The organism is Variovorax atrisoli (genome assembly GCF_014195185.1).
Classification (GTDB): domain Bacteria; phylum Pseudomonadota; class Gammaproteobacteria; order Burkholderiales; family Burkholderiaceae_C; genus Variovorax; species Variovorax atrisoli.
Genome location: NZ_JACIBG010000001.1, coordinates 779831 through 894592 on the forward strand (window position 1 = coordinate 779831; position 114762 = coordinate 894592).

98 protein-coding genes (2 of these 98 only partly in view) are annotated in these 114762 nt (G+C 68.4%); 39 read left to right on the forward strand and 59 right to left on the reverse strand.

From position 1 onward, the window contains the following. Nucleotides 1-1144: the 3' portion of an MFS transporter gene (locus FHY06_RS03760; protein ID WP_184603443.1), read on the forward strand. It extends 80 nt beyond the left edge of the window; 1144 of the gene's 1224 nt are visible here — the last part of the coding sequence; its start codon lies off the left edge, out of view; the stop codon is at nt 1142-1144. A gap of 20 nt (nt 1145-1164) precedes the next feature. Here the strand turns inward: FHY06_RS03760 and FHY06_RS03765 are convergent, their stop codons facing one another. From FHY06_RS03765 to FHY06_RS03780, 4 genes are all read right to left on the reverse strand, one after another. Next, entirely contained in the window at nt 1165-1701 is a 537-nt protein-coding gene (locus FHY06_RS03765; RefSeq protein ID WP_184603445.1) for a methylated-DNA--[protein]-cysteine S-methyltransferase, read from the reverse strand. Further along, nucleotides 1698-2933 (reverse strand): YbfB/YjiJ family MFS transporter, encoded by a 1236-nt coding sequence (locus FHY06_RS03770; protein WP_019652583.1) that lies wholly within the window; start codon nt 2931-2933, stop codon nt 1698-1700. The genes FHY06_RS03765 and FHY06_RS03770 overlap by 4 nt, the downstream gene beginning before the upstream one ends. 68 nt (nt 2934-3001) lie before the next feature. Continuing rightward, on the reverse strand, nt 3002-6079 hold the full coding sequence (locus FHY06_RS03775; RefSeq protein ID WP_184603448.1) for an FAD-binding and (Fe-S)-binding domain-containing protein: 3078 nt from the start codon (nt 6077-6079) through the stop codon (nt 3002-3004). Nucleotides 6080-6084: 5 nt separating this feature from the next. Then, nucleotides 6085-6804, reverse strand: a complete 720-nt coding sequence (locus FHY06_RS03780; RefSeq protein WP_019652581.1) for a GntR family transcriptional regulator — start codon at nt 6802-6804, stop codon at nt 6085-6087. A 121-nt stretch (nt 6805-6925) separates the two neighbouring features. On the opposite strand from FHY06_RS03780, the gene FHY06_RS03785 reads away from it, so the two are divergent. The 3 genes from FHY06_RS03785 to FHY06_RS03795 all read left to right on the forward strand — a co-directional run bounded on the left by FHY06_RS03785 (nt 6926) and on the right by FHY06_RS03795 (nt 10186). Continuing rightward, nucleotides 6926-8167: a pyridoxal-phosphate-dependent aminotransferase family protein gene (locus FHY06_RS03785; RefSeq protein WP_184603450.1), complete on the forward strand. Its 1242-nt coding sequence runs from the start codon at nt 6926-6928 to the stop codon at nt 8165-8167. A 118-nt stretch (nt 8168-8285) separates the two neighbouring features. Continuing rightward, the gene (locus FHY06_RS03790) at nt 8286-9263 is read left to right on the forward strand and encodes a Bug family tripartite tricarboxylate transporter substrate binding protein (RefSeq protein WP_184603452.1); all 978 of its coding nucleotides are present in this window, start codon (nt 8286-8288) and stop codon (nt 9261-9263) included. 152 nt (nt 9264-9415) lie between these two features. Further along, nucleotides 9416-10186, forward strand: a complete 771-nt coding sequence (locus tag FHY06_RS03795) for a fumarylacetoacetate hydrolase family protein (protein ID WP_019652578.1) — start codon at nt 9416-9418, stop codon at nt 10184-10186. On the opposite strand, the gene FHY06_RS03800 is transcribed toward FHY06_RS03795, so the two are convergent. After that, complete coding sequence (locus FHY06_RS03800) at nt 10135-11097, reverse strand: LysR family transcriptional regulator (RefSeq protein WP_184603454.1); 963 nt, start codon at nt 11095-11097, stop codon at nt 10135-10137. The genes FHY06_RS03795 and FHY06_RS03800 overlap by 52 nt on opposite strands. 93 nt (nt 11098-11190) lie before the next feature. Here FHY06_RS03800 and FHY06_RS03805 point away from each other — a divergent pair, with 93 nt between their 5' ends. Continuing rightward, nucleotides 11191-12381 carry an MFS transporter gene (locus FHY06_RS03805; RefSeq protein ID WP_184603457.1) on the forward strand — a complete coding sequence of 397 codons (1191 nt, stop codon included), beginning with the start codon at nt 11191-11193 and terminating at the stop codon, nt 12379-12381. Between the two features lie 50 nt (nt 12382-12431). After that, nucleotides 12432-12953, forward strand: coding sequence for a GNAT family N-acetyltransferase (locus FHY06_RS03810; protein ID WP_260310003.1), 522 nt, complete (start codon nt 12432-12434; stop codon nt 12951-12953). Nucleotides 12954-12971: 18 nt separating this feature from the next. Here the strand turns inward: FHY06_RS03810 and FHY06_RS03815 are convergent, their stop codons facing one another. After that, nucleotides 12972-15737 (reverse strand): diguanylate cyclase domain-containing protein, encoded by a 2766-nt coding sequence (locus FHY06_RS03815; protein ID WP_260310004.1) that lies wholly within the window; start codon nt 15735-15737, stop codon nt 12972-12974. 253 nt (nt 15738-15990) lie between these two features. Continuing rightward, nucleotides 15991-16743 (reverse strand): FMN-dependent NADH-azoreductase, encoded by a 753-nt coding sequence (locus tag FHY06_RS03820; protein WP_184603459.1) that lies wholly within the window; start codon nt 16741-16743, stop codon nt 15991-15993. Nucleotides 16744-16842: 99 nt separating this feature from the next. Here FHY06_RS03820 and FHY06_RS03825 point away from each other — a divergent pair, with 99 nt between their 5' ends. Next, nucleotides 16843-17769, forward strand: a complete 927-nt coding sequence (locus FHY06_RS03825) for a LysR substrate-binding domain-containing protein (RefSeq protein WP_184603462.1) — start codon at nt 16843-16845, stop codon at nt 17767-17769. Between the two features lie 106 nt (nt 17770-17875). On the opposite strand, the gene FHY06_RS03830 is transcribed toward FHY06_RS03825, so the two are convergent. Together FHY06_RS03830 and FHY06_RS03835 are read right to left on the reverse strand one after the other, a co-directional pair. Further along, on the reverse strand, nt 17876-18076 hold the full coding sequence (locus tag FHY06_RS03830) for a hypothetical protein (RefSeq protein WP_126181881.1): 201 nt from the start codon (nt 18074-18076) through the stop codon (nt 17876-17878). A gap of 101 nt (nt 18077-18177) precedes the next feature. Further along, nucleotides 18178-18714 (reverse strand): GNAT family N-acetyltransferase, encoded by a 537-nt coding sequence (locus FHY06_RS03835; protein ID WP_184603464.1) that lies wholly within the window; start codon nt 18712-18714, stop codon nt 18178-18180. A gap of 97 nt (nt 18715-18811) precedes the next feature. Here FHY06_RS03835 and FHY06_RS03840 point away from each other — a divergent pair, with 97 nt between their 5' ends. Beyond that, on the forward strand, nt 18812-19543 hold the full coding sequence (locus tag FHY06_RS03840) for a hypothetical protein (RefSeq protein WP_184603466.1): 732 nt from the start codon (nt 18812-18814) through the stop codon (nt 19541-19543). 10 nt (nt 19544-19553) lie between these two features. On the opposite strand, the gene FHY06_RS03845 is transcribed toward FHY06_RS03840, so the two are convergent. From FHY06_RS03845 to FHY06_RS03855, 3 genes are all read right to left on the reverse strand, one after another. After that, nucleotides 19554-19826, reverse strand: coding sequence for a general secretion pathway protein GspL (locus FHY06_RS03845; RefSeq protein ID WP_260310005.1), 273 nt, complete (start codon nt 19824-19826; stop codon nt 19554-19556). Between the two features lie 21 nt (nt 19827-19847). Next, on the reverse strand, nt 19848-20096 hold the full coding sequence (locus FHY06_RS03850; RefSeq protein ID WP_184603472.1) for a hypothetical protein: 249 nt from the start codon (nt 20094-20096) through the stop codon (nt 19848-19850). Nucleotides 20097-20398: 302 nt separating this feature from the next. After that, the gene (locus FHY06_RS03855; protein ID WP_184603475.1) at nt 20399-21301 is read right to left on the reverse strand and encodes a LysR substrate-binding domain-containing protein; all 903 of its coding nucleotides are present in this window, start codon (nt 21299-21301) and stop codon (nt 20399-20401) included. Between the two features lie 147 nt (nt 21302-21448). Here FHY06_RS03855 and FHY06_RS03860 point away from each other — a divergent pair, with 147 nt between their 5' ends. Then, nucleotides 21449-22117 carry an FMN-dependent NADH-azoreductase gene (locus FHY06_RS03860; RefSeq protein WP_184603477.1) on the forward strand — a complete coding sequence of 223 codons (669 nt, stop codon included), beginning with the start codon at nt 21449-21451 and terminating at the stop codon, nt 22115-22117. A 40-nt stretch (nt 22118-22157) separates the two neighbouring features. Here the strand turns inward: FHY06_RS03860 and FHY06_RS03865 are convergent, their stop codons facing one another. From FHY06_RS03865 to FHY06_RS03965, 21 genes are all read right to left on the reverse strand, one after another. Further along, on the reverse strand, nt 22158-23063 hold the full coding sequence (locus FHY06_RS03865) for an SDR family oxidoreductase (RefSeq protein WP_132798625.1): 906 nt from the start codon (nt 23061-23063) through the stop codon (nt 22158-22160). A gap of 81 nt (nt 23064-23144) precedes the next feature. Next, nucleotides 23145-24083 carry a glutathione S-transferase family protein gene (locus FHY06_RS03870; protein WP_019652563.1) on the reverse strand — a complete coding sequence of 313 codons (939 nt, stop codon included), beginning with the start codon at nt 24081-24083 and terminating at the stop codon, nt 23145-23147. Nucleotides 24084-24120: 37 nt separating this feature from the next. After that, on the reverse strand, nt 24121-25764 hold the full coding sequence (locus tag FHY06_RS03875) for an isovaleryl-CoA dehydrogenase (protein ID WP_184603479.1): 1644 nt from the start codon (nt 25762-25764) through the stop codon (nt 24121-24123). 107 nt (nt 25765-25871) lie between these two features. Then, nucleotides 25872-26888 carry an NADP-dependent oxidoreductase gene (locus FHY06_RS03880; RefSeq protein WP_184603481.1) on the reverse strand — a complete coding sequence of 339 codons (1017 nt, stop codon included), beginning with the start codon at nt 26886-26888 and terminating at the stop codon, nt 25872-25874. Between the two features lie 56 nt (nt 26889-26944). Then, nucleotides 26945-27406, reverse strand: a complete 462-nt coding sequence (locus FHY06_RS03885) for a PaaI family thioesterase (RefSeq protein WP_019652560.1) — start codon at nt 27404-27406, stop codon at nt 26945-26947. A gap of 138 nt (nt 27407-27544) precedes the next feature. Beyond that, complete coding sequence (locus FHY06_RS03890; protein ID WP_019652559.1) at nt 27545-28342, reverse strand: SDR family oxidoreductase; 798 nt, start codon at nt 28340-28342, stop codon at nt 27545-27547. Nucleotides 28343-28370: 28 nt separating this feature from the next. Further along, the gene (locus FHY06_RS03895) at nt 28371-28673 is read right to left on the reverse strand and encodes a Dabb family protein (RefSeq protein WP_019652558.1); all 303 of its coding nucleotides are present in this window, start codon (nt 28671-28673) and stop codon (nt 28371-28373) included. Between the two features lie 11 nt (nt 28674-28684). Continuing rightward, a complete protein-coding gene (locus tag FHY06_RS03900; protein ID WP_184603483.1) occupies nt 28685-28945 on the reverse strand; it encodes a hypothetical protein in 261 nt (86 codons plus the stop codon). Further along, nucleotides 28945-30798 (reverse strand): acyl-CoA dehydrogenase, encoded by a 1854-nt coding sequence (locus FHY06_RS03905; RefSeq protein WP_184603485.1) that lies wholly within the window; start codon nt 30796-30798, stop codon nt 28945-28947. Before FHY06_RS03905 ends, FHY06_RS03900 begins: the two co-directional genes overlap by 1 nt. A gap of 141 nt (nt 30799-30939) precedes the next feature. Continuing rightward, entirely contained in the window at nt 30940-32115 is a 1176-nt protein-coding gene (locus FHY06_RS03910) for an acetyl-CoA C-acyltransferase (RefSeq protein WP_184603487.1), read from the reverse strand. A gap of 61 nt (nt 32116-32176) precedes the next feature. Beyond that, nucleotides 32177-33652 (reverse strand): M20 family peptidase, encoded by a 1476-nt coding sequence (locus FHY06_RS03915; protein WP_126181893.1) that lies wholly within the window; start codon nt 33650-33652, stop codon nt 32177-32179. A 38-nt stretch (nt 33653-33690) separates the two neighbouring features. Next, a complete protein-coding gene (locus FHY06_RS03920) occupies nt 33691-35796 on the reverse strand; it encodes a 3-hydroxyacyl-CoA dehydrogenase NAD-binding domain-containing protein (protein ID WP_126181894.1) in 2106 nt (701 codons plus the stop codon). 284 nt (nt 35797-36080) lie between these two features. Then, a complete protein-coding gene (locus FHY06_RS03925; RefSeq protein ID WP_019652552.1) occupies nt 36081-36776 on the reverse strand; it encodes an ABC transporter ATP-binding protein in 696 nt (231 codons plus the stop codon). Between the two features lies 1 nt (nt 36777). Continuing rightward, a complete protein-coding gene (locus tag FHY06_RS03930) occupies nt 36778-37551 on the reverse strand; it encodes an ABC transporter ATP-binding protein (protein ID WP_019652551.1) in 774 nt (257 codons plus the stop codon). Then, nucleotides 37548-38867, reverse strand: coding sequence for a branched-chain amino acid ABC transporter permease (locus tag FHY06_RS03935; RefSeq protein WP_184603489.1), 1320 nt, complete (start codon nt 38865-38867; stop codon nt 37548-37550). Before FHY06_RS03935 ends, FHY06_RS03930 begins: the two co-directional genes overlap by 4 nt. A gap of 4 nt (nt 38868-38871) precedes the next feature. After that, a complete protein-coding gene (locus tag FHY06_RS03940; protein WP_019652549.1) occupies nt 38872-39825 on the reverse strand; it encodes a branched-chain amino acid ABC transporter permease in 954 nt (317 codons plus the stop codon). Nucleotides 39826-39977: 152 nt separating this feature from the next. Continuing rightward, nucleotides 39978-41210 carry a branched-chain amino acid ABC transporter substrate-binding protein gene (locus tag FHY06_RS03945; RefSeq protein WP_019652548.1) on the reverse strand — a complete coding sequence of 411 codons (1233 nt, stop codon included), beginning with the start codon at nt 41208-41210 and terminating at the stop codon, nt 39978-39980. A 198-nt stretch (nt 41211-41408) separates the two neighbouring features. Further along, entirely contained in the window at nt 41409-42638 is a 1230-nt protein-coding gene (locus FHY06_RS03950) for a branched-chain amino acid ABC transporter substrate-binding protein (RefSeq protein ID WP_184603491.1), read from the reverse strand. Nucleotides 42639-42781: 143 nt separating this feature from the next. Next, a complete protein-coding gene (locus FHY06_RS03955; RefSeq protein WP_184603493.1) occupies nt 42782-44425 on the reverse strand; it encodes a 3-(methylthio)propionyl-CoA ligase in 1644 nt (547 codons plus the stop codon). Between the two features lie 114 nt (nt 44426-44539). Next, a complete protein-coding gene (locus tag FHY06_RS03960) occupies nt 44540-46426 on the reverse strand; it encodes a CocE/NonD family hydrolase (protein ID WP_184603496.1) in 1887 nt (628 codons plus the stop codon). 78 nt (nt 46427-46504) lie between these two features. Beyond that, the gene (locus FHY06_RS03965; RefSeq protein ID WP_184604104.1) at nt 46505-48265 is read right to left on the reverse strand and encodes a carboxylesterase/lipase family protein; all 1761 of its coding nucleotides are present in this window, start codon (nt 48263-48265) and stop codon (nt 46505-46507) included. A 279-nt stretch (nt 48266-48544) separates the two neighbouring features. Here FHY06_RS03965 and FHY06_RS03970 point away from each other — a divergent pair, with 279 nt between their 5' ends. The 6 genes from FHY06_RS03970 (at nt 48545) to FHY06_RS03995 (ending at nt 53287) form a co-directional block, all read left to right on the forward strand. After that, nucleotides 48545-49582, forward strand: a complete 1038-nt coding sequence (locus tag FHY06_RS03970) for an AraC family transcriptional regulator (protein ID WP_184604105.1) — start codon at nt 48545-48547, stop codon at nt 49580-49582. A 63-nt stretch (nt 49583-49645) separates the two neighbouring features. After that, nucleotides 49646-51127: a protein adenylyltransferase SelO gene (locus FHY06_RS03975; protein ID WP_184603498.1), complete on the forward strand. Its 1482-nt coding sequence runs from the start codon at nt 49646-49648 to the stop codon at nt 51125-51127. Further along, nucleotides 51124-51534, forward strand: a complete 411-nt coding sequence (gene msrB, locus FHY06_RS03980; RefSeq protein WP_126181902.1) for a peptide-methionine (R)-S-oxide reductase MsrB — start codon at nt 51124-51126, stop codon at nt 51532-51534. Before FHY06_RS03975 ends, msrB begins: the two co-directional genes overlap by 4 nt. A gap of 19 nt (nt 51535-51553) precedes the next feature. After that, the gene (locus FHY06_RS03985) at nt 51554-52099 is read left to right on the forward strand and encodes a septation protein A (RefSeq protein WP_019652541.1); all 546 of its coding nucleotides are present in this window, start codon (nt 51554-51556) and stop codon (nt 52097-52099) included. Continuing rightward, nucleotides 52096-52374: a BolA family protein gene (locus FHY06_RS03990; RefSeq protein ID WP_019652540.1), complete on the forward strand. Its 279-nt coding sequence runs from the start codon at nt 52096-52098 to the stop codon at nt 52372-52374. Before FHY06_RS03985 ends, FHY06_RS03990 begins: the two co-directional genes overlap by 4 nt. 127 nt (nt 52375-52501) lie before the next feature. Beyond that, nucleotides 52502-53287 (forward strand): peptidylprolyl isomerase, encoded by a 786-nt coding sequence (locus FHY06_RS03995; protein WP_019652539.1) that lies wholly within the window; start codon nt 52502-52504, stop codon nt 53285-53287. A 53-nt stretch (nt 53288-53340) separates the two neighbouring features. Here the strand turns inward: FHY06_RS03995 and FHY06_RS04000 are convergent, their stop codons facing one another. Further along, a complete protein-coding gene (locus FHY06_RS04000) occupies nt 53341-53652 on the reverse strand; it encodes a hypothetical protein (RefSeq protein WP_019652538.1) in 312 nt (103 codons plus the stop codon). A gap of 5 nt (nt 53653-53657) precedes the next feature. Then, nucleotides 53658-57638 carry a phosphoribosylformylglycinamidine synthase gene (purL, locus tag FHY06_RS04005; RefSeq protein WP_184603501.1) on the reverse strand — a complete coding sequence of 1327 codons (3981 nt, stop codon included), beginning with the start codon at nt 57636-57638 and terminating at the stop codon, nt 53658-53660. Nucleotides 57639-57793: 155 nt separating this feature from the next. On the opposite strand from purL, the gene map reads away from it, so the two are divergent. The 10 genes from map (at nt 57794) to FHY06_RS04055 (ending at nt 74610) form a co-directional block, all read left to right on the forward strand. Beyond that, nucleotides 57794-58618, forward strand: a complete 825-nt coding sequence (map, locus tag FHY06_RS04010) for a type I methionyl aminopeptidase (RefSeq protein ID WP_019652536.1) — start codon at nt 57794-57796, stop codon at nt 58616-58618. A 34-nt stretch (nt 58619-58652) separates the two neighbouring features. Then, nucleotides 58653-61259: a [protein-PII] uridylyltransferase gene (locus FHY06_RS04015; RefSeq protein WP_126181906.1), complete on the forward strand. Its 2607-nt coding sequence runs from the start codon at nt 58653-58655 to the stop codon at nt 61257-61259. Between the two features lie 28 nt (nt 61260-61287). Next, the gene (locus tag FHY06_RS04020; RefSeq protein WP_184603503.1) at nt 61288-62322 is read left to right on the forward strand and encodes a GGDEF domain-containing protein; all 1035 of its coding nucleotides are present in this window, start codon (nt 61288-61290) and stop codon (nt 62320-62322) included. 364 nt (nt 62323-62686) lie between these two features. Next, a complete protein-coding gene (gene bcsD, locus FHY06_RS04025; RefSeq protein ID WP_260310007.1) occupies nt 62687-63079 on the forward strand; it encodes a cellulose biosynthesis protein BcsD in 393 nt (130 codons plus the stop codon). Next, entirely contained in the window at nt 63076-63600 is a 525-nt protein-coding gene (locus tag FHY06_RS04030) for a hypothetical protein (protein ID WP_145758515.1), read from the forward strand. The genes bcsD and FHY06_RS04030 overlap by 4 nt, the downstream gene beginning before the upstream one ends. Nucleotides 63601-63602: 2 nt before the next feature. Further along, a complete protein-coding gene (gene bcsQ, locus FHY06_RS04035) occupies nt 63603-64403 on the forward strand; it encodes a cellulose biosynthesis protein BcsQ (RefSeq protein WP_221404144.1) in 801 nt (266 codons plus the stop codon). Between the two features lie 8 nt (nt 64404-64411). Further along, nucleotides 64412-66580 (forward strand): UDP-forming cellulose synthase catalytic subunit, encoded by a 2169-nt coding sequence (gene bcsA, locus FHY06_RS04040; RefSeq protein WP_019652531.1) that lies wholly within the window; start codon nt 64412-64414, stop codon nt 66578-66580. Further along, nucleotides 66577-68949, forward strand: a complete 2373-nt coding sequence (gene bcsB, locus FHY06_RS04045) for a cellulose biosynthesis cyclic di-GMP-binding regulatory protein BcsB (RefSeq protein ID WP_184603506.1) — start codon at nt 66577-66579, stop codon at nt 68947-68949. Before bcsA ends, bcsB begins: the two co-directional genes overlap by 4 nt. 7 nt (nt 68950-68956) lie before the next feature. Continuing rightward, entirely contained in the window at nt 68957-70234 is a 1278-nt protein-coding gene (gene bcsZ / locus FHY06_RS04050) for a cellulose synthase complex periplasmic endoglucanase BcsZ (protein ID WP_221404093.1), read from the forward strand. Then, complete coding sequence (locus tag FHY06_RS04055) at nt 70207-74610, forward strand: cellulose synthase subunit BcsC-related outer membrane protein (RefSeq protein ID WP_260310008.1); 4404 nt, start codon at nt 70207-70209, stop codon at nt 74608-74610. Before bcsZ ends, FHY06_RS04055 begins: the two co-directional genes overlap by 28 nt. On the opposite strand, the gene FHY06_RS04060 is transcribed toward FHY06_RS04055, so the two are convergent. Both FHY06_RS04060 and FHY06_RS04065 read right to left on the reverse strand, forming a co-directional pair. Continuing rightward, nucleotides 74592-75962: a putative bifunctional diguanylate cyclase/phosphodiesterase gene (locus FHY06_RS04060; protein ID WP_019652527.1), complete on the reverse strand. Its 1371-nt coding sequence runs from the start codon at nt 75960-75962 to the stop codon at nt 74592-74594. The genes FHY06_RS04055 and FHY06_RS04060 overlap by 19 nt on opposite strands. A gap of 139 nt (nt 75963-76101) precedes the next feature. Continuing rightward, on the reverse strand, nt 76102-76452 hold the full coding sequence (locus FHY06_RS04065) for a hypothetical protein (protein WP_132751084.1): 351 nt from the start codon (nt 76450-76452) through the stop codon (nt 76102-76104). 194 nt (nt 76453-76646) lie between these two features. Here FHY06_RS04065 and FHY06_RS04070 point away from each other — a divergent pair, with 194 nt between their 5' ends. Genes FHY06_RS04070 through FHY06_RS04080 form a run of 3 tightly spaced genes read left to right on the forward strand, consistent with a single transcriptional unit; the run spans nt 76647 to nt 79381 of the window. Continuing rightward, nucleotides 76647-77324 carry an HAD family hydrolase gene (locus tag FHY06_RS04070; RefSeq protein WP_184603508.1) on the forward strand — a complete coding sequence of 226 codons (678 nt, stop codon included), beginning with the start codon at nt 76647-76649 and terminating at the stop codon, nt 77322-77324. Beyond that, nucleotides 77321-78976 carry a phosphoglucomutase (alpha-D-glucose-1,6-bisphosphate-dependent) gene (gene pgm / locus FHY06_RS04075; protein WP_184603510.1) on the forward strand — a complete coding sequence of 552 codons (1656 nt, stop codon included), beginning with the start codon at nt 77321-77323 and terminating at the stop codon, nt 78974-78976. Before FHY06_RS04070 ends, pgm begins: the two co-directional genes overlap by 4 nt. A 6-nt stretch (nt 78977-78982) precedes the next feature. Further along, nucleotides 78983-79381 (forward strand): PPC domain-containing DNA-binding protein, encoded by a 399-nt coding sequence (locus FHY06_RS04080; protein WP_184603512.1) that lies wholly within the window; start codon nt 78983-78985, stop codon nt 79379-79381. Between the two features lie 3 nt (nt 79382-79384). On the opposite strand, the gene FHY06_RS04085 is transcribed toward FHY06_RS04080, so the two are convergent. From FHY06_RS04085 to FHY06_RS04100, 4 genes are all read right to left on the reverse strand, one after another. Next, on the reverse strand, nt 79385-80746 hold the full coding sequence (locus FHY06_RS04085) for a homoserine dehydrogenase (protein ID WP_184603514.1): 1362 nt from the start codon (nt 80744-80746) through the stop codon (nt 79385-79387). A 272-nt stretch (nt 80747-81018) separates the two neighbouring features. Continuing rightward, the gene (locus tag FHY06_RS04090) at nt 81019-82074 is read right to left on the reverse strand and encodes an amino acid ABC transporter permease (RefSeq protein WP_184603515.1); all 1056 of its coding nucleotides are present in this window, start codon (nt 82072-82074) and stop codon (nt 81019-81021) included. Then, nucleotides 82071-83075 carry an amino acid ABC transporter permease gene (locus FHY06_RS04095; protein ID WP_184603517.1) on the reverse strand — a complete coding sequence of 335 codons (1005 nt, stop codon included), beginning with the start codon at nt 83073-83075 and terminating at the stop codon, nt 82071-82073. Before FHY06_RS04095 ends, FHY06_RS04090 begins: the two co-directional genes overlap by 4 nt. Nucleotides 83076-83198: 123 nt before the next feature. After that, nucleotides 83199-84233: an amino acid ABC transporter substrate-binding protein gene (locus FHY06_RS04100; RefSeq protein ID WP_026346170.1), complete on the reverse strand. Its 1035-nt coding sequence runs from the start codon at nt 84231-84233 to the stop codon at nt 83199-83201. Between the two features lie 170 nt (nt 84234-84403). Here FHY06_RS04100 and FHY06_RS04105 point away from each other — a divergent pair, with 170 nt between their 5' ends. Then, nucleotides 84404-84799: a DoxX family protein gene (locus FHY06_RS04105; protein ID WP_019652517.1), complete on the forward strand. Its 396-nt coding sequence runs from the start codon at nt 84404-84406 to the stop codon at nt 84797-84799. Nucleotides 84800-84809: 10 nt separating this feature from the next. Here the strand turns inward: FHY06_RS04105 and def are convergent, their stop codons facing one another. The 5 genes from def to smc form a co-directional block, all read right to left on the reverse strand. Beyond that, the gene (gene def, locus FHY06_RS04110) at nt 84810-85349 is read right to left on the reverse strand and encodes a peptide deformylase (RefSeq protein ID WP_184603519.1); all 540 of its coding nucleotides are present in this window, start codon (nt 85347-85349) and stop codon (nt 84810-84812) included. A gap of 45 nt (nt 85350-85394) precedes the next feature. Beyond that, complete coding sequence (locus FHY06_RS04115) at nt 85395-85799, reverse strand: hypothetical protein (protein ID WP_019652515.1); 405 nt, start codon at nt 85797-85799, stop codon at nt 85395-85397. A gap of 126 nt (nt 85800-85925) precedes the next feature. Next, nucleotides 85926-88013 carry an NAD-dependent DNA ligase LigA gene (ligA, locus tag FHY06_RS04120; RefSeq protein ID WP_184603521.1) on the reverse strand — a complete coding sequence of 696 codons (2088 nt, stop codon included), beginning with the start codon at nt 88011-88013 and terminating at the stop codon, nt 85926-85928. Nucleotides 88014-88038: 25 nt separating this feature from the next. Further along, nucleotides 88039-89142, reverse strand: a complete 1104-nt coding sequence (locus FHY06_RS04125) for a cell division protein ZipA C-terminal FtsZ-binding domain-containing protein (RefSeq protein ID WP_019652513.1) — start codon at nt 89140-89142, stop codon at nt 88039-88041. An 18-nt stretch (nt 89143-89160) separates the two neighbouring features. Next, nucleotides 89161-92676: a chromosome segregation protein SMC gene (gene smc, locus FHY06_RS04130; RefSeq protein ID WP_019652512.1), complete on the reverse strand. Its 3516-nt coding sequence runs from the start codon at nt 92674-92676 to the stop codon at nt 89161-89163. Between the two features lie 114 nt (nt 92677-92790). Between smc and FHY06_RS04135 the strand changes: the two genes are divergently transcribed. Both FHY06_RS04135 and FHY06_RS04140 read left to right on the forward strand, forming a co-directional pair. Further along, entirely contained in the window at nt 92791-93573 is a 783-nt protein-coding gene (locus FHY06_RS04135) for a hypothetical protein (protein ID WP_184603523.1), read from the forward strand. 127 nt (nt 93574-93700) lie between these two features. Beyond that, entirely contained in the window at nt 93701-94393 is a 693-nt protein-coding gene (locus FHY06_RS04140; RefSeq protein WP_019652510.1) for a P-loop NTPase family protein, read from the forward strand. A gap of 16 nt (nt 94394-94409) precedes the next feature. Here FHY06_RS04140 and fabG read toward each other — a convergent pair whose 3' ends face one another. The 10 genes from fabG to FHY06_RS04190 are packed head-to-tail and all read right to left on the reverse strand — an operon-like array spanning nt 94410 to nt 103977. Further along, nucleotides 94410-95141 (reverse strand): 3-oxoacyl-ACP reductase FabG, encoded by a 732-nt coding sequence (gene fabG, locus FHY06_RS04145; protein WP_126181919.1) that lies wholly within the window; start codon nt 95139-95141, stop codon nt 94410-94412. A gap of 21 nt (nt 95142-95162) precedes the next feature. Then, complete coding sequence (locus tag FHY06_RS04150; RefSeq protein ID WP_019652508.1) at nt 95163-95624, reverse strand: hotdog family protein; 462 nt, start codon at nt 95622-95624, stop codon at nt 95163-95165. Continuing rightward, the gene (locus FHY06_RS04155; protein WP_184603525.1) at nt 95621-96391 is read right to left on the reverse strand and encodes a class I SAM-dependent methyltransferase; all 771 of its coding nucleotides are present in this window, start codon (nt 96389-96391) and stop codon (nt 95621-95623) included. The genes FHY06_RS04150 and FHY06_RS04155 overlap by 4 nt, the downstream gene beginning before the upstream one ends. After that, nucleotides 96388-97212, reverse strand: a complete 825-nt coding sequence (locus FHY06_RS04160) for a polysaccharide deacetylase family protein (RefSeq protein ID WP_184603528.1) — start codon at nt 97210-97212, stop codon at nt 96388-96390. The genes FHY06_RS04155 and FHY06_RS04160 overlap by 4 nt, the downstream gene beginning before the upstream one ends. Before the next feature lie 20 nt (nt 97213-97232). Then, the gene (locus FHY06_RS04165) at nt 97233-99647 is read right to left on the reverse strand and encodes an MMPL family transporter (protein WP_184603530.1); all 2415 of its coding nucleotides are present in this window, start codon (nt 99645-99647) and stop codon (nt 97233-97235) included. Then, complete coding sequence (locus FHY06_RS04170; protein WP_260310009.1) at nt 99644-100285, reverse strand: LolA-related protein; 642 nt, start codon at nt 100283-100285, stop codon at nt 99644-99646. Before FHY06_RS04170 ends, FHY06_RS04165 begins: the two co-directional genes overlap by 4 nt. Further along, nucleotides 100257-101288 carry a lysophospholipid acyltransferase family protein gene (locus FHY06_RS04175; RefSeq protein ID WP_132751094.1) on the reverse strand — a complete coding sequence of 344 codons (1032 nt, stop codon included), beginning with the start codon at nt 101286-101288 and terminating at the stop codon, nt 100257-100259. The genes FHY06_RS04170 and FHY06_RS04175 overlap by 29 nt, the downstream gene beginning before the upstream one ends. Further along, complete coding sequence (locus FHY06_RS04180; RefSeq protein ID WP_184603533.1) at nt 101285-103000, reverse strand: ApeI family dehydratase; 1716 nt, start codon at nt 102998-103000, stop codon at nt 101285-101287. Before FHY06_RS04180 ends, FHY06_RS04175 begins: the two co-directional genes overlap by 4 nt. A 16-nt stretch (nt 103001-103016) precedes the next feature. Beyond that, the gene (locus FHY06_RS04185) at nt 103017-103661 is read right to left on the reverse strand and encodes a COG4648 family protein (protein ID WP_026346167.1); all 645 of its coding nucleotides are present in this window, start codon (nt 103659-103661) and stop codon (nt 103017-103019) included. A gap of 4 nt (nt 103662-103665) precedes the next feature. After that, on the reverse strand, nt 103666-103977 hold the full coding sequence (locus FHY06_RS04190; RefSeq protein ID WP_126181925.1) for a phosphopantetheine-binding protein: 312 nt from the start codon (nt 103975-103977) through the stop codon (nt 103666-103668). A 240-nt stretch (nt 103978-104217) separates the two neighbouring features. Between FHY06_RS04190 and FHY06_RS04195 the strand changes: the two genes are divergently transcribed. After that, nucleotides 104218-105738: a helicase HerA-like domain-containing protein gene (locus FHY06_RS04195; protein ID WP_184603535.1), complete on the forward strand. Its 1521-nt coding sequence runs from the start codon at nt 104218-104220 to the stop codon at nt 105736-105738. 25 nt (nt 105739-105763) lie between these two features. Here FHY06_RS04195 and FHY06_RS04200 read toward each other — a convergent pair whose 3' ends face one another. From FHY06_RS04200 to FHY06_RS04210, 3 genes are all read right to left on the reverse strand, one after another. Then, nucleotides 105764-106411, reverse strand: a complete 648-nt coding sequence (locus tag FHY06_RS04200) for an NrsF family protein (protein ID WP_184603538.1) — start codon at nt 106409-106411, stop codon at nt 105764-105766. Continuing rightward, entirely contained in the window at nt 106408-106998 is a 591-nt protein-coding gene (locus FHY06_RS04205; protein WP_019652497.1) for a sigma-70 family RNA polymerase sigma factor, read from the reverse strand. The genes FHY06_RS04200 and FHY06_RS04205 overlap by 4 nt, the downstream gene beginning before the upstream one ends. A gap of 73 nt (nt 106999-107071) precedes the next feature. Then, on the reverse strand, nt 107072-107380 hold the full coding sequence (locus FHY06_RS04210; protein ID WP_184603540.1) for a hypothetical protein: 309 nt from the start codon (nt 107378-107380) through the stop codon (nt 107072-107074). A 154-nt stretch (nt 107381-107534) separates the two neighbouring features. Between FHY06_RS04210 and FHY06_RS04215 the strand changes: the two genes are divergently transcribed. The 7 genes from FHY06_RS04215 to FHY06_RS04245 form a co-directional block, all read left to right on the forward strand. Beyond that, nucleotides 107535-108854 (forward strand): GTP cyclohydrolase II, encoded by a 1320-nt coding sequence (locus FHY06_RS04215; protein WP_184603542.1) that lies wholly within the window; start codon nt 107535-107537, stop codon nt 108852-108854. Further along, nucleotides 108851-110278, forward strand: a complete 1428-nt coding sequence (locus FHY06_RS04220; RefSeq protein WP_184603544.1) for a URC4/urg3 family protein — start codon at nt 108851-108853, stop codon at nt 110276-110278. The genes FHY06_RS04215 and FHY06_RS04220 overlap by 4 nt, the downstream gene beginning before the upstream one ends. A gap of 45 nt (nt 110279-110323) precedes the next feature. Then, complete coding sequence (upp, locus tag FHY06_RS04225) at nt 110324-110956, forward strand: uracil phosphoribosyltransferase (protein WP_019652493.1); 633 nt, start codon at nt 110324-110326, stop codon at nt 110954-110956. A gap of 198 nt (nt 110957-111154) precedes the next feature. Further along, on the forward strand, nt 111155-112159 hold the full coding sequence (locus FHY06_RS04230) for a BMP family protein (RefSeq protein ID WP_132751100.1): 1005 nt from the start codon (nt 111155-111157) through the stop codon (nt 112157-112159). Between the two features lie 101 nt (nt 112160-112260). After that, nucleotides 112261-113199: a 5'-methylthioadenosine/S-adenosylhomocysteine nucleosidase gene (locus FHY06_RS04235; protein ID WP_126181931.1), complete on the forward strand. Its 939-nt coding sequence runs from the start codon at nt 112261-112263 to the stop codon at nt 113197-113199. Further along, nucleotides 113196-113939, forward strand: a complete 744-nt coding sequence (locus FHY06_RS04240) for an alpha/beta fold hydrolase (protein WP_184603546.1) — start codon at nt 113196-113198, stop codon at nt 113937-113939. Before FHY06_RS04235 ends, FHY06_RS04240 begins: the two co-directional genes overlap by 4 nt. Next, nucleotides 113936-114762, forward strand: partial view of an ABC transporter ATP-binding protein gene (locus FHY06_RS04245; RefSeq protein WP_184603548.1) — the 5' portion only. 781 nt of this gene lie beyond the right edge of the window; 827 of the gene's 1608 nt are visible here — the first part of the coding sequence; its start codon is at nt 113936-113938; the stop codon falls past the right edge of the window. The genes FHY06_RS04240 and FHY06_RS04245 overlap by 4 nt, the downstream gene beginning before the upstream one ends.

Genomic DNA, 114762 nt, shown 5'->3' on the forward strand with positions numbered 1-114762 from the left:
CCTTGCGGCCGTGCCGCTGGTCGCGGTGCTGGCGCTCGGCGCCGGCCCCGGCGAGATCGGCTTTCTTGCGGCCGTGCAGACGCTGCCGTTCCTGCTGGTCTCCATGCCCATGGGTCTGCTCGCGGACCGCATGTCGCGCCGGCGACTGATGGTCTGGGCCGAGGGCCTGCGGGCGGTGTCGCTGATCGTGCTGCTGGCGATGGTGTTCGCGTCGAAGCTCAGCATCGGCTGGCTCGCCGTGCTGGGGTTCCTGGGAGCCGTCGGCACTGTGGGTTTCAGCGTCGCGGCACCTGCGCTGGTGCCGGCACTCGTGCCGCGCGATGCGTTGGCGGCGGCCAACGGCCGGCTGGAACTCGCGCGCAGCGCGGCCTTCACCGCCGGGCCTGCACTGGCGGGCGCGCTGGTCGCATGGGCCGGCGCATCCGCTGCGTTCGTCCTGGCCGCAGTTCTGTCGGCGGCAGCGGTGGCCTTGCTGCTGCGACTGAGCGAGGCGACACGCGAACCCTCCGCCGGCCGTCATCCGCTGCTGGAAGTGCGCGACGGTGCGCGCTTCGTCTGGCAGCACGAGATGTTGCGTCCCATGCTGATGACCGGTGCGGTCTTCAACATATCCTGGTTCGTGCTGCAGGCCGGCTACGTGCCCTATGCGGTGCGCGTCCTCGGCCTCGGTGCTCAGGCGGTCGGCTTCACGCTGGCGATGTACGGCGCAGGAATGGTCGTCGGTGCGCTGCTCACCCCTCGCGTGGTGGCTCGCCTGCCATTCGGCCGCGCGATACAGGTCGGCCCTTCGGTCGCCGTTCTGGCCGCTGCGGCGATGGCCGCCACGCTCGTCGTGCCGACCGCGACGCTGGCAGCGCTCTCGTTCTTCCTGTTCGGCGCGGGGCCGATGGTCTGGGTCATCACGTCGACCACGCTGCGCCAGAGCGTGACTGCGGCCACGATGCTGGGCCGGGTGTCGGCCGTGTTCCTCACGATCAACGCGGGTGCGCGCCCCATCGGCGCCGCGCTGGGCGGCATGGTCGGCGCGGCATGGGGCGAACCGGCCTGCCTGCTGCTGGCGCTCGCGGGCTTCGGGCTGCAGGCGGCGATCATCTTCGCGTCGCGCATTGCGACGCTGCACCGGCTGCCGGTGCCTGCCATCTAGAAATCTGATGATCTAGCGGTCTAGAAGAGCGACGCCATCCCATTCGGCCGCGCATCCTCGATGTCCAGCATGCGCAGCTTGGTCAGCGCGCCGCCGCCCGCAGAAAAGCCGCCCGGCTTGTTGCCCGCGGCGAGCACGCGATGGCACGGCACCACCGGCGCGAACGGGTTGTGGCCCATCGCCTGCCCGACGGCGCGCGACAGGCCCTTGTCGCCCAGTTCCTCGGCGATCTCGCCATAGGTGCGGGTCTGGCCCGGCGGAATGCGCCGCGCGATCGCATAGATGCGCTGGTGGAATTCGGACACGCCGCTCATGTCGAGCTCGATGTGGCCCAGGTCGTCGCGCACGCCGCGCAGCAGGCCCTGGATGGCCTCGACGGCGCGCTGCGCCATCTCGTTCGGCGGGCCTTCCTGCAGGTCAGGAAAACGCTGGCGCATGCGCGCTCGCGTGGCGGCCTCGCCGTTGTCGGCAGGCAACTGCACGCCGACCAGCCCTCGCGGGCCCCATGCCAGCGCGCACATGCCGATGGAGGTTTCGAACAAGGCAAAGCCGCTCATTGCGATGCCTCCCGTTGCAGCGAATGCTGGCGCGATGCGAGCACCGCGCCGAGCCACAGGGCCATCGCCGAGGCCACGAGCCCGCGCGCAAGTCCGCCCGGGCCATCGGAGATCCAGCCCGTGACGGTCGGCCCGACGATCTGCCCCAGCGCGAAGATGATGGTGAAGGCGCTGATGCCTTGGGCCCAGCGCGATGGCGGCAGGTTGTGGCGCACCAGCGCGGTGGTCGATGCCACCACCGACAGGAACACCGCGCCGAAGAGCACGCCGGAGATCAGCGCCACCGGCGCCGCCGAACTCAGCACCGGCAGCAACGTCGCCACGCCGAGCAGCCCGTTGAGCAATGCCTGCGGCTGCCCGCCGCGATACCGGTCGAGCAGCCCCGCCCACAGCCGCGAAGACGCCACGCAGGCGATGCCGAGCAATGCATAGAACAGCGTGACGAAGCCGGCACTGGCACCCTGCTCGCGCAGCAGCGCGATCACGAAGGTCATGTAGCCGATGTAGCCCATGCCGAACAGGGCATAGCCTGCGAGCGCCCAGCCGAAGCGGTGCAGCGCGACCGGCGGTGCCGAACCCGGTGCTGCGACAGGTGCCGCCGGCGCGGCCGTCTGCTGCGGCATCGCACGCCCCGCCCATGCCAGCAGGCAGGTGGCCGCCGCGCTTGCCACCGCCAGCGCCCACCACGCCCAGGCCCATCCGTGGGGCACGCCCGCGGCCGCTCGCAGCACCTGCGGCACGAGCAATGCCGACAGCAGGATGCCGAAGCCGGTGCCGCCGTAATAGATGCCCAGCAGCAGGCCGCCTCGCGCCGATCCGGCTTCGCTGAGCCGGGCCGCCAGCAGCCCGCCCGCTACGAACACCCACGCGCTGGCCACGCCCGCCAGCAGGCGCTGCAGCAGCAAGGCCGATGCATCGGTGACGAAGCCGCTGCCCGCCATGAACACGCTGGCGAGCACCGCGCCGAACACCAGCAGCCGCGTCGCGCCGAAGCGCCGCATCAGCGCCGGCGTGCCCAGCGCACCGACGAGATACCCGACCGCGTTGGCCGTGTTCATGCCGCCTGCCAGCGCGTAGCTCCAGCCCAGGTCGGCGCGCATCGGCGGCAGCAGCAGCGCGTAGGCGAAGCGCGTGATGCCCAGCGACACAGCGGCGCCCATCGAGAGCGCGAAGGCCAGCCGCAGCGTGGGCTGGGCGGAGATGGAGGTTGGAGAGGCGAGCGTCGTCGGCATTGCGGTGGCGGGCGGCAGGCGAGGCCTATTCTGCGGCAGCAGCCGCCGGCCTGCAGGAGCCCGCCCGCTCAACCCGCTTCGGCCACCGGGTCGGCGTGCAGCAGATGCCGCTCCAGCAGCACGGCCACATGCACCGCCTCGCGCTGCGCACCGTCGCCGATCTGGTGGCGGCAGCTGGTGCCATCCGCCACCACGATGGCGCCGGGCTTCGCGCGGATGGCGGGCAGCAGGCTGGCCTCGGCCATCTTCATCGACACGTCGAAATGGCTGGCCTCGTAGCCGAAGCTGCCGGCCATGCCGCAGCACGAGCTTTCGATGAGCTCGGGCTGTGCGCCCGGGATCAGCTTCAGCACTTCCATCACCGGGCTCACCGCGCCGAAGGCCTTCTGGTGGCAGTGGCCGTGCAGCAGGATGGGCGCTTCGGCGGGCTTCAGGGGCAACTCGAAGCGCCCTTGCTTCAGCTCGCGCGTGATGAACTCCTCGAACAGCAGCGCGTGCCTGGCCACCAGTTCGGCCTTCTCGCCGAAGCCCATGACCAGCGCCTCGTCGCGCAGCGTGAGCAGGCACGAAGGCTCCAGCCCGACGATGGGCACGCCGGCGCGCGCCAGCGGCAAGAGCGCGTCGATCAGCGCCTCGGCCTTCTTCTTCGCCTCGTCGACCATGCCGCTGGCCAGGAATGTGCGGCCGCAGCAGTGGTGGCCGCCGCTCTTCTCCACCGTGTGCAGCACATAGCCCGCCGCCTGCAGCACGCGCGCGGCAGCGAATGCGTTCTCGCTCTCGAAGGTGCCATTGAAGGTGTCGACGAAGAGCACCGCCGTCTTGCCGCCGCGCCGCGCGATCGACAGCACCACGTCGCGCTCGACGAACAGGCCAGGCTCGCCGGCCTTGCCGCGCCAGAAGGTGTCGCCGCGCCATTCGGGCAGCGAGCGCTTCGCCGAGAAGCCCAGCAGTTTCTCGCCCAGCCATGCGGCGCCGGGCACGCTGTTGCGCAGGTTCAGCAGCCAGGGAAAGCGGCTGGCCCTGTGGGCGTAGTCGGGCAGGTTCGCCACCAGCCTGTCTTTCAGCGTGTGGCCGTGGCGCTTCTTGTAGTGGTCGAGAAACTCGACCTTCATCTTCGCCATGTCAACGCCGGTCGGGCAGTCGCGCCTGCAGCCCTTGCAGCCCACGCACAGGTCCATGGTCTCGTGCATGGCCTCGCTGGTGAAGGCATCGGGGCCCAACTGGCCCGACAGTGCCAGCCGCAGCGTGTTGGCGCGCCCGCGCGTCAGGTGCTGCTCGTCGCGCGTCACGCGATAGCTCGGGCACATGGTGCCGGCGTCGAACTTGCGGCAATGGCCGTTGTTGTTGCACATCTCCACCGCCTTGGCCAGGCCGCCCGTGCTGTCGCCACCGCTGCCGGGCGCGGTGGTCACTTCGGTCACGGGGTCGGCGTTGACGTTCCAGGCCGACCAGTCGAGCACCGGCTTGAGCTCGATGCGCCGGTACGGCTTGGGCGCCGTGGGCGGCGCGAAGCGGAACAGCGCGCCGTCGTCCATGCGCGGCGGGTCGATGATCTTGCCGGGGTTGAAAAGATCGATGGGGTCGAGCTTGCGCTTGATCGCGCGGAAGGCCTCGTTGAGGGCGGGGCCGAACTGCCATTCGATCCACTCGCCGCGGCACAGGCCGTCGCCGTGCTCGCCGCTGAATGCGCCCTTGTACCTGCGCACCAGCTCGCTCGCCTCCTCGGCGATGGCGCGCATCTTCGCGGCGCCGTCGGTGCGCATGTCGAGGATCGGCCGCACGTGCAGGGTGCCCACCGATGCATGTGCGTACCAGGTGCCGCGGCTGCCGTACTTGGCGAACACTTCGGTCAGCGCGTCGGTGTACTCGGCCAGATGCTCCAGCGGCACGGCGCAGTCCTCGATGAAGCTCACGGGTTTTCCGTCGCCCTTGAGGCTCATCATGATGTTGAGGCCGGCCTTGCGCACTTCCCAGAGGTTCTTCTGCCGCGCCTCGTCGGGCATCTCGACCACGCTGCCGGGCAGGCCGAGGTCGCCCATCAGTTCGACGAGCTGCTTCAGCTGCGCAAGCAGCAAGGCCTTGTCTGCGCCCGAGAACTCCACCAGCAGGATGGCCGCCGGCTTGCCGATCAGCGCCGTCTCGACCGTCGGCTTGAAGGCAGGGTTGGCCAGGCTCAGCTCGATCATGGTGCGGTCGACCAGTTCCACCGCCGTGGGCCCGAGCCTGACGATGTGCTGGGCCGAGTCCATGGCCGCATGGAAGGTCGGGAAGTTGACGATGCCCAGCACCTTGGCGCGCGGCAGCGGCGCGAGCTTGAGCTTCAGACTGCGGGTGTAGGCCAGCGTGCCCTCGGAGCCGATCAGCAGGTGCGCGAGGTTCACGCTGCCGTCGGCCGTGTAGGGCCGCTCGCTCTGGTTGTCGAAGATGTCGAGGTTGTAGCCCGCCACGCGGCGCATGACCTTGGGCCAGTGCTCGGCAATCGCCTCCCGGTGCTGCCGCGCGAGGCTGCGCACGAACTGCGCGATGCCTGCAGCGCGCACGCCCAGCGAGCCGACGGTGCCGAACTCGACCAGCTCGCCGTTCGACAGCCACGCGCTGGCGCCCAGCACGTTGTGCACCATGTTCCCGTAGGCGATGGAGCGCGAGCCGCAGGAGTTGTTGCCCGCCATGCCGCCCAGCGTGGCCTGCGCGCTGGTCGACACGTCCACCGGATACCAGAGCCCGTGCGGCTTGAGCTGCGCGTTCAGGTGGTCGAGCACCAGGCCGGGCTCGACGGTGGCCGTGCCCTCCTCCACGTTCACGTCGAGCACGCGGCGAAAGTGCTTGCTGTTGTCGATGACCAGCGCGGCACCGGTGGTCTGCCCACACTGGCTCGTGCCGCCGCCGCGCGCGAGCACGGGCACCTTCAGGTCGCGGGCAATGTCGATGGCGGTCGCGATGTCGCGCTCGTTCGTGGGCACGAAGGCGCCGACGGGTGTGATCTGGTAGATCGACGCGTCGGTGGCGTAGCGGCCCCGCGAGGCGTCGTCGAACAGCACCTCGCCCTGAGTCTGCGAGCGCAGGCGGCGCGCGAGCAGCTCGCAGGTGTCGTTGGGCGGACGAACGGTTCCGGCTGGCTGCATGTGGCTGGCGGGGTCGATGCGCATGGTGATCAGGTCGCTTTGGCAGGCTTGGCCGATCTGGCCGGCTTGGTGGGTGGATAGATCTCGCCTGCGCGCAGCAGCTCCAGCACGGTGTCGCGCTTGCGCAGCACGTGCGACACCAGCACCTTGCGCATGGCCTCGGCGTCGCGCTTCGAGAGCGCGTCGATCATCTGCTCGTGCTCCTCCACCGCGTGCTTCCACTTCGCCTCGTTCTGGTTGGTGCGAAAGCGCAGCGACTGAACGCGGGCGTTGATGGAGCGGTAGGTGTTCGACAGCACCGGGTTCGCCGCAGCCTCGTTGATCGCGGTGTGGATGCGCGCATTGAGCCGGTAGTAGCCCGAGAGATCGCGCCGCGAGAAGCAGGCCAGCATCTCGTAGTGCAGCGCGCGCACCTCGGCGAGTTCCTCGTCGGTGATGCGCCTGGCGGCCAGCTCGCCCGACATGCCCTCGAGCATGGCGAGCACCTCGAAGGTGTCGAGCACGTCGGCCTCGGTGAGCTTCACGGCCACCGCGCCGCGATTGGGCAGCAGGTCGACCAGCCCTTCGGCCGCAAGCAGCTTGATGGCTTCGCGCAGCGGCGTGCGCGACACGTTCAGCTTCAGGCACAGCTCCCGTTCGTTGAGCTTGGCGCCGGGCGCGATGAGCCCTTCGACCAGCATGGTCCGCAGGCGCGCGGCCACCTGGTCGTGCAGCGCGAGCCTGGAGATTTCGATGATTTCAGCTGTCATGGTTTTGTCCCTTGAACGCATTTTGAATGCAAAAAATCAGGCATACAACCCTGGATATTCAGGGTAAACCATCAAACAAGAATGCATTTTGAATGCAAAACTGAATGCGAAAGGAGAGTCCATGCTGCAACTCGACATCCATCCCACCGGCCGCCACTTCCTCCAGATTCCCGGTCCCAGCCCGGTGCCCGACCGCATCCTGCGGGCCATGAGCCTGCCCACCATCGACCACCGCGGGCCCGAGTTCGGCACGCTGGGCCTGAAGGTGCTGGGCGGCATCCGGCAGATCTTCAAGACGAAGCACCCTGTCGCCATCTATCCCGCTTCGGGCACCGGCGCCTGGGAGGCCGCGCTCGCCAACACGATGAGCCCCGGCGATCACGTGCTCATGTACGAGACCGGCCATTTCGCCTTGCTGTGGCAGAAGATGGCCACGCGCCTGGGCCTCTCGACCGAATTCCTCGCCTGGCAGGGCGCCGACGCACAACTGCCCCACGCCCCGAGCTGGCGCCGCGGCGTGCAGGCCGACCTCATCGAGGCCCGCCTGCGCAAGGACACCGAAAGGAAGATCAAGGCCGTGTGCGTGGTGCACAACGAGACCTCCACCGGCGTCACCTCCGACATCGCCTCGGTGCGCAAGGCCATCGACGCGGCGGGCCACCCCGCCCTGCTGATGGTCGACAGCATCTCGGGCCTGGCCAGCGCCGACTACCGCCATGACGAATGGGGCGTGGACGTGTGCGTCAGCGGCTCGCAGAAGGGCCTGATGCTGCCGCCGGGCATCAGCTTCAACGCACTTTCGCCGCGCGCGCTCGAGGTCTCGAAGACCGCGAAGCTGCCCAAGGCCTTCTGGGCCTGGGACGAGATCGTCGAGATGAACAAGGACGGCTACTGGCCCTACACGCCCAACACCAACCTGCTCTACGGCCTCTCGGAATCGCTGGACATGATCCTTGGCGAAGGGCTGGACAACGTGTTCGCGCGCCACCAGCGCTGGGCCGCCGGCGTGCGCGCCACCGTCAACGCCTGGGGCCTGCCGATCCAGTGCGCCGACCCGGCCGTGTACTCGCCCGTGCTCACCGGCGTGATCACGCCCGAGGGCGTGGATGCCGACGCGCTGCGCCGGCTGATCCATCAGCGCTTCGATCTTTCGCTCGGCACCGGCCTGGGCAAGCTCAAGGGCCGCATGTTCCGCATGGGCCATCTGGGCGACAGCAACGACCTGACGCTGGTGGCCATGGTCGCCGGCGTCGAGATGGGCATGAAGCTCGCGGGCATCAAGCTGGCCGGCAGCGGCGTTCAGGCCGCGATGGACCACTTCTCGAGCCACACGGCACCGGCCGCGCTGCAGAAAGCCGCATAGACAACAGGCTCGCAGCGCCATCGGCGCTGCACAGGCACGCGGCGCCACCGGCACTGCACAGGTGTCAAGGCGCGGATGGCGCGCATCGGATTCCCAACCCACGACGGAGACAAGGAAGATGCAGAGACGTTCGTTGATCCAGGCCGCGGGCGCCGCAGCCGCCACGCTGGGCGTGCCCCGGCTCTTCGCGCAGGAATGGCCGACCGGGCCGGTGCGCATCGTGGTCGGTTTCCCGCCCGGCGGCGGCACCGACGCGCTGGCCCGCGTGGTCGCGCAGAAGCTCACCACCATGTGGGGCCAGCAGGTGATCGTCGAGAACAAGGGCGGCGTGGCCGGCGTGCTCGCGGCCGACTACGTGGCGCAGCAGCCCAGCGACGGCAGTACGCTGCTGATGGCCCACATCAACAGCCACGCGCTCGCGCCCAGCCTGCAGCCCAAGCTGCGCTACAACGTGGAGCGCGACTTCGTGCCCATCGTGCTGGTGGGCGTCACGCCCAACCTGCTGATCGCCAACCCCACGCAGAAGGCGCTGTCGGTGAAGGACATCGTCGCCGCCTGCAAGGCCGCGCCCGGCACGCTGAGCTTCGGCTCGGCCGGCGCGGGCTCGGCGCAGCACCTCGCGCTGGAGATGTTCAAGCTGCAGGGCGGCGTCGATGCACTGCACGTGCCCTACAAGGGCAGCGGCCCGCTGCTGGCCGACCTGATGGGCGGACAGATCCAGTACAGCTTCGAGACCATGACCGCCGCCACGCCGCACGTGAAGAACGGCCGCGTGCTCGCCGTGGCGCAGACGCGCACCAAGCGCGCCAAGGGCCATCCCAACGTGCCGACCATGCAGGAGCAAGGCTTCCAGGGCTTCGAGGCCACCACCTGGTACGGCCTCGCCGGGCCGGGCAAGCTGCCGGCCTCCATCGCGCAGAAGGTGAACCGCGACGTGAACACCGTGCTGGCGATGCCCGACGTGCAGGAGCGACTCGATACCTACGGCGCGGAGGATGGTGGCGGCTCGCAGGACAAGTTCAGGCAGTTCATCGGCACCGAGATCGCGAAGTGGGCGAAGGTGGTGAAGGACGGGAACGTGCACGTGGAAACCTGAAGAACCTGGCTCACCCCCAGGCTTCGCGCACTGCGTGTCGCTACGCCACCCCCCTTCCGGGGGCAACACCTGAAGCCCGGCAAAGCCGGTTCCTCCGTGTTCCCGGAAGGATCGCCATTACCGGCCAGGTTTTTGCTGAGAAGATCGGGAAGATGACTCCATCCCAGACCGCCCTCACCGACGCACTCGTGGCCGCGCGCCGCGGCAACCGCACCCTCGACGCCACACCGTGGCTCGACACCCTCGAAGAAGCGGCGCAAGCCTATGAAGTGCAGGACGCCGTCGCGGCGGCGCTCGGCTGGTTCGACAGCCAGCCCGTGCCTCGCGCATGGAAGTCCGGCGGCGGCTCGCGCAGCGCGACGCTCACGCATGCGCCGCTGCCGCCTGCAGGCGTGCGGCAGGGCCCGGCCGATTTCAGCGACCTCGTGTTCCACACCCCCGGCATCGAGGCCGAGATCGCCTTGCGGCTCGGCCAGGACGTGACGCCTGCGCAGGCCGCGAAGCTCGATCACGACAGCGCCGCATCGCTCATCGACGCCATGGCGGTTTCCGTGGAGATCGTCGATGCGCGCTGGCAGGACCTGCCCTCCACGCCCGCCCTGCTGCGTCTGGCCGACTCGCAGGTGCACGGTGCGCTCGCGATCGGCGAATGGACGCCCTGCGCCGCCATCGACTGGGCCTCGCAGCGCTGCGAGACGAAGATCGGCAATGCCGAAGTGTTGGTGCGCGAAGGCACGCATCCGCTGGCCGATCCGGCGTGGCTGCTGCCGATCTGGCTGCGCCACATCACGCGCAGCGGGCAGACGGCGCCGGCCGGCACCGTCGTCACCACCGGCTCGTGGGTCGGCGTGCTGCCCTGCCGGCGCGGCGATCAGGTGACGGCCGAGTTCCCCGGCATCGGCGCCGTGCGCTTGATCGTGTAGCGCCCGCCTCCCACGCCCGAGCAGGCGACCAGGAAGTCGAGCACTGCCCGCACCCGCGCGGGCAGCGTGCCGGCCTTGCCGATGTAGACCGCGTGGATCGGCTCCACCTCGGCCGGATTGAATTCCTCCATCAGCGGCACCAGCCGGCCCGCGTCGATGTCGTGCTGTATGTGGTACAGCGACAGCCGCGCCACGCCCGCCCCCGCGATCGCCAGCTGGCGCAGTGTTTCACCGTCGCCCGCGCGTACCGCTCCGGCCACCGGCAGCCACTGCATGCGGCCGTCCACGCGCAGCGGCCAGTCGGGCGTGTTGCGGCGATAGCTCCAGCCGAGGCGGTTGTGCGCCTCCAGCTCCTGCGGCGTGCGCGGCGTGCCGTATTTCTCCAGGTAGGCGGGTGCGGCGACGATGGCCTGGCTGGTCTCGCCCAGGCGCCGCGCCACGAGGTCGGACGCCGGCAGTTGGCCCCAGCGGATCGCGATATCGGCGCGCTCGTCCATCAGGTCGACGATGCGGTCGGTCAGCGCGATGTCGAGCGTGATCTGCGGATGCATCTCCAGCAGGCGCGGCACCAGCGGCACCAGCTTGTGGTGGCCGAAGGAAACGCTGGCGTTGATGCTCACCCGGCCGCGCGGCGCGGCGCCGGCCGCGGCGCAGCGCTCGGCCTCGTCCATGTCGGCCAGCACGCGCAGGCTGCGCTCGTAGAACTCGGTGCCCTCCGGCGTGAGCTGCAGCTTGCGCGTGGAGCGGTGCACCAGTTGGATGCCCAGGCGCAGCTCGAGCCGCGCCACGAGCTTGCTCACGGCGGAGGGCGTCATGCCCAGCAGGCGCGAAGCGGACGAGAAGCCGCCCGACTCGACCACCTGCACGAAGGCCTCCATCTCCCCGGAGCGGTTGACGTCGATGCGCGGCATGGTGCCCCTTCAATCTGTGATTTCAACTCACAAGTCTGTGTACCAGCGGCATTCTAGTCATCGATGGCATTCGTCCCCACAGTACGGGGCATCATGCCAATCGCTCTACTTGCCCTCACCGCCGGTGCCTTCGGAATAGGCACCACCGAGTTCGTCATCATGGGCCTGCTGATGCAGGTCTCGACGGACCTTCACGTCTCCATCACGGCCGCCGGCCTGCTGATCTCGGGCTATGCGCTCGGGGTGGCGGTGGGCGCGCCGGTGCTCACCATCGCCACCCGCAAGCTGCCGCGCAAGACGGTGCTGCTCGCGCTGATGGCGATCTTCACGCTCGGCAACCTCACCTGTGCCCTGGCACCCAACTACGAGATGCTGATGGCCGCGCGCGTCATCACCTCGCTGGCGCACGGCACCTTCTTCGGCGTCGGCTCGGTGGTCGCCACCGGCCTGGTGCCCCCGGAGCGACGCGCCTCGGCCATCGCGATCATGTTCACCGGCCTGACCGCAGCCACGCTGCTCGGCGTGCCGGCCGGCGCCTGGCTGGGCCTGCATTTCGGCTGGCGCTCGACCTTCTGGGCCGTGACGCTGATCGGCGTGCTGGCCTTCGCGGTGCTCTCGGTCTTCGTCCCCCGCGTCAAGGACTCGGCCAAGCCCGCGCCGCTGCGCGAGGAACTGGGCGTGCTGGCGCGTCCGCAGGTGCTGCTCGGCCTGGCGATGACGGTGCTCGGCTTCGCCGGCGTGTTCGTGGTCTACACCTACATCCAGCCGCTGCTCACGCAGGTCACGGGTCTCTCTGAAACGGCGGTGTCGCCGATCCTGCTGGTGTTCGGCGGCGGCCTCGCCGTCGGCAACCTGCTCGGCGGCAAGCTGGCCGACCGCGCGCCGATGGCTGCCGTGTTCGGCACGCTGGTGGCGCTGGCGGTGGTGCTCGGCGCGATGCAGTTCACCATCGGCACGCCGTTCACGGCCGTGGTGTTCGTCGGACTGCTCGGGATCGCCTCCTTCGCCACCGTCGCACCGATGCAGCTGCGGGTGCTCGAAAAGGCTTCCGGCTCCGGCCAGAACCTCGCGTCGAGCCTCAACATCGCGGCCTTCAACCTGGGCAACGCCCTCGGCGCCTGGGTCGGCGGCGTGGTGATCGACCACGGTCCAGGGCTGCGCGCCCTGGGCTGGGTGGCCGCGGCGATCACCCTGCTGGGCCTGGCCATCGCACTTTGGAGCCGCGCGCTCGACCGGCGCGAGCCAGGCAATGCGCTGGCCGACTGCGCTTCGGCTCGAGCCTGAGCCTTGCCCTGGCTTCTGATGCGCGGGGCGGGAGCACAATCGCGCGGCCCATGTCCCGCGCTCCTCTCCACATCCGCCCTGCCATCGCCGCCGACGCTCCCGCGCTGGCGGCGTTGTCCATCCAGGTCTGGCTCGACACCTACGCGACCGAAGGCGTCAGCGATCTGATTGCGCGCTACGTGCTGGACGAGTTCACGCCCGCCGCGTTCGTATCGCGGATCAGCGATCCGAGCACCGCAGTATTCGTCGTCGAGGCCGGCGGCCTCTTGGCGGGCTATGCCCGGCTGCGCTTCGGCGCATCGCAGAAGCTCTTCCCTGCCGCCGACACCGAGCTATGCACCCTCTACGTGCAGGAGCCCTTCACCCAAGCCGGCGTGGGTTCCGCCCTCTTGCACGAGGCCCGTGCCGCGGTACGCAGCCGCACGGGCAGCGACGCGCTCTGGCTCACGGTCAACGTCCTGAACCTGCGCGCCTGCGCCTTCTACGGGAAGCACGGTTTCGTGCGCACGGGCACCGCCTGGTTCACGCTGGGCGACGCCCGTCACGAAAACCACGTGCTGGGCATCTGCTGAACGTTCGGGCCTGCCCGCTCAATACTCCAGCCGCGTCGGCAGATCGCTGCGCGAGCCACCGGACTGCATGAAGAACGCGAACCTGTCGCGTCCTGCGGCCTTGGCGTTGTAGAGGGCCACGTCGGCGCGTGCCAGCAGCTCCTCGGCGGTGGCCGACGAGCCGGTCGCGCGGTGGAAGGCGATGCCGATGCTGGTGGTGACGTCGACGCGCTGGCCATCCACCACGAAGGGCGGCGTGTGGACGCGGTCCACGATCTTCTCGGCGACCACGCCAGCCGCGTCCGGCGTGCTCAGCCCTTCCAGCACCAGCACGAACTCGTCGCCGGCCAGCCGCGCGACCATGTCGGTGCCGCGCACGCAGCCCTGCAGCCGCCGTGCGTATTCGGTCAGCACCGCGTCGCCCACTGCATGGCCCATGGTGTCGTTGATGGCCTTGAAGTGGTCGATGTCGAGGAACATCAGCGCCATCGCATGGCCGGTGAGCTGGCTGCGCAGCACCGCGGCGGGCAGGTATTCGTTGAAGGCCAGCCGGTTGGGCAGGCCGGTGAGCGTGTCCAGGCGCGCCAGCTCGATGAGCTTGTGCTCCACCACCTTCAGCGCGGTGATGTCCAGTGCCAGGGAGAAGATGCCGTGCGTCACGCCGTCGGTGCGCACGTCGGGCACGTAGATGACCTGGGTGACGCGCTCGCTCCCGCCGCGCTGCATGCGCGCCTCGAACTCCACGCGCTCGCCGGACAGCGCCCGAGCGAGCATCGGCCGGCGCGACTCGTACACCTCGCGGCCCGACACCTCCTGCACGTGGCGACCGAGCACCTGCGCCGGATCGAGCCCGAGCCACTCGCGGCTGGTGGCGTTGGCGAAGGTGATCTTCTCGTCGCGGTCGATGTAGGTGATGAGCGCCGGCATGTTGTCGGTGATGGCGCGCAGGCGCAGTTCGCTCTCGGCCTGGCGCAGCTCGGCTTCCTTCAGCGCCGTGATGTTGAAGGACATCAGGTAGAAGCCCACCACCTCGCCGCGCAGGTTCTTGTCGGGAATCAGGTTCACCTGGAAGTAGCCCTGGCGGCCGTGCAGCGGCGCGCGCACCGGAAAGCGGACCTTCTTGCCCGAGAACATGACCGGAAGGTACGGTTTGAGCTGGGTGTAGATCGTGCCGCCCAGCGCCGAGTGCAGCGTCGTTCCCTGCAGCGGCGCCTTCTCGCCCAGGCCAGCCATCTGGCGCGCGCGGATGTTCGCGAACAGGCAGTTCTGCTGGCGGTCGAAGTAGCCCACCAGCGCCGGAATGCTGTCGGTCACGTCGCGCAGGCGCGTTTCCTGTTCGCTCAGCGCACGGCGGATGTTGACTTCCTCGGTGATGTCGAAGGTCATCGAGAACACGCCGCTCACCTTGCCCTCGGCATCGAAGTCGGGGATGTAGTGGGCCTTGAAGATGCGGTCGCCGATGCCCAGCGCCGGGTCGCCGGACTTCTCGAGGATCACCGTCTCTCCGGCCAGTGCCCGCATGATGTGCGGCTCCACCAGAGCGAAGTCGGCCGGCCCGCGCACCTCCGGCATCAGGCGGCCGACCAGCGGACCGTTGCCGCTGTGCAGCGCCCGCACGTGCGCGTTGACGAAGGTGTAGCGCAGCGATGCGTCGACGTGCGACACCATCGCCGGAATGCTGTCGGCGATCACGCGGACCTGGGCCTCGCTGTGCGCGAGGCTGCGTTCGATGGCACGCCGCTGCTCCATCAGCTCGTCGAAGGTGCGCGCCAGGTCGCCGATCTCGTCGGCCGCATAGGTGCGCTCCGCCACCGGCGTGTCGTCGTCGACCCGGGAAGGCGCCTGCTGGGTCGACTGCATGTGGCGGTGCAGTACCGCCAGCGGCGTCAGCTGCCGGCGCACCACCACAAGCGTCAACGCACCGGCGCACAAGGCTAGCGCGAACGCGCCGAACCACGCGCCGCGCTCGATGGCATTGATGCTCGCGAAGGCCTCGCTGCGCGGATACATGGCGCCGACGATCCAGTTCGCCTGCACCATCCGGTCGAAGGCGTAGAGGCTGGGGACGCCGGCTTCGTTGATGCCCTCGCTGGAGCCCTGGAAGCCGGCCATCGCCCGCAGGATCTGCGCGTCGCCGCCGCTGCCGTTGGCCTGGACCTGGTTCAGGATGCGCGAGACGTTCGGATGGTCGACCATGATGCCGTCCACCGTGGTCACGAACAGGTAGCCGGTCTTGCCGAACTTCACGTCGGCGAGCGTGCCCAGCACGCTGCGATCCTTCAGGTTGATGGCGCCTGAGATCACGAAGCGCACCTGCCCGGTACCGTCGAATACCGGCTCGGTGATGGCCACCTGCGCCAGTCCGTTGAGCCGGTTGCGGTACGGCTCGGACACCAGGCCGGCCCTGGAGGCGACCGTCTGCTGGAAGTACGGCCGGTCCTTGACGTTCACCTTGCCGATCGCCTGCGCACCGTTGAGGTTGGCCACCAGGTTGCCGTCCATGTCGAGGAAGGCGACGTTGTCGAAGGCCTGGCGCAGCGCGGCATGCTTCTCGACGAAGGCCTGCAGCGCCGCGGTGCCCTGGAAGTCCTGCGCCTCCACGCTGCCGCTGAAGGTCTGCAGAAGGATGCGGCGGCTGCCGAATTTCTGGTCGATCGCATCGGCGATGGCGTCCACCCGGGCGAACTCCTCGGCCGCGATCGAGGCGCGCATGCTGCTCTTGACCAGATGGAGCGCGAAGGTGGCGATCGCGAAGGTGGCCAACAGGACCACCGCCGCCACGCCCAGACTCAGGCGTGTGTGCAATCCGAACCGGAATTTCGAGGGACCTGTTTGATTCATTGAACTTGCTCGGGGCCGGTACGTTGCCGGCGGCGGGTTTCCCGCCCTCCGAGTATCGGTGGGTTCGGGTTGCCGCGGAAGATGCAGGATTTACGCCGTGCAGACGCGGGCGGATTCAGCGCCCCGCGGGACGCGCCTCGCTCCCGGCAGCGAGACTGCGTCGTACCACCCGACCCGCCGGAGGAGCCCGAGCCCTCCAATCCGGCGCCGTCGATTTCTACATCGCCTCTCCCGATGCGCTCAGGGCGACGGTCGCCTTCGAAGCTGCCATCGGCATCGAAGCTTCGGCGGGCTCGAGCAGCGCGTCGACCAGTGCGTCCACACGCTGCTCCGCGCGCCGGATCGACTGCGCGAGCTGCTCGCCGCCGAACTCGTCGGACTCCACCGCCGCCTCGTGCACCTCCGTGATGCCGATGTAGCCGAGCGCGCTGCGCACGCTGCTCTCGGTGTGGTTGAGGTGAGCGATGCGCCCGCCCGGGTCGTAGCCGTGATCGCCGCGCGCACCCAGCAGCACCGCGCGCTTGCCCGCGTCCGCCAGCATCGGCCAGTACGGCACCGCGCCGCGCGAGCGGTCGAAACCGAAGGTCCGGCCCACGCGCACGATGTTGTCGATCCAGGCCTTGAACTGTGCCGGCGCGCTGAAGTTGTACATGGGCAGGCCGACCACGATCAGGTCGGCCGCGAGCAGTTGGTCGACCAGCCTGTCGCTCTCGGCGAGCACCTCGGCCATCCACGGTTCGCGCGCGGCGGGGGGCGTGAAGGCGGCGTGGATCCAGCGCCCGTCGACGGGTGCCGGCGGCTGCTGGCCGACGTCGAGGTAGTCGACGCGGTCGGCGGGCCGCGCCTTCCGCCAGCGCTCGACGAAACGCGCGGAGAGCCGGCGGGTGTGGGAGCCGTGCAGGTCGGTGTCGGAGCGGCCCGGCCGGGCGCTGGCGTCGATGTGGAGGATATTGATGGTCGCGTTCTTCATGGATGAGTTTCCTTCTTTCGTATCGCGCTGCCAGAATGGGGCACTGGCTTCGAATCTAGGATTCAAAGGCCGGCTCCACAAACGATCATTTCTCCACGCATGAAAGAGATTGGCTCATCTGTACGCACGTCGCGCAGGCTACCCCCGCTGCTCGCGCTGCGAGCCTTCGAGGCGGCGGCGGCCCACCTGAGCTTCCAGCGGGCGGCGCAGGAGCTTTCGGTGACGCCGTCGGCCATCAGCCACCAGGTGCGCGCGCTCGAGGAGTCGCTCGGCCAGCCGCTTTTTCGCAGGCTCACTCGACAGCTCGCGCTGACGCCAGCGGGGCAGCGGCTCTTCGACGACCTGCGCACCGGCTTCGACCTGCTGGAAGCCGGCGTCGACAAGCTGCGCCGCCCGCCCGCCTCGCAAGCCGTGACCCTGAGCACCAACACCGCCTTCGCCGCGCGCTGGGTGCTGCCGCGCATCGAGGCATTCCGCAAGGCCTGCCCCGGCGTCGAACTGCGGCTGCATGCGAGCGACACCCTGGTCGACCTGGCGCGCGGCGAGGCCGACATCGCCGTGCGCTCGGGCAACGGCAACTGGCCCGGCCTGGTGTCACGCGAGCTGATGTGCGAGCGCTACGCGCCGCTGTGCAGCCCGATGCTGGGCCTGAACGACGCGGCAGACCTGCCGAAGCACCGGCTGATCCACTGCGACTGGCAGCCGCAGGCGCTCGCGCCCGCCGTATGGCCGCGATGGTTCCGCGAAGCCGGCATCGCGCCGCCGAGGGGGCGAGCGATGAAGGCATCGGGCCTGTCGTTCTCCGACGAGACGCACGCCATGCTGGCCGCGCTCGCCGGCCATGGCGTGGCCCTGTTGAGCCTCACGCTGTCGGCCGAGGAACTCCGCAGCGGCGCGCTCGTGCAGCCCTTCGGGCCCGCGCTGGACACCGGCAGCTACTTCCTCGCCGTCGCCAATGGCAGGGAGGACGAGCCGGGGGTACGCGCCGTGTGGGAGTGGATCGCGTCGCAGGCTTCGGCAGGCTGAGCGTGCCCGCGCAAGGCGCTGACGCTGCTGATGCGGACGGTGTCGCAGAAGTAAAGAAAGGCCTCCCGAAGGAGGCCTGCCTTGCGAAGCGCCGCCCGGCGCCGGCTCAGCGTGTCTTGCTCAGCAGGGTCTGCACCAGATAGCCGTCGCGGTAGACGGCCTCGATCGTCCCATTGACGTGGTCGGAGGGATGCGCCGTCACGAACTTCTCCTCGGTCACGCGGTAGACCACCATGGTGCAGGACGAGTGCCTGCTCAGCGTGCGGGCCACGCCCGTGGCCTGCCTGAGGGTGGGATACGTCTCCATGGGGTCGCGAACTGTTTTGCCGGATGTGGTTCCAAATGTTAACCCGTAGGTACTCAACATCTCTAAGGGTATCTTCCGAGCGCCAACAGTGCGGACTGTCCTCAGGCCAGTGATTTCGAAGATTGAAGCGTCTCGTCGTGCTCGGCGCAACCGGCAAGCTGGCTCAATCCAGGCTCGGAAAGCCTGTAGCCCAGCCTTTCGATGACTCGCTTCGCACCCAGGCTCTCGTAGAAAGCGATGCCCCTCAGGTTGGACGCCTTTACCGGCCAGTCGATGCGGGCGCACCCGTGCCTTGTGGCGTACCGGGCGACCCAAGCCATCAACGCCCTGCCGGCCCCGTGGCTCCGGTGCGACGAGCGAACGTAGAGCTCCTTCAACTGGCAGTGCCTGCTCTGATCGGGAGAGAAATCGACCAGCGAATACACCAGCGAGATGGCTGCGAGGCCGATCACCGTCCCGCTTTCGTCCTGCGCCACGACAAGGCGCTGGAACGACCCGGGGGCCAGCAGGTTCGCGGTCAGATGCTCTCTCACCAGCTCCCGGGCGATCTCGGCGCCGTCGTTGTAATAAGCATGCAGCTCGCACAGCAGGTCGACCAGCGACTCGTGCTGTGCTTCGGAGACAAGGTCAACGCGCATTGGAAGTCCCAGGCAGGCCCACGGCCGAAGGCGGCGATGCTATCAAGGCACGGTTGGAGGGGCGGCCCGCACCGCACCCTCACTACACTGCCCTGCGATGAACCACCCCGCCCCATCGCATCCCTCGCCAACCGCCTTCTTCCGAAGCGGCGAAATGCTGCGCAGCCGCGGCGTGAGCGACGTGGTGCTCACCGGCACGGTGGACGTTCCCATGCCTCCCACTCGCCTGCTCGCCGACTGGGAACGCGAGATCTCCTCGCAGCTCGCACTGGAACCCGGAGACGTGGAGCCCCTGCCCCTCGCACGGGCCCGCGCGCGCTGGCCGGACTACCGGCTGTGCGTCCAGGCTGCGTCCGACTGGGCGCAGGCGCAGGGCCTGCCCGGGGTGCTCGCTTCCAGCGACGTCGCCCTGATGGCCTGCCGCGGTGCGAAGTACCACCACGACGGCATGCAGTACGGCTTCGCGGCGTTCTGCAATCTCTTCATGAGCGAGGACAAGGGGCTGGACCTGCACTTTCCCGCCGCAGGCCGGCGCATTCCGCTCAGGCGTGGGACCACGGCGATCTTCGACACCGGCCAGCCTCACGCGGTGATCCGGCGTGGCAGCAGCGGCTTCGATGCAGCCGACTTCGCGCATGGCAGCGACTGCAACCTGGTCTTCCTGACCTGGGAGTTCCCCATCGAGGACGCCTCCGTGGCGAAGGCACTGCGGATCGAGTTCGACGTCGCCGAAGCGAACGCGGCACGTCCTGACGAGGAGTCGCTCATGCTGGGCGGCAAGCCTGCCGTCGTGAACCCGGCTTCCGGCCAGTGGATGCGTGACGGCTGACCGATTTCGCTCAGCGCTCCTGTGAACGAGCCGCAACGCCGGCGGCAAGCTCCGCCAGGCATTCCCTGACCGCCTGAAGCGGCGTCTTCTCATGGCAGCGTGCAGCGGCCTCGCGCGCGACGGCTTCGCTCAGGCGCCGCTCCTGCGCCGCCTCCACCTGCAGTTCGACGATCCATTTCATGAGCACCGCCAGCACGATCAGCAGCCCCATCGCCGCGCCGATCAAGGTCAGGCGCCAGTTGCCGATGCGAAGGACGGGGGCCGCGGCAGGCTTGCCGGCCATGCCTTCTTCATGCGCGGACATCTAGCGCGGCAGGCCCGGGAAGACCCACATGCTCAGGCCGAGGATCAGCCCGATCCCGAGGGACACGATGGCGGCCGTGGTCAACACCGATGCCGCCACGATGTTCTGGACGAACAGAGCCATCATCACGAACCCCACCGCGGCGACGAAGCACATCGCGACCGGCAGCAGCGCCCTGAGCGCCGCGCCGCGCCCGGGCACCAAGGGTGGTTCGTCCGGGCTGCCTTCTCGCAGGAACGGGGTTCGCATGAATGTCCTCCTCTTCGCGATATCTCGCGTGTATGCATGGGTCCGCTGAAGAAGGCCGGCTGCTTCGGGGCAACCTTTTCTGACCTTCCTCAAAGAAAGTGACTGAAGGTTAAGGAAAGGATCCGGCCGGGCTAAGGGATTACTGCGCGAACCTTGCGGATGAGAAGAGGCGCGGCGAACAAAGCTCGACGGCCTGCGCAATAGTTAACAACCGGTGAACAGCAAGGCGCCGCCTGATCCTCGCGCGGACTCTAGGAGCGCGAGCCGGCAGCCACCAGTGCCGAAAGTCACTGCAGGCGGAGTCAGGCGCTGTCGCCGGGCGGCTGCAGCGCCCTCACCCAGTCGAAAACCGCCGCCACGGCCGGCTCGTCGCGTCGCTCCTTCGGGCAGACGAGATGGAACGGCAAGCCCGGCAGTTGCGGACCGAAGGGCTGGACGAGATTGCCCGCGCGCAGTTCGTCGGCGATCAACGCAAGGCTCATCAGGGCGACGCCCTGTCCCTGCAGGGCTGCCGACACGGTGTGCGTCTCGTCGGAGAACACCGGGCCGGCCGACACGTCGAGACCCGGCACCTGCGCCTCCTGCTGCCACGCGGTCCACGTGCCCGGCTGGGTCTTGCTGCCCGGCACCTCGAAGTGCAGCAGCGTATGCCGCACCAGTTCGCCGGGGCGGCGCAGCTTGAGCGCGGGGCTGCACGCCGGCGCGAAGACGTTGTCGAACAGCTTCTGCGACACCATGCCGGGCCACGCCCCGCGCCCATAGCGGATCGCGATGTCGGCAGTGATGCCGTCGAGCGGCACCGCGTCGTGCGACGCATGGATGCACAGGTCGAGCCGCGGATGCAGCGCGCGCAGCGTGCTCACGCGCGGCAGCAGCCATCGCGCCGCGACAGCCGGCGTGGTCGACAGCGTGATGGCGGTCCGCTCGGGCGGCGCACGCAGCCGCGCGACCGCATTCGCCATGGCATTGAACGATTCGCCGAGCACCGCCTGCAACTCCCGGCCCTGCGGCGTGAGCACCAGTTGCCTCGGCTGCCGGATGAAGAGCGCCACGCCGAGTGAATCCTCGAGCTGACGCACCTGGTGGCTGATGGCCGTGGGCGTCACCGACAGCTCATTGGCCGCGAGCTTGGCGCTGCAGTGCCGCGCGGCGGCCTCGAAGGCGCGCAGCGCCGCCAGCGGAGGGAGTTGGCGAAGGTTGGCCATGGATGGGCGAATGGATGAATTTATTTTTCAGCAGCGCAAAGAAATCGTCGTTTGTCGCCGCATGAGTGCATCGGTAGATTTCACTTCATGCCAGGCAGACAGCTGAATTCTCTTCATCCAAATCTTCATGTCAAAGAGGACCGCTCCATGACCACACTGCTCCACATCGACGCCAGCGCCCGCCCCGGCCGCTCGGGCACGCACGTCCACGGCTCGCATTCGCGCCGCCTCAGCCATCACTTCGTCACGACCTGGCGCGCAGCGCGGCCCGATGACGAAGTGATCTACCGCGACGTCGGCGCCACGCCGCCCGGCCACGTCACCGGCGAATGGATCGCTTCCGGCTACACGCCGGCCGGGCAGCGCGAGCCTTGGATGCACGCGGTGCTCGCCGAAAGCGACGCGCTGATCGCCGAGGTCCACCGCGCCGACGTGCTGGTGATCGGCGTGCCCATGTACAACTTCGGAATGCCCGCACCGCTGAAGTCATGGATAGACAACATCGTGCGCATCGGCTCCACCTTCGACTTCGACCCCTCCCGCGACAACCCGTACGTGCCGCTGCTGGCCGAGCGCCATCGCCGCACGGTGCTGCTCACCTCGTGCGGCAGCAGCGGCTACGGGCCGGGCGGCTTCCAGGCGCAGATGGACCTGCTCACACCGGGCGTCACGAACCCGCTGGCGCTGCTGGGATTGAACGAAGTCCACAGCGTCGCGATCGAGCACGCGGAGGACCACGGCGATCTGCTGGAGCGCTCCATCTCGAATGCGCTCGCGCGCGTGGAGGCACTGGTCGCCGAACTGCAGGCCGTGTGATCGCCGGCCTGCCCTTCATCAACCTTTCGGGGCCCTTCGTTCAGGCCGAACGCAGTTGCTCGCGCAGCTTCTGGCCGATCTCAGGCCGCTCCAGGAAAGGGTCGGCCGGATTGGTGATGGAGACGATGTTCTCCATGCGGCTGCGCACGTTGCCCAGCGCCTTCGGATGGCTGAACACGTAGAACTGGTTGTCGCTGATGGCCTCGAACACCTTGGCGGCCACTTCGGCGGCGGTGATCTTGCCGCTGCTCACCGCCTTGTTGCTCATCGCCTGGCCGATCAGCTGGCTCTTGGTGAGCTCGCTTTCCTTCGGTGCATTCGGGCGGTTGCGCTCGCTGCTGGTGATGCCCGTGGGCACGAAGTACGGGCACAGCAGGCTCGCGCCGATCTGGTCGGTGACGAGGTTCAGGTCCTGGTACATCGTCTCGGTGAGACTCACCACCGCGGCCTTCGCGGCGTTGTAGATGCCCATGTTGGGCGGCGTGAGCAGGCCGGCCATGCTGGCGGTGTTGGTCACGTGGCCGCGGTAGGACGGGTCTTTCGCGGCAGCTTCCAGCATCATCGGCACGAACAGGCGCACGCCGTGGATCACGCCCCAAAGGTCCACGCCCAGCACCCACTCCCAGTCGGCGACCGTGTTCTCCCACACCAGCCCGCCGGCACCCACGCCCGCGTTGTTGAACACGAAGTGCGGCGCGCCGAAGCGCTCCTTCACGGCAGCGGCCAACGCCTCCATCTGCGCAGCGTCCGACACGTCGACCTTGCGCGCCAGCACCTGAACGCCGGCCGCTTCCATCTCCGCCGCAGCCTTGTCGAGCGCGTCCTGCTGCACGTCGACCAGCACGAGGTTCATGCCGCGCGCGGCGCCGATGCGCGCGCATTCCAGGCCGAAGCCCGAACCCGCGCCGGTGAGAACTGCGGTCTTGCCCTTGAAGTCCTGAATCATTGGGTGCTTTCCTTTGGTTGTCTCTGCGCCGTCTATTGGACCGCTTCGCGCAGAGATCGACTGTCGTTCGCGTGACCCGAATCAGCCTTCCGCCTTTTTCAGCACATACCCGATGCGGGGAAAGTGCACATGCACGGTGCCCACTTGCTCGCTGCTGCGCTCCAGCGTGTAGTGCGTGCGCGTGGCGGCGACCAGCGTGCCGGGCGTCTCTTCGAGGCCGAAGCTCTCGGCGCGAATGGTGACGGCGCTGCCCAGCGGGATGCCATGGTCGTCCTGGAAGGTGCTGTCGGTCAGCAGCGAGTGCGGCGTGGAGGCCTTGGCGACCGCGATGGCTTCTGCGCTCGTGAACTTCTCGGGCACGTCGTGGCCGATGGCGGCCATGCGGTCCATCCAGTCGACCACCGCGGGCGTGAGGTCGAGGATTGTGCGGACCGACTCGATGCGCCGCGTGTACCACAGCGGGTGGTAGGCCGAGAAGTCGGCGATGCTGGGCACCTCGCCGAGCAGGTAAGGCTTCTCGTCGAGCATGTCGGAGAGCCGGCGCAGGTACGACTTGTAGGCGCTGGTGGCATCGGCCGGGCGCAGGCGGGTCATGTTGCCGGCGCTCATCTTGCCGCGGTCCTCGCCGAAGGCCTTGGCCGCTTCCGGCGGGGCCTTGGCGAACACCTCGGCCGCGCCCCTTGGCTGGAGGTTCCATGCCATGGCGGCCCAGAAGAGCGTGGTGTCGGCCCATTGCGCGAGGATGCGCGACATGCCCTTCTCGGGCTCGGGGTAGAGCGTGGGCGTGGGCTGCAGGTGCTCCAGCACGTCGGCGATGAGCGCGCTGTCGCAGTAGATGTCGGCGCCGATCTGCAGGAACGGCGTCTTGCGGTAGCCGCCGGTGAGCACCTCCACGTCGGGCTTGGGCATGATCGGCGGGATGAAGACCGACTTCCACGGCAGCTTCTTGGCGCCGAGGATCAGGCGCACCTTCTCCGAGAACGGCGAGGTGAGGTAGTGATGAAGGATCAGGTCGGCCATGTTCGTGGGCTTTCTAGCGTTGTGATGTTGGCGCGCTTCAGCGGGGCTGGGCGCGCTGGATGATCGAATCGAAATCGGTGCCTGCGGCCAGGGTGCCGAAGGCATGGCCCCAGTCGCCGGCAAGACGCGATGCGCAGAAGGTGTGCGCCACTGCAGGCGGGGCAGTCTGCACGAGCAGCGCGGCCTGCACGGCCAGTGCGACATCCTGCGCGAGGCGGCGGGCCTCGGCCTCGGAAGCCATCGCCTCGATGCGCGCCGGCAGTGCGTCGGCGAGGCGGTCGAGCGCGGCATGCTGCCCCCTCGCGGGCGCCAGCTCCTTCTCGAGCGCGGCCACCGCATCGCCCTTGCGCAGCCCCCGCAGCAGGTCGAGCGCCATGATGTTTCCCGCGCCCTCCCAGATGGAGTTGAGCGGCATCTCGCGGTAGATGCGGGCCATGATGCCCTCGCCGCCCTCCTCCACATAGCCGTTGCCGCCGAGGCACTCCATGGCTTCCTGAGCGAAGGCGCTGCCGCGCTTGCAGATCCAGAACTTGGCGACCGGTGTGAGCAGCCGGGCCATCAGGCGTTCGTGCTCCTCGGACTGGTGGTCGAAGGCTCGCGCGAGGCGGATGGCAAGCGCGGTTGCAGCCTCGCTCTCCAGCGCAAGGTCGGCCAGGACGTTCTTCATCAGCGGCTGGTCGATCAGCGGTTTGCCGAAGGCCATGCGCTGGCTGGCGTGGTTGAGCGCGATCGCCAGTGCCTGGCGCATCAGGCCGCTGGTGCCCAGCGCGCAGTCGAGCCGCGTCATCGTGCCCATCTCGAGGATCTGCGGAATGCCGCGGCCCTCCTCGCCCACGAGCCACGCGGTTGCCCCCTGGAACTCGACCTCGGAGCTCGCGTTGGCCTTGTTGCCCAGCTTGTCCTTCAGCCGCTGGATGCGGATCGCGTTGCGGGAGCCATCCGGCAGCACGCGCGGCAGGAAGAAGCACGAAAGCCCGGCGGGCGCCTGCGCGAGCACCAGGAAGGCATCGCACATCGGTGCCGAGAAGAACCACTTGTGGCCGGTGATGGCGTAGCGCTCGCCCCAGGCATCGCAGCCGCCTGCGCGAACCGCCTGGGAGGTGTTGGCCCGCACGTCGGAGCCGCCCTGCTTCTCGGTCATGCCCATGCCCATGGTCACGCCGGGCTTGTCGCCGAAGGGCTTGAGCGCCGGGTCGTACCAGAGGCTGCCGAGCTTCGGCGTCCAGTCGGCATGCACCGCCGCGTTGCCGCGCAGCGCAGGCGTGACGGCGTAGGTCATGGAGATGGGGCAAAGGATCGACGGCTCCAGCTCGGTGAAGAGCATGAAGCCGGCCGCGCGCAGCACGTGCGGCGAGGCGGAGGTGCCGGTCCACGGCGTGCCGTGCAGGCCTGCGCCCACGGCGGCGCTCATCAATGCGTGGTAGCTGGGGTGGAACTCCACCTCATCGATGCGCCGCCCGAAGCGATCGTGCGTGTGAAGCTCGGGCGTGTGGACATTGGCGAGCCGCGCATGCGCCTGCATGCCGGCCGAGCCGAGGGTGGCGCCCAGTTCGTGCAGCTGCGTGGTCTGCAGCGTGGGCGCGTTGAACTTCAGTGCATCGCGCAGCGGCCGGTTGGTGTCGAAGAGGTTGTAGTCGACCAGCGGCTCGGGCTGGTTGAAGACCTCGTGCGTCGAGTCCATTCGAATACCTCCGTGCTCTGCACCGCGGTGCTCGCTTGCTTGGGGCGGCCCGGCGCGGCGCGCATGACCGGCCTCCTTGCCTTGCGTTCAGCTCATCGGCGCATCAATCAGACGAGCTTGACCAGTTGCTTGCCGAAGTTGCGGCCCTTCAGCAGGCCCAGGAAGGCCTCGGGAGCCGACTCGATGCCCTGCGCGATCGACTCGCGCGGCTTGAGCTTGCCGGTGGTCACCAGCGTGCCCAGCTCGGTCAGCGCCTCCGGCCACACTTCCATGTGCTCGCTGACGATGAAGCCTTCGATCTTCATGCGGTTGATGAGGATCAGCGCCGGGTTGGCCAGGGGCAGCGGCTGGCCATCATAGCCCGCGATCATTCCGCACAGCGCCACGCGGGCGAAGGCGTTGGCGCGCAGCAGCACCGCGTCGAAGATGTAGCCGCCGACGTTCTCGAAGTAGCCGTCGATGCCGTTCGGGCAGGCTTCCTTGAGCGCGGCGCTCATCGACTTGACGTCGGGGTGCTGGCGGTAGTCGATGCAGGCGTCGAAGCCCAGTTCGTCGGTCACGTACTTGCACTTCTCGGCGCCGCCGGCAATGCCCACCACGCGGCAGCCGCGCGCCTTGGCCAGCGCGCCGAAGGCGCTGCCCACCGCGCCGCTGGCGGCGGTGATGACCACGGTTTCACCGGCCTTGGGCGCGATGATCTTCACCAGCCCGTACCAGGCGGTCACGCCCGGCATGCCGACCGCACCGAGGTAATGCGACAGCGGCACGTGCGTGGTGTCGACCTTCTTCAGCGCGCCGGGCTGCGAGGCATCGACCACGCTGTATTCCTGCCAGCCGCCGAAGCCGACCACCTTGTCGCCCACAGCGTACTTGGGGTGCTTGCTCTCGACCACTTCGCCGACGGTGCCGCCCTGCATGGTCTGGCCCAGCGGCTGCGGCTGCGCATAGCTCTTCGAGTCGTTCATGCGGCCGCGCATGTAGGGGTCCAGGCTCAGGTAGTGGTGGCGCACCAGGACCTGGTTGTCCTTGAGCGCGGGGGTTTCGGCGGTGACGAGCTTGAAGTTGCTCGCGACGGCTTCGCCCTCGGGGCGGTTGTCGAGATGGATCTGCTTGTTGGTGGGCATGGAAGACTCCAGGGAAATTCGGTCGATCTGCTGTTCGTTCAGGTCGTAAAGTCAGCTCAGTCGGTGGACGGCGGACGCATCTCGTTGGCGCTGGCCGGCCCGGTCGGCAGCCGGCGCTTCACGTACTTGAAGGTGCCGGTGGCATGGGCGCACACGCGCTCCTGCTCGTCGTAGATTCTGGCCTCGGTGAAAGCCAGCGTCGCCGTCCTGTGAATGAGCGTGCCGCGCGCATGCAGCGGGCCCACGGAGGGCTGCATGAAGCTGGTCTTCATCTCGATGGTGACCACGCCCGTCTCGGGCGCGATGCTGCGCGCGGCAGCGGCCATGGTGATGTCGAGCAAGGTCATGCAGGCACCGCCATGCGTCACGTCGAAGGTGTTCAGGTGCTCGGGCTTGGCGGTGTAGAGGATCTCGGATTCGCCGTTCTCGAACTTCGTGAGTTCGAAGCCCAGGTGGCGCGCGAACGGGATGCGGCTCGTGTACGAGCGGAAATTGATGTCTTCGTCTTGAGTGGTCATTTCAGTCTGCCAATGGCCGACACGATGGCACGGCCCCTTCGCGGGCTCCCGCGGAAGCGGCTTCGCCGGGCCGCAGGGTGCGCCCCCTCGAGGGGGTGTCCGAGCCACACGAAGTGGGCGAGGCTGGGGGTGGTCATTTCAAGCTGCGCCGAGCACGACGCTGACACCGCCATCCACCGCCAGCCACTGGCCGGTGACGTGCTTGCCGGCATCGCTCGCGAACAGCAGCGTCAGGCCCTTCAGGTCTTCCTCGTCGCCCAGGCGGCCCAGCGGCGCCTGCGCGGCCATCTTCTCCTCGCCCAGCGACTTGATGAGGCCGGCGGCCATCTTCGTCATGAAGAAGCCGGGGCAGATCGCGTTCACGTTGATGTTGTACTTGCCCCATTCGGCTGCCAGCGTGCGGGTGAAGCCGATGACTGCGGTCTTGGAGGTGTTGTAGGCCAGCGTCTGCATCTCGGGCGGGTTGCCGTTGAGGCCGGCGATGGAGGCAATGTTGATGATGCGGCCCGACTTCTTCGGGATCATGTAGCCGTTGGCGATCTGCTGCGACAGGATGAAGTAGCCCCGCACGTTGAGGTTCATCACCTTGTCCCAGGCCTCGACCGGGTGGTTCTCGGCCGGCGCGCCCCAGCTGGCGCCCGCGTTGTTCACGAGGATGTCGACCGCGCCCATGCGCTGCAGCGTCTCGTCGGCTAGGCGGCGGGTGTCTTCCTCCTTCGAGCAGTCGGCGGCGATCCAGCGCGCGTCGATGCCGGCGGCCTGCAGTTCGGCGGCGGCCTGCTCCAGGTCGTCGGCCTTGCGCGAACTCAGCATGATCTTCGCGCCCGCCTCGCCCAGTGCATGGGCCATCTGCAGCCCCAGGCCGCGCGAGCCGCCGGTGACGAGGGCGGTCTTGCCGGTGAGGTCGAAGAGTTTCTGGACGGTGCGTGCGGTCATGGGTTGTCTCCGGGGTTCGGGTAGTGGTTCAGATCGTGTAGTCCATGCACTGGCGGGCTTCGCGCACGGCGCCGATGAACGGCTTCAGCGCCACGTGCTGCGGGTGGTCGGCGTAGGCAGCCAGCGCGGCGGCATCGGTGAATTCCGAGTACAGGACCAGGTCGTAGGTGGCTTCCAGCCCGGGCTGGGCGATGGCCACCTCGAAGCGCAGCGTGCCGGGCGAGAGCTTCGCGCAGGCATCGAGCAGCGCCTTGGCCTTGAGCAGGTTGGTCGCCTTGTCGGCGCCCTCGGCGTGCTCCTTGAACTTCCACATCACGATGTGCTTGAGCATGGCGGGCCTCCTTACTTGCTCGAAGGCGTGTTGGACAGGCGGGAGCGCACGTAGATCAGCACGAAGCCGACCAGCGCCACGACGCCGCCGGGCACGGCGATGGACCAGCCCAGCGCTACATCGGTGCGGCCGGTGGCGATGCCGAGGATCACGCCGAAGAGGCCGCCGTAGATCAGGATCCAGATCCATTTCTCGAGCCGGGCGTGCGGCTTCGGCGGCTTGGCGGCGACAGGGGTATTGGGGTTGGTGTTCGGCGAATCGGTCGTGGCCATCAAAAGGCGTCCTCGGGCAAAGCTGTACAGGTCGGGTCGCGGGTTTCGACCACGTTGAGCCATGCGCCGATTTTCGGCAGCTCGTAGTGGAAGAAATAGTCCGTGGCGCCGATCTTGCCAGCTGTTACCGCCCTCGCCTTTTCTCCATCGTTTTCCAGGGCCCTTTGGGCCACGTCCAGCCAGATCCAGGCCAGCACGGTGTGGCCGAAGGCCTGCATGTACGGCACCGCGTTGGCCAGCGCCTGGGCCGGATCGCCCGTGGACCAGGCGGCCTCGGTGGCGCTGCCGATGCGCTGCAGTGCGGCTCCCAGCGCCTTGGCATGGGCCTCCAGGGCCGGCACCTTGGCGGCGCGGCCGATGGTGGCGGTCATGCGCCCGGCCAGCAGCTGCAGGCCGCGGCCCTTTTCCATCAGCACCTTGCGACCCAGCAGATCGGCCGCCTGGATGCCGTGGGTGCCCTCGTGGATCATGTTCAGGCGGTTGTCGCGCCAGTACTGCTCCACCGGGAAATCGCGCGTGTAGCCGTAGCCGCCGTGCACCTGGATGGCCAGCGAATTCGCCTCCAGGCACCACTCGCTGGGCCAGCTCTTGGCGATGGGCGTGAGCACCTCCAGCAGCAGCCGCGCGTCGTCGGCGGCCTGGGCGTCGCCGGTCTTCTGCTCGTCGACCAGCCGGGCGCAGTACAGCTCCAGCGCCAGGGCGCCCTCGCAGTACGCCTTCTGGGCCAGCAGCATGCGGCGCACGTCGGCGTGCTCGATGATGCGCACCTGAGGCGCCGCCGAATCCTTGGCCACGGCCGCACCGGCGGCATCGGGCTTCTTCACCAGCCGGCCCTGGGGGCGGCTCTTCGCATACTCGAGCGAGGCGTGGTAGCCCGCCATGCCGAGCATGGTGGCGGCCGTTCCGACGCCGATGCGCGCCTCGTTCATCATGTGGAACATGCAGTGCAGGCCCTTGCCGGGCGCACCGACCAGGTAGCCCACCGCGCCGGCCTTGCCGTCGACCGGGTACCTGCCCTCGCCGAAGTTCAGCAGCGTGTTGGTGGTGCCGCGCCAGCCCAGCTTGTGGTTGAGGCCCGCGAGCGCCACGTCGTTGCGCTGGCCGGTGAGCCGGCCCTCGGTGTCGACCATGCGCTTGGGCACGATGAACAGCGAAATGCCGCGCGTGCCCGGCACCAGCTTGCCGTTCTCGTCGGGAATCTTGGCCAGCACGATGTGCACGATGTTCTCGGTCAGCTCGTGGTCGCCTGCCGAGATCCACATCTTGTTGCCCGTGAGCCGATAGCGCGGACCCAGCGGATCGCTCTGGAAGTCGTCGCCGTCGGGCACCGCGCGCGTGGCCACGTCGCTCAGCGAGGAGCCGGCCTGCGGCTCCGACAGGCACATGGTGCCGGCCCAGCGGCCGGAGAACTCGTTCTTGGCGAAGACCTCCTTCTGCATCTCGGTGCCGTGCACCATCAGCAGGTTGGCGTTGCCGCTGGTGAGCATGTTCGAGCCGATGCTCACCGAGGCCATCGCGAAGAAGCTGTTGGCCGCCGCCTGCAGCGTGTAGGGCAGCTGCATGCCGCCGATGTCGTAGTCCTGCGCTGCGCTCATCATTCCCGACTCGACGAAGGCCTTGTGCGCATCGTGCGTGGCCTGCGGCAGCACGACCTTCTCGCCGTCGAAGTGCGGCTCCTGCGTGTCGACGATGCGGTTGAACGGCGCGTACTTCTCGCGCGCGATGCGCTCGCAGGTGTCGAGCACGGCATCGAAGGTCTCGCGCGAATGATCGGCGAAGCGCTCGCGCTGGTTGAGGGCTTCGGCGTCGAGCCAGTCGTAGAGCAGGAAGTCGAGGGTGGAACGAAGGCTCATGGTCGAATTTCCGTGGGAGTCATGAGACCGCGGCGTTCCTTCTCAGGAACACCGCGGAACCGGCTTCGCCGGGCCGCCGGTGTTGCCCCCGGAAGGGGGTTGGCGAAGGCGACGCGCAGTGCGCCGCGGACTGGGGGAGAGTCAGAGAATTTCGAACACGCCCGCGGCGCCCATGCCGCCGCCGATGCACATCGTGACCACGACCTTCTTCGCGCCGCTGCGCTTGCCTTCGATGAGCGCGTGGCCCGTCAGGCGCTGGCCGCTCACGCCGTAGGGGTGGCCCACGGCGATGGCGCCGCCGTTCACGTTCAGGCGGTCGCCCGGGATGCCCAGCTTGTCGCGGCAGTAGATCACCTGTACGGCGAAGGCCTCGTTCAGCTCCCACAGGTCGATGTCGTTGACCGTCAGGCCCAGGCGCTTGAGCACCTTGGGCACCGCGAAGACGGGGCCGATGCCCATCTCGTCGGGCTCGCAGCCTGCCACGGCGAAGCCGAGGAAGCGGCCCATGGGCTTCAGGCCCTTCTGCTCGGCGTACTTCTCGTCGACCACCACGCAGGCGCCGGCGCCGTCGGAGAACTGGCTGGCGTTGCCGGCCGAGATCAGGCCGCCGGGCAGCGCCGGGCGGATGCCGCTGATGCCTTCCTTGGTGGTGCCGGGGCGGATGCCTTCGTCGTTCTCGACGGTGACTTCCTTGGTGCGCAGGCCCAGCACGGGGTCGGCCACGCCGGCCAGCACGGTGATGGGGGCGATCTCGTCCTTGAACTTGCCGGCTTCCAGCGCGGCGGTGGCGCGCTGCTGGCTGGCGGCGCCGTATTCGTCCATGGCGTCGCGGCCGATGTTGTAGCGCTTGGCGACCTGCTCGGCCGTCTGCAGCATGTTCCAGTAGATCTCGGGCTTGTTCTTCACCAGCCAGGGGTCGGCCAGCATGTGCTTGTTGGCTTCGTTCTGCACGCAAGAGATGCTCTCGACGCCGCCGGCCACGTAGACCTCGCCCTCGCCCGCGACGATGCGCTGGGCGGCGGTGGCGATGGTCTGCAGGCCCGAGGAGCAGAAGCGGTTGATCGTCATGCCCGAGGTGGTGATGGGCAGGCCGGCGCGCAGCGCGATCTGGCGCGCGATGTTGGAGCCGGTGGCGCCTTCGGGCGTTGCGCAGCCCATGATGACGTCGTCGACCGATGCGGGGTCGATGCCGGCGCGCTGCACCGCGTGCTGCACCGCGTGGCCGCCCAGCGTGGCGCCGTGCGTCATGTTGAAGGCACCCTTCCAGCTCTTCGCGAGCGGCGTGCGGGCAGTGGAAACGATGACGGCGCTGGTCATGGTGAGGTCCTTTGGCTTTGAAGCAGTTGGAAGGGAAAAGAGAGGGCTGCAGTGGTTGTCGTCATTGCGCCGGAGCAGCGTTGGCGTTGCTCAGGAGCTGGCGGTAGAAGCCGATCATCTCGCCGTAGTTCGAGATGGCCAGGCGTTCGTTGTTGCCGTGGAAGCGCGCCAGGTCTTCGTTCTTCATGCGGAACGGCGAGAAGCGGAAGACGGCGTCGCTCACGATGCTGAAATGGCGCGAGTCGGTGGCAGCGGTCATGAGGCCCGGGGCCACCACCGCATCGGGAAAGCTCTGGCGCACGGCCTGTTCGATCGCGCGGTAGCCGGTGCTGTCGGTCGACGACACGGGCGACGGCTCGGAGTTGCCCGGGTAGGCCTTGATCTTGATGTCGTCGTTGCCCAGCGCCTTGCGCAGGTGCGCCTCGGTGCTGGCGATGGTGTCGCCCGGCAGGATGCGGAAGTTGACGGCGGCCTCGGCGCGGCCGGGCAGCACGTTGTCCTTGTTGCCCGCACGAACGATGGTCAGCGCGGTGGTGGTGCGCAGCATGGCATTGCTGCTCGGGCTCTTCTCGAGGATGCCGCGCACCAGCGGCTCGGTGAGCCACAGGTTGGAGAGCATCACGCGGTTGACCCCGCTCATCTCGGGCGCGAGCGCGCCGAACATCTGGCCCGCCACGCCCTTGATGCCGCCGGGCATCGGGTTGGCCTCGAGCCGCGCCAGCGCCGCGCTCATGCTGCCGATGGCGCTGTGCTGCGGCGGCATCGACGAATGGCCGGGCGCGGTGTCGAGCGAGAGGAAGAAGGTGGCGTAGCCCTTCTCCGCCAGGCCGATGAGCGCAGCCGGCTGCTTCAGGCCGGGCATCACGCCGTCGAGCACCAGCAGGCCCTCGTCGAGCACCCAGTCCAGGCGCACGTTGCGCGACTTGAGCAGTTCGGCGATGGGCAGCGCGCCGCGCAGGCCGCTCACCTCCTCGTCGTCGCCCATCACGAGGTAGACCGTCTGCCTCGGCTTGAAGCCGCTGCCGATGAGCAACTCGATGGCTTCCATCTGCGCGAACAGGTTGCTCTTGTTGTCGAGCGTGCCGCGGCCCCAGATGAAGCCGTCCTTGATCTCGCCGGAGAAGGGATCGACCGTCCAGGCCTTCTCGGTGCCAGGCGCGATGGGCACCATGTCCTGGTGCGCCATCAGTGCGACGGGCTTGGCCTGCGGGTCGGTGCCGGTCCAGGTGTAGAGCAGCGCCTTGTTGCCCACCACTTCCTTCTTCAGGGTGGCGTGCACCTTCGGGAACTGCTGCTCCAGGTAGGCGTGCAGCTTGTCGAACTCGGCTGCGTTGGCAGCCGGGTCGTCCAGCCCCGACACCGTGCGGAACGTGATCGCCGTGGACAGCCGCCGTGCGGCCGCCTGCAGGTCGATGTCCAGCTTGGGCGCGGGCGCCACCGCCAGCTGGCGCGACGGCGTGGTCCAGGTCTTGACCGCCAGGGCGGCTGCCAGCAGCACTACTGCCAGCAGCAGCCCGAGGAAGATGCGTTTCAACATTGGCGGTCTTGGTCCCGGCCCAGGTTACGCGTCGGCCATCAGCCGAAGGACTTGCCTTCGGCCACCAGCTTCTGGATCAGCGGTGCGGGCTGCCAGAACTCGGCGTCGTCGCGCGGGTTCTTCGCGAAGCGCTTCATCGTCTCGGCCACGTTGTACAGGCCGACCTGCGACGCGTAGTGCATCGGGCCACCGCGATAGATCGGGAAGCCGTAGCCGGTCAGGTACACCATGTCGATGTCGCCCGACTTCGAGGCGATGCCGTCTTCCAGGATGTGCGCGCCCTCGTTGACCAGCGCGTACACCAGGCGCTGCACGATCTCCTCGTCGGAGATCTTGCGCGGCGTGATGCCCAGTTCCTTGCGATGGTCCTCGATCATCTTGTTGACCAGTTCCGACGGGATGGCGTCGCGCTTGCCGGCCTGGTAGTCGTACCACCCTGCCCCGGTCTTCTGGCCGAAGCGGCCCAGTTCGCAGAGCTTGTCTGCCGTGCGGCTGTACTTCATGTCGGCACGCTCCACGGCGCGGCGCTTGCGGATCGCCCAGCCGATGTCGTTGCCGGCCAGGTCGCCCATGCGGAACGGGCCCATGGCGAAGCCGAACTTCTCGATGGCCTTGTCGACCTGCTGCGGCGTCGCGCCTTCGTCCAGCAGGAAGCCGGCCTGGCGGCTGTACTGCTCGATCATGCGGTTGCCGATGAAGCCGTCGCACACGCCCGAGACCACGGCCGTCTTCTTGATCTTCTTCCCGATGGCCATGACGGTGGCCAGCACGTCCTTCGCGGTGGCCTTGCCGCGCACCACTTCCAGCAGCTTCATCACGTTGGCGGGGCTGAAGAAGTGCATGCCGACCACGTCCTGCGGACGCTCGGTGAACGAGGCGATCTTGTCGACGTCCAGCGTCGAGGTGTTCGATGCCAGGATCGCGCCCTTCTTGGCGACGCGGTCGAGTTCCTTGAACACCTTCTCCTTCACGCCGATTTCCTCGAACACGGCCTCGATGATGAGGTCGGCGTCCTTCAGGTCGTCGTAGCTCAGCGTGGTGCTCAGCAGGGCCATGCGCTGCTCGTACTTGTCCTGCTTGAGCTTGCCCTTCTTGACCTGGGCTTCGTAGTTCTTCTTGATGGTGGCAATGCCGCGGTCGAGCGCCTCCTGCTTCATCTCGAGGATGGTCACGGGGATGCCCGCGTTCAGGAAGTTCATCGAGATGCCGCCGCCCATGGTGCCGGCGCCGATCACGCCGACCGACTTGATCTCGCGCTTGGGCGTGTCTTCCGGCACGTCGGGGATCTTGCTCGCGGCGCGCTCGGCCATGAACAGGTGGCGCAGCGCCAGCGATTCGGGCGTGAACATCAGCGAGGTGAAGATGCGGCGCTCTTCGGCCATGCCCGCGTCGAACTTCAGCTTGGTGGCGGCCTGCACGGCATCGACGCACTGCAGCGGCGCGGGGTAGTTCTTCGACATGCCGCCGACCATGTTCTTCGCGAACTGGAAGTAGGCATCGCCCTGCGGGTGCTTGCACGGCAGGTTGCGCACCAGCGGCAGCTCCTCGCCCGTCTTGCCGGCCACGCTCTTGGCGAAGGCCACGGCCTCGTCGAGCACCGATTCGGCCGATGCGGCCAGCTTGTCGAACAGCTTCTGGCCGGGCACCGATGCGAGCAGCTCGCTCTTGACCGGCTCACCGCTGACGATCATGTTCAGGGCCGTCTCGACGCCCAGAACGCGCGGCAGGCGCTGCGTGCCGCCTGCGCCGGGAATCAGGCCCAGCTTGACTTCGGGCAGCGCGACGTTGGTGCCGGGAGCGGCCACGCGGTAATGGCAGCCCAGGGCCAGTTCGAGGCCGCCGCCCATGCACACCGAGTGGATGGCAGCGACGATGGGCTTGGGAGAGGCTTCCAGCGCGAGGATCACGCTCAGCAGGTTGGGCTCCTGCAGCGCCTTGGGCGTGCCGAACTCCTTGATGTCCGCGCCGCCCGAGAACGCCTTGCCGGCGCCGGTGATGACGATGGCCTTGACGGCGTCATCGGCGTTGGCCTTCGACAGGCCGTCGGTGATGCCGATGCGCGTCGAGAAACCGAGACCGTTGACCGGAGGGTTGGTCAGTGTGATCACGGCGATATCGCCGAGCACTTTGTATTCAGCCGTCATGCTGCGTTCCTTGGTGTGTGAAGAAAAAGAAGAAAAAGCACGAGTGTTCTTTTTCGGGGGATTCTAGGCGTTTCGCGCGGCCCAACAATGGCACGCAGTCGCTGTAGAGACAAGGGCCGCGGATGCGGGGAACGGACACCGGACGCAGAGACGCGGAGGTTTCGCGGAGGACGCAAAGGAAAGTCAGAAAAAATGACCTGCCTTCTCTTTCGCGTCCTTCGCGTGATCTTCGCGCCCTCTGCGCCCTCTGCGTCCTCTTCGCTCGCAAACCCGCAATCGGAGGCCTAGACCTCCAGCCACTCCTTGCGGATGGTGGCGTCGGCGCGCAGGCCGGCGGGGGTACCGTCGAAGACGATGCTGCCGTGGCCCATGACGAGCGCGCGGTCGGAGATTTCCATCGCGATGGTGAGCTTCTGCTCGATCAGCAGCACCGAGATGCCCTTGTCCTTGAGGGTGCGCAAGTACTGCCCCACCAGCTCGACGATCTTCGGCGCAAGGCCCTCCGTGGGCTCGTCGATGATGATCAGGTCGGGGTCGCCCATCAGCGTGCGGCACAGCGTGAGCATCTGCTGCTCGCCGCCCGAGAGCACGCCGGCCTCGGTGTGCTGGCGCTCCTTCAGGCGCGGGAACATGCCGTACATGTCGTCGAAGGACCAGCGGCTGCCCTTGCCCGAACCCTTCTGCCCCAGCAGCAGGTTCTGGTGCACCGTGAGCTTGGGGAAGATGTCGCGGTTCTCCGGCACGTAGCCGATGCCGAAGTGCGCGATCTCGTAGGCCTTGCGGCGCAGGATGTCCTGCCCCTTCCAGTGCAGGCCGCCTTCCGCGTGCACCAGGCCCATGATCGCCTTGGCGGTGGTCGAGCGGCCCGAGCCGTTGCGGCCCAGCAGCGCGACGATCTCGCCCGGGCTCACCTCGAAGGAAACGCCATGCAGTACATGGCTCTTGCCGTAGTAGGCGTGGATGTCTTGGAGCTTCAGCATTTCAGTGTCCCGCTCCCTGCGCGTCGGCAACGGAAGAGCCCAGATAGGCCTCCTGCACGCGCGCGTTGGCGCGAACGGCGGCGGGCGTGTCGAAGGCGATGACCTCGCCATAGACCACCACCGCGATCTTGTCGGCGAGGCCGAAGACCACGCCCATGTCGTGCTCCACCGTCAGGAGCGTCTTGCCGACGGTGACGTGCTTGATGAGCGAGATGAAGTGCGAGGTCTCGGTCTTGCTCATGCCGGCCGTCGGTTCGTCCAGCAGGATCACGCTGGCGCCGCCCGCAATCGTCACGCCGATCTCCAGCGCGCGCTGCTCGGCGTAGGTGAGGTTCATCGCGTGCACGTCGCGCTTCTTCTCCAGGCCGATCTGACGGATGAGCTCTTCCGTGCGCTCGTTGGCATCGTCCAGGTTCGAGAGGAAGCGAAGGAAGGTGTACTTGTAGCCCAGGCTCCACAGCACGCCGCAGCGCAGGTTCTCGAAGACGCTGAGCTTCGGGAAGATGTTGGTGATCTGGAAGCTGCGCGACAGCCCCATGCGGTTGATCTCGTACGGCTTCATGCCGTCGATGCGCGTGCCGTTGAGCAGCACCTCGCCGCTGGTCGGCGCGAGCCGGCCGCTGATGAGGTTGAAGAGCGTCGACTTGCCCGCGCCGTTCGGACCGATGATGGCCACGCGCTCGCCGGCCGTCACGGCCAGGTCCACGCCGCGGATGATGTCGGTCTTGCCGAAGCTCTTGCGCAGGTTCCTGAGTTCGAGTGAATAAGTGGTCATGCCGTCTCCCGCCGCTTGATCTCGGCTTCGATTTCCTCCTGCGCATGCCCCCAGGCCTTGGTGAAGCGTCTGCGCACCACCTCGAACACGCCCAGACCCACCGCGAACAGCGCAATTGCGACGATCCAGCTCGTGGCCGAGGAGGTGTCGAGCTGCAGCCCCGCGAACGGCACCATCGGGCCGAGCGCCGCGTTGAGCTGCATGTGATAGATCATCTCGACGATGGCCGCCGCGCCCGCGAGCATGATGGCCGCGCCGACCAGCAGCCCGACGTACAGCAGGTAGAAGCGCTTGATCTTGCCGAACAGCGCCACGCGCACGTTCATCATGATCAGGCTGGCCACGCCGCCGGGCGCGAACATCACCATCAGCAGGAACACCAGGCCCACATAAAGCAGCCAGGCCTTGCTGAGCTCGGACAGCAGCACCAGTGCGAACACCAGCAGCGCCGCGCCGATGATCGGCCCGAAGAAGAAGGTCGCGCCGCCGAGGAAGGTGAACAGCAGGTAGCTGCCCGAGCGCAGCCCGTTGAGGCTGTCGGCCGCGTTCACGATCTCGAAGTTGATGGCCGCCAGTCCGCCGCCGATGCCCGCGAAGAAGCCGGCGATGATGAAGGCGTAGTAGCGCACGCGCTGCGTGTTGTAGCCGATGAACTCCACGCGCTCCGGGTTGTCGCGCACCGCGTTCAGCATGCGACCGAGCGGCGTGCCGGTGAAGGCGAACATCAGCCCGGTGCAGATGAAGCAGTAGACGGCGATCAGGTAGTACACCTGCTTCTGCGGACCGAAGTTGAGCCCGAAGAAGGAGGCGCCGTACACCCGGTTGGTGGTGATGCCGCCCTCGCCGCCGAAGAAGCTGGGGAACATCAGCGCCATCGCCGCCACCAGTTCGCCCAGGCCCAGCGTGATCATCGCGAAGGTGGTGCCCGACTTCTTGGTCGACACATAGCCGAAGAGCGCGGCGAAGAACATGCCGCCCAGGCCGCCGACGATGGGAATGAGCACCAGCGGAACCGGCAGCTTGCCGGCGCTGGCCAGGTTCATCGCATGGATCGCGATGAACGAGCCCATGCCCACGTACACCGCATGCCCGAAGCTGAGCATGCCGCCCTGCCCCAGCAGCATGTTGTAGCTCAGGCAGATGATGATGAGATAGCCGATCTGCGACAGCATGGTCAGCGCCAGACTGCTGGTGAAGACCATCGGCGCCACGATCAGCAGCAGCGCGAAGAAGCTCCAGATCAGGATGCGGCCGATGTTCAGCGGCTTGAACCGGTAGTACTGGACGGGGTTGTTTGTCGTGGTTGCGGTGTTCATCGCGTCAGTCCTCCCGGGTTCCGAGAAGACCCTTGGGCCTGAAGATGAGGATCAGCACCAGGAAGAGGTACGGAAGGATCGGCGCGACCTGCGAGATCGTCAGCTTGAGCAGCTCGTAGCCGAAGGTCTGGTCGGTCACCGCCACGCCGAAGGCCTGCAGTCCGGTGGCCAGCGACTGGTCCATGGCCACGGCGAAGGTCTGCACCACGCCGATGATCAGCGAGGCCAGGAAGGCGCCCGCCAGCGAGCCCATGCCGCCGACCACCACCACCACGAAGATGATGGAGCCGACCGACGCAGCCATCGCCGGCTCGGTGACGTAGGTGTTGCCGCCGACCACGCCGGCCAGTCCCGCCAGCGCGGCGCCGCCGCCGAAGACCAGCATGAAGACGCGCGGCACGTTGTGGCCCAGCGCCTCGACCATCTCGGGGTGCTTGAGCGCCGCCTGGATCACCAGGCCGATGCGCGTGCGCGTGAGCAGCAGCCACACCGACACCAGCATCAGCACCGCCACCAGCATGATGAAGGAGCGCGACTTGGGGAACTGCGTGCCGTAGAGCGTGAAGAGCGGTCCCTGCAGCGCCGACGGCAGGCCGTAGGGCACCGTGGAGCGGCCCCACACCAGCTGCACGACTTCGAGGATCAGGTACGAAAGGCCGAAGGTCACCAGCAGCTCGGGCACGTGGCCGAACTTGTGGACGCGGCGCAGGCAGTAGCGCTCGAAGGCGGCGCCCAGTGCGAACACCAGCAGCGGCGCGATGAAGAGCGCCGGCCAGAAGCCGAGGATGCCCGACAGCGTGTAGGCGAAGTAGGCACCCAGCATGTAGAAGCTCGCGTGCGCGAAGTTGAGCACGCCCATCATGCTGAAGATCAGCGTGAGGCCGGAGCTCAGCATGAACAGCAGCAAGCCGTAGCTCACGCCGTTGAGCAGCGAGATGACGAAGAATTCGACGTTCATCGGTCTTTCGTGTCAGTTGAAAAAGAAAGAGGCCCGAGTGTTGAAGTCGGGCCTCGACCAACAAGCAGGCCGCCGGGCTCAGTCCCTCGCCGTGCGTTGCACGGCACAGGCTGCATGAGCGACACGCGGTGCGCGCAGCCTGGGAGCGAACGTCATCCCGGACGCTTCATCTGGCACGAGGTGGGCGTGCTCGCCACGTACGCGTCGTAGTACTTCACCGGCACCAGCGTGTAGCCGGTGTTCTCGGGGCTGTACGGATACTTGGCGCTGGCCTTCTCCCACTTGGCGATGTACAGGCCCTGCTGTGCCTGGTGGTCGGTCTTGCGCAGCTCGATCTCGCCGTTGAAGCTCTTGAACTTCATGCCTTCCATCGCGGCCGCCACCTTCACCGGGTCGGTCGACTTGGTCTTCACGAAGGCTTCGGTGAGGGCCTGGAACACCGTGTAGATGTCGGTGGTGTAGAGGTCGTCGTTGAACTTCTTCTTGAAGTCGTCGGCGTACTTCTGCATGTCGCCGCCCATGTTGTAGTGGGCGTAGCCGACCTGGTAGACCTTGCCGTCCGAAGCCGCGCCCATGGCCGTCGGCGTGCCGGTGGTCACCGCGTAGTAGGTGTAGAACTTGACGTTCAGGCCCGAGTCGTTGGCGGCCTTGATCAGCAGCGCCAGGTCGGAGCCCCAGTTGCCGGTGATGACGGTGTCGGCACCCGATGCCTTGATCTTCGCGATGTAGGGCGAGAAGTCGCGCACCTGCGCGAGCGGATGCAGGTCGTCGCCGACGATCTGCACGTCGGGGCGCTTGGTCTTGAGGTTGTCCTTCGCGAACTTCGAGACCTGCTGGCCGTGCGCGTAGTTCTGGTTCAGCAGGTAGACCTTCTTGATCTCCGGCTGGTCCTTCATGTAGGTGGTCAGCGCCTCCATCTTCATCGACGTGTCGGCGTCGAAGCGGTACTGCCAGTAGCTGCACTTGCTGTTGGTCAGGTCGGGGTCGACGGCCGCGTAGTTCAGGTACAGCGCTTCCTTGCCGGGGTTGCGCGCGTTGTTCTTCTCGAGCGCGTCGATGATGGCCAGGGCCGGGCCGGAGCCGTTGCCCTGCACGATGTAGCGCGCGCCCTGGTCGAGGGCCGAGCGCAGCGCGCTGGTGGTCTCCTGCGGGCTGAGCTTGTTGTCGATGCCGATGATCTCGAACTTCACGCCCGCCGCATTCTTCTTGTTGAACTCCTCGGCGAAGAACTGGAAGGTCTTGAGCTGGTTCGTCCCGACCGCGGCCATCAGGCCCGACAGCGGGTCGAGCCATGCGATCTTGACGGTTTCACCCTTCTGGGCAAAGGCACCGGTGGCGGTGGCAGCGATGACGGCTGCGGCGGCGATTTTCAGAGCGAAGTTCAATCTATATCTCCTGGTCAAACCGATTCAAAACGCCGCACGAGAGTACAAGCGTTTGCAGCCCCTCCCCTCAGGGAATGCCCGTAAGAGGGGCGCCGCAAAGGCCCGTTTCTATCGCGCATGCGACACCGCGTTTCTCCAATTTGCTACCCGCCGGTAGGCACCTGCTACCGCCGGGTAGGAAACGCGTTCACAAAGCGCCTAGGGACGCTTCATCTGGCACGACGTGGGCGTGCTCGCCACGTACGATTCGAAGTACTTCACGGGAACGTTGGTGTAGCCGGTGTTCTCCGCGTCGTAGGGGTACTTTGCGCTCGCCTTCTCCCACCGCGCGATGTAGAGGCCCTGCTGCAACTGGTGGTCGGACTTGCGCATCTCGACCTCGCCGTTGAAGCTCTTGATCTTCATGCCTTCCAGTGCGGCAGCCACCTTCACCGGGTCGGTCGACCTGGTCTTGACGAAGGCCGCATCGAGCAGCGCGAACACGTGGTAGATCGACGACTGCGTAAGGTCGTCGTTCATGCGCTTCTTGTAGCCTGCGAGCAGCTGCTGGATCTCGCCGCCCATGTTGTAGTGGGCGTAGGCGACGGTGTAGACCTTGCCCGCGGAGGTCGCGCCCATCGCGGTGGGCGTGCCGGCGCCCGGCGCATAGTAGGTGAGGAACTTGACGTCCAGGCCGGAGTCGTTCGCTGCCTTGATGAGCAGCGACAGGTCGGAGCCCCAGTTGCCGGTGATGACGGTGTCGGCGCCCGATGCCTTGATCTTCGCGATGTAGGGCGAGAAGTCGCGCACCTGCGCGAGCGGATGGAGGTCGTCGCCCACGATCTGGATGTCGGGGCGCTTCACCTTGAGGTCTTCCTTGGCGTACTTCGACACCTGCACGCCGTGCGCATAGTTCTGCCCGAGGATGTAGACCTTCTTGATGTCGGGCTGGTCCTTCATCCAGGTGGTCAGCGCCTCCATCTTCATCGAGGTGTCGGCGTCGAGCCGGAAGTGCCAGTAGCTGCACTTGCTGTTGGTCAGGTCGGGGTCGACGGCCGCGTAGTTCATGTACAGCAGCTCCTTGCCCGGGTTGCGCGCATTGTTCTTCTCGATCGCGTCGATGATCGCAAGCGCGGGGCCCGAGCCATTGCCCTGCATGATGTAGCGCGCACCCTGGTCCTGCGCGGAACGCAGCGCCGCGGTGGTCTCCTGCGGGCTGAGCTTGTTGTCGAGCGCGATGATCTCGAACTTCACGCCCGACTGGTTCTTCTTGTTGAACTCTTCGGCGAGGAACTGCGTGGTCTTCAGCTGGTTGGTGCCCACCGCAGCCATCAGGCCCGAAAGCGGGTCGAGCCAGGCGATCTTGACTGTCTCGCCCTTCTGCGCGAACGCGGCGACAGCACTCGCCAACATTGCACAGGCAGCTACGGACTTGATGGCAACTTGCATGAAGAGTCTCCAATGTGAAAGGCGGAACGCCAGCGTACAAGCGGCCCTTTTTCCGCCGCACAGGGATTGCCCGCAAGCAAGGCCGCCGGGGCCGCCTTGCTATCGCGTATGCGACAGCGCAGCGCCCGCGGCAGCCCCGGCGGTCAAGCCGTGGGCAGCTTGTAGTCCTTGAGCAGCTCCCGCAGCTTCGTCTTGAGGATCTTTCCGGTGGCGCCCAGCGGGATGGCGTCGACGAACACCACGTCGTCCGGGATCTGCCACTTGGCGGTCTTGCCCTCGTAGAACTTCAGCAGCTCCTCGCGCGTGACCTCCGCATTGGGCTTCTTCGCGACGGCGATGATCGGCCGCTCGTCCCACTTCGGATGGAACACGCCGATGCACGCGGCCATGGCCACGGCCGGATGCGCGACGGCGATGTTCTCGATGTCGATGGAGCTGATCCATTCGCCGCCGGACTTGATCACGTCCTTGCTGCGGTCGGTGATCTGCAGGTAGCCCTCGGCGTCGATGGTGGCCACGTCGCCGGTGGGGAACCAGCCGCGGTTGCGTTCGTCGGGAATGAGCGGATCGCCGCCCTCGCCCTTGAAGTACTCCTTGACGATCCACGGACCCTTGACCAGCAGATCGCCATAGGCCTTGCCGTCCCAGGGCAATTCCTTGCCGTCGCCGTCGACGATCTTCATGTCGACGCCGAAGATGGCGCGGCCCTGCTTCATGCGGATCTGCAGCTGCGCATCGGGCGGCAGCGACAGGTGCTTGTTCTTGAGCGTGCACAGCGTGCCCAGCGGGCTCATCTCGGTCATGCCCCAGGCGTGCAGCACTTCCACGCCGTAGAGCTCCTGGAACGCCTTGATCATGGCCGGCGGGCATGCCGAGCCGCCGATCACCGTGCGATTGAGCTTGCTGAACTTCAGGCCGCCGGCCTGCATGTGGCCCAGCAGCATCTGCCACACGGTGGGCACGCCGGCGGCGAAGGTCACGCCCTCCGACTCGATCAGCTCGTACACCGACTTGCCGTCGAGCGCCGCGCCCGGAAACACCAGCTTGCAGCCGACCAGCGCGGCCGAGTACGGGATGCCCCATGCGTTGACGTGGAACATGGGCACCACCGGCAGCACCGAGTCGCGCGCCGACAGGCGCATCACGTCGGGCAGCGCGGCGGCATACGCGTGCAGCATGGTCGAGCGATGGCTGTAGAGCGCGGCCTTGGGGTTGCCCGTGGTGCCGCTCGTGTAGCACATGCTGGAGGCGGAGTTCTCGTCGAAGGTGGGCCACTCGTACTCGGTGGACTGCGTGCCCATCCAGGTCTCGTAGCTCACGAGGTTGGGCACGCCGCTGTCGGCGGGGAGCCTGTCGGCATCACACAGTGCAACCCATTTCCGGATCGTGGGACAGCGCGCTTGCACCGCCTGCACCAGCGGCAGGAACGTGAGGTCGAAGCACAGGATCTGGTCTTCGGCATGGTTGGCGATCCACGCGATCTGGTCGGGGTGCAGGCGCGGGTTGATGGTGTGCAGCACGCGGCCGCTGCCGCTCACGCCGTAGTACAGCTCCAGGTGGCGATAGCCGTTCCAGGCCAGGGTGGCGATGCGGTCGCTGAACAGCAGCTGCTCGCCGTCCAGCGCGTTGGCCACCTGCCTGGCGCGCGATGCGATGTCGCGCCACGTGCAGCGGTGGATATCGCCTTCGACACGGCGCGAGACGATCTCGCCGTCGCCGTTGTGGCGCTCGGCGAACTCGATCAGCGACGAGATCAGAAGCGGTTGGTCTTGCATCAAACCCAGCATCTACGGACTCCTATGTGAAATGACTTCTTCAAAGCTCGGGAACAACGCATTCACGCAAGCTTCGGCCATTTGCACAATGACACAAACCCGCACTGCAAGATTGAACGAAGCGGCTCAAGTGGGCGCCCTCGGACCGGTGCCCACCGGCACTGTCACCACGTTGGTGCGGCACGGCTGGCGCAGCGTCTTGCCGCAGTCCGGCAGCGCGGCGACATGCGGGTACGGCACGTAGCCCAGCACGATGCTCGACGCATTGGCGGCCTGATGCCACAGCGTGTTGGTCGAAGGCGTCTTGTCGTTGCCGAACAGCCAGAAGCCGGTCTGCGAAGGCGAGTCCACCGTCACGCGGATGCTGGAGCCGGCGCGAAAGACATGGGCGAATTTCTGGATCTCGATGCGCACCAGGTTGGGCTGCCCCGACAGCAGCGCCGCTTCCTTCGGCTGCGTGAAGTCGCCGAAGGGACGCAGCTCGGTGGAGCGGCTGTCGTCGAGCGCGCGCTTGGAGGCGCGCAGCCAGCCGCGCTGCACGAACATTTCCTTGCCATCGGGCCGCACTTCCGACACCGTGACCTGCAGGTCGGTGTTGTCGGCGGTGGCGCTCAGATACAGGTCGGCCGAGCCTTCCCCGTAGAAGCTCAGGTCCTCGGGCAAGGCGGCGGTGGTGAAGGTGAGCTGGCCGTCCTTCTCCGCATCGGCCACGGCCTGCCAGCCTTCGGCGGCCGGGTTGTTCACCACCGGGCTCTTCGCCGGATACCTGTAGTCGGACGAGGCCGCGCCAGCAGTCGGCTTCGCATCGCCGAGCACACCGCCCGGCTGCATCCACAGGCGCAGCGGCTTGACCTTAACCGGCAGGCGGTCGAACTCGGCCACGGCCGTCTGCTTCAGCTTCGCGGCGCCGTTCACCGCCTTCTGGTCGGTCTGCTGCATCTCCTGCAGCAGGCGAACGTGCGGCTCCTTCTCGAAGCCATTGTCCTCGCCCTTCACGAAATGGGCGAGGAAGCGCTTCAGCGTGCCGTCGATGTAGTCGGAGGTGACGTTGGTGTGGTGGTCGCCGTTGGAGCTGATGAGCCACATCTTCCCGGGCTCCATGGTGTCCTCGTAGTAGCCCGAGCGCGGGCCGATCTGCTCGTCCTGCCACGACTGGGTGCCGAGCGCGGGAATGTTGATCTTGCCGGTCTCGTAGAACGCGCTGCGCTTCACGTAGAGGCCGTCGGCATACGGGTTCTCGAGCCACTTGGTCAGGTCGAGATCGGGCCGCTTGATCTTCTCGATGTTATCGGCCACGGTCTTCGCGCATTCGGTGTCGCCGTCGAGCTTGGCGGCGAGGGCCGCGGCGCGGTTCCAGGTGGCCGGGAAGCCGCCCCACCACTGCGAGGGGAAGCCGATGTTCTTGATGCCGCCCGGGTAGCCCACGTCTCGGTACGGGTCCGTCACGTTCTTGCTGGGTGTGATCGCCAGCAGGCCCTTGGGCCGGTGTGCCGCCACCCACAGCTGGTTGTAGCCGGAGTACGAGTAGCCGACCATGCCGATCCTTCCGTTCGACCACGGCTGCTTGCCGGCCCATTCAAGGGCGAAGGCGCCGGCCGCGCCAGTGGAGGCGTCGAACACCTGGTCTTCGCCCGTCGAGCAGCCGGTGCCCGGCACGTTGAGGCCCATCACAGCGTAGCCCTCGGTCACCCAGAGCTGGCCGATGTTCGGGGCCGAACCCGAGCTGTAGCCGTCGTACTCGACCAGCAGCGGAAAGCTGCCCTTGCCTCCGTTGGGCAGCAGCAGCGAGTAGCACATCCTGTTGCCGTCCGGCAGCGTGATGTAGCCCCACTTGCGGACCACCCCGGTCTCGGGCGTGGCCGGCGGTTGCGCTGGCGGTGTTTCGGCGGCGGGCGGGAAGAAGGCGAACCCGCTGCCCGACGAACCGCTGCCGCCGCAGGCCGCAAGGGCCGCCACGGTGGCAAGCAGCGACGCGGCAACGCGCCATCGGAGGGGGGGTGTGGAAATCCTCATGTTGTTGTCTCCGTTATCGTTTTGGTGGATGGCATGCGTTGCCCAGGCGCGTCTCGGGGCAAGACGGCGATCCCCTGATCAGGGCGCCGCGGTGATCTTCGTGGCCGTGGGTGTGGCGTCGAGCAGCAGCTGCGAGGGCCACGGCGCCCAGGTTGCACCAAGTTCGGGCGTGTTCGGATCGCCCTTTCGCATGAAGGCGCCCACGCTGGCCATGACCGCGTTCGACAGCGCCAGCCTCCCCTTCTCGTTGGCCTTGCCGCGTATCACGTTAGACAGCACCGAGGGGCCGAAATTGCCGAACACGAAAGGCAGGTCGAAGGCGTGCGCGGCGCCGTACACGTCGTTCCAGGGCGCGGCCTGCTGGGCCCAGTCGAGTCGGTAGTGCCAGATGTTCGACTGGCGCGTCTTCATCGTGTCGAGCAGGTTGTCGCGGTTGGCCTCGAACAGCCCTTTCGTGATGAGGGCTGTCGCCGCGTCGTAGCCGGTGCCGGGCTTGTCTACCGGAAGGTAGAACGGGTCGATGATGTCTTCCACCTTGAGCGTGGGCGCCGCATCGGGGTTGAAGTTGAACATCATCGAGAAGCGCTGGGCATCGGAGACGATCCAGCCCGACTTCGGGAAGCCGATGGTGCCCAGCAGCGATGCGAACAGCTTGCCCTCGTCGCGCGTGTTGCCCGAGAGCATCGGCACCTTCACGTACTGGTCGGCGGCGATGGCGCCGATGGGGTCGGTCGGGATCACCGTGCCGTCGGGAATGGGGCCGACCGCGCCGTGGCCGGCCGCGACCACGGTGGTGAGCATCTTGCCGCCGTCCTGCGCGCGCAGGTAGTCGGCGATCTGCGCCGGCGTGCGACCGGCGATGTAGGCCTTGGCGGCCGTCGCGTCGGCGACGGTGCCGTCGGCGACGAGCAGCTTCTCCAGGATGGCCTCGCCCTGCGCAAGCGAGACCGAGGCCGGCGACAGCGAAGGCAGCGTGCCCGCCGGCAGGTTGCTCGCCAGCGAGATGCCGCCGCTCATCTCGAAGGCCTTGTGGAAGAGGCCCTTGGCCATCGGCGAGGTCATCACCGACAGCAGGTTGGTGGCGCCGGCCGATTCGCCCGAGAGCGTGACGTTGCCCGGGTCGCCGCCGAACCTGGCCGCGTTGTCGCGGATGAAGCGCAGCGCCGCCATGTTGTCCAGCAGCGCGAAGTTGCCCGAGTCGTCGCCTTCCGTCCCGCCCGGACGCAGCTGCGGCACGTTCAGGAAGCCCAGGATGCCCAGGCGGTAGCTGGCGGTGATGACCACCGCATTGGCGGCCTTGGCCAGCGCGGCACCGTCGTACAGCGGGTCCGCCGTATAGCCCGAGATGTTGCTGCCGCCATGGATGAAGAGCAGCACCGGCAGGTTCTTCTCTTCCGTGGCCGGGCGCCAGATGTTGACGAACAGGCAGTCCTCGCTGCCCGAGGGCTTGCCCAGCATGGTGCCGATGGTCTCGTCGTAGGTGTTGTTGGCGCCGGGACTGAAGATGCGGCCGATCTGCAGGCAGGCATTGCCGAACTTGCTGGCCTGGCGGATGCCGGTCCAGGGCTCGGGCGCCGCGGGCGCGCGCCAGCGCAGCGCACCGACCGGCGGCTTGGCGAAGGGAATGCCCTTCCAGAACCAGGTGCCGGTCCTGGCGCTGTCGTCCACGCCCTCGACCTTGCCGGCGGTGGTCTGTCGGACCATGGGGCCGTCGGCCGCGGGCGGCGCCGGGGCGGGAGCCGGTGCGGGCGGCGGCGCGCTGGGCAGGAAGACGAAGCCCGACGAATCGGAACCGCCGCCTCCACAGGCCGAAAGCGCCGCAAGGGCGGCCGCTGCCATCGCCAGGGCAGCAGCCCTGGCCGTGGCCGTCTTTCCTGCTGCTGCCGGGCCCTTCGGCGCTCGGGCGTTTGCCTCTGTCTCCATGTTTCTTGTCTCCACACCGGGTTAATCGGAATTCCTGGCTTGACGCGCCGCGCCCATACTCCGGGGCCGCCGAACACGTAAAAAAATTCTAGGAACCGGCACGGTTTTCACCGCTATCGCAACAAAGCCAAACGAATGACTTCAGGAGCCTCCACGCCGCTGCGCCAGCGCAGCCCCCAACGCCGGGCGGGCTGCATGCCGCAGCCGGAGCTGCGCACCAGCTCGGCCGCATGGCTCGAGGGCGTCCTGTCGATGTTCGAGGCCGAGGGGCTGGACGTGCCCTCGCTGCTGCGCGAAGCCGGCTTCGACCCCGACTCGCTGCACCGGCAGAACGCCCGCATCCCGGTCGACGAGATCTCCGTGCTCTGGCAGCTCGCGGTGGCCCGCGCCGGCCGGCCCATGCTGGGCCTGCACCGCGACCTGGCCTCCACGCACAGCAAGCTGGGCACGGTCGGGCATGCGATGTCGTGCAGCTCCAGCCTCGAAGCGGCGCTCGTGCGGCTCACGCGCTACATGCCGGTGATCTCGGACGCGACCGCGTTCTCGCTGCAGCCCGATCCGCGCGGCTGCTGGATGGTGATGCGGCACACTGGCGGCAGCCTGCCCATTCCGCGCCAGCGCGTCGAATACGCCCTGCTGACCGTGCTCATGCAGTGCCAGTGGCTCACCCGGCGCGACCTGCAACCGCTGGCCATGGAGTTCGTCTACCCGCCCCCGGCCGACGACCGCCTGCACCGCGAGGCCTTCGGCTGCGAGGTGCGGTTCAACGCCGAGGCCAACCGCCTGCTGCTGTCGGCCGCCGACCTTGCCACGACCCTTCCCACCTTCCACGAAACACTCGGGGAGATGCAGGAGCACCTGCTCGAGGAGCAGCTCGACCTTTTGGGCCAGACCACCACCAGCACGCTGGTGTGCGCCGAGATCGCACGCCGGCTGCAGCACGGCGAGCCGCGCCGGCAGGACGTGGCCTCGGGACTCGGCCTGGCCGAGCGCACGCTGCAGCGGCGGCTGCAGGAGGAGTCGGTGTCGTTCCAGGCGCTGCTCGACCGCACCCGCCGCGAACTGGCGAAGCAATACCTGGCCGAAGACCGCCACACGCTGACCGACGTGGCCGACATGCTGGGCTTCGTCGACAGCAGCAACTTCTTCCGGGCCTGCAAGCGCTGGTTCGGCGTGCCGCCGGCGCAGTACCGGGCCCGCATCTGGGACACGCCGGCCGCCCTCGCGGCCTGACCCTCCACGCCCCTCGATGGCCCGCCCGGCCAGGGGTTACGCGCCGTGCCGGACAATCCGGGCATGAGCTTGCTTGCTGAAGACACCGAGGCCGCGGACCTGGGCTTGCGCTGGAAACCGGGGTTTGCCGCCCTGGGACCGGCCTTTTTCACCGAACTGCGCCCCACGCCCCTGCCCGATCCCTACTGGGTGGGCCGCAGCGAAGCCGTCGCCCGCGAACTCGGGCTACCGACCGACTGGCACGAATCGAAGGCCACGCTGGCGGCGCTGACCGGCAGCATGCCGGTGGCCGGCGCCCGCCCCATCGCCACCGTCTACAGCGGCCACCAGTTCGGCGTGTGGGCCGGACAGCTCGGCGACGGGCGCGCCATCATGCTCGGCGAGACCGACGGCGGCCTCGAGGTGCAGCTCAAAGGTGCGGGGCGCACGCCCTACTCGCGCGGCGGCGACGGTCGCGCGGTGCTGCGCTCCAGCATCCGCGAATTCCTCTGCAGCGAGGCCATGCACGGCCTGGGCATTCCGACCACCCGCGCGCTGTGCGTGACCGGCTCCAATGCCCCCGTATACCGTGAGGAGATCGAAAGCGCCGCCGTGGTCACCCGCGTGGCGCCCAGCTTCGTGCGCTTCGGCCACTTCGAGCATTTCGCGGCCAACCAGCGCGACGAGGAACTGCGCGCCCTGGCCGACTACGTCATCGACCGCTACTACCCGGCCTGCCGAACCACCGACCGCTTCGGCGGCAACGCCTACGCAGCCTTCCTCGAGGCCGTGAGCGAGCGCACCGCGGCCCTGCTCGCCCAGTGGCAGGTCGTGGGCTTCTGTCACGGGGTGATGAACACCGACAACATGAGCATCCTCGGGCTCACCATCGACTACGGGCCGTTCCAGTTCCTCGACGGCTTCGACCCGCGCCACATCTGCAACCACAGCGACACCCAGGGTCGCTACGCCTTCAACCAGCAGCCCAACGTGGCCTACTGGAACCTCTTCTGCCTGGCGCAGGCGCTGCTGCCGCTGATCGGCGACCAGGAAGTCGCGGTGGCTGCGCTGGAGTCGTACAAGACGGTGTTCCCAAACGAATTCGAGGGCCGCATGCGCGCCAAGCTGGGCCTGACGGAGGCTGCCGAAGGCGACCGGCCGCTGATCGAAGGCGTGCTCAAGCTGCTGGCCGCGGGCAAGGTCGACTACACGATCTTCTGGCGCCGGCTTTCCGGCTACATGGCCGACGGCAACGTGGAGCCGGTGCGCGACCTGTTCCTGGACCGTGCGGGCTTCGACGCCTGGCTGCTATCGTTTTCGCAGCGCCATGCCGGCACCGACAGGGCGCTGGCCGCCGAACTGATGCGTCGCTCCAACCCCAAGTTCGTGCTGCGGAACCACCTGGGACAGCAGGCCATCGAAGCGAGTCAGCAAAAGGACCACTCGGGTGTGGCAACCTTGCTGGCTCTGCTGCAGACCCCATTTGAAGAACATCCCGGCGCCGACGCGTATGCCGGGTTCCCGCCCGACTGGGCTTCCACGATCGAAATCAGCTGCTCATCATGACCACTCCCGTACAGAAAACCGACGCCGAATGGAAAGCCCTGCTCGCTGAGAAAGGCGCCGAACCCGCGGCCTTCGAGGTGACCCGCCACGCGGCCACCGAACGCCCCTTCACCGGCAAGTACGAGGCGCACTGGGAAGACGGCACCTACCACTGCATCTGCTGCGGCGCCAAGCTGTTCGAGTCGAGCACCAAGTTCGACGCCGGCTGCGGCTGGCCCAGCTTTTCGCAGGAGGCGGTGCCGGGCGCCATCCGCAACGTCATCGACCGCTCGCACGGCATGGTTCGCACCGAGAACGTCTGCGCCAACTGCGGCGCCCATCTGGGCCACGTCTTCCCGGACGGCCCGACCGAAACCGGCCTGCGCTACTGCATGAACTCGGCGTCGCTCGACTTCCAGAAGAAATAAGAGAAAAGCGGCCCGCTCGATGAAACTGATCCTCGACTTCTTCCCGATCCTGCTCTTCTTCATTGCCTACAAGATGGGCAACATCTACACCGCCACCGGCGTGCTCATGGCCGCCACGGTGGTGCAGATGGCGATCATCTACGCCACCGAGCGCAAGCTGCAGGCGATGCAGAAGGCCACGCTGGTGCTGATCCTGCTGTTCGGCACGCTCACGCTGGCGCTGCACGACGATCGCTTCATCAAGTGGAAGCCGACGGTGCTCTACGGTGCGATGGCGCTGGCGCTCGCGGTGGCGCTCTGGGCACTCAAGAAGAACTTCCTGAAGATGCTGCTGGGCTCGCAGTTGGAGCTGCCCGACCGCATCTGGGGCCGGCTCAACGTGGCGTGGATCGGCTATTGCGTCTTCATGGCCGTCATCAACGGCTACGTGGCGGCGTACTTCACCACCGAGGCCTGGGTCAACTTCAAGCTCTGGGGCTACGTGTTCCCCATCGTCTTCTTGGTGGCGCAGGGCCTGTACATCGCGCCGCACCTGAAGAACGAAGAAGACAAGCCCGCGGCATGACGAGCACGACCGCCCCCCTTCCCACCACAGCCGGACTCGAGGCGGCGCTGCGCAAGGCGCTCGCGCCCACGGCCCTCGAAGTGATCGACGAAAGCGCGGCCCACGCGGGCCATGCGGGTGCCAACGCCGAGGGCCGGGGCACCCATTTCCGGGTGCGCATCGCCTCCCCCCTGTTCGAGGGGAAGCCCCGCGTGGCGCGGCATCGGCTTGTGTATGATGCCCTCCAGGTTTTTATCGCACAGGGTCTGCACGCCATCGCCATCGAGGTGCTCTGAGTCAGTCGTCCAACGGACCGAACGCCGCGCTTGCACCGGCCGCTGCTCCTCTTCCCCTCCAATTCCTGCTTTCTTCCCCGCGCCTTTTCCTACACGCGCATTTCCCTCCCAGCTCGATATTCATTCCATGAAAAAACACATCATGCAGGCCGTCGCGGCCGCAGCGCTGCTCGGTGCCATCCCCATGGCGGCCCTGGCGCAGAACGCAGCCATCGTGAACGGCAAGCCGGTGCCCAAGGCCCGCATGGACGTCCTGGCCCAGCAGCTGGCAGCCGCCGGCCGCCCGGTGACGCCCGAGATGCAGGGCCAGCTGCGCGAGGAGATCGTGGCTCGCGAAGTATTCATGCAGGAAGCCCAGAAGCAGGGCCTCGACGCCACCGAGGACTACAAGAACCAGCTCGAACTCGCCCGCCAGGCCATCCTGATCCGCGCGCTGTTCGAGAACTACCGCAAGACCAACCCGGTCTCGGACGCCGACGTGAAGGCCGAGTACGACAAGTTCGTCGCGGCCAATGGCGGCAAGGAATACAAGGCGCGCCACATCCTCGTCGAGACCGAAGACCAGGCCAAGAAGATCATGGCCGACCTGAAGAAGGGCGCCAAGTTCGAGGACATCGCCAAGAAGCAGAGCAAGGACCCGGGTTCGGGCGCCAATGGCGGCGACCTCGACTGGGCCAACCCCGCGAGCTTCGTGCCCGAGTTCTCGGAAGCCATGATCAAGCTCAAGAAGGGCGAGACCACCCCCGCCCCGATCAAGACCCAGTTCGGCTGGCACATCATCCGCGTCGACGACATCCGCCAGGCTCAGCTGCCGAAGCTGGAAGAAGTCAAGCCGCAGATCACGCAGCAGTTGCAGCAGCAGCGCCTGCAGAAGTACCAGGAAGACCTGCGCGCGAAAGCCAAGGTCGAGTAATCGACCCCGAGCATGAAAAAAAGCGGCCTCAGGGCCGCTTTTTTCATGGGCGCTCAGATCGCCCAGGTGCCGAAGTTGTCGCCCGGGCCGTCGAGTGCCCCGAACACCTGCCAGGCCGCGCCGGCATCCGCGCCCTGCACCGCCCGGCCCAGCGCATCGAGCGTGCGATGGATCTTCTTCGATGCGCCGAAGTGCGCGGCATTGAGCGCCTCGAGCTGCGGCAGCAGCGTGCGCAGGATCTCGATGCGTGCCGACGAAGCCGCCGCCTCGTCCGCGCGCCACGCGAGCAACTGCTTGCGGATCAAGTCCTCGATCCGCGCCGCTTCCAGCACATGCCGGCTTCGCGGGTGATCGAGGTCGAGCATCAGTCTCAGCCCACCCAGCGGCGCGCATTGCGCCAGATCTGCATCCAGGGGCTCAGCTCGCTCTTGTCGCCCGAGGTCCAGCTCATCTGGATGTTGCGGAACACGCGCTCGGGGTGCGGCATCACGGCGGTGAAGCGGCCGTCGGGCGTGGTCACCGAGGTCAGGCCGCCAGCGCTGCCGTTGGGGTTGAACGGGTACTGCTCGGTCGCCTTGCCGTGGTTGTCGACGAAGCGCATCGCCGCGATGGCCTTGTCGGCGTCGCCGCGGTACTTGAAGTTGGCGTAGCCCTCGCCGTGCGCCACCGCGATCGGCAGGCGGCTGCCGGCCATGCCCGCGAAGAAGATGCTGGGCGATTCGAGCACCTCGACCATCGACAGGCGTGCCTCGAAGCGCTCGCTCTGGTTGGTGGTGAAGCGCGGCCAGGCTTCGGCGCCCGGGATGATGTCGGCCAGCTCGGCGAACATCTGGCAGCCGTTGCACACGCCCAGGCCGAAGGTGTCGGCACGGCCGAAGAAGGTCTTGAACTGCTCGGCCAGCTTCGGGTTGAAGGTGATGCTGCGCGCCCAGCCGATGCCGGCGCCCAGCGTGTCGCCGTAGCTGAAGCCGCCGCAGGCGACCACGCCCTTGAAGCTGGCAAGGTCCGCCCTGCCCGACTGCAGGTCGGTCATGTGGACGTCGAAGGCCTCGAAGCCGGCCTCGGTGAAGGCGTAGGCCATCTCGACGTGCGAGTTGACGCCCTGCTCTCGCAGGATCGCGACCTTCGGCCGCGACTGCAGGAGGGCCGGGGCAACCGGCGCGGCAGCCTGCTGCGCGTTCGGCAGGAAAACGTGCATGCCCGGATCGGCCGGATCGCCAGCCGCCGCGTGTTCGGCATCGGCGCAGGCCGGGTTGTCGCGCTCGCGGGCGATCTTCCAGCTGACCGAGTCCCACACCTGCTGCAGGTCGTGCAGGCTGGCGCTGAACACGGACTTGGCATCGCGCCAGACTTCGACCTTGCCCTTGCCCGCGTCCATCGGCGAGCTGGCGGGGCGCGTCTTGCCGACGAAATGGCTGTGGGTGCTCAGGCCGTGGGCGCGCAGCACCTGCATGACGTCGTTGCGCTCGGCGGTGCGCACCTGCAGCACCATGCCCAGTTCCTCGTTGAACAGCGCCTTGAGCGTGAGCTCCTCGCGGCGGGCGCTGACCTGCTGCGCCCAGTTCTTGGCGTCGCCGGTCTCCATGCGGCTGTCGGAGATGCCGTCGCCCTCCGTGACGAGCATGTCGACGTTCAGCGCCACGCCGACGTGGCCGGCAAAGGCCATCTCGCAGGCGGTGGCGAACAGGCCGCCGTCGCTGCGGTCGTGCATCGCGAGGATCTTGCCGTCGGCGCGCAGCGCGTTCACGGCATTGACCAGCGCGACGAGCTGCGCCGGATCGTCGAGGTCGGGCACCGTGTCGCCGCTCTGGTCGAGCGTCTGCGCGAGGATGCTGCCGGCCATGCGGTGCTTGCCCTGGCCCAGGTCGATCAGCACCAGCGTGGTGTCGGGCTCCTCGGCATCGAGCTGCGGGGTGAGCGTGCCGCGCACGTCGGGCAGCGTGGCGAAGGCGCTGACGATCAGGCTCACGGGCGACGTGACCTTCTTAGCTTCGGCGCCGTCCTTCCACTGGGTGCGCATCGACAGCGAATCCTTGCCGACCGGAATCGACACGCCCAGCGCCGGGCACAGTTCCATGCCGACGGCCTTCACGGTCTCATACAGCGCGGCGTCCTCGCCGGGCTCGCCGCAGGCGGCCATCCAGTTGGCCGAAAGCTTCACGCGCGAGAGTTCGATGGGCGCTGCCAGCAGGTTGGTGATGGCCTCCGCCACCGCCATGCGGCCCGAGGCCGGCGCGTCGAGCGCGGCCAGCGGCGTGCGCTCACCCATGCTCATGGCCTCGCCGGCAAAACCCTTGTAGTCGGCCAGCGTCACGGCGCAGTCGGCCACCGGCACCTGCCATGGGCCGACCATCTGGTCGCGATGGCTCAGGCCGCCCACGGTGCGGTCGCCGATCGTCACGAGGAAGCGCTTGGAAGCCACGGTCGGATGCGAGAGCACGTCGATGGCCGCCTTCTGCAGGTCGACACCGGTGAGGTCGAGCGGCTTGAAGCTGCGCGCCACGGTCTTGACGTCGCGGTGCATCTTCGGCGGCTTGCCGAGCAGCACGTCCATCGGCATGTCGACGGGCTGCACCTCGGCGCCTTCGTCGGCCACCAGCAGCTGGCGCTCCTCGGTGGCCACGCCGACCACCGAGAACGGGCAGCGCTCGCGCTCGCAGAAGGCCTTGAACTGTTCGAGCGAATCGGGCGCGATGGCCAGCACGTAGCGCTCCTGGCTTTCGTTGCACCAGATTTCCTTCGGCGCCATGCCCGACTCCTCGAGAGGCACCGAGCGCAGGTCGAAGCGCGCGCCGCGGCCGGCGTCGTTGGTGAGTTCGGGGAAGGCGTTGCTCAGTCCGCCCGCGCCCACGTCGTGGATCGCGAGGATGGGGTTGGCCGCGCCCTGCTGCCAGCAGTGGTTGATGACCTCCTGCGCGCGGCGCTCGATCTCGGGGTTGCCGCGCTGCACCGAGTCGAAGTCGAGCTCGGCCGCGTTGGCGCCGGTGGCCATCGAGCTGGCGGCGCTGCCGCCCATGCCGATGCGCATGCCGGGGCCGCCGAGCTGGATCAGCAGCGAGCCGGCGGGGAACTGGATCTTCTTGGTCTGCGCCGCATCGATGCTGCCGAGGCCACCCGCGATCATGATGGGCTTGTGGTAGCCGCGCTGGACGGTGTCGACGTCGCTGGCCACGGTCTGCTCATACTCGCGGAAGTAGCCCAGCAGGTTGGGACGGCCGAATTCGTTGTTGAACGCGGCGCCGCCCAGCGGGCCCTCGGTCATGATCTGCAGCGGGCTGGCGATGTGCTCGGGCTTGCCGTAGCTGCCCTCTTCCGGCCAGAGCTTCGACACGGTGAAGCCGGTGAGGCCCGCCTTGGGCTTCGAGCCGCGGCCGGTGGCGCCCTCGTCGCGGATCTCGCCGCCCGCGCCGGTCGAGGCACCGGGAAACGGCGAGATGGCCGTGGGATGGTTGTGCGTCTCGACCTTCATCAGCACATGGCTCAGGGCGCTATCTTTTTGATAGCTCTGCGAGCCGTGGGCCGGCACAAAGCGTTCGATGGTCGTGCCCTCCATGATCGAGGCGTTGTCCGCGTAGGCCACCACGGTGTGCTGCGAGTTCAGCTTCTCGGTGTTGCGGATCATCGAGAACAGGCTCTGCGACTGGGCCTGGCCGTCGATGGTGAAGTTGGCGTTGAAGATCTTGTGGCGGCAGTGCTCGCTGTTGGCCTGCGCGAACATCATGAGCTCGACGTCGCTGGGGTTGCGGCCCAGGCGGGTGAAGGCGTCGACGAGGTAGTCGATCTCGTCCTCGGCCAGGGCCAGACCGAAACCGGTGTTGGCCGCCACCAGCGCGGCGCGGCCCCCACCCTGCACGTCGACCTGCGCCATCGGCTGGGCTGGCAGTTCGCTGAAGAGGCTGGCGGCCTGCTCGACGGTGGCCAGCACCGACTCGGTCATGCGGTCGTGCAGCGGGCCGGCCACGGCGGCCAGCGCGTCGCCTTCGAGCACGGGCGCCTTGCCGATCAGGGGTGCCTTGAGCTTCAGGTGGTATTGGGTGACGCGCTCCACGCGCCGCAGGGCCAGCCCGCAGTTGTGAGCGATGTCGGTAGCCTTGGAGGCCCAGGGCGACACGGTGCCCAGGCGCGGCGTGACCACGACGCTGGCGCCAGCCTTGGCCGGGGCCTCGAAGGGGTCGCCGTAGGTGAGCAGCGCGGCGAAGCGCTCGCGGTCCGCCGCGCCGAGCGCCGCATCGGTCACCACGAGGTGCACGAAACGGGCCGAAATGCCCTCGATGCGCGGTTCGATGGCCTGCAGCTTCGGCAGCAGCTGCCGCGCGCGGAAGTCGCTGAGCGCGCTGCCGCCCTCGAACATGGTTACGACAGGAAGGGCTTTAGGTGCGGGCTGCGTCACGGTCGATGGGGCCTCGGGGGCCGCGTTGGGAATCAAGGAATCGAGGCGGATGGCCGCTGACTGGGGTCATCCGCGTTAACCCGGAATTTTAGCTTGCCGAATGGGATAATTCGGCCATGAGCATTAACTACAAAGACGCTGCAGGCATCGAAGCCATGCGGGTCGCCTGCCGCCTGGCCTCCGAGGTGCTGGACTACCTCACCCCCTTCATCAAGCCCGGCATCACGACCAACGAAATCGACCGGCTCGCCGCCGAGTACATGGTCAAGCAGGGCACCACCTCGGCCACGGTGGGCTACATGGGCGCGAGCAGCGTCCCGTTCCCGAAGTCGCTGTGCACCTCGGTGAACCATGTGGTGTGCCACGGCATTCCGAACGACAAGCCCCTGAAGAAGGGCGACATCATGAACGTCGACGTGACCGTCATCAAGGACGGCTGGTTCGGCGACAACAGCCGCATGTACGTGATCGGCGACGCGTCGATCGCCGCCAAGCGCCTGTGCCAGATCACCTTCGAGGCGATGTGGCACGGCATCCTGCAGGTGCGCCCCGGCGCGCACCTGGGCGACGTGGGCCATGCGATCCAGAAGTTCGCCGAAGGCCACGGGTTCTCGGTGGTGCGCGAGTTCTGCGGCCACGGCGTGGGCCAGCGCTTCCATGAAGAACCCCAGGTGCTGCACTACGGCCGCCCGGGCACCATGGAAGAGCTCAAGCCCGGCATGATCTTCACCATCGAGCCGATGATCAACGCCGGCAAGCGCGACGTGAAGGAAGACTTCAAGGGCGGCCAGTACGACGGCTGGACCATCGTCACACGCGACCATTCGCTGTCGGCCCAGTGGGAGCACACCGTGCTCGTCACCGAGACCGGCTACGAGGTGCTGACCCTGTCGGCCGGCAGCCCGCCGCTGCCCTCCTTCGTCACCGCCACCAAGACCTGACGCGGCAGCGCCGCGTTCCATCGCCTTTCCGCCCGTGATCGAAGCAGCCAACATCGACGTGGCGACGCTGCGCGAAGCCTATCGCGCAAAGAAGCTCGCCCTGTTCGACACCCTGCGCTTCGCGCGCGCTCCCACCCGCAGCGTCCACACGGTGCTGCGCCAGCTCTCGGCGCTGGCCGACGAAACCCTGTGCACCCTGTGGCGCGAGGCCGGCTTCGGCGAATCGCTCACGCTGGCGGCCGTGGGCGGCTTCGGGCGCGGCGAGCTCTTCCCCTATTCCGACGTCGACGTGCTGCTGCTGCTGCCGCCCGAGGGCGAGGCCGGCAGCATCGAGCCGGCCCGCATCGAGGCCTTCATCGGCCAGTGCTGGGACGCCGGACTGGAGATCGGCTCCAGCGTGCGCACGGTCGAAGAATGCCTGGCGGAGGCCGAGAAGGACGTGACCGTCCAGACCTCGCTGCTCGAGGCACGCCTGATCGCCGGCAACAAGAAGCTGTTCACGGCCTTCCGCCGCCGCTTCTCGCGCGCCATCGACCCTCAGGCCTTCTTCGTGGCCAAGTCGCAGGAGATGCGGCACCGCCACCAGAAGTTCGACAACACGCCCTATGCGCTGGAACCCAACTGCAAGGAGTCGCCCGGCGGCCTGCGCGACCTGCAGACCATCCTCTGGATGACCAAGGCCGCGGGCTACGGCAGCCGCTGGGACGACCTGGCCAAGAACGGCCTGGCCACCTCCTTCGAGGCCCAGCAGATCAAGCGCAACGAGGCGCTGCTCTCGCTGATCCGCGCCCGGCTGCACGTGATCGCCAACCGGCGCGAGGACCGGCTGGTGTTCGACCTGCAGACCGCCGTGGCCGCGACCTTCGGCTACGAAAGCGAATCGCAGCGCAAGTCGAGCGAGGCGCTGATGCGGCGCTACTACTGGGCCGCCAAGGCGGTGTCGCAGCTCAACCAGATCCTGCTGCTCAACATTTCCGAGCGACTGCAGCCCAGCGACGAGCAGCCCACGCCGATCAACGAGCGCTTCTACGAGCGCGCCGGGCTGATCGAGATCGCGAGCGATGACCTGTACGAGCGCGAGCCTCACGCGGTGCTCGAGACCTTCCTGCTCTACCAGAAGACCATCGGCGTGAAGGGCCTGTCGGCGCGCACGCTGCGGGCGCTCTACAACGCTCGCCACGTGATGGACAGCAAGTTCCGCAACGACCCGGTCAACCACGAGACCTTCATGCGGATCATCCAGCAGCCTTACGGCATCACGCATGCCTTCAGGCTGATGAACCAGACCTCGGTACTCGGGCGCTACCTGCGCGTGTTCCGCAGCATCGTCGGGCAGATGCAGCACGACCTGTTCCACGTCTACACGGTGGACCAGCACATCCTGATGGTGCTGCGCAACGTGCGTCGCTTCTTCATCGCCGAGCACGCGCACGAGTACCCGTTCTGCTCGCAGCTCGCGGCCGGCTGGGACAAGCCCTGGATCCTGTACGTGGCCGCCCTCTTCCACGACATCGCCAAGGGCCGCGGCGGCGACCACTCCACGCTGGGCGCGCGCGACGTGCAGCGCTTCTGCAAGCAGCACGGCATCGCCCGGGAAGACGCCAAGCTCATCGAATTCCTCGTGGCCGAGCATCTGGTGATGAGCCAGGTCGCCCAGAAGCAGGACCTGAGCGATCCGGAGGTGATCGGCGCCTTCGCCAGGCGCGTGGGCAACGAGCGCTACCTGACCGCGCTCTACCTGCTGACGGTGGCCGACATCCGCGGCACCTCGCCGCGCGTGTGGAACGCCTGGAAGGGCAAGCTGCTGGAAGACCTGTACCGCTACACCCTGCGCGCACTGGGCGGCCGCATGCCCGACCCCGACGCGGAGGTCGAGGCCCGCAAGCGCGAGGCCCTGGTGCAGCTTGCCCTGCACGCCCAGCGCTTCGAGGCGCACAAGGCCCTGTGGGACACGCTCGACGTGGGCTACTTCATGCGCCACGATGCCGGCGAGATCGCCTGGCATGCCAAGCAGCTCTCGCGCTTCGTGCCGCCGCCCGACGTACCGGTCGACCCGAAGGCGCCGCCGGTGGTCCGGGCGCGCCTGTCTCCCGTGGGCGAAGGCCTGCAGGTGGCGGTGTACACGCCCGACCAGCCCGACCTCTTCGCGCGCATCTGCGGCTATTTCGACCAGGCTTCCTTCAGCATCCTGGACGCCAAGGTGCACACCACGAGCAACGGCTACGCGCTCGACACCTTCCAGGTGGTGACCACCTTCCTGCCCGACCATTACCGCGACCTGATCAGCATGGTCGAGGCGGGCCTGGCGCAGACGCTGACCGAAGCGGGCGCGCTGCCTGCGCCCAGCATGGGCCGGGTGTCGCGGCGGGTGCGCAGCTTTCCGATCAAGCCGCGCATCAGCCTGCTGCCGGACGACAAGGCCCAGCGCTGGCTGCTCAGCATCTCCGCCAGCGACCGCGCCGGCCTCCTGTATTCGGTGGCCCGGGTGCTGGCGCGCCATCACCTGAACCTGCAGCTCGCCAAGGTCACGACCCTGGGCGAGCGGGTGGAAGACACCTTCCTGATCAGCGGCCCGGAGCTCCAGGGACAGAAGACCCAGCTGGCCATCGAAACCGAATTGATGGAAGCACTGGCCTCCTGACACCCCGGGAACCCTCAGAATGTCGGCCATGGAATTTCTGATCGAACAGCTATCCGAAACCGTCTCCTCGGCCACGACGCTGGAAGACCTGGCGCGCCCGATGCTCGAAATGCTGGAGGCGGCAACCGGCCTGGAATCGGCCTATCTCGCAATCATCGAGCCCGACAAGGCCCGCCAGCACATCCTCTTCGCCCACAACGCGGGCGAGATCGCCGTTCCCGAAGGGGACTACCTGCCCTGGGGCGACACGCTGTGCCGCCACGCCCTCGAGGAAAACCGCATCTACGCCGACGACGCGGGCGGCTGCTGGGGCGATGCCGATGCCGCACGCGAACTGGGCATCAGGAGCTGCGCCGCCGCGCCGGTCCGGGTCGACGGCGGCCTCCATGGCGCGCTGTGCGTCGCCGGTGCCGGGCAGACGCCCCTGCCGGCCGTGGCGCAGCCGCTGCTGCGCCTGTTCGCCAGCCTGATCGGCCAGCAGGTCGAGCGCGAACGGATGATCGCCAAGCTCGACAAGGCCGGAATCGAGCTGCTGACCCATGCCGCGACCGACGCCCTCACCGGCCTGCCGAACCGCCGGGCGCTCGTCGATGCCCTGCAGCGCATGCTCGCCCAGGGCGCGCGCAGCGCCCAGAGCGTGCTGGTCGGCTTCATCGACATGGACGACTTCAAGAAGATCAACGACACGCACGGCCAGGAAGTCGGCGACGAGTTCCTCGCCGCCATGGCCAGGCAGCTGTCGGGCTCCGTGCGCGCGAGCGACATGCTGGCGCGCTTCGGTTCCGACGAGTTCGTGGTGATCGGCCTGGGTCCGGGCCTGGGCGAATCGCCGCGCACCGGCGCGATGGCGCTGGGCGATCGGCTGGCCGAGAACACCAAGGGCGAGCTGCGGCTCAGGACCATGACGATCGACTACGCGGGCGCCAGCGTCGGGGTGGTGGCGGTCGATCCGCGAACCACCTCCGCGGAGGAAGCCCTGCGGCAGGCAGATGCCGCCATGGACGCGGTCAAGCGCACCCGCCGCCTGATGTTCCAGCAGGCCGGCGAGGCCATCTCGGGCTGATCCCACGCGGGCCGTCGAGCCCTCTCCTTAGCCCGCGAGCCCTGCGCCGGCAGCGCCCGCTCTTTCTTCCGGTTCCCCCGCAGGGGATCGACCGCCCTCCCCCAAAAAAACGAATCCATTTGCGCCTGTGCTCCGTACAGGCGCGAAGCGGATCGCTTGGCCTGCACGTCCGCGCTGTGGACTCGTCCCCGAATTCAGACAGTTGGGTCTCCCAAACCCAGTCCTTTCGTACTAATTAGTTCACATTCATTGTCAATGGTTAACTGATCCAAGAGAATGCCTCGGCATGGAAACTGGCTCGTCGTTGATTGACTATTACGAAAAGAAATCCTGCAGCGCGCAATGGCTGGAATTCAATCGCGGCATGGCCGCCGAACTGAGCGCCGGATTGCCCCCTGAGGATCTGAAGCAGCTTTTCTTTCGCATCGGCCAGCGTCTTGCGCATGCCCTGCCGATTCCCCCGTGCCGCACGCTGGGCGAACTGCAGGACGAGTTCAACGCCCGCTGGGACGGCATCGACTGGGGCTTCGCCGTGCTGAACGAAGAGGCCGACGGCGTCGCCATCTCCCACGCCTGCAGCCCGGTCGCGGCCGCCTTCGGGCCGGGATCGACGGGCTGGAGCGTCGGCTTCTTCGAGGGCGCCTACCAGACCTGGTTCGAGGCGCAGCACATGCCCGCGAACCTGCGCGTGCACGCCTTGACCGAAGTCCATGCGGGTCCGCGCGTCGACCTGCGGCTGGCGAGGGTCGACCCATGAGCTCGGAGGAACACATGCCCGAGGACATCGCCGGCCTCTTTGGCAAGTTCGGCGGCAACGGCAATGGCTACCGGGAGTTCGCCCCGCCGGACGCAGAGGCGCCGCGCGCGTGGCCCTTGCTGACCGGCGAGAAGATCGCCCATCCGCCGACGGTCGCTGCGCCCGCGCCGGCGCCCTCGCCTGCCCCGGCGTCCGTTCCGGTCGGCGCCGCGATGACGGCGCACGCACCGGTTCATGCACCAGTCCACGCACCCGTACACGCCCCCGCCGCGGCCCCCGTTCATGCACCGGCTGCCTCGGTGCCGCCGCTGCAGGTCTTCGCGCCGCCGCCCGCGGCCATGTACGCGCCCGAGCCGCCCCTGACCCCGGTCGCGCCGGTGATGCCGGCGGCCGCCGCCATCGGCTCCTCCGGCCCGGGCGCCGGGCCGACGCCGCTGGAGCAGCTCTTCGCACGCCTGGCCGCACCGCAGGTGCCCGCGGCACCGCCGGGTCCCATGTCACGCTGGCGAAGGCCGACGTGACGATGGTTGTCATCCCCGTCATCTCTTCCAAGGGCGGCGTAGGCAAGACGACGATTGCCGCCAATCTATGCACCGCGCTCGTCCAGCGCGGCCGGCGGGTGCTGGCCATCGATCTCGATCCCCAGAACGCGCTGCGCTTCCACATCGCCAACGAGCCGCAGGCCTGCGACAGCGGCCTGGTCGAGGCCGCCACCGGCCTGATGCCGTGGGCGCGTGTGATCCGACCCGCGCACGGCGGGGTGATGCTGCTGCCCTTCGGCGACGTCGACGACGAGCGCCAGATCGCGTTCGAGCAGCAGCTGGCCCGCGCCCCCGGCTGGCTGGGTGACACGCTGGAGCGCTTCGGCCTGCCCCCTGACACGCTTGTGGTGCTCGACACCCCGCCCGGCCCCTCGGTCTACCTGCAGCAGGCCTTGCGTGCGGCCAGCTTCGGCGTGGTCACGGTGCTGGCCGATGCAGGCTCCTTCGCAACGCTGCCCATCGTCGAGCGCATGCTCGACAAGTACGCCCGCCCGCGCACCGACTACCTCGGTACCGGCTACGTGGTGAACCAGATCGACCCCGGCAAGCGACTCAACCACGACGTCTTCGAGCTGCTGCGCCAGCGGCTGCGCCCCGAGCTGCTGGGCATGCTGCACCTGGACCAGGCGGTGCCCGAGGCGCTGGCCTCGGCCGCGCCCGTGCAGCGCTACGCGCCCATGAGCCAGGCGACGCAGGACATCGACGCCTGCGCCGAGCGCCTGCTCGAACGCATCGACACCGTCCGCCAGGCGGCGTCCTTCCCGAACCTGCGGACCACGTAGACGAACCGATGAAACACGCCCAGTCCGCCCTGCCGCCCCAGCCCGAACCCCGCCCGGCGCCGGCGATCCTTCGGCTGCTGCCGGTGCGCATCCTCGGCTGGATCGCGGCGCTCACGATGCTGCCGGCGCTGATCATCGCGCCGATGACCTTCGAGCAGCAGATCGTGCTGTCGGTGGGCATCTTCGTGGCGGCGCTGGTCACCAACCGCTTCCGCGGCCGCTTCGCCAGCCTGGTTTTGATCTTCCTTTCGGTGGTCGTGTCCTCGCGCTACACCTACTGGCGGGTGACCGAGACCATGTTCATGGACAACCCGCTCGACTTCGTGCTGGGCGTGGGCCTGCTGATGGCCGAGCTCTACGCCTTCGTGGTGCTGCTGCTGGGCTACGTGCAGACCGCCTGGCCGCTGGAGCGCAAGCCGGTGCCGCTGCCGCAGGACCCGGCCGAGTGGCCCACCGTCGACCTGTTCATCCCGACCTACAACGAGTCGCTGTCGGTGGTGCGCCAGACCGTGCTGGCCGCGCAGCTGATCGACTGGCCGCGCGACAAGCTCAAGATCTTCGTGCTCGACGACGGCCGCCGCGAGGAATTCCGCGTGTTCTGCGAGCAGGTCGGCGTGACCCACGTCATCCGCGACAACAACCGCCACGCCAAGGCCGGCAACATCAACGCCGCGCTGAAGAACACCACGGGCGAGTTCGTCGCGATCTTCGACTGCGACCACATCCCCACGCGCTCGTTCATGCAGATCGCCATGGGCTGGTTCGGGCGCGACCCCAAGCTGGGCATGGTCCAGCTGCCCCACTACTTCTTCTCGGCCGACCCCTTCGAGCGCAACCTCGACACCTTCGGCACGGTGCCCAACGAGGGCGAGCTCTTCTACGGCCTGATCCAGGACGGCAACGACCTCTGGAACGCCACCTTCTTCTGCGGCTCCTGCGCCGTGCTGCGGCGGACCATCGTGGAAGAAGTGGGCGGCATCGCGGTCGAGACCGTCACCGAAGACGCCCACACCGCGCTGAAGATGCATCGGCTGGGCTACAACACCGCCTACCTCGCGCTGCCGCAGGCCGCGGGCCTGGCGACCGAGAGCCTCTCGGGCCACGTGGGCCAGCGCATCCGCTGGGCGCGCGGCATGGCGCAGATCTTCCGCATCGACAACCCGCTGTTCGGCCGAGGCCTGCACTGGGCGCAGCGCCTGTGCTACGTGAACGCGATGCTGCACTTCCTGTACGGGCTGCCGCGGCTCATCTACCTGACGGCGCCGCTGGCCTACCTGTACTTCGGCGCGAGCGTGATCCACGCCTCGGCCTCGATGATCTTCGCCTTCGCGCTGCCCCACATCCTGCACGCCAACCTGACCAACAGCCGCATCCAGGGGCGCTTCCGCTACCTGCTGTGGAACGAGGTCTACGAGGCGGTGCTGGCCTGGTACATCTTCCGCCCGACCCTGGTGGCGCTCATCAACCCCAAGCTGGGCAGCTTCAACGTGACGGCCAAGGGCGGCCTGATCCAGCAGGAATATTTCGACAGCAGCATCGCCAAGGCCAGCCTGGTGCTGCTCGCGCTGAACTTCGTGGGCGTTTGCCTGGGCGTGTGGCGCCTGACCTGGGTGGATTCGCAGCACATCGCCACCGTGTGGCTGAACCTGGCCTGGACGGTCTACAACCTGATGATCCTGGGCGCCTGCGTGGCCGCGGCCAACGAGTCGCGCCAGCTGCGCGGCTCGCACCGCGTGGAGCTGAACCTGCCGGCCACGCTGTATTTCCCCGACGGCCGCTCACTGCGCTGCAACACCTTCGACTTCTCCAGCGGCGGCCTGGGCCTCGAATTGCCGCAGGACATGAAGCTCGACCTAGAAACGCCGGTCGAGGTGGCGCTCTACCGCAACGACCAGGAGTCGCGCTTCGCCTCCAGCGTGCGCTTCAGCAACGGCAAGCGCCTGGGCCTTCGCTTCGCGCCGATGAGCTTTGCGCAGGAGCGTGCGCTGGTCCAGTGCACCACCGCCCGCGCCGACATCTGGGCCGCGCGCTGGGGCAACCACCCGCGCGTGCCGATCCACCGCGTGCTCGGCCACATCATCAGCATCAGCGGCACCGGCTTCAGAGACATGTTCAGCCACTACTACCGTGCGGCCGCCTCGCGGCTGCGTCCCGTCAAAGCGAAGGAATCCACGTGACGACCCACGTGACGACCCACCAGCGCGCGCATCGCCGCGCCGAGCATCCAGTCAGCGCGGCTTCGTCCTCGTTCGTCTCCCGCGCCGTGGCGCTGGCCGTGGCCCTGGTGGCCACCGGCACCGCCTTCGGCCAGACCCGCACCGCCGAACCGCAGGCTCCGGCTGCCGTTCCTGCGGTCCCGGTCGCCGCCGCTGTCCCGCAGGCCGTGGCGGCAGCCGCGCCCGCCGGCGGCGCCGTGCGCGAGTTCAACCTCACGCAGCTGGGCATCGACTACGCGGTGCAGCTGCGCGGCATCAGCGGCACGGTCGGCATTCCGTTCAACGTCCGCGCCGACGAGCTGGTGACCGCCGCCTCCTTCAGGCTGAACTACGCCTACTCGCCCTCGCTGATCCCGGAGCTGTCGCACCTGAAGGTCACGGTGAACGACGTCCTGGTGGCCACGCTGCCGGTACCCACCGCCGGCGCAGGCCGTCCGCAGACGGCCGACATCCCGATCGACCGGCGCCTGATCACCGAATTCAACCGCATCAACGTCGAGCTCATCGGCCACTACACCCGCGAGTGCGAGGACCCGGCGCACACCAGCCTGTGGGCGCGCGTCGACGCCTCCAGCACGCTGAAGCTGACGGTGGCGCCGCTGAAGCTGGTCAACGACCTCGCGGCCCTGCCGCAGCCCTTCTTCGACCGCCGCGACGTGCGCCGCGCGCGCATTCCGTTCGTGTTCGGCACGGCCGCCTCGGGCCCGGTGCTGGAGGCGGCGGGCGTGGTCTCGTCGTGGTTCGGCGCGCTGGCCGACTACCGCGGCGCTACCTTCCCGGTGTCGGGCGCCGACCTGCCCACGGGCCACGCGGTGGTGTTCGTCACGCCCGATTCGAGCATTCCGGGCCTCACGCTGCCGGCCATCCGCGGGCCGGGCATCGCGATCGTCGACAACCCGCGCGACCCCAACGGCAAGCTGCTGCTGGTGATGGGCAGCACGCCCGCCGACCTGCGCACCGCCGCAGCCGCGCTGGCGCTCAACGCCAAGGCCTTTGCGGGCGCCACGGCCTCGATCACCGCCTTCCAGGAGCCGCCCACGCGCAAGCCCTATGACGCGCCGCGCTGGGTGCCGAGCGACCGGCCGCTGCAGCTGGGCGAGCTGGCCACGGCGGCCGACCTCTCGGTGACGGGCTACAACCCCGACGTGGTCCGAGTGAACCTGCAGCTGCCGCCCGACCTCTTCACCTGGCGCAGCCGCGGCATTCCGCTCGACCTGCAATACCGCTATACGCCGCGCGTGCGGCCCGACCAGTCGACGCTCAACGTCAACGTCAACGAGAACTTCGTGGGCGGCCTGCCGCTGCGCTCTGCCAACCCGGCCGGCGACCGCTGGTGGAACCCGCTGGCGGTGAAGCTGATGCCCGACGGCACGCTGGCCGAGCGCAAGGAGGTGATCCTGCCGCCGCTGGCCATGGGTCCGCGCAGCCAGCTGCGGCTGCACTACTACTTCGAGCCGGTGGGCGGGCGCTGCGTGCCGCAGCTGGACAACGTGCGCGGCGCCATCGACCCGACCTCGAAGATCGACGTGTCGGGCTTCCCGCATTTCATCGCGATGCCGGAACTGGCCGCGTACGCCAACGGCGGCTTCCCGTTCTCGCGCATGGCCGACCTGTCCGACACCGCCGTCATCCTGCCCGACCAGCCCAGCAGCAGCGACACCGAGATGTTCCTCGGCCTGCTCGGCCAGATCGGCCGCTCCACCGGCTACCCCGCGCTGCGCGTGAAGGTGGGCCGCTCGGCCGAAGCGCAGCAGTGGGCCGACAAGGACCTGCTGGTGATCGGCAACCTGCAGAACCAGCCCCTGTTCACGCAGTGGGCCGACAGGATGCCGCTCAAGCGCAACGGCAACGCGCCCGAGTTCAAGCTCACCAGCTGGATCGACAGCGCCATCGACTTCGTGATCGGCGCGCGCACCCGCGAAGACCTGCCGGGCTCGATGCAGATCTCGGTGAGCGCCGACGGCCGCGACGGGGTGCTGGCCGGCTTCGAGTCGCCGCTTCGCAGCGGCCGCAGCGTGGTCGCCGCCATCGCCAACGGCGACTCGAAGGACGCTCTGCTCAACGCGCTGATGACGCCCGACCTGCTCAAGAGCGTGCAGGGCAGCATGACCATCGTGCGCGACACGCAGGTCAACAGCGTGCTGGGCCAGGACACCTACTATGTCGGGAGGCTGCCCCCCATCGCCTGGGTGCAGTGGAATCTCTCCCGCAGCCCGCTGATGCTGGCCGGGCTGGTGATCGTGCTGGCGCTGCTGGGCGCGGCCGTGTCGTACGCGGGCCTGCAGCTGCGCGCGCGCCGCCGGCTGTCGGTGAAGGCAAAGGGTAAGTAAGGAATACATGCAACGTTCGAAAACAGTGCCCCCGCCGCAACGGCCTTCGAGCCGGCGCGCCCTGCTGGGCGCGGCGGGGCTTGTGCTGGCCCTGCCCAGGCTGGCCGCTGCCGCGCCGGCCGCCCCGCCCCCCACGACGCCCCCCGCGGCTTCGCCCTCGCCAGCACCCGCACCTGCCTGCCACCCGGCCACCGACTGGGCCGCCTTCGCCGCGCGCCACATCCAGCCCGACGGGCGGGTGATCGACTTCAACACGCCGCAGCAGCAGTCGACTTCCGAGGGCCAGTCCTACGGCCTGTTCTTCTCGCTGATCCACAACGACCGCGCCACCTTCTCGCGCGTGCTGGCGTGGACCGAGGCCAATCTCGCGGGCGGCAGCCTCGCCAAGCAGCTCCCGGCCTGGCAATGGGGCCGCAAGCCCGCCGGCGGCTGGGGCGTGCTCGACGCCAACGCCGCATCCGACGCCGACCTGTGGATCGCCTATGCGCTGATGGAAGCCGGCCGGCTCTGGAACGACGCCGGCTACCGCTCGCTCGGCCGGGAGGTGCTGGCGCAGGCGGTGCGCGAGGAGATCATCAACGTGCCCGGCCTCGGGCGCATGCTGCTGCCCTGGCCCAAGTCGGTGGCGAGCGGGCCGCTGTGGCGCCTCAACCCGAGCTACATGCCTCTGCAGCTGCTGCGCTACTTCCAGCAGGCCGACGCGGCCGGCCCGTGGGGCGAGGTCATCGACAACACGCTGCGCATGTTCGGCGCCGTCACACCAAAGGGCTTCGCGCCCGACTGGTGCGCCTGGTCGCAGGATTCGCGCAGCTTCGTCGCCGATCCGCAGAAGGGCGCCATCGGCAGCTACGACGCCATCCGCGTCTACCTCTGGGCGGGCATGCTTTCGGAGAAGGACCCGGCGCGCAAGATGCTGCTGCTGAACCTGCGCGGCCCGCGCCAGGCGTTGGCCGAGACCCACACGGTGCCCGAATACGTCGACACCGTTACCGGCCAGATCCGCGGCATGGCGCCGCTGGGCTTCTCGGGCGCGATGCTGCCCTACCTCAAGGCGCTGGACGCCACCGATGCATTGGCCGACCAGGTCGCCCGTGTGCCCGGCGGCCGCGTGGCGCCTCCCGCCGCCAACGCAACCACGCCGCCACCGACGCCCTTGCCGTACTACGAGCAGTGCCTGTTGCTTTTCGGACAGGCGTGGCTCGACGGCCGTTATGAATTCGGCCGCCACGGCCAGCTGCAAACCTCATGGAGAACGCTATGCCGTCCCAATCGACCGGCGCAATGACCGGCATGAAGACCGGCCTGATGCCGCAGCGCTCGCGCGGCCTCGCCGCCGGCCCGCGTGCTTTCGTGCCGTCGCGCCAATCGCGGCAATGGACGACCTGCCTCGGCATGCTCGTGGCCCTGTACGCCGCCAACCCCGCCCATGCGCAGGCCGATGCCGCCAGCGCGGCGCTGATCGAGCAAGGCAACTACTGGCAGGCCCAGGGCCGCGCCGATCTGGCCGAGGAAAGCTGGAAGAAGCTGCTGAGCGTGCAGCCCCAGTCGACCGACGCGATGTACGGCATGGCGCAGGTCGAGCTCTCGCGCGGCAATTCCGACGCCGCGCGCACCTGGATCACCCGCCTGCGTACCGCGAACCCGAACGACAGCCGCCTCGCACGCCTGCAGCAGCAGGCGCAGCAGCCCGCCGGTGCGCAGAGCACGCTGCAGCGCGCCCGCGCCGCGGCTCGCGCCGGCCGCGCCGCCGAGGCAGTGGAGCTCTACCGCAGCCAGTTCGACAACCGTCCACCGCCCGAGGCGCTGGCGCTCGAGTACTACCAGGTGCTGGCCAGCACGCCCCAGGGCGCCGATGAAGGCCGCCGCGGCCTCGAGCAGCTGGTGAAGGACCATCCGGAGAACGCCAACTACAAGCTCGCGCTGGCGCAGCAGAAGACCTACAGCGAATCGACCCGCCGCGCGGGCATCCGCGAGCTGGTCGAGCTGACCAAGCAGCCGGCCGTGGCCAATGCCGCGCGCGCAGCATGGCGCCAGGCGCTCATCTGGCTCGACGCGCGCCAGCCCGACGTTGCGCTCTACCAGGAATACCTGAGCACCAATCAGGCCGACGCTGCCGTGGCCGCTCGGCTCGAGAGCCTCACCAGCGCCAAGGCCGCCGCCGCGAACTCGCCCGGCGTGCCGGTGGGCGAAGGCTTCAAGGCGCTGGACCGCGGCGACGCGAGCACTGCCGAGCAGCGCTTCCAGCAGGCGCTGCGCACGAAGGCCGACGACACCGAGGCGTTGGGCGGACTGGGCCTGGTGCGCCTGCGCCAGGAGCGCTTCGCCGAGGCGCAGGAACTGCTGGAGCGCGCGGTGCGCGCTGGCGGCAGCAAGTGGAACTCGGCGCTGCAGAGCGCCAACTACTGGGTGCTGGTCGGACAGGCCCGCGCCGCCCAGGGCAAGAACGACCTGCGCGGCGCGCAGTCGCTCTACGAGCGCGCCGTGCGCATCGATCCGCGCGAGCCGGTGGGCCAGAACGCGCTGGCCGACCTGCGCGCGGCCGCGGGCGACTTCCCTCAGGCCGAGCAGGGCTACAAGCGCGTGCTCGAAAGCCATCCGCAGAACACGCAGGCGCTGCGCGGGCTGATCTCGGTCTACGGCCAGACCGGCCGCCCCGACGAGGCCGTGGCCCTGTCGCGCCGTCTCACGCCCGAGCAGGCCACCCAGCTGGGCGGGCTGCGCGACATCCAGGTCGAGCAGGCGCGCAACCGTGCCCGCCAGCAGGCCGATGCCGGCGACGCGGCCGGCGCGCAGCGCACGCTCGAAGACGCGATGCTCGCCGCGCCCGACAGCCCCTGGGTGCGGCTGGACCTCGCGAATCTCTACCGCAAGCGCGGCATGGTGTCTGAGGCGCGCGGCGTGATGGAGGGCCTGCTGATGTCGCAGCCCGACATGCCCGACGCGCTCTATGCGAGCGCCCTGCTCGCCTCCGAGACCGGCGACGCGGCAGCGGGCATCCAGTACCTCGAACGCATTCCCGCGGGTTCGCGCACGCGCGACATGGCCGCGCTGCAGCGCCGCCTCTGGGCACAGCAGCAGGCAGCACGCGCGCAGGCGCTGGCCCGCCAGGGCCAGGTGGACGCCGCGCGCGGCGTGCTCGCACAGGCCGAGTCGGCGCTCAGCAGCGACATGCCGGCCGAGCTCTGGGGCCAGCTCGCGGGTGCCTATGCCGAGATCGGCGACGCACCGCGCGCCCTGGCCATGAGCCGCCAGCTGCTGGCGCGCTCGCCCACGCCGAGCACGGGCGACCGGCTGCTCTACGCCTCGGTGCTGCTCAAGACGAAGCAGGACATCGAGCTGTCGGCCGTGCTGCGCCAGCTGGCCGCCACCAACATGACGGCCAGCCAGCGCGCCGACTTCGACAACCTGCGCGTGGCCTTCGCGCTGCGCCAGACCGATTCGCTGCGCGAGGCGGGCAACCTCGAAGCGGCCTACAACGCGATGGCGCCGGTGCTCGCCGAGCGCCCGGACGATCCACAGGCGCTGGCCGCGCTGGCGCGGCTGTACTCGGCGGCGCGCGACGAAGGCCAGGCGCTCGCGCTCTACCAGCGCGTGCTCCAGCGCAACCCGACCGATCTCGACACCCTGCTCGCCGCCGCTGCCAGCGCCAGCGCGCAGCGCGACCACAGCTCGGCCGAGAACTACGTGATGGCCGCGCTCAAGCAGGCCCCCGACCAGTCGCGCGTGCTCGCGGCGGCCGGGCGCGTCTACCGCAACGCCGGCGAGAGCCGCAAGGCCGAGCAGTACCTGCGCGCGGCGGTCGAGGCCGAGCGGCAGGTGGCATCGGGCGGCTTCGCCCCCGGCGGCATGGCCGCATCGCCGCTGCCGCAGGCCAACCCCTTCGCGGGGATGACGGGCGGCGCGCCCGGTACGGCGGTGCCGGCCGGCTATCCGCCGGCCAACGGCAATCCATTCGCACAGGCGCGGATGCAGCCGGCTTCGTACCAGGCGCCTGCGGCAGCGGCTGGATACCCGGTGGCGCAGGCCTATCCCGCCTACCCTGCCAACGCCGCCTATCCGGCAGCAGCGGCGCCGAATGCCTACCCGCCCGGCGCACTGCCCTGGAACTCGGGCGCTCCGGCGTCGAACGCCAAGGGCCGCTCGACGGCGGCCAAGTCGTCGTCGACCCGCACGGCGCGCAATTCCGCGGCGAACCCGAACAACGTGCCGCAGGCCTCGGCCTATATCGCGCAGCCGATGCAACAGCCCTTGCCGCAGTATCCGGTGCCCGGCACGCAGCAGGTCGCGCCGGTCTACATTCCGCCGGCACAGCAGGGCGGCTATCCGGCGCCGGGCTACCCGCAGGCCAACGCCGCCTATGCACAGGCCAACACGCCGCGTGCGGAATCCGGCTGGAACGCGCCGCTGCGCACCGCACCCGCGCCCCGTTCAGTGGAAGCCGAGCTGCAGGAGCTCGAATCACAGCGCGCCATCAGCCTCACGGCGGGCACGGTGTACCGAAACCGCGCCGGCGAGGCGGGCCTGAGCCGGCTCTCCGACTTCCAGCTGCCGATACAGGCGCGCTTCCCGGTGGGCGAAGGCAAGATCGTCGTGGGCGTGACGCCCACGGTGCTAGATGCCGGCACGCCCGCGAGCGACTACGGCACCGGCAGCCGCTTCGGCGGCGGCCCCAGCGCCGCGCTGAACTCGCTGAGCACCGGCGCCAGCCCCGGCCAGCAGAACGCGGCCGGCGTCGGACTCAACGTGGGCTACGAGGGCAAGAACATCGATGCCGGCATCGGCACCACGCCGCTGGGCTTTCCCACCACCAACGTCGTCGGCAACGTGACCTTCAAGGGCAGCATCGGCGACTCGTGGAACTACAAGGCCGACATCTCCCGCCGCGCCGTGACCGACAGCGTGCTGTCCTTCGCCGGCGCGAAGGACGAGCGCACCAACGAGCGCTGGGGCGGCGTGGTCGCCACCGGCGTGCGCGGCGACATCGGCTACGACGACGGCACCTACGGCGTGTACAGCTACCTCGCGGCGCACGGCATCACCGGCAGGAACGTGCACAGCAATTCGCGCGTGGAAACCGGCGGCGGCGCCTATCTGCACCTGCTGAACAGCCCGAGTTCCAAGCTCACGCTGGGCATGAACATCGGCCTGATGGGCTACCAGAAGAACCTGAGCTACTACACCTTCGGGCAAGGCGGCTACTTCAGCCCGCAGAGCTTCGTGAGCGTGGCGTTCCCGGTCGACTGGACCGGGCGCAGCGACCGGCTCTCGTGGCGGCTGAACGCCTCGCTGGGCGTGCAGTCGTTCACCCAGAAGACTTCGCCCTACTTCCCCACGGACCCGTCGCGCAACTCGGCTGCATCCAACGCGGCATACCAGGCGCTGGCCCTGGGGCTGAACAGCTCCAACTTCAACAACACCTACGCGAGCAGTTCGAAGACCGGCCTGGCCTACAACCTCGCCGCGGTGCTGGAATACCAGCTCGCTCCGAAGATGTTCCTGGGCGGAGCCCTGGGCTTCAACAACGCGCAGAACTACCGGCAGTTCACAGGCAGCGTCTACCTGCGCTACGTGTTCGGCGGCTCCAGCAGCATCGGCGTGCCCGGCGCCGGCTCGGGCACCACGCTGAACCCGATGACTTCGCCCTACACGCCGCTGCTCTGATCGGGGAGGCCCGCGCCGGGCTTCCCGTCGCGGCCCCACAGCGGCGCGCGCTCGTATTGCGCGACCCAGGGCCCGACCTCCTTGGCCGCCATCGGCTTCGCGATGCCATAGCCCTGGCCCAGCGTGCAGCCCATGGCCAGCAGCGCCTCGCCCTGCTTCACCGTCTCGACGCCTTCGGCCACCGCCGTGAGCCCCAGGGCGTGGAGCAGCGCGATGATGCCCTGCACGATGGCGCGGTCCTGGCTGTTGTCGACCATGCCGCGCACGAAGGACTGGTCGATCTTCACCGTCGACACCGGCAGCTGGCGCAGGTAGGTCAGCGACGAATAGCCGGTGCCGAAGTCGTCGATGGTCACGCCCACGCCCAGCAGCTTGCAAGCTTCGACGAACAAGGCGACGTTCGCGAACTGGCTGATCGCGGTGGTCTCGAGGATCTCGAGCTCGAGCATGCCCTCGCCCTGCTTGGGAAACTGGGCCAGGTGGCGCGCCAGCCGCTCGACGAAGTCCCAGCGCATCATGTGGCGCGGCGCCACGTTCACGCTCACCGAGATCTGCAGGCCCTCCAGGCGCCACTGATGCGCCTGCCACAGCGCGGTGGCGATGGCCCAGTCGCCGACCTGCTCGACCAGGGCATCGTCCTCGATGAGCGGCACGAACTGCGCCGGGGGCATCAGCCCGCGCTCGGGGTGCATCCAGCGGATCAGTGCCTCGACCCCGACCACCACGCCGCGCGACATGTCGACCTTGGGCTGGTAGACGAGGAAGAACTCGCCCTGCAGCAGCCCCTCCTGGATGCGCTGGCGCTCGCGCACCACCTGCTCGTCGGCGCGTGCCTGCGGGGCGTCGAAGTAGTGCACCTTGCCGTCGGCCGCGCGCTTGGCGAAGAAGGCCGCGTGCTGCGCCTGGCGCAGCGCGGTCTCGGGCGGCGGGCCGTTGCTGTCGAGCAGCATGGCGCCGATGCTCGCGTCGATGCTGGCGGTCTGGCCGCGCCATTCCCAGGGTTCGGCGAGCGCCGTCTGTATGCGCTCGAGCACCTGCGCGCATTGCGAGGTGCCGAGGCCCGCGAAGAGCGCCGCGAACTCGTCGCCGCCCACGCGCGCCATCACGCTCTCACGCGGCAGCTCGGCCTTGATGCGGCGGGCCACCTCTTCCAGCGCCGCGTTGCCCGCGACCATGCCCAGGCGCGTATTCAGTTCAGCGAAGCGGTCGACATCGACGTAGCACACCGCCGCCAGCCGCTTGCCGGCGCGCGCCCAGTCGGCCATCAGCGGACGAAGGATCTCGTCCGGCGGAAGGCGGGCCGATCCGTCGTAGTAGGACGGCAGTGAAACGGTGGGTTGCTGGTTCGACAAAAGACTGGGACTCCGGAAGTCGCGGGCTATTGTTCTCCCAATTCGTACCGATCCACCCGTTGCGGCGAAGATTTGTTACTGGCACGTGTGCGCACCACAACACCTTCGTATACAACGCGGTGTCGGCCAGTACGCCGCCCTATCCGCAGTACGCGCCGACCACGCGGCCGGTGGGCTCGACCTGCACGTTGAGCCGCATCATGTCCTGCGCCGGATCGGCCGGTTCCGTCGCGAGAACGGTGCGCGCCATCCTCGCACCCGCGCGCTGGCGCATTTCCTCCAGCAGCTGCTGCGTGATGCGAAGCCCCAGCCCGAATCGCACCGACGCCGCCTGGCAGGTGTCGGGCGGGGTGACGAAGCTCGGCGGCTCGGGCACTTCCGAAGTCAGGGGGCGGTCGGCCGGCGGCGACTGGCAGGCGGCCAGGCCCATGCAGAGAGCCCAGGTACCCAGGACCGCCGCGGACCGGCGTCGACCGTTCGTGATGTGCATCTTTCGTGCTCCTTCCTCGCGTTCAAAGTTCCTCGAGAGCTTATTCCGCTGCCGGGCGCCCCTGCGTCAAAGGTTAAGCCAGCGAGCCGCGAACCATCAACTAAATCACGCGGCCGCGATCCGGCATCGCATTCGGGCGCTATGCTGAAAGCAACGCGCGCAGTACCCGGCCGAGCTCTCTCGGCCCCATCCCCATGACACAGCCTCCTGCCACGGTTTTCCTGATCGACGTCGACAACACGCTGCTCGACAACGACCGCTTCATCGCCGACCTCCACGCACGCCTCGACGAGGCCTTCGGCGCCGAAAGCGCGAGCCGCTACTGGGTCGGCTTCGAGCAGCTTCGCGACTCCCTGGGCTACGTCGACTACCTCGGCGCGCTGCAGCTCTTTCGCACGAGCAAAAGCCGCGAAGGCATGAGCGATGCGCGGCTGCTGCGGATCTCGGAGTTCGTCATCGACTACCCCTTCGCCGACAGGCTCTATCCCGGCGTGCACGAGACGCTGAAGCACCTGCGCCGCCACGGTCCCACGGTGGTCCTCTCGGACGGCGACGTGGTGCTGCAGCCGCGCAAGGTGCAGCGCTCGGGCCTGTGGGAGGCCACGGAGGGCCGCGTGCTGATTTACGTGCACAAGGAAGAGATGCTCGACGTCGTCGAGCACCACCATCCCGCGCGGCACTACGTGATGATCGACGACAAGCTGCGCATCCTCTCGGCCATGAAAGCCATCTGGGGACCGCGTCTTACAACGGTCTTCGTGCGGCAGGGCCACTATGCGCTCGACACCGCGGCCAACGCAGCCTACGCACCCGCCGACATCACCGTCGAGCGCATCTCGGATCTCATCAACTTCGACTTCCCATCGACATGAGCCAAGCAAGCAATCCCCTGGCGGGCAAGCCCGCACCCATCGAACTGCTGGTCGACGTGCCGCGCCTGGTCTCGGCCTACTACACAGGCCGGCCCGACCCTGCAGTGCCCGCGCAGCGCGTGGCATTCGGCACCTCGGGGCACCGGGGCTCCTCCTTCGACGATGCCTTCAACGAATGGCATGTGCTGGCGATCAGCCAGGCCATCTGCGACTACCGCAGGCAGAAGGGCATCGACGGACCGCTCTTCCTCGGCATCGACACGCACGCCCTTTCGACGCCGGCCTTCGGCAGCGCGGTCGAGGTGCTGGCAGCCAACGGCGTGGAGCTGATGATCTCGAAGGACGACGAGTACACGCCCACGCCGGCCGTGTCGCACGCGATCCTGGTCTACAACCGCGGCCGCACCACGGGGCTGGCCGACGGCATCGTCATCACCCCCTCGCACAACCCGCCCGAGAGCGGCGGCTTCAAGTACAACCCGCCCAACGGCGGCCCGGCCGGCACCGACATCACCTCGGCCGTCGAGGCAGCCGCCAACAAAATGCTGGCGAACGGCCTCGAAGGCGTGAAGCGCATGCCACTCGCGCAGGCGCTGCGCGCTTCGACCACGCACCGCCACGACTACCTGAACACCTACGTCGAGGACCTGGCCCAGGTGCTCGACATGGATGCCATCCGCGACGTGAACATCGACCTGGGGGTCGACCCGCTCGGCGGCGCCGGCGTGCGCTACTGGCCGGCCATCGCCGAGCGCTACAAGCTCAAGCGCCTGAACGTGCTCAGCCGCGAGGTCGACCCGACCTTCCGCTTTATGTCGCTCGACTGGGACGGCCGCATCCGCATGGACCCGTCGTCGCCAGACGCGATGCACAAGCTGATCGAGCTGAAGGACCGCTTCGGCATCGCCTTCGCCTGCGACACCGACCACGACCGCCACGGCGTCGTCGCCGGCAGCACCGGCCTGATGCAGCCGAACAGCTACCTCGCGGTGATGATCGACTACCTCTACACGCACCGGCCGAACTGGCCAGCGCGGGCGGCCATCGGCAAGACGGTGGTGAGCAGCCAGATGATAGACCGCGTCGCCAGCCGGCTCGGACGCAGGCTGCACGAGGTGCCGGTGGGCTTCAAGTGGTTCGTCGACGGGCTGGTCGATGCCTCGCTGGCCTTCGGCGGCGAGGAAAGCGCAGGCGCGACCTTCCTGCGCAAGGACGGCTCGGTGTGGACCACCGACAAGGACGGCATGGCGCCCGCCCTGCTCTCCGCCGAGATCGCCGCGCGCACCGGACGCGACCCGGGCGAGCGCTATGCCGAGCTGACGCAGGCGCTGGGCAGGCCGGTCTCGAACCGGGTGGACGCGCCGGCGACGGTCGAGCAGAAGAAGCGGCTGTCGAGCCTGTCGCCGCAGCAGATCCGGTCGACCGAGCTGGCGGGCGACAGGATCGCCGAGGTGCTGAGCCATGCGCCGGGCAACGGCGCGGCCATCGGCGGCGTGAAGGTCGTCACCGCGAATGGCTGGTTCGCCGCGCGCCCCTCGGGCACGGAGAACATCTACAAGATCTACGGCGAGAGCTTCAAGGGCGAGGAGCATCTCGCGCAAATCCTCGAAGAAGCGCAGCACGTGGTGGACGGCGCGCTCGCAGGGAACTGAAGCCGCATGCGGACGCTGGTGCTGCGGCTGAACCCGGGCGACGACCTGCGTGCGTCGCTCGGCTCGGCCCTGGCTGCGAGCGGCAGTGAAGCGGCATTCATCGTCTCGGGCATCGGCAGCCTGAACGGGGCGAGCATCCGTTTCGCGGGGGCGCCGACGCCGGCTCGCATCGAGGGCGAGCTGGAGATCCTCACACTGGCGGGCAGCCTGTCGCCGGACGGATCGCACCTGCACATCAGCGTGTCGGACGCCGAGGGCCGCGTCTTCGGCGGGCACGCGGCGCCGGGCTGCGTCGTGCGGACCACGGCCGAGATCCTCGTCGCCGTGCTGCCGGAGTGGCAGTTCGCGCGAACGCACGATCCGCTCACCGGCTATGCCGAGCTGAGCCCGCGCCGGAAGCCCTGAAGCTCAGCCTTCCAGCGACTCCACACGCAGCGTCGTGACCGGCCCCGCCACCTCGGCGCGCGCCTGCAGCGCATGCACGGCCAGGTCGAGCGCGCCCTGCTCCACCGGGCCGGTCAGCACCAGCACCTGAGGTCCCACTCCGGGCCGTTCGGCCGCCAGCGCGACCTGGCGCACCGGCACTTTCCGCTCGGCGAGGCCGGCGGCGATCGCCTGGATCTGATCGAGCGCATGCACCGGCACGCGCAGGTAGTGCGAGGTGTGGACGGCTGCGCGCGGCAGCACGGCCAGCGCATTGGTCGCATGCGCATGGACGCCGAGGTGCGGCACATGCTGCGCGGCATGGACGCCGTCGAGCCGAGCCACGTCGACAAGGTCGGCGATCACGGCAGAAGCGGTCTGTTCCGAGCCGGCGCCCGCGCCGTAGTACATCGTGAGTCCGGCCGCGTCGCTCTTCACCATGACGGCATTCATCGAACCGTTCACCTGCGCCATCAGGTGCGCGGCAGGCACGAGCACAGGCTGCACGCGCAGTTCGACCCCGGCCGCCTGCCGGCGCGCGACGCCCAGCAGCTTGATGCGGTAGCCCAGTTGCTCGGCGCAGGCCACATCCACGCCCTGCAGCGCGGTGATGCCCTCGACCTGGGCGTCTGCGAAGCGAAGCGGCATGCCGAAGGCGTTGGCGGCCAGCAGGGTCAGCTTGTGGGCCGCGTCGATGCCCTCGATGTCGAAGCTGGGGTCGGCCTCGGCATAGCCCAGCGCCTGGGCCTGCGCGAGTGCGGCGGCGAAGTCCAGGCCCTCGTCGCGCATCTTGCTCAGGATGAAGTTGGTGGTGCCGTTGATGATGCCGGCCACCCATTCGATGCGGTTGGCGGCGAGGCCTTCGCGCAGCGCCTTGATGATCGGGATGCTGACGGCCACCGCGCCTTCATAGGCCACGATCACGCCCTTCTCGCGCGCGGCCGCGAAGATTTCGGCGCCGTGTACCGCCAGCAGCGCCTTGTTGGCCGTGACCACGTGCTTGCCGTGCGCAATGGCGGCCAGCACCCAGTCGCGCGCAGGTCCGGTGCCGCCGGCCACTTCCACCACCACGTCGATGTCGGGATGCGTGGCGACGTGCATCGCGTCGGCCGTCAGCGCGACGCTGTCTCCCACGATGCCGGCCGCGCGCTCCAGGTTGCGCGCGGCGACCATCACCAGTTCGATGGACCGGCCGGCCCGCGCCGCGATGTCGGCACGGTTGCGCGCCAGCACGCGGAAAGTGCCCGAGCCGACGGTGCCGATGCCGATCATCCCGACGCGCAGGGTACGGATGGCCGCCTGGCGGTGGTGCAAGGGCTCTAGGGATTCAACGGGATCGCGGTACATGGACAACTCCTGACGAAAAAACAAAACCCAGCTGCCAGAGCTGGGTTCATTCGTTCGGGGGAGAGAGCGATACACCAGGTGGCTGCCGGAACGGCCACCTGCGCGTGCTCAGGTGGCCGCGGTGGTAATGGTGGTAATCATTCGAGCAACGACCATCGCCTGCGCGGAGGCAGGCGGCATCATGCGGCCCATGGGGGCTGCGAAGGATGCGAAGGGGAAGCGTTGGCTCGACATGAAGCCCTGGAGTGTACAGGACCTGGGCGGCGTCCCGGTCAGGGTGCGGCCGACAGCCGCTTTTCGAGCCATACGCTGTAGCGCGAGAGCCCGAAGCACAGCACCCAGTAGACCGCGGCCACGAAGAGGTAGCCCTCGAGGTAGAAAGGCCGCCAGGTCGGGTCGCCGCCCAGCGCCAGCCCCAGCGCGCCCGTCAGCTCGAAGAGGCCGACCACGGTGACCAGCGAGGTGTCCTTCAGCGTGCCGACCACGTTGTTGGTCAGCGCGGGCACGACGAGGCGCAGCGCCTGCGGCAGCACGATGTCGCGCTGCACCGGCCAGCGGCCGAAGCCCAGCGCCATCGCCACTTCGGTCTGCCCGCGCGGCACGGCCTGCAGGCCGCCCCGGATGATCTCCGCGAGATAGGCGGCCACGAAGAGCGCGAGGCCCGCGAGCACGCGCAGCAGCACATCGGGCTGCCATCCGGCCGGCCAAAGCAGCGGCAGCAGGAACGAGGCCATGAACAGCACCGAGATCAGCGGCACGCCGCGCACCAGTTCGATGTAGCTCGCGCACAGGGTGCGCACCACCGGCCAGCCGGAGCGCCGCCCCAGAGCCAGCAGCAGTGCCAGCGGAAAGGCCAGCGCCAGCCCCACCACCGCGAGCCCGATGGTCAGCGGCAGGCCGCCCCATCGCCCGGTGGGCACATGGCTCAGGCCCAGTACGCCGCCACGCATCAGCAGCACGAAGAGCAGCAGCGCAACGACCCACAGCGGCACCAGCCACCAGCGCCAACTGCGCGGCCAGGCGCTGAGCATGGTCACTGCCGACAACACGACCACCGCGACGGCGGGACGCCACTGCTCCTCGTACGGAAAGCGCCCGAAGAGCATCGGCCGCCACTTCTCGGCCACCACGCCCCAGCAGGCGCCGTGCTGCGCGGCGCGGCAGGCCTCGGCGTCAGGCCGGAACACCGCGTGCACGATGCCCCATTCGACGACGTGGAAGCCGATCCACGCGAAGAGCGCCAGCAGCAGCAGCGTCGCCAGCACGCGCATCGGCGAACCCCAGAGCTCGCTTCGCCATGCGATCGGCCCCTGCGCGGCGTTCCTCATCCCCAGCCCCGCAATGCGACGCGCGCGTTGTAGCGGTTCATGCCGAAGGAGATCAGCAGCGACAGCAGCAGGTAGACCGCCATGATGATCGCGATGCACTCGAAGGCGCGGCCGTTCGTGCCGATGGTGGTGTTGGCCACCGACACCAGTTCCGGATAGCCCACGGCCACCGCCAGCGACGAGTTCTTGGTGAGGCTCAGCAACTGGTTGGTGAGCGACGGCACGATCACCCGAAGCGCCTGCGGCAGCACCACGATGCGCAGCTGCTGCACCGGCGAGAGCCCCAGCGCCTGCCCGGCCAGTACCTGCCCCTGCGGTACGGAAAGGATGCCTGCGCGCACGATCTCGGCCACGAAGGCGGCCGAATACAGGCTCAGGCCGGCGACGATGGTCACGTACTCGGGACTGAGCGCCGCGCCGCCGCTCACGCCGAAATCACCGCGCTCGGGAAGCTCGAAATGCAGGCCGCCCTCGCCCATCATCGGCCACGGCACGCTGAGGCCGCCCTTGCTCAGCCACACGCCCGGCAGGAGCCGCACCGGCTCCGTCGGATCGGGCAACAGGTTCGCCATCGCGAAAGCCAGCATCAGCAGCTGGACCAGCAGCGGCACGTTGCGCACCAGCTCGACATAAGCGGTGCAGATGCCGCGCAGCAGCACATGCGGCGCGAGCCGGCCTATCCCGATCAGCGTGCCCAGCACGACAGAGAAGATGGCTGCGGGCACTGCCGCGCGCACCGTATTGATCAGGCCCGCAAGGAAGGCGCGCCAGAACGGCTGGCTGGCATCGAAGTCGAGCCAGCCTTCGCTGATCGAGAAGCCGGCAGGCTCGGTGAGAAAGTCGAAGCCCGAACGCACGCCGCGTGCGCGCAGCACCTCGAGCGCATGGTGAACCACCCAGACCGCTCCGGCCACCACGGCCAGCACCAGCAGGGCCTGGACGGCCCATGCCAGCCAGGCCCCGCGCGATGACGAAGGAGCAGCGCTTTTACGGATAGTCATTGCGTCGTGGAGAAGCGGTCCAATGCCAGGAACACCGCGGAACCGGCCGCGCCGGGCCGCTGGTGTTGCGCCCGGCGACGGGATTGGCGAAGCGACACGAAGTGCGCGAAGCCTGGGGAGCTCTTATCTCACCGGGGGGGCGTAGATCAGGCCGCCCTTGCTCCACAGGTTGTTGGAGCCGCGCGGCAGCTTCAGGACCGACTTCGGTCCGACGTTGCGCTCGAAGATCTCGCCGTAGTTGCCCACGGCCTTGATGGCGCGGAAGGACCAGTCCTTGTCCAGGCCCAGCAGCTTGCCGAGGTCTTCACCGGAACCGAGTAGGCGCTGCTGCGCCGGGTCCTTGCTGCTGGCCTTGAGCTCGTCCGCGTTGGCCTGCGTGATGCCGAACTCCTCGGCCTCGATGAGCGCGTTGGGCACCCACTTGGCGATGGCGAACCACTCGTCGTCGCCGCGGCGCACCAGCGGCGCCAGCGGCTCCTTGGAGATCAGTTCGGGCAGGATCACGTAGTCGTCGGGATTGGTCGCTTCCTTGTTGCGCAGGCCGGCCAGCGCCGAGGCGTCCGTCGTGAAGGCCTGGCAGCGGCCCGAGAAGAAGGCCTTGAACGAGGCCTCGAAGCTCTCGAACACCACCGTCTTCACGGGAATGCCCTGCGCACGGAAGTAGTCCGACACGTTCTTCTCGTTGGTCGTGCCCGACTGGGTGCAGATGGTCGCGTTCTTGAGCTGCTTGGCGCTCGTCACCTTGAGCTTCTTGGGCACCAGGAAGCCCTGGCCGTCGTAGTAGGTGATTGTGGTGAAGTTGAAACCCAGCGAGGCGTCGCGGGTGAGCGTCCAGGTGGTGTTGCGCGCGAGGATGTCGATCTCGCCGGCCTGCAGGGCCGAGAAGCGCTGTTGTGAGTTGAGCGGAACGAAGTCGACCTTCTTGCCGTCGCCGAGCACGGCAGCCGCGATGGCGCGGCAGGTGTCGACGTCCAGGCCCGACCAGTTGCCCTGCGTGTCGGGTGCCGAGAAGCCGGCAACGCCGTTGGTCACGCCGCACTTGACGGTGCCGCGCTGCTTGACTGCATCGAGCGTCTTGCCGGCGAAGGCCGGGGCGGCAAAGGCCAGGGCTGCGAGGCAGGCGCCCGCGAGCAGCGCCGGCCGGAATGGTTTGTTCATCATTGGTGTTCTCCTCAACAACGGTAAGCAAAAGGCAGTGTACGGGCCGACGGCTGACTCTGCCAAAGAACTCCGGGTTGAATGCATATGCGCCTCGACGGGCTGGCTGGAAGCGCCGCAGGGTCACTACCATACGGCCCTTCACCAACCACTCAATGGGAATCCACACAATGGTCAAATCCGACGACACCGGCAAGTTCATCCTGCGCGTTTCTCTCGGCGTGCTGATCCTCCTGCATGGCATCGCCAAGCTGCAAGGCGGCGTCGGCTTCATCTCGGGCATGCTGGCCCAGCACGGGCTGCCGGGCGCATTGGCCTATCTGGTCTACATCGGGGAGGTGGTGGCGCCGGTGCTGCTGATCGTCGGCCTCTACACGCGGCCCGCCGCCTGGATCGTTGCCATCAACATGGTGGTGGCGATCGCGCTGGTCCACACGAAGGAACTGGGCGCACTGGGCAAGCAAGGCGGATGGGCGCTGGAACTGCAGGGCATGTTCCTGGCCGCAGCGCTCGGCCTCGCCTTCATGGGCGGCGGCCGCTTCGCGCTGAGCAGCAAGTACAACTGAGCCGGCGGGCTCAATCGTCGTCGGCAGCATCGAGGCCCGGAAACAGGACCTCGGTGCAGCCGAATCGCGAGAAATCGCGAACCCGCATCGGGTAGAGCTTGCCCAGCAGGTGATCGACCTCATGCTGCACCACGCGCGCATGAAAACCGGTGGCGACCCGATCGATGGGTTCACCGTAGGGGTCGAAACCCGTATAGCGGATGCTGGCGAAGCGCGGCACCACGCCGCGCAGGCCCGGCACCGACAGGCACCCTTCCCAGCCCTCTTCCTCTTCATCGCCCAAGGGTGTGATGACAGGGTTCAGCAGCACGGTGCGCGGCACCGGTGGCGCATCGGGATAGCGTGGATTCACGACATCGGTGCCGAAGATCACGAGCTGCTGGTCGACGCCGATCTGCGGCGCGGCAAGACCGGCTCCATTGACCGCATGCATGGTCTCGAACATGTCGCGCACCAGCATGTGCAGTTCGTCGGTATCGAATGCAGCCACCGGCTGTGCGATGCGCAGCAGCCGGGGGTCGCCCATTTTCAGGATTTCGCGGATGGCCATGGCGGGATTATCGCGATGGCTCCAAACTCCTCCCCCCGGAGGGGATCAGGGAGGGGTCTGGTTCTTCGAGTCGGGCGAAGTCCAGAGTCGCGCGTTGCCGCGAGGAGGGGTCGGGATAGAGCCCGGGCCGCCACCCGCGATGGGCGGACGAGGCGGCACCACCACAGGCGGAGCCACTGGGCGGCCGCCACCACCCCAGGCAGGCGGGCGGACCGGATAGGCCGGCCGGTCGTAGTAAGGCCTGTCGTAATAGCGCGGACGCCGCTCGTAGTAGCCGCCGCCGTTGATGTAGACCGGCGCCGGCACCACCACGGGCGCGGGCTCGCTGTAGTAAGGCCCCGACGAATAGCCCCCGCCGTAGTAGGGATCGGCTGGAACGCCGACGCAGCCGGTCAGCAGCGCGACGCCACCGATGGCGGCACAGGCACCGAGAACTCGAATTTTGGTCATGAGGGACTCTCCTTGTGGCCTTCAATTAGCTTTCAACGTCAGGTTGTAGACCCTGTTGACTGCGCTGCGATGAAGCAGCGTAACGGCCGGTAAAGAGGCCGGTCGGCGTCCCTGCCGCTCGACGACTCAAGCCGCCGGAACGCCGTTGGCAAGAATCTCCAGCATACGCGCCTCGTCGATGATCTCCACACCGGCCTCGCGCGCCTTCTCGAGCTTGCTCCCGGCCTCTTCACCCGCCACCAGGTAGTGGGTCTTCTTGCTGACCGAACCGGACACCTTGGCGCCCGCCGCCTCCAATTTATCCTTTGCTTCGTCGCGGCTCAGCGTAGGAAGGGTGCCGGTGATGACGAAGGTCAGCCCCGCCAGCGGCTTCGGCGCCCGGGCGGCCGGCTCGCCCTCTTCCCAGGTCAGGCCGCAGGCACGCAGTTGCTCGACCACCTCACGGTTGTGCGGCTGGTCGAAGAAGGTGCGCAGGCTCTGCGCCACCACCGGGCCGACGTCGTTCACCTCGAGCAGCTGCTCCTCGGTCGCGTCCATGATCGAGTCCAGCTTGCCGAAGTGCTTGGCCAGGTCCTTTGCGGTGCTCTCGCCCACATGCCGGATGCCCAGCCCGAACAGGAAGCGCGGCAGCGTGGTCTTCTTCGAGGCCTCCAGCGCATCGACGAGGTTCTTCGCCGACTTCTCCGCCATGCGGTCCAGGCCCGCCAGCGTGGCGAAGCCCAGCTTGTAGAGATCGGGCAAGGTCCGGATCAGGTTCGAATCCACGAGCTGCTCGACCAGCTTGTCGCCGAGCCCGTCGACATCCACCGCGCGACGCGCCGCGAAATGCAGGATGGCCTCCTTGCGCTGCGCCGCGCAGAACAGCCCTCCCGTGCAGCGATAGTCGACCTCGCCCTCCTCGCGAACCGCCTCCGAGCCGCAGACCGGGCACTTGCGCGGCATCGTGAAGACCGGGCCGCGCTGATCGTCGGGCTTGGCCAGGCTCTCCGGCGACACGCCGACCACTTCGGGAATCACGTCTCCGGCGCGGCGCACGATCACCGTGTCGCCCACGCGCACGTCCTTGCGGCGCGCCTCGTCCTCGTTGTGCAGCGTGGCGTTCGTCACCGTCACCCCGCCGACGAACACCGGCGCAAGCTTGGCCACAGGCGTGAGCTTGCCGGTGCGCCCGACCTGGATCTCGATGCCGACCACCTCGGTCAGCTGCTCCTGGGCGGGGTACTTGTGGGCCACGGCCCAGCGCGGCTCGCGCGAGACGAAGCCCAGCTGCCGCTGCAGCTCGATGCTGTCGACCTTGTAGACCACGCCGTCGATGTCGTAGGGCAAGGCATCTCGCTGGCGGCCGATGTTCTCGTGGAACGCTATGAGTTCGATAGCGCCTGTGGCACGGGCCGTCTGCGTGGCGACCGGGAAGCCCCATTCGTGGAACTGCTGCAGCCAGTCGAACTGCGTGGGCCAGTCGGGCCCGCCTTCGGCGGCGGGCGTCACCTCGCCCAGCCCGTAGGCAAAGAAGCTCAGCGGCCGCGCCGCGGCGATCGCGGGATCGAGCTGGCGCACGGCGCCGGCCGCCGCGTTGCGCGGATTGACGAACACCTTCTCGTTCTTCTGCCCGTCCGCGATCTTCTGGCGCTGGCGCTCGTTGAGCGCGTCGAAGTCCGCGCGCTTCATGTAGACCTCGCCGCGCACCTCGACCACCGGCGGCGCCTTGCCCTTGAGGCGCAGCGGGATCTCGCGCACCGTGCGGATGTTCTGCGTGACGTCCTCGCCCACCTCGCCATCGCCGCGCGTGGCCGCCTGCACCAGCACGCCGTTCTCGTAGCGCAGGTTCATGGCAAGGCCGTCGAACTTCAGTTCGCAGACGTAGCCGACCTGCGGGCCGTCCTCGGCGAGGCCCAGTTCGCGGCGCACGCGCGCATCGAAGGCGCTCGCGCCGCCGGGCGTGATGTCGGTCTCGGTACGGATCGACAGCATCGGCACCTTGTGGCGCACCTTGACGAAGCCTTCGAGCACCTTGCCGCCGACGCGCTGGGTCGGCGAGTCGGGCGTGCGCAGATCGGGAAACTCGGCCTCGATGGCCTGCAGGCGCTGGAAGAGCCTGTCGTACTCCGCATCCGGCAGCTCCGGCGCGTCGAGCACGTAGTAGAGATGGGCGTGCCGGTGGAGCTGTTCGCTCAGTGCGGCGGCTTCGCGTGCCGCTTCGTCGCGCGTCGTCATGGTGTCTCCCGAGGAGGAATCGAAATCAGCTGAAGAGTCGCCGCGCCAGCGGGGAACCCGCGGCAAGGTCGCGCCCGTCGAGCGTGTCGTAGAGCTGTTCGAGATCGGCGCCGATGACGTCCATGGTCTCGTCGCGCAGCAGCTGGCCGTCGCTGTCGGTGACCACGCCGTCCATCTCGCGAGCCAGGGTGGCGGCGGCTTCGCGCATGCGGCGGAAAGGTTCCTCGGCACGGTCGACCTGCGGCACGTCCAGGCTCAGGCTGAGTTCGCGGATGGCCGACTGGGCCGGGTCGTCGGCCAGCGCGGCCTGCGTGTCGAAGGCCAGGCCGAGGATCGGCGGCAGGCCGGCTTCGCTGGCCGGCAGCACCATGCGTCCCGGGATGATGCCCGCCACGAAGCCCAGCCGCGCGGCGTTCTGCTGCACGTAGCCCGGGCTCCAGGCCGCATGCAGCGCACGCAGGACGAAGCCCAGCTGCGCATCGTGTGCGCTGGCGAACTGGTCGAGCTCGCGGGCCCGCGCCACCTCGTCGAGCATCTCGGGAAATTCCGGGGCTCCGTTGACTGCATCGGCAAAGGCCTGGGCCTTGACCACGAACTCGGAGTACTCGATCTCGTTGAGCGCGCCCGTGCGGTTGGCCAGCTGCACGCCGACCTGGAAGGCGCTGTAGCGCTGGCCGGCCACGGGCGGCTCCCATTGCCCGGTGTGTTCGTTCAGGCCCTCGATGGCCACCGGCTTGCTGCCCGCACGGCGCGTGGGCGGCATCGCGGCGAGAGCGGCATCGCCCGAGGCCAGGCCATCCAGCGAGATCGGCGCGATCACGTCGATCAGCGGATCGAGTCCGCCCCGGCGCTCGACCGGGGGCACGGCGGCGCTGCTGGGCGCGGGAAGATCGGGGTCGAACAGCGGCTCGTGCCGGTCGGAGCCCTGCACCTTGTTCGGATCGTCGTTCAGCACCGGCTCCACGCCGTCGCCGCCCGCGGCAAGCGCACGCTCGGCTTCATCGAGCGCGACGTCGACCGCATCGGGTTGCCGCGGCGCATTGCGGCGCGACATCATGGCCTCGTAGCCGATGACGGCCGCGAGAACGAGGCCGCCGAAGATTGCCAGGGCGAGTGTGAGATTGCTCATGGATCGTTGCCGCCCCGCTTATGCGGCTTCGACCATGGACACAGCCGACTCCATGTCGACCGCCACGATGCGCGAGACGCCCTGCTCCTGCATCGTCACGCCGATCAGCTGCTCGGCCATTTCCATGGCGATCTTGTTGTGGCTGATGAAGAGGAACTGGGTTTCGCGGCTCATGGCGGAGACGAGTTTGGCATAGCGCTCGGTGTTGGCGTCGTCCAGCGGCGCGTCCACTTCGTCGAGCAAACAGAAAGGCGCCGGGTTCAGCTGGAAGATGGCGAACACGAGCGCGATGGCCGTGAGCGCCTTCTCGCCGCCCGACAGCAGGTGGATGGTCTGGTTCTTCTTGCCGGGAGGCTGCGCCATCACCTGCACGCCGGAGTCGAGAATTTCGTCGCCGGTCATCATGAGCTTGGCGTTGCCGCCGCCGAAGAGCTCCGGGAACATGCGGCTGAAGTGCTCGTTGACGATCTTGAAGGTGCCGCCAAGCAGGTCGCGCGTCTCGGCGTCGATCTTGCGGATGGCGTCTTCCAGCGTGCCGATGGCTTCGTTCAGGTCGGCCGACTGCGCGTCGAGGAAGGTCTTGCGCTCGCTGGCAATGGCGAGTTCGTCCAGGGCCGCCAGGTTCACCGCGCCGAGCGCCGCCACCTCGCGGTTGAGGCGGTCGATCTCGCCTTGCAGGCCGGTGAGTCGTACCTTGTCGGTCTCGATCGACTTCTCGATCGCCTCGAGGTCGGCGCCGGCGTCGTCCAGAAGCTGCTGGTACTGCTCGACGCCCAGGCGCGCTGCCTGCTCCTTGAGCTGGAACTCGGTGATGCGCTGGCGCAGCGGGTCGAGCTCGCGCTCGAGCTGCAGGCGTCGCTCGTCGCTCGCGCGCAGCTTGAGCGTGAGGTCGTCGTACTGGCTGCGCGCCGCGCCCAGCGCAGTCTCGCGTTCGAGCTTGAGCGCGAGCGCATCCTGCAGGCCGGCCTGCGCGGCCGCATCGGACAGGCGGCCCAGCTCCGCGCGGGCGCGCTCGTCCTCGTCGGTCAGCGCCACGGTCTGCTGCGCGGCGGTCTCGATGGAGCGGTTGAGTTCGGCGCGGCGGGCTTCGAGCGTGCGCTGCGAGAAGGTGGCTTCCTGCGCCTGGCGTTCGAGACTGCGGTGCTGCTCGCGGCTTGCGGCCAGCGCACGGTTGGCCTCGATCACGCGTTCGTCGAGCTCGGCGTGGCGCTCCTGGGCGTCGGCCAGCTGCATGTCGAGTTCCTCGAAGCGGCCCTCGGCGGCGATGCGCCGTTCCTGCAGTTCCTCGAGTTGTGCGTCGACTTCGCCGATGTCGGCGGCCAGCTGCTGGCTGCGGGCACGGGTCTGCTCGGCCAGCTGCGTCATGCGCAGCGTCTCGACCTGCAGTTCGTGCGCGCGCGACTGGGTTTCGGCCGCTTCACGCCGGGCGGTGACGAGGCGCGAGGCAGCATCGGCATAGGCGGCTTCGGCACGGACCAGCGCGGTGCGCGCTTCCTCGGTGATGAGCGTCTGGGCGCGCAGCTGGCGCTCCAGGTTTTCCATTTCCTGCTGGCGCGCCAGCAGGCCAGCCTGCTCGGAATCGGGTGCGTAGAAGTTGACGCTGTGCGCTGAGACGGCATGGCCGCTCTGCACGTAGATGACCTCGCCCGGCTGCAGCGAGCCGCGCTGGGCCAGCGCCTCCTCGAAGCTCGCGGCGGTGTAGCAGCCGTGCAGCCAGTCGCTCAGCAGCGCCTGCTGACCGGCATCGTTCAGGCGCAGCAGGCTCGACAGGCGCGGCAGCGTTGCCGAACCCTCGGGCACGCCTGCGGCCGGCGGGCTGTAGAAGGCCAGCTTGGCAGGCGGCGCATCGTTGCCGAAAGCGCGGACCATCTCCAGCCGGCTGACCTCGAGCGCGCCCAGGCGCTCGCGCAGCGCGGCCTCGAGCGCGTTCTCCCAGCCCTGCTCGATGTGGATGCGGCTCCACAGGCCCTGCAGGCCTTCGAGGCCGTGCTTGGCGAGCCAGGGGGCCAGCTTGCCGTCGGTCTTGACCTTTTCCTGCAGGGCGCGCAGCGCCTCCAGGCGGGCCGAGAACTCGGCATGGCGGGCGCCCTCGGTGTTGACGGCCTGCTGCTTCGTGCGGCGGTCGTCGTCGAGCTGCGGCACGGCTTCGAGCAGTTCCTGCAGGCGCGCATCGGATTCGCTCGCCGCCTCCTGCGCCATGGCGTACTGCTCCTGCATGTCGAGCAGGCGCGCTTCGTCGGGCGCGGCAAGGGCGTTCTGGTCGGCGCGAAGGCGTTCGCTGCGCTGCATCAGCTGGCGGCTCTGCTCCTCGATGTTGCGCTGGTCGGCGGCCAGCACCTGGATCTGCTGCTGCACCTGCGACACGGTCGTGCGCTGAGTGTTGGCCTCGTCCTGTGCGCGCTGCACGGCCTCTTCGAGCTCGGGCATGCGCGCGTCGTGCTCCTCGAGCTGGGCGGCCAGCATGATGGCCTGCTCCTCGGCATCGACGCCGGCGCCGGCCAGGGTCTCGATTTCGGCTTCTGCCTCCTCGCGGCGGCGGCCCCACTGGCCCATCTGTTCGCGCAGCTGGACTAGGCGCTGCTCGACGCGCTGGCGGCCCTCGACCACGAAGCGGATCTCGCCCTCGAGCCGGCCCACTTCGGCGCTGGCTTCGTAGAGCTTGCCCTGCGCCTGGTTGACCAGGTCACCGGCACCGTAGTGGGCCTGCCGCACGGTCTCGAGCTCGGCTTCGACGTGGCGCAGGTCGGCCATGCGCGATTCGAGGTCGTTGATGGCGCGCTCCGAATCGGCCTTGATCTTCGCCTGGTCGGCATTGCTCTCGCTGCGCTTGAGGAACCACAGCTGGTGCTGCTTCTTCGTGGCGTCGCCCTGCAGCGCGTTGTAGCGCGCGGCCACCTCGGCCTGCTTCTCGAGCTTCTCGAGGTTGGCGTTGAGTTCGCGAAGGATGTCCTCGACGCGCGTGAGGTTCTCGCGCGTGTCGCCCAGGCGGTTCTCGGTCTCGCGGCGGCGCTCCTTGTACTTGGAGACGCCGGCGGCTTCTTCGAGGAAGAGGCGCAGCTCCTCGGGCTTGGATTCGATGATCCGGCTGATCGTGCCCTGGCCGATGATGGCGTAGGCGCGGGGGCCGAGGCCGGTGCCCAGGAACACGTCCTGGACGTCGCGGCGGCGCACCGGCTGGTTGTTGATGTAGTAGCTGCTGGTGCCGTCGCGGGTGAGCACGCGCCGCACCGCGATTTCGCCGAACTGGTTCCATTGGCCGCCGGCACGGTGGTCGGCGTTGTCGAACACCAGTTCCACGCTCGAACGGCTGGCCTGCTTTCGGGTGGTCGTGCCGTTGAAGATCACGTCCTGCATCGACTCGCCGCGAAGCTCCGAGGCGCGCGATTCGCCGAGCACCCAGCGCACCGCATCCATGATGTTCGACTTGCCGCAACCGTTGGGCCCGACAACGCCCACCAGTTGGCCCGGCAGCATGAAGTTGGTGGGTTCGGCGAACGACTTGAAGCCCGATAGCTTGATGGAATTAAGACGCACGACTTGTCGGCCTGCCTTGGCAGTAGCGCCAAGGTATTGATTTGTAAGGAAAATTGCACGGGCCCGCAGCTTGCAGCAGGCCGCCGCCCCAGCCTTGGATGATAACGTCAGGGCATGCACGATTCCCCGGTTTCACCCCTTGCCGCGCGCCGGGCCCGCCGCACGGCGCACAGGGCAGGCTCGCTTGCAGTCCTGCTCGCCGCCCTGCTCGGCATTGCAGGCTGTTCGTCGGTGCGCGACACCCAGCGCGCCGAACCCTACAGCAACCAGGAGTGGCTGCAGTCCGGCGCCAACCGCATCGCCAACCTCTCGCTGCGCGACAACCTGCAGTCGATACGCCGGGTGCAGAGCACGCTCTACAAGCGCAACCCGCGCGAATGGCGAAAGTCGGCAGCCAGCATGGAGGAAGCCACCCAGCGCGCCTGGGACGCGGTGCTCAAGGGCCCGCCGCTGCCCGAGCTCAAGGGCGCCAGCGGCATCGACGCCATCCGCATGGCCTTCGACACCACCCCACAGGGCTACCAGGGCGATCGCGTGGCCGCGCTGGTCTACGGCTGGGCCACCATGCTCAAGCAGGCCAACGGCGACACCTGGGACCAGACCATGCTCGACGGCATCAACGCCGAGAACAGCTTCCGGGCCGCGCGCAACTTCGAGATCTCGCTGTGGCTCATCTCCTCCAAGACCGGCCCCGACGGCCAGCCCCTGCTGCTGGCCACCGAGATCAGCGACCGCGGCCGCAACCTCGTGGCCGATCGCGAACTCTCCAAGGTGGTGGCACGCCTCGACCTGCTGGCCGCGCAGGCCGACGAGAAGTACCGTCGGGCGGCGCTCGACTTCGGCCAGAACTGGGTGATGGGGGTGGTCATGCCCCTGTTCACGCTCGTGCCCAAGTGAGCCACCGGGCGCGCCTCTTGCTGCAAGCCGTTACGCGATCGCAAGTGGCGACGAATCGAAGGAGAAAGCCGGCCCCTAGAATGGCCCGGCCCTCCCCTCCTCAACCCATTCGAGGCAGCAGCAATTCATGAGCTCCATCAATTTCATCGGCGGCGAAAAAGGCGGCGTAGGCAAGTCGGTCACCGCTCGGGTGCTGGCCCAGTACTTCATCGATCACAGCCGGCCCTTCACCGGCTTCGACACCGACCGCTCGCACAGCTCCTTCACCCGCTTCTACGAAGGCTTCGCCTCTCCGGTGGTGGTCGACAGCTTCGAGGGCCTCGACACCGTGGTCAACGGCTTCGAGACGAACCCGCAGCAGAGCGTGATCGTCGACCTCGCGGCACAGACGCTGGCGCCATTGGCGCGCTGGATCAAGGAATCCGACCTATTCGACGTGTTCGCCGAGATCGGCGTCACCGTCAACTTCTGGCATGTGCTGGACGACGGCAAGGACTCGACCGACCTGCTCGGCACGCTGATCGACACCTTCGGCAACCGTCCCAACTACATCGTGGTGCAGAACTACGGACGCGGCAGCGACTTCGGCATGCTGCTCGCATCGCAGTCGCTGTCGAAGGCCACGGCCAACGGCGCCCGCGTGATCGCCCTTCCCCGCCTGCACGACGCGAGCATGCGCAAGATCGACGCGCAGAACACCAGCTTCTGGAAAGCCGTGAACGACCGCGAGGGACCGCATGCGCTGGGCCTGCTGGAGCGCCAGCGCGTCAAGTCGTGGCTCGCGACGGCCTACGCAGCCTTCGACACCTTGCCTCTGTAAGTGCCTCGCCGGGCCTTCAGATCATCCCGCCGTTGATCGAGATCACCTGCCCCGTGATGTAGCCGGCCTCCTCGCTCGCGAGGAACGAGGCTAGCGCCGCCACTTCCTGCGGCGTTCCGGCGCGCTTGACCGGCACCATCTGGTTGATGACGGCGGGGTCGAAAACCGCATCCGCCATCGGCGACGCGATGATCCCCGGTGCGATGGCGTTCACGGTCACGCCGCGCGAGGCCACTTCGAGCGACAGCGCCTTGGTCGCACTGTTGAGAGCGCCCTTGGCGGCCGCGTAGTTGACCTGGCCCCGGTTGCCGGCAATGGCGGCCACCGACGAGATGTTCAGGATTCGGCCCCAGCGCGTACGCATCATCGGCAGCAGCAGCGGCTGCGTGACGCGGAAGAAGCCGTTGAGCGACACGTCGATCACCTTGTGCCACTGTTCGGCGCGCATGCCGGGCAGCACGGCGTCGTCGTGCACGCCCGCGTTGTTGACCAGGATCTGCACCGCCCCTCCTTCGAGGATGCGCGCGCATGCGGCAGCGCAAGCCTCGTCGCTGCTCAGGTCGAACACATGGCATTCGGCCTTGCCGCCCGCGGCCGTGATCGTTGCCGCCAGTTGCTCGACCGCCTCAGGCCGCGAGTTGGCATGCAGCAGCACGGTGGCGCCGTCGCGCGCCAGGCGCTGTGCCATGGCCGCGCCGAGCGCGCCGCTGGCGCCGGTGATCAGGGCGCGTTTTCCTTCGAGACTCATGGCGACGACGTGCTTTCTTTCTTATGCTGCCGCGGCGAGCGGCGTATTCAGGACCACCACGGCGCGGCCTTCGGCCAGCATGCGGCCGTCCTCGGCCTGCACCGTGAATTCATAGAGGATCTGCCGGTCGTCGCCCGACAGGCGCCGGGCCGCGATCTGCAGGGCGCCGGCCACGTCGTCCAGCCGCGCCACCGCAAGCTTCACGTTGCGCGCACTCGCGAGAAAGCCGGCCGACGGCGCGCTGCCCTCTTCCGCCAGCAGGCCGCCGTGCAGGGCCATCGCCTGCGCTGCGTATTCGATCGCGTTCGGCGCCAGCAGGCCGCTTTCGGTGCGAAGCGGGTTGTCGGCCTGCGAATGAGTGGTGGTGGTGCAACGGATCGATTCGGCGTCCCAGCCTTCGAGCCGCTCCAGCAGGCACATGCTGCCGCTGTGCGGAATGCGCAGGGCGATGCCCGCGCGATCGAGCGTCTGCGGCGCGGTCAAGCAGCCGGCTCCAGGTCGGCCACCAGCAGAACATTGGCGAAGGGAGTGCCCTCGCTCATCGGAATGCTCTGCACGCGGAAGCCCAGGCGGTCGAGCACCGCCGTCCACTCGGCCAGAGGACGGCCCCAGGTCGGCGAGACCTTGTGGCCGCGGATGCGGGTGACGGTGCGGTCCACCCACTGGCTGATGGCGAAGCCGCGGCGGCTGGAGGCGTCGCCCACGCGCAGCAGCAGCCGCGCGTGCGGGTTGCCGCCGCGGCGCAGCGCATCGCGCACGCGCAGCAGCACACCTTCCTGCGCCTCGAGGTTCACGTAGTGCAGCACGTCGAGGATCACGACGAGATCGCAGTCGGGCAGATCGGCCTTGCACATGTCGGCACAGACCAGCCGGGGTGCCGGCTCCAGGTGGCCGATGGAAGCCTCGGCGCGCGCCACGTCCTTGGGCATGAGCTCGATGCCGGTGTAGTCGGCGCCGTGCGGCGTGGCCGCCCACGACAACGGCCAGCGGCCCTGCTTCTGCATCGCGCTCATCGAGGCCAGCAGGCTCGCGAACAGGCCCTGTCCGCAGCCGATGTCGACCACGCGCTGGTGCTGCTCGCCGAACAGACGGCGCTCGAGCAGCCCGCGGAACACCGGGTCGCGCCCGAGCTTGCCGCGCGCGAAATGCCAGGCGAAGTTGCCGCCCTTCTTGTACGGGACGGTGGCGGCCTCGTGCAGTTCGCGCCAGGCAGCCTCGGTGGAAAGTGAAGGCGACATCGCCGCGTTCATGTCTTCAGCCCTTCCGGCAGGGTCACGGAGCGCAGTCCATCGGCGCGCAGGCGTTCGAGCAACAAGGGCAATACCTCCAGCAAAACAGGTTGTCCCGCAGCGGTGCGCGCGGCGTTGCCGTCGTGCAGCAACAGGATGTCGCGCGCCTGCAGGTTTCGGCTCAGGCGCGCCATCACCTTGGCGGCGTCGCCCTCGCGGGTGTCGAAGCCGCGCCGCGTCCAGCTCACGAGCGAGAGGCCCAGGCGGTGCAGCACGGGTTCGAGGAAAGGGTTGCGCAGGCCGGCCGGCGCGCGGAAGCAGGTCGGGCGCTGGCCGGTCACGTCGGCGAGGATGTCCTGCGCCCGTCCGATCTCGGCCGCGAAACCGCGCGGCCCGAGGAACGAGAAGTTGTGCCGGTGCCGCGCCGTGTGGTTCTGGATGCTGTGGCCGCGCGCGACGATCTCCCGGGCCAGCGCGGGCTGCGCGAGTACCCGCTCGGCGATGCAGAAGAAGGTGGCGCGCTGGCCGTGCGCGTCGAGCAGGTCGAGCACGCGCGGCGTGACTTCGGGCTCGGGGCCGTCGTCGATGGTGATGGCGACTTCGCGCCGCGCCGCCGCCGCCTCTGGCAGCCGGGTGACGTTGGGCCCCAGCAGGCTGCTGCGCGGCGTGAGTCCGGCGCCGGTGATCAGCGCGTGGTTCAGCACGATCGCGCCGACGGCCCAGGGCAAGGCGCCCGGCACCAGCACGCCCGCGCCGATGGCAGCCGCATGCCATGCCGCGCTGGCACGGATGGCCGGCGGCCAGGGCCAGGATTCGTTGGTGGACGCGGAAGCGGAAGACATGGAACCGGATTTTCCCCCGATCAGCCGCGCCCGGGCCGCGATGGCCCCACGCTGCGCGCGAACGCCGCCGACAGCAGCAGCGCCAGCAGCGCACCCGGCGCGACCACGCGGCCGATCGACGACAGCGCCGGAATGTCCGAGATCGCGATCAGCCCGAAGGACACCACCGTCGTCAGGTTGGCCAGCATCAGCGAGGCCAGCGTGTCCTCGTCGGCCGTGCCGGTGGTGCGCAACTGGTCGAAGAAGAGCGCGTAGTTCGAGCCCACCGCCACGATCAGCAGCAGGCCGACCAGGTGAAGGATGCCGAGCGCCGCCTGCAGCACGGCCATGCCGCCCAGCGTGAGCACCACCGCGAAGAGCAGCGGCTGGCACACGGCGAGCAGCCGGCGCCACGAGCGCAGGTAGATGCCCAGCAGCACCACCACCGCCAGCGCGCCGAGCAGCACCTGCACGAAGGCCTCGTGCAGGTAGCGCTGGTACAGGCTCGCGAGCTCTCGCCCGACGTCGACCACCTGCACCTCGGGCAGGCCCGACAGAGCGGCCTCGAGCCGGGCCTGGTCGAACTTCGCGCCCGGGTGCAGCACCAGCAGCGTGCCCCAGCCGCCGCCGGGGCGCTGGTACATCAGCGTATTCAGGACCGCGCCCAGCGGCCCGTCGGCCAGCTCGGCGCGCTGTATCGGCGACAGCTTGCGCGCGGCCTCCACGTCGGCCACGAACGGCTCCAGCCGCGATGCCGGCAGCGGCAGCCCCTTCGTGGCCTCCGCGAGGTTGGAGCGCAGGGTCTGCGCGTCCGGCAGGCCTGCGAGGCGTGCCGACTGGACCTCCAGGCTCGGCAGCACGCGGGTGACGGTCTCGTAGCCGACCAGATCGCCGCTGTCGACCAGCGCGTCGAGCTTCGCGGCGGCGGCCTCGGTGTGGCGCAGCGCGGCCTGCTCGTCGTCGCCGAAGGCCACCACCAGCACGCCGCCGTCGCTCGCGCCGATGTCGTTGCGCAGCATCTCGTCGAGCTGCTGGGAGGCCTTGGGAACCGGGCTCATGGCGCCGAGATTGGCGCGCCACAGGTGGCCGCCCTGCCACAGCACCAGCGCCAGCGCGGCCACGCCGAGCGCGGCCAGCGGCCAGCGCAGGCGCGGCAGGCCGCGCACCAGCGCCCCGGCAAGCTGCGCCATGTAGCGGCGCATGCCCATGCCCGTGGCGCCATCGGGTGCCAGCACGGGCAGCACGTAGCGCGTGGCCAGCGCGGCCGAGACGAGGCCCGCGATGGAGAAAACGCCCAGCTGCGCCAGCCCCGGAAAGCCGGAGAACACCAGCGCCGCGAAGCCGCACACCGAGGTCAACAGCCCCAGCCGCACGGTCGGCCAGTTCTGGTCGAGCCAGCGACGCCAGCCGGTACCGGGCACCGCACCAGCGCCGACCTGGCGCGCCTGGATCAGGTAGTAGATGGCGTAGTCGACCGTCTCCCCGATCAGCGTGCTGCCGAAGCCCAGCGTCAGCCCGTGCACCGAGCCGAACACCAGGCTCACGCTCGCGGTGCCGATCACCACGCCGGTCGCCACCGGCAGGAAGGCGATGACCAGCGCGCGCGGCGACGCGAAGGCCAGCAGCAGCAGCCCGCCCATCACGATGCCGCCCACCACCGCGAGGTGGATGGCTTCGGTCTTGATCTTGTCGCGGCTCATCACCGAGAACACCGGCGGACCGCTCAGCAGGAGCTTCGGGGCCTCGGCGCCCATGGCACGCGTCGCGGCCTCGTAGGCGGAATGCACGCGGGCGATGGCCACGGCCTGCGCGTCGAGGTCGCTGCCGGCGGCGCGCGTGGTGGCGATCATCAGTGCGCGCGGCGCGGTGCGCGACATCCACACCCCGTCCTCGCTGCGCGGCGAACTTGCGGGCACCAGTTCCATGGCGATGCGCTGCGTCTCGCCGGTCGGGTCACGGTCGAGCAGCGGCTTGATCGCGTTGCCGGCCGGCGTACCGAGCATCGACAAGGTCTCGGTGATGGCGTCGCGCAGGCCCTCGGGAGTGAAGTGCCCCGGATTCACGCCGGGCGAAAGCTGATACCGGTGGTCGAATACCCAGGTTCCGGTGTCGCTCCAGTCGCTGACGTCACCGTTCTGGACCAGCTCGAAGAGCTTGCTCTCGCGCATCTCCTTCGCGACCGCGCGGGACACCGAAGCCCGCTGCGCCGCGCTGCCGCCCTCGAAACCCATCATCAGCGTGCGCGAGGCGACACCGCTTTGCAGCTGCTCGATCAGCACGCGCTGGCGCATGTCGGGGCTCTTTGGAAGGAAGGCCGAAAGATCGGCGCCGATCTGCGTGCGCGCGATCACCACCACGCCGCACAGCAGCACCAGCAGCCATGCCAGCAGCACGGCCGCCCTGCGCCCCCTGCCCGGCGGTCCGCCCGCCTGCTGCAGCTGCCCGGGCTGCGTCACGGCGCGGTGCGTCCGGGCGCGCCGGCTGGCGCGGATGCGGGCCCTTGGGCGGCACCCGGCGTGATGTTCATGACCGAGCGGTCGCCGCCGACGAATTCCATTTCAAGGCCCAGCACGTCGCTCGCACGGCCGCTGATGCGCATGCTGCGCACCTGCGCGGCGAGGCGGCTGTCCAGCGGCGTGAGGTCGAGCGTCCACTTGGCGGCCGAGCCGGACACGGTGCTGCGGAAGTAGCGCTGCAGCGTGGCGCCGTCGCCCGTCAGCGTGCCGCGCATGGCTTCGACCAGGCCGAGCAGCTCGGGCATGCTGTCGAGCGCCAGCGTCCGGTTGCGCCCGCCGCGCGAGAGCGTGAGCGTGTTGCCTTCGACCGCCATGGTCTCGACGCGCGGCGACAAGGTGCGGCGCACCAGCTTGTCGGGCGCGTCGAAGCTCAGCGTGCCGCTGGCATCGAGCGGGCCTTCGAGGCCGTGCACGAAGCGCTGTTCCGTGAAGCGGGCCTCGCCGCTTTTCTGCCGGGCCAGCAGCGTCATCAGCTCGGGCAGGTCGAATGCCGCCCAGGCAGGCACGGCGCAGAAGGCCAGCGCGAGCACCATTGCCCTGCAAAGCCGGTCAAGCCGCATCTTCGAGCCAGAAATCATGGAAATTGAACCAGTTGTAGGGGTACGCACGGCACATCGCCTCCAGGCGCGCGACGTAGGCCTCGACAGCCGCGCGGATGCGCTGCTCGCGCTCCGCGGGGCTGGACGACCGCTCGCCGAAGTCGGCCAGCGGATCGAACCGGACGTCGTAGCGCGCGCCTCCGCCGTAGAGACCCGCCATGAAGAACACCTTGCGGCGCAGCAGTGCTGCAAGGCGGAAGGGACCGTCGTTGAAGACGGCGGGCTGCCCGAGGAACGGCAGCACGATGTTGTTGCCGCGCTGGTGCGCGGGCTGGTCCTCGCCGCCGGGCAACGTGCGGTCGGCCAGCATGCCGCCCATGCCGCCACCGTCGAGCCAGTCGCGAAGCTCCAGCATCGAGTGCGGGCGGCCCAGGGCGATGACGTGCGGGCGCAGCTCGGGCACCGCGATGGCGTTGAGGATGCCGGTGATGCGCCGCGCGTTGTCGGGATACATCAGCATCGCCAGGCGCAAATGGCGCTGGTGCGTCTGCTGCTTGCAGGCGCCCAGCGCCTCGAAGCTGCCGACGTGGGCGCCGAGCAGGAAGGCGCCGCGGCCGTTCGCCAGCTCGACGTCGAGCGGCTCGTTGCCGGAGATCTTCACGTCGAAGAGATCCATGCGCCCGCGCAGGAAGTAGACGCGGTCGAGCACCGTCGAAGCGAAGGCGTGCAGCAGGCGGAAGCCGTCGAGCCACCCGGCCTTGGGCCCGATGGCACGGAACAGATAGCGCTTGATGTGCCGGCGCGGCGCAGGCGCGAAGAGCAGGAAGTACAGGGCGATGGGCGGCAGCAGCAGCCGCGTGACGTGCCGCCCGAACACCAGCGCCATCATCACGATGAAGCGCAGCGCGAGCATGTTGCTGCGCTCGGGCGCGCGCGCCCAGTCGCCGCTCTCGCCGCGTTCCCCACGCTCGGCCCTGGCCTCCGCATGGCCGTTGCGTGCCGCCTCGTCGACGGCGCGCGTCTCGACGTCGGTGTGTTTCATCGGCCGGACTCTGGCACACCGGTCCAGCGGCCGGTGACAGCCACCACGCCGTCGCAGCGAACGTCGAATCGCACGCCGCGCGAGGCTCCTGTCTCGGGATTCAGCTCGATCGACAGCACGGCGCCGGGGCGCACGGGCGCGAGGAACTTGGCGGCCGCCAGCGTCGGATGCTCGCCCAGCCGCGCGACCAGCGCCGGCACGCGGCGGATGGCCTCCATCACCTCGGCCAGCACGAGCGCGCCCGGCAGCAGCGGCTGGCCCGGGAAGTGCCCGGCGAACACGGGGTGGTCGTCTGGCACCGCATGCGCCATCTGGACTGGCGTGTCGTCCTCGGCCAGCTGCGCCAGCGCGAATTCGCGCAGCGCCCGCACGGTGAGCTTGCCCGTGCCTTCGCGCGGGAAGGACTTCACCTGCACCACGCGGCGCGGCACGAAGACCGGCTCCAGCCGCTGGCGCAGCGCGGCGATGATCTGCCCCGCCGACAGCGTGGGCGCGACCACGAAGGCCACCGGCCGCACCACGCCGTCGGCCACCTCGTCGGGCAGCCAGAAGGCGCCGTCGTCCACGCCCGGAATGCTGTTGAGGTGGAAGTTCAGGTGCGCCAGCGAGCTGCGCCGGCCGGCTACATGGATCAGGTCGTTGGCACGGCCGAAAAGGCGGAAGCGGCGGTCGTCCAGCAGCTCGAGCACGTCGGCCATGGGCGTGGGCTCGGGCATGAAGTCGCCGCTGAAGACGAAGCGCTCGGGGCCGCCGTCGGCCGAGGGCTCGGCGTGCACGCGGATCTCGCCGAAGGTCTCCCAGATCTCGTTGTCGGTGGTGCGGCGCGTGGCGACCTGGCCCGACTCGGTGCTGCCGTAGATCTCGAGCAGCACACTGCCCATCGCCTGCTCGGCCTGCAGCGCGAGCTGCGGCGACAGCGGCGCGGTGGCCGACAGGATCAGGTCGACAGGCGGCAGCTCGATGCCCGAGAGCAGCAGCGTCTTGAGGTGGAAAGGCGTGGTCACCAGCGCGCGCGGACGCGGCACCGAGGCCAGCGTCTTGGCGACGTCGGCCGGGAAGAACGGCCGGCCGCTCTCGAAGATCGCGCCGCCCAGCATGGCCAGCAGCACCGAAGACTCCAGCCCGTAGCTGTGCTGCACAGGCACGGTGGCGACCAGCGTCAGTCCCTCCAGGCTCGGGCGTTCCAGCACCCGGCACAGGCGCTTGACCGCCACGGCCACGTCGCCCACCAGCGTGCGCCAGGTCTTCGCGTGCGGCTGGGGGACGCCGGTGGAGCCCGAGGTCAGCAGGCTGGCGGCGTGCATGCCTGCGTCGATGCGCGGCACGTCCACGGGAGCATCTCCCGCGGGACCGGCCAGTCCTTCGAGCAGCAGCCGCTCGATGCCCGGCGTCTGGATGTGCGAGGCGTCGGTGTGCGCGAAAAGCGGCGAACCGCGGGATTCGAGCAGCCGCGCGATGGTGTCGGGCCGCGCATCGGGCGGCAGCATGCTCGCGCGGCCGCGCACCAGCGCCGCACCGAGGCTCACCGCGAAGGCATAACGGTCGCCGCAGAGATTGACGGCGTCGCCCTCGGGCGGAAGCGTGGGAGCGAAGCGGGCCACGTCGGCCAGGAACTGGCGCGCGCTCACTGGAACGCCCGCGCGCCATGCGAGAGGGGCGTCGAGGTCGCGGTTCGCGAGCAGTGGCAGGAAGCGGATGTCGTCTGTCGTCACGCGGGCGGGGCCTGTGTCATTGGCCGCCGGGGCTGGTGTCAACCGACGACGTGCCATAGAACGCGCGCACCGCGTCCACGAGGCGCGTGCGTTCGAATTCGGGATGCAGCCGGTAGCGCACCAGGTGTTCGCCCACGAAGAGGAGCGTCACCATCACGGGCGACAGCACGTTGGCGAACAGCGACCAGTCGGAGAACGGCCGCGTCAGGTAGATGACGATCGAGGCCGTCACCATCACCGCGAAGAAGCCGGTCCAGATGCGGGTGAGCTGCGTGGTGTAGGCCAGCATGTGGCCGCGCAGCGGATGCACGCGCTGCGCGAACTGCGTGATCAGGGGCAGGCCCTTGCCGCGCAGCGTGGAGCCGAACCAGCCGCACAGCGCGCCGTTGATGGCCACGTGCTGCATCACGTACAGCCGGTTGGGGTCGCCCGCCTCACCCAGGAAGACGAGCGCGAAGCCTGCGATGCCGACCGCCACCGCGATGGCGACGCCCCAGCGGCCGAACCAGCTGCCGGCCAGGCCTATCGCGGCGAGCCAGAGCGGGCCGAGCAGCACCACCACTGCCCACGGCTGAGTCGCGTGGAACAGCGTCATCCAGTGGGAGAGGCCGGCATATGCGACCCCGGCCACCAGCAGGAGCGCTATTCGCCATCGGGACATGGGATCAGGTGGCGACGCGGTGCTCGGCCACGTGAGCCGCGAGCGTGCGCAGCGACTGGAAAATCTGCTGGTTGCGTTCGTCGTCGGAACGCAGCTGGAAGCCGTAGCGGCGCGAGACTTCGAGCGCGACTTCAAGGATGTCGATCGAATCGAGACCGAGACCTTCGCCGTACAGCGGTTCGGTCGGCACGATGTCCTCGGGAGCCACTTCGAGGTTGAGCGCGTTCACGAGCAGCACGGCCAGCTCTTTTTCGATCGGCGACTGTTCGGAGGCATCGCCGTTGGCGGGAATGGGGGGCTGGGCAGTCGATGACAAAAAAACCTCCTAAAACTTATTCCTGAACCACCGTGCGGGCCGTGGATTATAGGAGTGCCGTCCAGGGCCGGACGCGGAGCCTGACGCGGCGCAGTACGTACTCTTTCTGCTTATTTCACCTTGTTGCACGGCATGTGCGGACCGCGGGGCGAATCGGCACCCGGACCAGGCCGTGCCGGAGGGAAGAACGAGCGCAGATTCACCCTAGACTACCCGCTTCGATACGACCCGGAGCGCCCCATGGCCGACCCCCTTCTGATCGCACGGCACGACACGATCGAGTGCAACCTCCTGCCCGGCCTGGCCAACCGCCACGGCCTCATCACCGGCGCCACCGGCACCGGCAAGACCGTCACGCTGCAGACCATCGCGCAGAAGCTCTCCTCGATCGGCGTGCCTGTGTTCATGGCCGACGTCAAGGGCGACCTGACCGGCATCAGCCAGAAGGGCAATATCGGCGACAAGCTGGCCGCCACCCTGAAGGAACGCGGCATCGATCTGCCCGAGCCCGCGGCCTGCCCCGTCACGCTGTGGGACGTCTTCGGCGAACAGGGCCATCCGGTGCGCGCCACCATCTCCGACATGGGCCCCCTGCTGCTGGGCCGCATGCTCGACGTGAACGAAACCCAGGCGGGTGTGCTGAACCTCGTGTTCAAGATCGCCGACGACAACGGCCTGCTGCTGCTCGACCTGAAGGACCTGCGCGCGATGCTGCAGTACGTGGGCGAGAACTCCAGCCAGTTCACCACGCAGTACGGGAACATCAGCGCCGCCAGCGTGGGCGCGATCCAGCGCGGACTGCTGCAGATCGAGACCCAGGGCGGCGCCAAGTTCTTCGGCGAGCCCATGCTCAACATCGCCGACTTCATGCAGACCGTGGGCGGCAAGGGCGTGGTGAACGTGCTCGCGGCCGACAAGCTCATGAACTCGCCGCGCCTGTACGCCACCTTCCTGCTGTGGATGTTGTCGGAGCTCTTCGAGCAGCTGCCCGAAGTCGGCGACCCCGAGCAACCCAAGCTGGCCTTCTTCTTCGACGAGGCCCACCTGCTGTTCAACGAGGCGCCCAAGGCGCTGGTGGAGCGCATCGAGCTGGTCGTGCGGCTGGTGCGCTCCAAGGGCGTCGGCGTGTACTTCGTCACCCAGAACCCGCTGGACATTCCCGACACGGTGCTGGCCCAGCTCGGCAACCGCGTGCAGCACGCGCTGCGGGCCTTCACCCCGCGCGACCAGAAGGCCGTGAAGGCGGCCGCCAGCACCATGCGCCAGAAGCCCGGGCTGGACATCGAGACCGCCATCACCGAACTCGCGGTCGGCGAGGCGCTGGTGAGCCTGCTCGACGAGAAGGGCCGCCCGAGCGTGACCGAGCGCGTGTTCGTGCTGCCGCCGGCCAGCCAGCTCGGCCCGATCACGCCAGAGCAGCGCAAGGCGCTGATCGCCGGCTCGCTGGTCGCCGGCGTCTACGAGAAGTCGGTCGACCGCGAATCGGCCTACGAGAAGCTCAAGGGCCGCGCCGAAAGCGCGCCCGGCGCGCCTGCCCCCGCTGCACCGGGCTCCGCCAAGGGCACAGAGGAATCGTCGGGCTCCGGCATGGGCAGCATGCTCAACGACATGCTCTTCGGCACCACCGGTCCGCGCGGCGCCAAGCACGACGGCCTGGTGCAGACCATGGCCAAGTCGGCGGTGCGGACCATGGGCACCTCGGTGGGCAAGGAGATCCTGCGCGGCGTGCTCGGCGGGATCTTCGGCGGCAAGAAGCGCTGAAGCTCCAGGGGCCTCGCCTGCCTACCTACCAGCGCAGCAACCGAGGCCCGAGCAGCGCCCCGGCCAACACCGGCACCGCGATCCCGCTCACGTACCAGACGGCGAGGAAGGGAGCGGTCAACTCCATGCAGTGCAGCGCATAGACCGAGGCCCCCACGCCGCCGGCCAGCGCACCGGCCGCCGCGCCCGCCAGTGCGGGCCGCGTGGGCGCCATGCCTCTGAGCGCGACGAGCGCAGCCGCGAACACCGGGAGCGCCATCAGCCCGATGCTCACCGCGCAGATGCGCCACGACTGCCCCATCAGCGCGGGCATGCGCGCCTCGCCCGGCATCGTGAACCAGGCGATCGCCGCCAGCATCCAGACCCCGAGCACCGGCAGCACGGCGCCCATCCACACATTCCGGGGCTTCACGCCCGGCCGCGCCAGCCGTTCCGCCGCCACGAAGCCGGCCGCGGCGATGCACAGCGGAAACAGCACCTTGACCCAGAACATCGGCCAGAACATGGCCTGCACGATGTCGTGCCGCACGCCGTAACCGGTGAACAGGATCGCGAGCGAGAACGGCAGCCCCACCAGCAACGCCAGCCACATGCGCGAGCTGGCGCGACGCCGGCGAAGCGGCACGGCCACGTCGCCGGTGGCCAGCATCGAGACCAGGTCGTCGGTCTTCATGCCGCGGCCCCCCAGCCGTTGCCGAAGCGGGCGGCCAGCGCCTTCAGCCCGCGGTGGATGCCGACCTTCACGGCCGACTCCGACATGCCGGTCAGGCTCGCGGTCTCGGCCACCGAGCGGCCCTCGATCTTGACGTGCACGATGGGCAGGCGCTGCCGCTCGGGCAGCGTCTCGAGCAGGCCGCCCAGGTCGCGCTTCGCGTCGCTGGCCTCCTCGGCGGATTCGGCGAAAACGGCGAGCTCGTCGTCCAGCGGTTCATGCAGGTCTTCACGGGCCGACTTGGCGCGCAGCAGGTCGATCATCTTGTAGCGCGCGATGGCATGCACCCAGGCCGTCAGCGGCTGGTCGCTCTGGTAGGTGTGGCGCTGGTTGTGCATGGCGAGCAGGCATTCCTGGACGAGGTCTTCCACTTCATCGGGCCAGCCGAAAAGGCGCTTGCCCAGAAAGGCGCGCAGGTGCGCGGCGAGCTGCTGCAGGAAGTCGCGGTAGGCCTTCGCGTCGCCGTCGAGGCCGCGGAGGAACAGGCCGCGCAGCGCCGCTTCCACGTCGCCGGGATTCTTCCTGCTGCCTACAGTGTTTCGTTCCATCGGGCTGGCTGGTTACAGCCTTGTCGAAAAAGTTCCGACGCATTGTGCCGGGCCCGAGGGCGCCGGCATGGCGTCAGGGCTGCTGCAGGCACTGCTGGATGATCGGGCCGGTCCGCGTCCTGATCTTCTCCAGGTCCTGCAGGTCGGCCACGGGGGTGTCCTTCATGAGGCCGTCGGCCGCGCAGGTGCACAGCTTCTTCAGCTCTTCCTGCGACTTGTTCCCGTGCTCGCCCGCGCTCTTGACACAGCTGCCGACGAAGCTCTCGCGGAAGCTGGTCCTGAAGGCGGAGTCGAAGCCTTCGGAGAAACCCTCCCTGGCCTTGTCGCAGGCGCTCAGGCCAAGCAGGCCCAGGGCGAGAAATGCACAGGCAAGCACACGCATCGTTCTTTCCTCCATCGCGTCCGGTCCATCCGTCCGTTCCCGCGCATTGTTCCCCATCGGCACGGCCATGCCCGCAGGACACCGGGTGCGCCCGTGGCGCGTTGCTTGCAAGCCGCACGCGTGATCGGTACATTGCATTTTTTGAGGGCCACCAATGTCTGCTGACAGCACAACGATCCCTTCCGCTCCCGGCGGTGCCACCGGCGCCGCGCCCCTCCCCCCGCTCCATCCCTCGCCGTCGACCGGCCACATCCGGCTGACCTCGCACGCCGGCGGCTTCGGCGCCCTGCCCATCCGATGGGGCGCCGCCACCGCGGCCGAACGCGGACCGGTGGTCGGCACCACCACCAAGCGTGCCCACCGCAACGTGATCGGCACCCACAGCGGCTCCTACAGCGTCTACCGCGCGCTCGCGGTGGCGGCCGGCGCGCTCAAGCGCGAGCACAAGGCCGACCTCACCAACACCGCGCCCACCGACGCGATCGGGCCCTATCCTCAATGGAGCGAGCCGGGGCGCATCGTCTCGCTCGACCCGTGGGGCGCGCAGGTGGCGGAGGTGTTCGCCACCGAGATGGCGGCGGGCTACGACATCCGTCCGACCATCGCGATCACCAAGGCCCACGTGATCCTGCCCGAGGTGATCGAGGCGCTTCAGAAAGGCCGCCTCAAGGCCGACGGCAGGTTCCTCACCGCCGGCGGCGCCGCGATGGTGACCAAGGCCGCGATCGAACCCGTGTGGTACCTGCCCGAGGTGGCGCGCAGATTCGGCTGCTCCGAGACCGACCTGCGCCGCACGCTCTTCGAGGAGACCGGCGGCATGTATCCCGAGCTGGTCACGCGCTCCGACCTCGAAGTGTTCCTGCCGCCCATCGGCGGGCAGACCCTCTACATCTTCGGCAACCCGCGCGACCTCGCCAACCCCGAGGTCGAGCTCACCGCGCGCATCCACGACGAGTGCAACGGCTCGGACGTGTTCGGCTCCGACATCTGCACCTGCCGCCCCTATCTCACGCACGCCATCGAGGAATGCATCCAGGGCGCGCAGCGCGGCGGCGTCGGACTCATCGCCTATTCGCGCAAGGAAGGCCGCGCACTGGGCGAGGTGACCAAGTTCCTCGTCTACAACGCACGCAAGCGCCAGGTGGGCGGCGACACGGCCGACCAGTACTTCGCGCGCACCGAGTGCGTGGCCGGCGTGCAGGACATGCGTTTCCAGGAGCTGATGCCCGACGTATTCCACTGGCTCGGCATCAAGAAGATCCATCGGCTCGTGTCGATGAGCAACCTGAAATTCGACGCGATCACTGGCTCGGGCATCGAGATCGGCGAGCGCGTGAACATCCCCGATGAATTGATCCCCGCGGACGCCCGCGTCGAGATGGACGCCAAGATGGCGGCCGGCTACTTCACGCCGGGCCCGGTGCCGGACGCGGAGGAACTGAAGAAGGCCAAGGGCCGAGGACTCAGCGAATGAACAGCAACACTCCCGTCAACCCCACCCGGAACGGCGACGACCCGAACCTGCCCGTCGACGGCTCGGGCAGCCTGCCGCCCGGCGGCGCGGGCGAAGTCGACCCCTCCATCGAATTCACTGCCGACACCGCACACCCGGCAGGCGCGGCCACGCTGCTGCGCACCACCGCGGCCATCCGCGAGCGCGCCAACGCCCTGCTCTCTCGCGCACGGCGCGGCGAGTCGCAGTGGTTTCGCATCGGCGGCGACGACGCGCTCGAAGACGCGGCGCGCACCGTGGCCGAGGTCACGCGCGAGCGCTACCCGTGGGACACCATCCCGTACCACAGCCGCTGGCGCCATTTCGAGGCCGGCGGCGTGAAGCGGGTCGAGGAGCTCGACAAGCTGCTCGGCAAGGTCGACGCACGCCAGCGCGCCCGCGCCCACATCGACCTGGTGCTGGTGAGCGTGCTGCTCGACGCCGGCGCCGGAGCCGGCTGGCACTACTCCGAATCGGCCACGGGCCAGCGCTTCACACGCTCGGAGGGGCTGGGCGTGGCGAGCTTCCATGCGTTCACCAGCGGGCTTTTCTCGTCCAACCCCGACCGCCCCTGCCAGGTCGACGCGGCCGGCCTGCGCGGCCTGGTCGCCGACCGCCTCGGCGACGCCTTCCAGGTGAGCGAAGTCAATCCGCTGGTCGGCCTCGCCGGCCGCGCCACGCTGCTGCGCCGGCTCGGCGAGGCCATGAGCGAGCAGCCCGAGACCTTCGGCGACGACGGCCGGCCCGGCGGGCTGTTCGACGCGCTTGTCGGCCCGTACGGCCCGGCCGCGCCGCCCACTGCCGAGGTCACGGCGCACCAGATCCTGTCGTTGCTGCTGGAGACGCTCTCGCGCATCTGGCCGGCGGCCAACGCGGTCGACAGCATCGCCGCCGACGGAAGCGACAGCCCCGGCGGCATCGGCTCGGGCGACCCCGCGCTGGCGCTCGGCGACTGCTGGCGCCACAGCGCCGTGCGCGGCCCCGGCCTCACCAACGGCTGGATGCCCTTCCACAAGCTCTCGCAGTGGCTCACCTACTCGCTGCTCGAACCCTTCGAATGGGCCGGCGTGAAGGTGCGCCAGCTCGACGCGCTCACCGCACTGCCCGAATACCGCAACGGCGGCCTGCTGATCGACAGTGGCGTGATCGTGCCGAAGGACCCGGCCTTCCTCACCCGCCAGTGGAAGGTGAGCGACGAATTCATCGTCGAATGGCGCGCGCTCACGGTGGCGCTGCTCGACGAGATCGCGCCGCGCGTGCGCAAGGTGCTCGACCGCACCGAGGAGGAGCTTCCGCTGGCCTGCGTGCTCGAAGGCGGCACCTGGGCGGCGGGCCGCGCCCTGGCACAGCGCCTGCGCGACGGCGCTCCGCCTCTGCTGATCGAGAGCGACGGCACCGTCTTTTAGACTCCAGGGTTCCCCTGTCTTCCAGCAACGCCACAAAAAATTCCGATGAGCAGCAACGTCCACCTCCTCGACCACCCCCTCATCCAGCACAAGCTCACGCTGATGCGCCGCAAGGACGCCTCCACCAACAGCTTCCGCCGGCTCCTCAACGAAATCAGCATGCTGATGGCCTATGAGGTCACGCGCGACATGCCGATGCAGGACATCGAGGTGGAAACGCCGCTGGAGACCATGCAGGCCAAGGTCATCGACGGCAAGAAGCTGGTGCTGGTGTCCATCCTGCGGGCCGGCACCGGCATCCTGGACGGCATGCTCACCGTGGTGCCCGGCGCGCGCGTGGGCCACATCGGCCTGTACCGCGACCCCAAGACGCTGACGGCCGTCGAGTACTACTTCAAGATGCCCGGCGAGATGGAGAACCGCGACGTGATTGTGGTCGACCCGATGCTGGCCACCGGCAACTCGGCCGTGGCCGCGGTCGAGCGCCTGAAGGAACTCAACCCCAAGTCGATCAAATTCGTCTGCCTGCTGACCTGCCCCGAGGGTGTCTCGACCATGCAGAAGGCGCACCCTGACGTGGCGATCTACACCGCGGCGATCGACCGGGAGCTCAACAGCCACGGGTACATCCTTCCGGGCCTGGGCGACGCGGGCGACCGGATCTTCGGGACGAAGTGAGGCTCGCCCCCCAGGCTGCGCGCACTTCGTGTCGCTTCGCCCACCCCCCTACCGGGGGGCAACACCTGAGGACCGGCGGAGCCGGATCCTCGGTGTTCCTGGAATGGGCCGCGGCGGAGTTGGCGCCGCTCCCTGTAGTCGGGCACGAGGATTGCAGCGCTAGTTCTTTCATCACCAATCGAATCGAGGAGAAGTACCGTGACCGCACGTCGTCAATTGATCATCCGTTCCGTCGCCGTTGCCGCAGCGCTCGCTGCGGTGGGCGCCCCGGGCCTTGCGCTCGCTCAGGCCAAGCTGAAGGTGGCGGCGGTCTACACCGTGCCGTTCGAGCAGCAATGGGTGGGCCGCATCCACAAGGCGCTGAAGGCGGCCGAGGCGCGCGGGGAGATCGAGTACAAGGCCACCGAGAACGTGAGCAACGCCGACTACGAACGCGTGATGCGCGAGTACGCCACGGCCGGCAACCAGCTGATCCTGGGCGAGGTGTTCGGGGTGGAGGCGGCGGCGCGCAAGGTGGCGAAGGACTTTCCGAAGGTGGCCTTCCTGATGGGCTCCTCGCTCAAGCCCCAGGCGCCCAACTTCAGCGTGTTCGACAACTACATCCAGGAGCCCGCCTACCTCAGCGGCATGGTGGCCGGCGGCATGACGAAGAGCAACCGCATCGGCATGGTCGGCGGTTTTCCGATTCCCGAGGTCAACCGGCTGATGAACGCCTTCATGGCCGGCGCGAAGGAAACGAATCCGAAGGTGGAGTTCAGCGTGAGCTTCATCAACAGCTGGTTCGACCCGCCGAAGGCCAAGGAAGCGGCTTTCGCCATGATCGACAAGGGCGCCGACGTGATGTACGCGGAGCGCTTCGGCGTTTCCGATGCCGCCAAGGAAAAGGGCAAGCTCGCCATCGGCAACGTGATCGACACGCAGAGCCAGTACCCCGACACGGTGGTGGCCTCGGCCCTGTGGAACTTCGAGCCGGCGGCCGACCGCGCGATCAAGCTCGTGAAGGAAGGCAAGTTCGCCGCAGAGGACTACGGCATCTACGCGCAGATGAAGTACAAGGGCTCCGAGCTCTCGCCGCTGGGCACCTTCGAGAAGAAGGTCCCGGCCGACATCGTCGCGAAGGTGAAGGCCAAGCAGGCCGACATTCTCTCGGGCAAGTTCACGGTGAAGGTCGACGACTCCCAGCCCAAGTCGACGGCACGATGAAACACACCCCCAGGCCCCGCGCACCTCGTGCCGCTACGCCCACCCCCTTGCAGGGGGCAACACCTGCGGCCCGGCAGAGCCGGTTCCGCGGTGTTCCCCGAATGGCCGGGAATGTTCTTGCTGCCGCAGCAATCGGGCTCTCGCTGACCGGCTGCGTGGGTGTCTACAAGGGCGGCGCCGTCGCCATCAACAGCAGCACGCGGCTCGACGACACGCCGCGCATCGCGGTGCTGTCGGCCTTCGAGCCCGAGCTGAAGCTGCTGCTCACGCGGCTGCAGGGTCCGGTGAAGCACAGCGTCAATGGCGTGGAATTCACCACCGGCACGCTCGAAGGCAAGCCAGTCGTGCTGTTCCTCTCCGGCATCAGCATGACCAACGCGACGATGAACACGCAGCTGGCGCTCAACCGCTTCCGCGTGACCAACATCGTCTTCAGCGGCATCGCAGGCGGCGTGAACCCGTCGCTGCACGTGGGCGACGTCACCGTGCCGGCGCAGTGGGGCCAGTACCTCGAAGTGCTGATGGCGCGCGAGACCTCGCCCGGCAAGTACACCGCCCCGCCCTTCATCACCGACGCGACGCTGCCCAACTTCGGGATGATGTTCCCGCGCCCGGTCGAGGTGCGTTCGGCGGCGCGGCCGGAGATCCACCGCAAGTTCTGGTTCGAGGCCGACCCGAAGATGCTCGAGGTGGCCCGCAGCATCCGCAACGTCGACCTGGCCAACTGCAGCGCCGGCAAGTGCCTGCCGCGCAAGCCGCAGCTGGTGGTGGGCGGCAACGGCGTCTCGGGCCAGGCCTTCATGGACAACAAGGCCTACCGCGAATACACCTACAAGACCTTCCAGGCCAACGTGCTCGACATGGAGACCGCGGCCGTGGGCATGGTCGCCTACAGCAACGGCGTGCCCTTCATCGCCTTCCGCTCGCTCAGCGACCTCGCGGGCGGCGGCGACGGCGAGAACGAAATGGGCACCTTCATGGGCATCGCGGCGGACAACTCCGCCAAGGTCATGCTGGCCTTCCTGGCCGCCTGGAAGTGACGGCGGCGCCCGCCGGCTTCATCCGACTCGTTCTGCTTCCGGGCATGGACGGCACCGGCGAGCTCTTCGAGCCCCTGGCCCAGGCCATGGAACGACGAGACGCCATCGACGTCGTGCGCTACCCCGGTACCGAGCCGCTGGGCTATGACGAGCTCGAACGGCTGGTGCGCGGGCAGTTGCCTGCCGGCCAGCCCTTCGTTCTTCTGGGCGAATCCTTCTCGGGACCGCTGGCCATCTCCATCGCGGCGTCTCCGCCGCCGGGGCTGCGCGGCCTGATCCTGTGCTGCAGCTTTGCCCGCCGTCCTGCACCGGGGCTGGCGCTGCTGCGCGGCGGCCTGCTCGAGCTGTCGATGAAGTTCCTGCACTCCGGCCCGATGCGCGGACCGATGCGGCGCATGCTGCTGGGCCGCTTCGCCACGCCGCGCCTCGCGGCCCTGCTGCAGGGTTCGCTGCGGCAGGTGTCGACCGCCGTCATGACGCGCCGCATGAAGGAAGTGCAGCGCGTGAACGTGGTCGACAAGCTTGCGCAGGTGCGCGTGCCCGCGATGTACCTTCAGGCCATGGACGACCGCATCGTTCCCGACCAGGCCGCCCGTACCATCCAGCGTGCGCTGCCGGGCCTTCGCATCGTCCGGCTGGAAGGCCCGCACGGATTGCTGCAGGCCGCGCCCATCGCCGCCGCCAATGCCATCGACAACTTTTGCCGCGAGCTCGGCAGTTCCGAGCCCGCCATCCCATGAACCCTCTTGTGCTTCGGCTCGGCGGCATCACCAAACGCTTCGGCGCGCTGGTGGCCAATGACGCCATTTCCCTGGACCTGCACGCAGGCGAGGTGCTCGCGCTGCTCGGCGAGAACGGTGCCGGAAAGTCGACGCTGATGTCGATCCTGTTCGGCCACTATGTCGCCGACGAAGGCAGCATCGAAGTCTTCGGCTCGCCGCTGCCGCCGGGCAACCCCAAGGCGGCGCTCGCCGCGGGCGTCGGCATGGTGCACCAGCACTTCACGCTGGCCGACAACCTCAGCGTGCTCGACAACGTGATGATGGGCACCGAACCGCTTTGGCGCCCGGTGTCGCGCCGCGCAGCCGCGCGCGAGCGGCTGCTCGATGTGGCGCGGCGCTTCGGCCTGCCGGTGCAGCCCGATGCGCTCGTCGGCAGCCTCTCGGTCGGAGAACGCCAGCGCGTGGAGATCCTGAAGGCGCTGTACCGCGGCGCGCGCATCCTCATCCTCGACGAGCCGACCGCCGTGCTCACGCCGCAGGAGAGCGAGGCGCTCTTCGCCACGCTCTCCCAGATGGTGGCGCAGGGGCTGTCGGTGATCTTCATCAGCCACAAGCTCGACGAGGTACTGCGCGTGTCGCACCGCATCGCCGTGCTGCGCGGCGGCAAGCTGGTGGCCGAGGCCCGCACGGCCGACACCACGCAGGCGCAGCTCGCGCTCTGGATGGTCGGGCATGCGGTGGAGGCGCCGAAGCGCCGGCCCGCGAAGTCGGTGGGCGACGCCGTCTGCGTGCTCGACCACGTGAGCACCGCGGCCTCCGCCAAGGGCGACGGGCGCGACCG

Bases quoted from the DNA above. Each gene is read 5' to 3' on its own strand.
- FHY06_RS03765 (WP_184603445.1), bottom strand. From the start codon at position 1,701: ATGAGCGGCTTTGCCTTGTTCGAAACCTCCATCGGCATGTGCGCGCTG.
- FHY06_RS03770 (WP_019652583.1), bottom strand. From the start codon at position 2,933: ATGCCGACGACGCTCGCCTCTCCAACCTCCATCTCCGCCCAGCCCACG.
- FHY06_RS03775 (WP_184603448.1), bottom strand. From the start codon at position 6,079: ATGCGCATCGACCCCGCCAGCCACATGCAGCCAGCCGGAACCGTTCGT.
- FHY06_RS03780 (WP_019652581.1), bottom strand. From the start codon at position 6,804: ATGACAGCTGAAATCATCGAAATCTCCAGGCTCGCGCTGCACGACCAG.
- FHY06_RS03785 (WP_184603450.1), top strand. From the start codon at position 6,926: ATGCTGCAACTCGACATCCATCCCACCGGCCGCCACTTCCTCCAGATT.
- FHY06_RS03790 (WP_184603452.1), top strand. From the start codon at position 8,286: ATGCAGAGACGTTCGTTGATCCAGGCCGCGGGCGCCGCAGCCGCCACG.
- FHY06_RS03795 (WP_019652578.1), top strand. From the start codon at position 9,416: ATGACTCCATCCCAGACCGCCCTCACCGACGCACTCGTGGCCGCGCGC.
- FHY06_RS03800 (WP_184603454.1), bottom strand. From the start codon at position 11,097: ATGCCGCGCATCGACGTCAACCGCTCCGGGGAGATGGAGGCCTTCGTG.
- FHY06_RS03805 (WP_184603457.1), top strand. From the start codon at position 11,191: ATGCCAATCGCTCTACTTGCCCTCACCGCCGGTGCCTTCGGAATAGGC.
- FHY06_RS03810 (WP_260310003.1), top strand. From the start codon at position 12,432: ATGTCCCGCGCTCCTCTCCACATCCGCCCTGCCATCGCCGCCGACGCT.
- FHY06_RS03820 (WP_184603459.1), bottom strand. From the start codon at position 16,743: ATGAAGAACGCGACCATCAATATCCTCCACATCGACGCCAGCGCCCGG.
- FHY06_RS03825 (WP_184603462.1), top strand. From the start codon at position 16,843: ATGAAAGAGATTGGCTCATCTGTACGCACGTCGCGCAGGCTACCCCCG.
- FHY06_RS03830 (WP_126181881.1), bottom strand. From the start codon at position 18,076: ATGGAGACGTATCCCACCCTCAGGCAGGCCACGGGCGTGGCCCGCACG.
- FHY06_RS03835 (WP_184603464.1), bottom strand. From the start codon at position 18,714: ATGCGCGTTGACCTTGTCTCCGAAGCACAGCACGAGTCGCTGGTCGAC.
- FHY06_RS03840 (WP_184603466.1), top strand. From the start codon at position 18,812: ATGAACCACCCCGCCCCATCGCATCCCTCGCCAACCGCCTTCTTCCGA.
- FHY06_RS03845 (WP_260310005.1), bottom strand. From the start codon at position 19,826: ATGGCCGGCAAGCCTGCCGCGGCCCCCGTCCTTCGCATCGGCAACTGG.
- FHY06_RS03850 (WP_184603472.1), bottom strand. From the start codon at position 20,096: ATGCGAACCCCGTTCCTGCGAGAAGGCAGCCCGGACGAACCACCCTTG.
- FHY06_RS03855 (WP_184603475.1), bottom strand. From the start codon at position 21,301: ATGGCCAACCTTCGCCAACTCCCTCCGCTGGCGGCGCTGCGCGCCTTC.
- FHY06_RS03860 (WP_184603477.1), top strand. From the start codon at position 21,449: ATGACCACACTGCTCCACATCGACGCCAGCGCCCGCCCCGGCCGCTCG.
- FHY06_RS03865 (WP_132798625.1), bottom strand. From the start codon at position 23,063: ATGATTCAGGACTTCAAGGGCAAGACCGCAGTTCTCACCGGCGCGGGT.
- FHY06_RS03870 (WP_019652563.1), bottom strand. From the start codon at position 24,083: ATGGCCGACCTGATCCTTCATCACTACCTCACCTCGCCGTTCTCGGAG.
- FHY06_RS03875 (WP_184603479.1), bottom strand. From the start codon at position 25,764: ATGGACTCGACGCACGAGGTCTTCAACCAGCCCGAGCCGCTGGTCGAC.
- FHY06_RS03880 (WP_184603481.1), bottom strand. From the start codon at position 26,888: ATGCCCACCAACAAGCAGATCCATCTCGACAACCGCCCCGAGGGCGAA.
- FHY06_RS03885 (WP_019652560.1), bottom strand. From the start codon at position 27,406: ATGACCACTCAAGACGAAGACATCAATTTCCGCTCGTACACGAGCCGC.
- FHY06_RS03890 (WP_019652559.1), bottom strand. From the start codon at position 28,342: ATGACCGCACGCACCGTCCAGAAACTCTTCGACCTCACCGGCAAGACC.
- FHY06_RS03895 (WP_019652558.1), bottom strand. From the start codon at position 28,673: ATGCTCAAGCACATCGTGATGTGGAAGTTCAAGGAGCACGCCGAGGGC.
- FHY06_RS03900 (WP_184603483.1), bottom strand. From the start codon at position 28,945: ATGGCCACGACCGATTCGCCGAACACCAACCCCAATACCCCTGTCGCC.
- FHY06_RS03905 (WP_184603485.1), bottom strand. From the start codon at position 30,798: ATGAGCCTTCGTTCCACCCTCGACTTCCTGCTCTACGACTGGCTCGAC.
- FHY06_RS03910 (WP_184603487.1), bottom strand. From the start codon at position 32,115: ATGACCAGCGCCGTCATCGTTTCCACTGCCCGCACGCCGCTCGCGAAG.
- FHY06_RS03915 (WP_126181893.1), bottom strand. From the start codon at position 33,652: ATGTTGAAACGCATCTTCCTCGGGCTGCTGCTGGCAGTAGTGCTGCTG.
- FHY06_RS03920 (WP_126181894.1), bottom strand. From the start codon at position 35,796: ATGACGGCTGAATACAAAGTGCTCGGCGATATCGCCGTGATCACACTG.
- FHY06_RS03925 (WP_019652552.1), bottom strand. From the start codon at position 36,776: ATGCTGAAGCTCCAAGACATCCACGCCTACTACGGCAAGAGCCATGTA.
- FHY06_RS03930 (WP_019652551.1), bottom strand. From the start codon at position 37,551: ATGACCACTTATTCACTCGAACTCAGGAACCTGCGCAAGAGCTTCGGC.
- FHY06_RS03935 (WP_184603489.1), bottom strand. From the start codon at position 38,867: ATGAACACCGCAACCACGACAAACAACCCCGTCCAGTACTACCGGTTC.
- FHY06_RS03940 (WP_019652549.1), bottom strand. From the start codon at position 39,825: ATGAACGTCGAATTCTTCGTCATCTCGCTGCTCAACGGCGTGAGCTAC.
- FHY06_RS03950 (WP_184603491.1), bottom strand. From the start codon at position 42,638: ATGCAAGTTGCCATCAAGTCCGTAGCTGCCTGTGCAATGTTGGCGAGT.
- FHY06_RS03955 (WP_184603493.1), bottom strand. From the start codon at position 44,425: ATGCTGGGTTTGATGCAAGACCAACCGCTTCTGATCTCGTCGCTGATC.
- FHY06_RS03960 (WP_184603496.1), bottom strand. From the start codon at position 46,426: ATGAGGATTTCCACACCCCCCCTCCGATGGCGCGTTGCCGCGTCGCTG.
- FHY06_RS03965 (WP_184604104.1), bottom strand. From the start codon at position 48,265: ATGGCAGCGGCCGCCCTTGCGGCGCTTTCGGCCTGTGGAGGCGGCGGT.
- FHY06_RS03970 (WP_184604105.1), top strand. From the start codon at position 48,545: ATGCCGCAGCCGGAGCTGCGCACCAGCTCGGCCGCATGGCTCGAGGGC.
- FHY06_RS03975 (WP_184603498.1), top strand. From the start codon at position 49,646: ATGAGCTTGCTTGCTGAAGACACCGAGGCCGCGGACCTGGGCTTGCGC.
- msrB (WP_126181902.1), top strand. From the start codon at position 51,124: ATGACCACTCCCGTACAGAAAACCGACGCCGAATGGAAAGCCCTGCTC.
- FHY06_RS03985 (WP_019652541.1), top strand. From the start codon at position 51,554: ATGAAACTGATCCTCGACTTCTTCCCGATCCTGCTCTTCTTCATTGCC.
- FHY06_RS03990 (WP_019652540.1), top strand. From the start codon at position 52,096: ATGACGAGCACGACCGCCCCCCTTCCCACCACAGCCGGACTCGAGGCG.
- FHY06_RS03995 (WP_019652539.1), top strand. From the start codon at position 52,502: ATGAAAAAACACATCATGCAGGCCGTCGCGGCCGCAGCGCTGCTCGGT.
- FHY06_RS04000 (WP_019652538.1), bottom strand. From the start codon at position 53,652: ATGCTCGACCTCGATCACCCGCGAAGCCGGCATGTGCTGGAAGCGGCG.
- purL (WP_184603501.1), bottom strand. From the start codon at position 57,638: ATGTTCGAGGGCGGCAGCGCGCTCAGCGACTTCCGCGCGCGGCAGCTG.
- map (WP_019652536.1), top strand. From the start codon at position 57,794: ATGAGCATTAACTACAAAGACGCTGCAGGCATCGAAGCCATGCGGGTC.
- FHY06_RS04020 (WP_184603503.1), top strand. From the start codon at position 61,288: ATGGAATTTCTGATCGAACAGCTATCCGAAACCGTCTCCTCGGCCACG.
- bcsD (WP_260310007.1), top strand. From the start codon at position 62,687: ATGGCCGCCGAACTGAGCGCCGGATTGCCCCCTGAGGATCTGAAGCAG.
- FHY06_RS04030 (WP_145758515.1), top strand. From the start codon at position 63,076: ATGAGCTCGGAGGAACACATGCCCGAGGACATCGCCGGCCTCTTTGGC.
- bcsQ (WP_221404144.1), top strand. From the start codon at position 63,603: ATGGTTGTCATCCCCGTCATCTCTTCCAAGGGCGGCGTAGGCAAGACG.
- bcsA (WP_019652531.1), top strand. From the start codon at position 64,412: ATGAAACACGCCCAGTCCGCCCTGCCGCCCCAGCCCGAACCCCGCCCG.
- bcsZ (WP_221404093.1), top strand. From the start codon at position 68,957: ATGCAACGTTCGAAAACAGTGCCCCCGCCGCAACGGCCTTCGAGCCGG.
- FHY06_RS04055 (WP_260310008.1), top strand. From the start codon at position 70,207: ATGCCGTCCCAATCGACCGGCGCAATGACCGGCATGAAGACCGGCCTG.
- FHY06_RS04065 (WP_132751084.1), bottom strand. From the start codon at position 76,452: ATGCACATCACGAACGGTCGACGCCGGTCCGCGGCGGTCCTGGGTACC.
- FHY06_RS04070 (WP_184603508.1), top strand. From the start codon at position 76,647: ATGACACAGCCTCCTGCCACGGTTTTCCTGATCGACGTCGACAACACG.
- pgm (WP_184603510.1), top strand. From the start codon at position 77,321: ATGAGCCAAGCAAGCAATCCCCTGGCGGGCAAGCCCGCACCCATCGAA.
- FHY06_RS04080 (WP_184603512.1), top strand. From the start codon at position 78,983: ATGCGGACGCTGGTGCTGCGGCTGAACCCGGGCGACGACCTGCGTGCG.
- FHY06_RS04085 (WP_184603514.1), bottom strand. From the start codon at position 80,746: ATGTACCGCGATCCCGTTGAATCCCTAGAGCCCTTGCACCACCGCCAG.
- FHY06_RS04090 (WP_184603515.1), bottom strand. From the start codon at position 82,074: ATGAGGAACGCCGCGCAGGGGCCGATCGCATGGCGAAGCGAGCTCTGG.
- FHY06_RS04095 (WP_184603517.1), bottom strand. From the start codon at position 83,075: ATGACTATCCGTAAAAGCGCTGCTCCTTCGTCATCGCGCGGGGCCTGG.
- FHY06_RS04100 (WP_026346170.1), bottom strand. From the start codon at position 84,233: ATGAACAAACCATTCCGGCCGGCGCTGCTCGCGGGCGCCTGCCTCGCA.
- FHY06_RS04105 (WP_019652517.1), top strand. From the start codon at position 84,404: ATGGTCAAATCCGACGACACCGGCAAGTTCATCCTGCGCGTTTCTCTC.
- def (WP_184603519.1), bottom strand. From the start codon at position 85,349: ATGGCCATCCGCGAAATCCTGAAAATGGGCGACCCCCGGCTGCTGCGC.
- FHY06_RS04115 (WP_019652515.1), bottom strand. From the start codon at position 85,799: ATGACCAAAATTCGAGTTCTCGGTGCCTGTGCCGCCATCGGTGGCGTC.
- ligA (WP_184603521.1), bottom strand. From the start codon at position 88,013: ATGACGACGCGCGACGAAGCGGCACGCGAAGCCGCCGCACTGAGCGAA.
- FHY06_RS04125 (WP_019652513.1), bottom strand. From the start codon at position 89,142: ATGAGCAATCTCACACTCGCCCTGGCAATCTTCGGCGGCCTCGTTCTC.
- FHY06_RS04135 (WP_184603523.1), top strand. From the start codon at position 92,791: ATGCACGATTCCCCGGTTTCACCCCTTGCCGCGCGCCGGGCCCGCCGC.
- FHY06_RS04140 (WP_019652510.1), top strand. From the start codon at position 93,701: ATGAGCTCCATCAATTTCATCGGCGGCGAAAAAGGCGGCGTAGGCAAG.
- fabG (WP_126181919.1), bottom strand. From the start codon at position 95,141: ATGAGTCTCGAAGGAAAACGCGCCCTGATCACCGGCGCCAGCGGCGCG.
- FHY06_RS04155 (WP_184603525.1), bottom strand. From the start codon at position 96,391: ATGAACGCGGCGATGTCGCCTTCACTTTCCACCGAGGCTGCCTGGCGC.
- FHY06_RS04160 (WP_184603528.1), bottom strand. From the start codon at position 97,212: ATGTCTTCCGCTTCCGCGTCCACCAACGAATCCTGGCCCTGGCCGCCG.
- FHY06_RS04170 (WP_260310009.1), bottom strand. From the start codon at position 100,285: ATGATTTCTGGCTCGAAGATGCGGCTTGACCGGCTTTGCAGGGCAATG.
- FHY06_RS04175 (WP_132751094.1), bottom strand. From the start codon at position 101,288: ATGAAACACACCGACGTCGAGACGCGCGCCGTCGACGAGGCGGCACGC.
- FHY06_RS04185 (WP_026346167.1), bottom strand. From the start codon at position 103,661: ATGTCCCGATGGCGAATAGCGCTCCTGCTGGTGGCCGGGGTCGCATAT.
- FHY06_RS04195 (WP_184603535.1), top strand. From the start codon at position 104,218: ATGGCCGACCCCCTTCTGATCGCACGGCACGACACGATCGAGTGCAAC.
- FHY06_RS04200 (WP_184603538.1), bottom strand. From the start codon at position 106,411: ATGAAGACCGACGACCTGGTCTCGATGCTGGCCACCGGCGACGTGGCC.
- FHY06_RS04205 (WP_019652497.1), bottom strand. From the start codon at position 106,998: ATGGAACGAAACACTGTAGGCAGCAGGAAGAATCCCGGCGACGTGGAA.
- FHY06_RS04210 (WP_184603540.1), bottom strand. From the start codon at position 107,380: ATGCGTGTGCTTGCCTGTGCATTTCTCGCCCTGGGCCTGCTTGGCCTG.
- FHY06_RS04215 (WP_184603542.1), top strand. From the start codon at position 107,535: ATGTCTGCTGACAGCACAACGATCCCTTCCGCTCCCGGCGGTGCCACC.
- FHY06_RS04220 (WP_184603544.1), top strand. From the start codon at position 108,851: ATGAACAGCAACACTCCCGTCAACCCCACCCGGAACGGCGACGACCCG.
- upp (WP_019652493.1), top strand. From the start codon at position 110,324: ATGAGCAGCAACGTCCACCTCCTCGACCACCCCCTCATCCAGCACAAG.
- FHY06_RS04235 (WP_126181931.1), top strand. From the start codon at position 112,261: ATGGCCGGGAATGTTCTTGCTGCCGCAGCAATCGGGCTCTCGCTGACC.